87 protein-coding genes (1 of these 87 running past the window's edge) are annotated in these 86,676 nt (G+C 74.8%); 43 read left to right on the top strand and 44 right to left on the bottom strand.

The window, feature by feature from the left end; genetic code table 11:
- Positions 1-146 precede the first annotated feature (146 nt).
- The 5 genes from DQ241_RS15990 to DQ241_RS15970 form a co-directional block, all read right to left on the bottom strand.
- Positions 147-932, bottom strand: a complete 786-nt coding sequence (locus DQ241_RS15990; RefSeq protein ID WP_233492483.1) for an RNA methyltransferase — start codon at positions 930-932, stop codon at positions 147-149.
- A gap of 213 nt (positions 933-1,145) precedes the next feature.
- Entirely contained in the window at positions 1,146-1,535 is a 390-nt protein-coding gene (rplT, locus tag DQ241_RS15985) for a 50S ribosomal protein L20 (protein ID WP_113831162.1), read from the bottom strand.
- A 42-nt stretch (positions 1,536-1,577) separates the two neighbouring features.
- Positions 1,578-1,772, bottom strand: coding sequence for a 50S ribosomal protein L35 (gene rpmI / locus DQ241_RS15980; protein ID WP_113831161.1), 195 nt, complete (start codon positions 1,770-1,772; stop codon positions 1,578-1,580).
- Between the two features lie 94 nt (positions 1,773-1,866).
- Positions 1,867-2,436, bottom strand: coding sequence for a translation initiation factor IF-3 (gene infC, locus DQ241_RS15975; RefSeq protein WP_233492490.1), 570 nt, complete (start codon positions 2,434-2,436; stop codon positions 1,867-1,869).
- 330 nt (positions 2,437-2,766) lie between these two features.
- A complete protein-coding gene (locus tag DQ241_RS15970; RefSeq protein WP_233492482.1) occupies positions 2,767-3,270 on the bottom strand; it encodes a PH domain-containing protein in 504 nt (167 codons plus the stop codon).
- 42 nt (positions 3,271-3,312) lie between these two features.
- Here DQ241_RS15970 and DQ241_RS15965 point away from each other — a divergent pair, with 42 nt between their 5' ends.
- The 5 genes from DQ241_RS15965 (at position 3,313) to DQ241_RS15945 (ending at position 8,451) form a co-directional block, all read left to right on the top strand.
- The gene (locus DQ241_RS15965) at positions 3,313-4,362 is read left to right on the top strand and encodes an MBL fold metallo-hydrolase (RefSeq protein WP_199584605.1); all 1,050 of its coding nucleotides are present in this window, start codon (positions 3,313-3,315) and stop codon (positions 4,360-4,362) included.
- A complete protein-coding gene (locus tag DQ241_RS15960; RefSeq protein WP_113831157.1) occupies positions 4,341-4,913 on the top strand; it encodes a uridine kinase in 573 nt (190 codons plus the stop codon). The genes DQ241_RS15965 and DQ241_RS15960 overlap by 22 nt, the downstream gene beginning before the upstream one ends.
- A gap of 79 nt (positions 4,914-4,992) precedes the next feature.
- Positions 4,993-5,733, top strand: coding sequence for a GAF and ANTAR domain-containing protein (locus tag DQ241_RS15955; RefSeq protein ID WP_199584603.1), 741 nt, complete (start codon positions 4,993-4,995; stop codon positions 5,731-5,733).
- Positions 5,730-7,199, top strand: a complete 1,470-nt coding sequence (locus tag DQ241_RS15950) for a PP2C family protein-serine/threonine phosphatase (protein WP_113831156.1) — start codon at positions 5,730-5,732, stop codon at positions 7,197-7,199. The genes DQ241_RS15955 and DQ241_RS15950 overlap by 4 nt, the downstream gene beginning before the upstream one ends.
- Positions 7,200-7,299: 100 nt before the next feature.
- Positions 7,300-8,451: a uroporphyrinogen-III synthase gene (locus tag DQ241_RS15945; protein ID WP_233492481.1), complete on the top strand. Its 1,152-nt coding sequence runs from the start codon at positions 7,300-7,302 to the stop codon at positions 8,449-8,451.
- A gap of 4 nt (positions 8,452-8,455) precedes the next feature.
- On the opposite strand, the gene DQ241_RS15940 is transcribed toward DQ241_RS15945, so the two are convergent.
- Together DQ241_RS15940 and DQ241_RS15935 are read right to left on the bottom strand one after the other, a co-directional pair.
- A complete protein-coding gene (locus DQ241_RS15940) occupies positions 8,456-9,028 on the bottom strand; it encodes a GNAT family N-acetyltransferase (protein ID WP_113831154.1) in 573 nt (190 codons plus the stop codon).
- Positions 9,029-9,056: 28 nt separating this feature from the next.
- Positions 9,057-10,454 carry an MFS transporter gene (locus DQ241_RS15935; protein ID WP_113831153.1) on the bottom strand — a complete coding sequence of 466 codons (1,398 nt, stop codon included), beginning with the start codon at positions 10,452-10,454 and terminating at the stop codon, positions 9,057-9,059.
- Positions 10,455-10,602: 148 nt separating this feature from the next.
- On the opposite strand from DQ241_RS15935, the gene DQ241_RS15930 reads away from it, so the two are divergent.
- Positions 10,603-11,397, top strand: a complete 795-nt coding sequence (locus DQ241_RS15930; protein ID WP_199584598.1) for a hypothetical protein — start codon at positions 10,603-10,605, stop codon at positions 11,395-11,397.
- 6 nt (positions 11,398-11,403) lie between these two features.
- Here DQ241_RS15930 and DQ241_RS15925 read toward each other — a convergent pair whose 3' ends face one another.
- The 3 genes from DQ241_RS15925 to DQ241_RS15910 all read right to left on the bottom strand — a co-directional run bounded on the left by DQ241_RS15925 (position 11,404) and on the right by DQ241_RS15910 (position 13,917).
- The gene (locus DQ241_RS15925) at positions 11,404-11,826 is read right to left on the bottom strand and encodes a hypothetical protein (protein WP_113831151.1); all 423 of its coding nucleotides are present in this window, start codon (positions 11,824-11,826) and stop codon (positions 11,404-11,406) included.
- 526 nt (positions 11,827-12,352) lie between these two features.
- Positions 12,353-12,973: a bifunctional 2-polyprenyl-6-hydroxyphenol methylase/3-demethylubiquinol 3-O-methyltransferase UbiG gene (locus tag DQ241_RS15915; protein ID WP_113831149.1), complete on the bottom strand. Its 621-nt coding sequence runs from the start codon at positions 12,971-12,973 to the stop codon at positions 12,353-12,355.
- Entirely contained in the window at positions 12,970-13,917 is a 948-nt protein-coding gene (locus DQ241_RS15910) for an NAD(P)/FAD-dependent oxidoreductase (RefSeq protein WP_113831148.1), read from the bottom strand. The genes DQ241_RS15915 and DQ241_RS15910 overlap by 4 nt, the downstream gene beginning before the upstream one ends.
- Before the next feature lie 68 nt (positions 13,918-13,985).
- Between DQ241_RS15910 and DQ241_RS15905 the strand changes: the two genes are divergently transcribed.
- The gene (locus DQ241_RS15905; RefSeq protein WP_113831147.1) at positions 13,986-14,561 is read left to right on the top strand and encodes a helix-turn-helix domain-containing protein; all 576 of its coding nucleotides are present in this window, start codon (positions 13,986-13,988) and stop codon (positions 14,559-14,561) included.
- A gap of 23 nt (positions 14,562-14,584) precedes the next feature.
- Here the strand turns inward: DQ241_RS15905 and DQ241_RS15900 are convergent, their stop codons facing one another.
- A complete protein-coding gene (locus tag DQ241_RS15900) occupies positions 14,585-15,379 on the bottom strand; it encodes an AraC family transcriptional regulator (protein ID WP_113831146.1) in 795 nt (264 codons plus the stop codon).
- Between the two features lie 50 nt (positions 15,380-15,429).
- Here DQ241_RS15900 and DQ241_RS15895 point away from each other — a divergent pair, with 50 nt between their 5' ends.
- Both DQ241_RS15895 and DQ241_RS15890 read left to right on the top strand, forming a co-directional pair.
- Positions 15,430-15,915, top strand: coding sequence for a DUF2000 domain-containing protein (locus tag DQ241_RS15895; protein ID WP_113831145.1), 486 nt, complete (start codon positions 15,430-15,432; stop codon positions 15,913-15,915).
- Positions 15,916-16,007: 92 nt separating this feature from the next.
- Positions 16,008-16,661 carry a DUF4333 domain-containing protein gene (locus tag DQ241_RS15890; protein WP_113831144.1) on the top strand — a complete coding sequence of 218 codons (654 nt, stop codon included), beginning with the start codon at positions 16,008-16,010 and terminating at the stop codon, positions 16,659-16,661.
- 73 nt (positions 16,662-16,734) lie between these two features.
- Here the strand turns inward: DQ241_RS15890 and DQ241_RS15885 are convergent, their stop codons facing one another.
- The 3 genes from DQ241_RS15885 to DQ241_RS15875 are packed head-to-tail and all read right to left on the bottom strand — an operon-like array spanning position 16,735 to position 22,159.
- Complete coding sequence (locus DQ241_RS15885) at positions 16,735-17,076, bottom strand: Rieske (2Fe-2S) protein (RefSeq protein ID WP_113831143.1); 342 nt, start codon at positions 17,074-17,076, stop codon at positions 16,735-16,737.
- On the bottom strand, positions 17,073-19,586 hold the full coding sequence (gene nirB, locus DQ241_RS15880; RefSeq protein WP_113831142.1) for a nitrite reductase large subunit NirB: 2,514 nt from the start codon (positions 19,584-19,586) through the stop codon (positions 17,073-17,075). The genes DQ241_RS15885 and nirB overlap by 4 nt, the downstream gene beginning before the upstream one ends.
- Complete coding sequence (locus tag DQ241_RS15875) at positions 19,586-22,159, bottom strand: molybdopterin oxidoreductase family protein (protein WP_233492480.1); 2,574 nt, start codon at positions 22,157-22,159, stop codon at positions 19,586-19,588. The genes nirB and DQ241_RS15875 overlap by 1 nt, the downstream gene beginning before the upstream one ends.
- Positions 22,160-22,278: 119 nt before the next feature.
- On the opposite strand from DQ241_RS15875, the gene DQ241_RS15870 reads away from it, so the two are divergent.
- The 5 genes from DQ241_RS15870 (at position 22,279) to DQ241_RS15850 (ending at position 25,901) form a co-directional block, all read left to right on the top strand.
- Positions 22,279-22,932: a GNAT family N-acetyltransferase gene (locus DQ241_RS15870; RefSeq protein ID WP_233492479.1), complete on the top strand. Its 654-nt coding sequence runs from the start codon at positions 22,279-22,281 to the stop codon at positions 22,930-22,932.
- 30 nt (positions 22,933-22,962) lie between these two features.
- Positions 22,963-23,244 carry a DUF1905 domain-containing protein gene (locus DQ241_RS15865; protein WP_113831140.1) on the top strand — a complete coding sequence of 94 codons (282 nt, stop codon included), beginning with the start codon at positions 22,963-22,965 and terminating at the stop codon, positions 23,242-23,244.
- A 93-nt stretch (positions 23,245-23,337) separates the two neighbouring features.
- Positions 23,338-23,688, top strand: a complete 351-nt coding sequence (locus DQ241_RS15860; RefSeq protein ID WP_113831139.1) for a YciI family protein — start codon at positions 23,338-23,340, stop codon at positions 23,686-23,688.
- A 4-nt stretch (positions 23,689-23,692) separates the two neighbouring features.
- On the top strand, positions 23,693-24,913 hold the full coding sequence (locus tag DQ241_RS15855; protein ID WP_113831138.1) for an RNA polymerase sigma factor: 1,221 nt from the start codon (positions 23,693-23,695) through the stop codon (positions 24,911-24,913).
- A 25-nt stretch (positions 24,914-24,938) separates the two neighbouring features.
- On the top strand, positions 24,939-25,901 hold the full coding sequence (locus DQ241_RS15850; RefSeq protein ID WP_113831137.1) for a hypothetical protein: 963 nt from the start codon (positions 24,939-24,941) through the stop codon (positions 25,899-25,901).
- Here the strand turns inward: DQ241_RS15850 and DQ241_RS15845 are convergent.
- Positions 25,873-26,178 (bottom strand): peptide chain release factor-like protein, encoded by a 306-nt coding sequence (locus tag DQ241_RS15845; RefSeq protein ID WP_233492478.1) that lies wholly within the window; start codon positions 26,176-26,178, stop codon positions 25,873-25,875. The genes DQ241_RS15850 and DQ241_RS15845 overlap by 29 nt on opposite strands.
- Positions 26,179-26,208: 30 nt before the next feature.
- Here DQ241_RS15845 and DQ241_RS15840 point away from each other — a divergent pair, with 30 nt between their 5' ends.
- The 11 genes from DQ241_RS15840 (at position 26,209) to DQ241_RS15795 (ending at position 36,105) form a co-directional block, all read left to right on the top strand.
- Positions 26,209-27,615 carry a recombinase family protein gene (locus DQ241_RS15840; RefSeq protein WP_113831136.1) on the top strand — a complete coding sequence of 469 codons (1,407 nt, stop codon included), beginning with the start codon at positions 26,209-26,211 and terminating at the stop codon, positions 27,613-27,615.
- Positions 27,616-28,111: 496 nt separating this feature from the next.
- Complete coding sequence (locus DQ241_RS15835; RefSeq protein WP_113831135.1) at positions 28,112-29,590, top strand: terminase TerL endonuclease subunit; 1,479 nt, start codon at positions 28,112-28,114, stop codon at positions 29,588-29,590.
- Positions 29,587-30,951 carry a phage portal protein gene (locus tag DQ241_RS15830; protein WP_158545948.1) on the top strand — a complete coding sequence of 455 codons (1,365 nt, stop codon included), beginning with the start codon at positions 29,587-29,589 and terminating at the stop codon, positions 30,949-30,951. Before DQ241_RS15835 ends, DQ241_RS15830 begins: the two co-directional genes overlap by 4 nt.
- Positions 30,948-31,505, top strand: a complete 558-nt coding sequence (locus tag DQ241_RS15825) for a hypothetical protein (RefSeq protein ID WP_113831133.1) — start codon at positions 30,948-30,950, stop codon at positions 31,503-31,505. Before DQ241_RS15830 ends, DQ241_RS15825 begins: the two co-directional genes overlap by 4 nt.
- Before the next feature lie 382 nt (positions 31,506-31,887).
- Positions 31,888-32,571 carry a hypothetical protein gene (locus tag DQ241_RS15820; RefSeq protein WP_113831132.1) on the top strand — a complete coding sequence of 228 codons (684 nt, stop codon included), beginning with the start codon at positions 31,888-31,890 and terminating at the stop codon, positions 32,569-32,571.
- 8 nt (positions 32,572-32,579) lie between these two features.
- Positions 32,580-32,738 carry a hypothetical protein gene (locus DQ241_RS20635; RefSeq protein ID WP_158545947.1) on the top strand — a complete coding sequence of 53 codons (159 nt, stop codon included), beginning with the start codon at positions 32,580-32,582 and terminating at the stop codon, positions 32,736-32,738.
- The gene (locus DQ241_RS15815; protein ID WP_113831131.1) at positions 32,735-32,914 is read left to right on the top strand and encodes a hypothetical protein; all 180 of its coding nucleotides are present in this window, start codon (positions 32,735-32,737) and stop codon (positions 32,912-32,914) included. Before DQ241_RS20635 ends, DQ241_RS15815 begins: the two co-directional genes overlap by 4 nt.
- Complete coding sequence (locus DQ241_RS15810; protein WP_113831130.1) at positions 32,911-33,312, top strand: hypothetical protein; 402 nt, start codon at positions 32,911-32,913, stop codon at positions 33,310-33,312. Before DQ241_RS15815 ends, DQ241_RS15810 begins: the two co-directional genes overlap by 4 nt.
- A 339-nt stretch (positions 33,313-33,651) precedes the next feature.
- Positions 33,652-34,473, top strand: a complete 822-nt coding sequence (locus tag DQ241_RS15805) for a phage major capsid protein (RefSeq protein ID WP_158545946.1) — start codon at positions 33,652-33,654, stop codon at positions 34,471-34,473.
- 85 nt (positions 34,474-34,558) lie between these two features.
- Positions 34,559-35,839, top strand: a complete 1,281-nt coding sequence (locus DQ241_RS15800) for a PKD domain-containing protein (protein ID WP_113831128.1) — start codon at positions 34,559-34,561, stop codon at positions 35,837-35,839.
- Positions 35,836-36,105, top strand: a complete 270-nt coding sequence (locus DQ241_RS15795) for a hypothetical protein (RefSeq protein WP_113831127.1) — start codon at positions 35,836-35,838, stop codon at positions 36,103-36,105. The genes DQ241_RS15800 and DQ241_RS15795 overlap by 4 nt, the downstream gene beginning before the upstream one ends.
- 23 nt (positions 36,106-36,128) lie before the next feature.
- Here DQ241_RS15795 and DQ241_RS15790 read toward each other — a convergent pair whose 3' ends face one another.
- The 5 genes from DQ241_RS15790 to DQ241_RS21310 form a co-directional block, all read right to left on the bottom strand.
- Entirely contained in the window at positions 36,129-36,269 is a 141-nt protein-coding gene (locus DQ241_RS15790; protein ID WP_233492477.1) for a hypothetical protein, read from the bottom strand.
- Between the two features lie 16 nt (positions 36,270-36,285).
- Positions 36,286-37,305 carry a phosphotransferase gene (locus tag DQ241_RS15785; protein WP_158545945.1) on the bottom strand — a complete coding sequence of 340 codons (1,020 nt, stop codon included), beginning with the start codon at positions 37,303-37,305 and terminating at the stop codon, positions 36,286-36,288.
- 121 nt (positions 37,306-37,426) lie between these two features.
- Complete coding sequence (yidD, locus tag DQ241_RS21140; RefSeq protein WP_233492476.1) at positions 37,427-37,924, bottom strand: membrane protein insertion efficiency factor YidD; 498 nt, start codon at positions 37,922-37,924, stop codon at positions 37,427-37,429.
- 5 nt (positions 37,925-37,929) lie between these two features.
- The gene (locus DQ241_RS15775; protein ID WP_199584596.1) at positions 37,930-38,787 is read right to left on the bottom strand and encodes an SDR family oxidoreductase; all 858 of its coding nucleotides are present in this window, start codon (positions 38,785-38,787) and stop codon (positions 37,930-37,932) included.
- 105 nt (positions 38,788-38,892) lie between these two features.
- A complete protein-coding gene (locus tag DQ241_RS21310) occupies positions 38,893-39,027 on the bottom strand; it encodes a hypothetical protein (protein ID WP_255410995.1) in 135 nt (44 codons plus the stop codon).
- Between the two features lie 164 nt (positions 39,028-39,191).
- On the opposite strand from DQ241_RS21310, the gene DQ241_RS15770 reads away from it, so the two are divergent.
- The 5 genes from DQ241_RS15770 (at position 39,192) to DQ241_RS15750 (ending at position 44,694) form a co-directional block, all read left to right on the top strand.
- On the top strand, positions 39,192-41,732 hold the full coding sequence (locus DQ241_RS15770; RefSeq protein WP_113831125.1) for an RNA helicase: 2,541 nt from the start codon (positions 39,192-39,194) through the stop codon (positions 41,730-41,732).
- Positions 41,733-41,832: 100 nt separating this feature from the next.
- Positions 41,833-42,438, top strand: coding sequence for a hypothetical protein (locus tag DQ241_RS15765; protein WP_113831124.1), 606 nt, complete (start codon positions 41,833-41,835; stop codon positions 42,436-42,438).
- Positions 42,439-42,487: 49 nt separating this feature from the next.
- The gene (locus DQ241_RS15760; protein ID WP_113831123.1) at positions 42,488-43,081 is read left to right on the top strand and encodes a GNAT family N-acetyltransferase; all 594 of its coding nucleotides are present in this window, start codon (positions 42,488-42,490) and stop codon (positions 43,079-43,081) included.
- Positions 43,082-43,159: 78 nt separating this feature from the next.
- Entirely contained in the window at positions 43,160-43,939 is a 780-nt protein-coding gene (locus DQ241_RS15755) for a sulfite exporter TauE/SafE family protein (RefSeq protein ID WP_113831122.1), read from the top strand.
- Positions 43,936-44,694: a sulfite exporter TauE/SafE family protein gene (locus DQ241_RS15750; RefSeq protein ID WP_113831121.1), complete on the top strand. Its 759-nt coding sequence runs from the start codon at positions 43,936-43,938 to the stop codon at positions 44,692-44,694. Before DQ241_RS15755 ends, DQ241_RS15750 begins: the two co-directional genes overlap by 4 nt.
- Before the next feature lie 66 nt (positions 44,695-44,760).
- On the opposite strand, the gene DQ241_RS15745 is transcribed toward DQ241_RS15750, so the two are convergent.
- From DQ241_RS15745 to DQ241_RS15735, 3 genes are all read right to left on the bottom strand, one after another.
- Positions 44,761-45,315 (bottom strand): hypothetical protein, encoded by a 555-nt coding sequence (locus tag DQ241_RS15745; protein ID WP_113831120.1) that lies wholly within the window; start codon positions 45,313-45,315, stop codon positions 44,761-44,763.
- 144 nt (positions 45,316-45,459) lie between these two features.
- Positions 45,460-47,130, bottom strand: coding sequence for an alpha-amylase family protein (locus DQ241_RS15740; RefSeq protein WP_113831119.1), 1,671 nt, complete (start codon positions 47,128-47,130; stop codon positions 45,460-45,462).
- Positions 47,127-48,170, bottom strand: coding sequence for a TIGR03885 family FMN-dependent LLM class oxidoreductase (locus DQ241_RS15735; RefSeq protein WP_113831118.1), 1,044 nt, complete (start codon positions 48,168-48,170; stop codon positions 47,127-47,129). The genes DQ241_RS15740 and DQ241_RS15735 overlap by 4 nt, the downstream gene beginning before the upstream one ends.
- Before the next feature lie 514 nt (positions 48,171-48,684).
- Here DQ241_RS15735 and DQ241_RS15730 point away from each other — a divergent pair.
- Positions 48,685-50,229: an HNH endonuclease signature motif containing protein gene (locus DQ241_RS15730; protein WP_113831117.1), complete on the top strand. Its 1,545-nt coding sequence runs from the start codon at positions 48,685-48,687 to the stop codon at positions 50,227-50,229.
- Between the two features lie 48 nt (positions 50,230-50,277).
- On the opposite strand, the gene DQ241_RS15725 is transcribed toward DQ241_RS15730, so the two are convergent.
- Entirely contained in the window at positions 50,278-52,956 is a 2,679-nt protein-coding gene (locus DQ241_RS15725) for a bifunctional diguanylate cyclase/phosphodiesterase (RefSeq protein ID WP_113831116.1), read from the bottom strand.
- Between the two features lie 126 nt (positions 52,957-53,082).
- On the opposite strand from DQ241_RS15725, the gene hrpB reads away from it, so the two are divergent.
- Positions 53,083-55,563 carry an ATP-dependent helicase HrpB gene (gene hrpB / locus DQ241_RS15720; protein WP_113831115.1) on the top strand — a complete coding sequence of 827 codons (2,481 nt, stop codon included), beginning with the start codon at positions 53,083-53,085 and terminating at the stop codon, positions 55,561-55,563.
- Positions 55,564-55,600: 37 nt separating this feature from the next.
- Entirely contained in the window at positions 55,601-57,433 is a 1,833-nt protein-coding gene (gene malQ, locus DQ241_RS15715) for a 4-alpha-glucanotransferase (protein WP_113831114.1), read from the top strand.
- A 64-nt stretch (positions 57,434-57,497) separates the two neighbouring features.
- Here malQ and DQ241_RS15710 read toward each other — a convergent pair whose 3' ends face one another.
- Complete coding sequence (locus DQ241_RS15710; RefSeq protein WP_233492475.1) at positions 57,498-61,985, bottom strand: ExeM/NucH family extracellular endonuclease; 4,488 nt, start codon at positions 61,983-61,985, stop codon at positions 57,498-57,500.
- 327 nt (positions 61,986-62,312) lie between these two features.
- Here DQ241_RS15710 and DQ241_RS15705 point away from each other — a divergent pair, with 327 nt between their 5' ends.
- The 4 genes from DQ241_RS15705 (at position 62,313) to DQ241_RS15690 (ending at position 64,147) form a co-directional block, all read left to right on the top strand.
- Entirely contained in the window at positions 62,313-62,627 is a 315-nt protein-coding gene (locus tag DQ241_RS15705; protein ID WP_113831215.1) for a hypothetical protein, read from the top strand.
- Positions 62,628-62,706: 79 nt separating this feature from the next.
- Positions 62,707-62,904, top strand: a complete 198-nt coding sequence (locus DQ241_RS15700) for a hypothetical protein (RefSeq protein WP_113831112.1) — start codon at positions 62,707-62,709, stop codon at positions 62,902-62,904.
- A gap of 158 nt (positions 62,905-63,062) precedes the next feature.
- Positions 63,063-63,362: a hypothetical protein gene (locus tag DQ241_RS21135; protein ID WP_233492474.1), complete on the top strand. Its 300-nt coding sequence runs from the start codon at positions 63,063-63,065 to the stop codon at positions 63,360-63,362.
- Positions 63,350-64,147, top strand: a complete 798-nt coding sequence (locus DQ241_RS15690) for a DUF998 domain-containing protein (protein ID WP_233492473.1) — start codon at positions 63,350-63,352, stop codon at positions 64,145-64,147. The genes DQ241_RS21135 and DQ241_RS15690 overlap by 13 nt, the downstream gene beginning before the upstream one ends.
- Before the next feature lie 53 nt (positions 64,148-64,200).
- Here DQ241_RS15690 and DQ241_RS15685 read toward each other — a convergent pair whose 3' ends face one another.
- Positions 64,201-65,208 (bottom strand): nitroreductase family protein, encoded by a 1,008-nt coding sequence (locus DQ241_RS15685; protein ID WP_158545944.1) that lies wholly within the window; start codon positions 65,206-65,208, stop codon positions 64,201-64,203.
- 124 nt (positions 65,209-65,332) lie between these two features.
- On the opposite strand from DQ241_RS15685, the gene DQ241_RS15680 reads away from it, so the two are divergent.
- Positions 65,333-65,806, top strand: a complete 474-nt coding sequence (locus DQ241_RS15680; RefSeq protein WP_113831109.1) for a pyridoxamine 5'-phosphate oxidase family protein — start codon at positions 65,333-65,335, stop codon at positions 65,804-65,806.
- A gap of 7 nt (positions 65,807-65,813) precedes the next feature.
- Here the strand turns inward: DQ241_RS15680 and DQ241_RS15675 are convergent, their stop codons facing one another.
- Both DQ241_RS15675 and DQ241_RS15670 read right to left on the bottom strand, forming a co-directional pair.
- A complete protein-coding gene (locus DQ241_RS15675) occupies positions 65,814-66,758 on the bottom strand; it encodes a DMT family transporter (RefSeq protein ID WP_199584594.1) in 945 nt (314 codons plus the stop codon).
- Between the two features lie 99 nt (positions 66,759-66,857).
- On the bottom strand, positions 66,858-67,604 hold the full coding sequence (locus DQ241_RS15670; protein ID WP_113831108.1) for an SDR family oxidoreductase: 747 nt from the start codon (positions 67,602-67,604) through the stop codon (positions 66,858-66,860).
- Between the two features lie 67 nt (positions 67,605-67,671).
- Between DQ241_RS15670 and DQ241_RS15665 the strand changes: the two genes are divergently transcribed.
- The gene (locus DQ241_RS15665; RefSeq protein ID WP_233492472.1) at positions 67,672-68,628 is read left to right on the top strand and encodes an alpha/beta fold hydrolase; all 957 of its coding nucleotides are present in this window, start codon (positions 67,672-67,674) and stop codon (positions 68,626-68,628) included.
- A gap of 52 nt (positions 68,629-68,680) precedes the next feature.
- Complete coding sequence (locus tag DQ241_RS15660) at positions 68,681-70,219, top strand: UDP-N-acetylglucosamine 1-carboxyvinyltransferase (protein ID WP_233492471.1); 1,539 nt, start codon at positions 68,681-68,683, stop codon at positions 70,217-70,219.
- A 24-nt stretch (positions 70,220-70,243) separates the two neighbouring features.
- Here DQ241_RS15660 and DQ241_RS15655 read toward each other — a convergent pair whose 3' ends face one another.
- Positions 70,244-72,118, bottom strand: a complete 1,875-nt coding sequence (locus DQ241_RS15655) for a PucR family transcriptional regulator ligand-binding domain-containing protein (protein ID WP_233492470.1) — start codon at positions 72,116-72,118, stop codon at positions 70,244-70,246.
- 511 nt (positions 72,119-72,629) lie between these two features.
- On the opposite strand from DQ241_RS15655, the gene DQ241_RS15650 reads away from it, so the two are divergent.
- On the top strand, positions 72,630-73,472 hold the full coding sequence (locus DQ241_RS15650; RefSeq protein ID WP_233492469.1) for a DUF2877 domain-containing protein: 843 nt from the start codon (positions 72,630-72,632) through the stop codon (positions 73,470-73,472).
- A 47-nt stretch (positions 73,473-73,519) separates the two neighbouring features.
- On the opposite strand, the gene DQ241_RS15645 is transcribed toward DQ241_RS15650, so the two are convergent.
- From DQ241_RS15645 to rpe, 8 genes are read right to left on the bottom strand one after another with little or no spacing between them, the layout of a single operon-like run.
- A complete protein-coding gene (locus DQ241_RS15645) occupies positions 73,520-73,987 on the bottom strand; it encodes an SSI family serine proteinase inhibitor (RefSeq protein ID WP_199584592.1) in 468 nt (155 codons plus the stop codon).
- 10 nt (positions 73,988-73,997) lie between these two features.
- Complete coding sequence (hisG, locus tag DQ241_RS15640; protein WP_113831105.1) at positions 73,998-74,858, bottom strand: ATP phosphoribosyltransferase; 861 nt, start codon at positions 74,856-74,858, stop codon at positions 73,998-74,000.
- Positions 74,859-74,883: 25 nt separating this feature from the next.
- On the bottom strand, positions 74,884-75,147 hold the full coding sequence (locus DQ241_RS15635; protein ID WP_113831104.1) for a phosphoribosyl-ATP diphosphatase: 264 nt from the start codon (positions 75,145-75,147) through the stop codon (positions 74,884-74,886).
- Positions 75,144-75,665 carry a 6,7-dimethyl-8-ribityllumazine synthase gene (ribH, locus tag DQ241_RS15630; RefSeq protein ID WP_113831103.1) on the bottom strand — a complete coding sequence of 174 codons (522 nt, stop codon included), beginning with the start codon at positions 75,663-75,665 and terminating at the stop codon, positions 75,144-75,146. The genes DQ241_RS15635 and ribH overlap by 4 nt, the downstream gene beginning before the upstream one ends.
- Positions 75,662-77,005 (bottom strand): bifunctional 3,4-dihydroxy-2-butanone-4-phosphate synthase/GTP cyclohydrolase II, encoded by a 1,344-nt coding sequence (locus DQ241_RS15625; protein WP_113831102.1) that lies wholly within the window; start codon positions 77,003-77,005, stop codon positions 75,662-75,664. The genes ribH and DQ241_RS15625 overlap by 4 nt, the downstream gene beginning before the upstream one ends.
- A complete protein-coding gene (locus DQ241_RS15620; RefSeq protein WP_113831101.1) occupies positions 77,002-77,625 on the bottom strand; it encodes a riboflavin synthase in 624 nt (207 codons plus the stop codon). The genes DQ241_RS15625 and DQ241_RS15620 overlap by 4 nt, the downstream gene beginning before the upstream one ends.
- A gap of 1 nt (position 77,626) precedes the next feature.
- Complete coding sequence (gene ribD, locus DQ241_RS15615; RefSeq protein ID WP_233492468.1) at positions 77,627-78,688, bottom strand: bifunctional diaminohydroxyphosphoribosylaminopyrimidine deaminase/5-amino-6-(5-phosphoribosylamino)uracil reductase RibD; 1,062 nt, start codon at positions 78,686-78,688, stop codon at positions 77,627-77,629.
- Positions 78,685-79,353, bottom strand: coding sequence for a ribulose-phosphate 3-epimerase (gene rpe / locus DQ241_RS15610; RefSeq protein WP_233492467.1), 669 nt, complete (start codon positions 79,351-79,353; stop codon positions 78,685-78,687). Before rpe ends, ribD begins: the two co-directional genes overlap by 4 nt.
- Positions 79,354-79,472: 119 nt before the next feature.
- On the opposite strand from rpe, the gene DQ241_RS15605 reads away from it, so the two are divergent.
- A complete protein-coding gene (locus tag DQ241_RS15605; RefSeq protein ID WP_113831099.1) occupies positions 79,473-80,945 on the top strand; it encodes an aldehyde dehydrogenase family protein in 1,473 nt (490 codons plus the stop codon).
- A 4-nt stretch (positions 80,946-80,949) separates the two neighbouring features.
- Here the strand turns inward: DQ241_RS15605 and DQ241_RS15600 are convergent, their stop codons facing one another.
- A complete protein-coding gene (locus DQ241_RS15600; protein WP_113831098.1) occupies positions 80,950-81,450 on the bottom strand; it encodes an N-acetyltransferase in 501 nt (166 codons plus the stop codon).
- Positions 81,451-81,460: 10 nt separating this feature from the next.
- Entirely contained in the window at positions 81,461-81,880 is a 420-nt protein-coding gene (locus tag DQ241_RS15595) for a helix-turn-helix domain-containing protein (RefSeq protein WP_113831097.1), read from the bottom strand.
- A gap of 78 nt (positions 81,881-81,958) precedes the next feature.
- Between DQ241_RS15595 and DQ241_RS15590 the strand changes: the two genes are divergently transcribed.
- The gene (locus DQ241_RS15590; protein WP_113831096.1) at positions 81,959-82,369 is read left to right on the top strand and encodes a RidA family protein; all 411 of its coding nucleotides are present in this window, start codon (positions 81,959-81,961) and stop codon (positions 82,367-82,369) included.
- Between the two features lie 44 nt (positions 82,370-82,413).
- Here the strand turns inward: DQ241_RS15590 and DQ241_RS15585 are convergent, their stop codons facing one another.
- The 5 genes in view from DQ241_RS15585 to DQ241_RS15565 are tightly spaced (at most 17 nt apart) and all read right to left on the bottom strand, a layout consistent with a single transcriptional unit that may run on beyond the window.
- On the bottom strand, positions 82,414-83,781 hold the full coding sequence (locus DQ241_RS15585; protein WP_199584590.1) for an RsmB/NOP family class I SAM-dependent RNA methyltransferase: 1,368 nt from the start codon (positions 83,779-83,781) through the stop codon (positions 82,414-82,416).
- Positions 83,778-84,770 carry a methionyl-tRNA formyltransferase gene (gene fmt, locus DQ241_RS15580; RefSeq protein ID WP_233492466.1) on the bottom strand — a complete coding sequence of 331 codons (993 nt, stop codon included), beginning with the start codon at positions 84,768-84,770 and terminating at the stop codon, positions 83,778-83,780. The genes DQ241_RS15585 and fmt overlap by 4 nt, the downstream gene beginning before the upstream one ends.
- The gene (gene def / locus DQ241_RS15575; RefSeq protein WP_113831095.1) at positions 84,707-85,252 is read right to left on the bottom strand and encodes a peptide deformylase; all 546 of its coding nucleotides are present in this window, start codon (positions 85,250-85,252) and stop codon (positions 84,707-84,709) included. Before def ends, fmt begins: the two co-directional genes overlap by 64 nt.
- On the bottom strand, positions 85,249-85,974 hold the full coding sequence (locus DQ241_RS15570; protein ID WP_113831094.1) for an aspartate/glutamate racemase family protein: 726 nt from the start codon (positions 85,972-85,974) through the stop codon (positions 85,249-85,251). The genes def and DQ241_RS15570 overlap by 4 nt, the downstream gene beginning before the upstream one ends.
- Before the next feature lie 17 nt (positions 85,975-85,991).
- Positions 85,992-86,676, bottom strand: the 3' end of a protein-coding gene (locus tag DQ241_RS15565; RefSeq protein WP_113831093.1) for a primosomal protein N'. 1,271 nt of this gene lie beyond the right edge of the window; only the last 685 of its 1,956 coding nucleotides appear in the window; the start codon falls outside the window, past its right edge — the gene reads right to left on this strand; the stop codon is at positions 85,992-85,994.

Raw genomic sequence — 86,676 nt, 5'->3', positions numbered from 1 at the left:
GAGGACCTCCGGGTTCGTGCAGTGGTCGCCTTCAGCAGCTCCACTCCACGTCCGGAGGTCCTCCCCGAACAAGACCTACTCAGATCCCGTCGTCACAACTCCTCGACCAACGTCTCCGGTCAGTACATCTAGCCGGCGGGGTCCTCCTACTGTGCGAGCTGGGTGGCGTAGAGGCAGATCGCGGCGGCCGCGGCGAGGTTGAGGCTCTCGGCCCGCCCGCGCATCGGGATCCGCACGCGGGCATCGGCCAGCGCGGCCAGGCCGGCCGGCACGCCGCGCGCCTCGTTGCCGAACAGCCACAGCACCGGCCCGGCCAGCTGCCCGCCCAGCTCGTCGAGCCGCGCCTCTCCCCCGCCGTCGGCGGCCAGCACCGTGCCGCCGGCGCGCTGCCACGCCGGCAGGAACTCCTCCAGCGGGGCGCCGCGGACGACGTCGACGTGGAACAGGCTGCCGGCGCTGGAGCGCACCGCCTTGCCGCCGTAGGGGTCGGCCGACCCGGCACCGAAGACGACGGCGCCGGCGCCGCACGCGTCCGCCGTCCGCAGCACGGTGCCCGCGTTGCCCGGGTCGGCCAGCTCGGCCAGCGCCACGGCGAGCCGGGGCGGCGCGGCGAGCACGTCGCCGCCCGGGACGTCGCGCAGCGCGCAGACGGCGACCAGCCCCTGCGGCGTCACCGTCTCGGACAGCCCGGCGGCCGCCCTGTCGGTGACGGGCCGGACCGGGACGGCCGTGGAGCCGAGCAGGTCGCGGTGGGCGTCGAGCGCGGCCTCGGTGGCGAACACCTCGCGCACGGAACCGGGGTCGGCGAGCGCCTCGACGACGGCCTGCCGCCCCTCGGCGAGGAACAGCCCTGCGGCGTCACGGCCGGCCCGCCGGGTGAGCTTGCGCGCGGCGACGATCCGCGCGGACCGCTCGGTGAGCAGCTCGGTCACTGCGTTCCTCTCCGCGAGATCTGCGCACTCGGGGCTCTCGGGCCCCGGGAAGGCCCGAGTGCGCAGATCTCGGGCCCGGACATGACCGACGCCGCCGGCGCTGGCCCCGGAGGGCCGGTCACCGACGGCGTCGGGCTGGCAAGGTGCTGGTCCGGCCATCCTGCAGGGTCCCGCGCCGAGCATGCGAGGCGTGGGGGGCAGGGTGGCCCTTTCTCAGGCGGCCTGGGCGCCGGTCGCCTCGGGGTTCGCAGCGAGGGCGGCCTTGGCCGACTCGACCAGCGTGGCGAACGCGGCGGGCTCGTTGACGGCGAGCTCGGCCAGGACGCGGCGGTCCAGCTCGATGCCGGCGAGCTTGAGGCCCTGCATGAACCGGTTGTAGGTCATGTCGTTGAGGCGAGCCGCGGCGTTGATCCGGGTGATCCACAGCTTGCGGAAGTCACCCTTGCGCGCCTTGCGGTCGCGGTAGGAGTACGTCGCCGAGTGGAGCAGCTGCTCCTTGGCCTTGCGGTACAGCCGGGAACGCTGACCGCGGTAGCCGGCGGCCGCCTCGAGGGTCGTCCGGCGCTTCTTCTGGGCGTTGACCGCCCGCTTCACGCGTGCCACGTGAGTGCTCCTGTCTTTCTGAAGGTCAGTGGAGGGGGGCGCTCAGAGGCCCAGCAGCTTCTTCATGCGCGGGGAGTCGGCCGGCGAGAGGACGCCGATGCCGCTGACCCGGCGCTTGCGCGAGGAGGACTTCACCTCGAACTTGTGCTGGTTGTTGGTGTGCTCGCGCACGAGCTTCCCGGAGCCCGTCACGCGCACGCGCTTCGCCGTGCCCTTGTGGGTCTTCTGCTTCGGCATGTCCCTCGTCCTGTTCGTCTGTCGTCGGTGCTCGTCGGCAGCCTCGTGCTACCGGACGGCACCGGCCGTCTCGGTGGTGCGTCTGTGGCCTGCGTCAGGCGCTGGGCGCCTGCTCCTCGGCCGCGGCCTTCTCGGCCTTCGCGTTGCGGCGCGCGGCGTCGGTGGCTGCCTGGTTCCGGTGCGGGGCGATCACCATGACCATGTTGCGGCCGTCCTGCTTCGGGTTGGACTCGACGACGCCCAGCTCGCTGACGTCGGCGGCCAGCCGCTGGAGCAGCCGGTAGCCCATCTCCGGGCGCGACTGCTCGCGACCGCGGAACATCACGGTGATCTTGACCTTGTCGCCGCCCTTGAGGAAGCGCTCGACGTGGCCCTTCTTGGTCTCGTAGTCGTGCGGGTCGATCTTCAGGCGCAGCCGCATCTCCTTGATGACGGTGAGCGCCTGGTTCCGCCGGGCCTCGCGGGCCTTCTGGGCGGACTCGTACTTGAACTTGCCGTAGTCCATGAGCTTGGCGACCGGCGGGCGCGCCATGGGCGCGACCTCGACGAGGTCGAGCTCGGCGTCCTGCGCCAGGCGCAGCGCTTCGCCGATGGACACGACGCCGACCTGCTCCCCCTCCGGTCCGACCAGACGGACCTCGGGGACGCGGATGCGGTCGTTGATGCGGGGCTCGGTGATGGCCTCTCCTCTGCTCTTGCCTCTGAGGAGCCCTGCCCGTCCCGGGCGCCGGAAGGACGAAGGCCCCGCCGAGCGTCAGCTCAGCGGGGCCCACTCTCCGGCGGGCGCACGCGCCTGGGGCGCGTACGCGACGCGAGCGCCGACCGTGCGGCCGGTTCTCGCGATCCGGGGACCTGGTCGCCTGGACGGCGTCAGGTGGGAGCGGGCTCCTCTTGGATCAGCGCCCCTCGCGGGCCGCTGGTTGGTTCGCGTGCCTCGTGTAGCAGGGAGGCGCGCTCACTCTACAGCGTCCCGGGGCTCACGGTCATTCCCGGGTCAGTCGTCGTACAGGAGGGGCGGCGGAACGGGGTCCTTCGCGCGGGCGGCGGCGTGCAGCGCCCGCAGGCCCTCGACCGCGGCCAGCGCCTGGGCCTTGTCCGCCGCCTGCAGCCCGTGCAGCGAGATCTCGTCGCCGTTCTCCAGCAGCAGCGACGCCCACGCCGACTTCCGGTCGAAGCGGACGGCGCGCACCGCCTGCCACGGCACCTCGTGCCGGACCGCGAGGTTGAGCACGTGCACGCCGTCGGCGTCGGCGTCGACCCGCGACCGGCCGAGGAGCAGCACACCCGCCGCGAGCACCAGGCCCAGCCCGGCCACGGCGATCTGGTCGGCGGTGCCGTAGGCCACCACGGAGTTCTCCGTGCCGGGCAGCGAGAGCGCCACCAGCACCATCACGACCACCACGACCGCCGCGACGGCGACGAGGACCCGCCGCAGCCGCCGCGGCACGGCGGTGACGGTCGGCGCGACGGGGTGGGGGGAACCGCTCACGCCCCCCATGCTGCCAGCCCTCCCCCTGCGGCGGCTGGCAGAGTGCCGGGCGTGGAGATCACCGGCACCGCCCAGCACGAGGCCTGGAACGCCCGCACCCTCCCCCCGGTCGAGCAGCTCCGCCCCGATCTCTGGTCGATCCCGGTGCCCATCCCGCACAACCCGCTGCGCTACGTCAGCGTCTACGCCTTCGCGCTGCAGGGGGGCGGGCTCGGGCTGATCGACACCGGGTGGGAGAGCGAGGCCGGCTGGAGCGCGCTCACCGAGGGGCTGGCCTCCATCGGCGGCGGTGCCGACGACGTGCGCGGCGTCGTCGTCACGCACCTGCACTTCGACCACCTCGGCCTGGCCGCGCGGGTGCGGGAGGCAAGCGGCGCCTGGGTGGCGATGCACCCCGCCGACGCGGACGCCGTCCGCCGGATGACGGTGGCCGACGCCCGCACCCTGGTCGACGACGAGGTCGCCTTCCTCGTCGGGCTCGGGGCCCCACCGGAGGACGCGCGGGCCGACGTCGGCGGGGCGGAGAACCTCTCCGGCTTCTCCCGGATGGCGTTGGCCGACCGGCTGCTGGAGGACGGCGACCGCGCTGCCTTCCCCGGGTGGTCGCTGCGCGCCGTCCACACGCCCGGCCACACGCCCGGCCACCTCTGCTTCGCCGAGGAGCGCACCGGGCTGTTCTTCTCCGGCGACCACGTGCTGCCGCGGATCAGCCCCAACGTCTCGTCGACGACCAAGGGCCTGCCGGACCCGCTGCGCGACTTCATGACCTCGCTGCAGGCGGTGCGCGACCTGGAGCCCACCGAGGTGCTCCCCGCCCACGAGTGGCGCTTCCGCGGGCTGGCCGACCGGGTCGACGCCCTCACCGCCCATCACGAGCACCGGCTGGCCGAGCTGCTCGAGGCCATCCGCACGCACCCGCGCTCGACGCCGTGGGACCTCGCCGCGCACCTCACCTGGTCGCGCCCGTGGGAGCAGTACGAGCGGCGGATGCGGATCTTCGCCGTCACCGAGACCGACGCCCACCTGCGCACGCTGGCCGGCCGCGGCCTCGTCGTCGGCAGCGGTGGACCGGTGCCCACGTGGACGCTGGCGCTGCGCTGAGCCTCGGCGCGCTGGCCGCCGACCTGCTCGCCACTCCCCCGCGCCTCGGCGGCACGCGGCTGGTGTGCGTCGACGGTCCCGCCGGGTCCGGGAAGACCACCTTCGCCGGGCGGCTGGCCGCCGAGCTGGGGACGGCCGCCGAGGTCGTGCACATGGACGACCTCTACGCCGGGTGGACGCTGACCGGCGCGGTCGCCCGTCTCGAGGCGGGCGTGCTCCGGCCGCTGGCCGACGGGCACCCGGGGGCCTACCACCGCTACGACTGGGCGGCCGGGTGCTTCGACCCCCGCCCGGTGCCCGTGGCCGCCGCCCCGGTCCTCGTCGTCGAGGGTTGCGGGAGCTCCCCGCGCCGGCTCGGCCCGTGGACGACGCTGCGGGTGTGGGTCGAGGCGCCCGACGGGCTGCGGCTGGCCCGAGGCCTGGCCAGGGACGGCGCGGCGATGGCCCCGCACTGGCACCGGTGGCTGCGCACCGAGGCCGCGGAGTTCGCCGCCGAGGGGACGCGGGCCCGCGCCGATCTGCTCGTGGACGGCACCGTGCCGCTCCGCTGAACCGCGCCTAGGGTGAGCTCACGCCGTCGCAGCCTCGAAACACGCGGGGATCCTCGGTCCGACGGTTCCGAGGTGCCCAGTGGCCACCGATCCCCCGCCGCGCGCGCAGCTGCCTCTGGACGAGGAGCTGTCCACGGTCTTCGCCCGGATGTCCGGGCTGCTGCTCACCGAGGAGACGGTCGAGTCCGCCCTCGGCGTCGTGGCCGCGCTGGCCCTGGACACCGTGCCCGGCTCGGTGGGCGCGGGCGTGACGGTCATCGACCACCGCGGCCGCCGCGTCTCCTCCGGGTCCACGGACCCACGCGTGGAGCAGGCCGACGCCCTGCAGTACGAGTTCGACGAGGGCCCCTGCCTCACCGCCGCCGGCCGGCGCGAGCTGGTCCGGATCGACGACGTCGCCACCGAGACGCGGTGGCCGCGGTGGACCACCGCCGTCCGGTCGCTGGGCGTGCGATCGACCGCCAGTGCGCCGCTGGTCGCCGGGAACCGGTCGCTGGGCGCGATCAAGGTCTACGGCGAGCAGCCGGCCGCCTTCGGGTCGCACAGCGAGCAGCGGCTCAGCATGTTCGCCGGCCAGGCGGCGCTCTTCGTGGCGAACGCGCAGACCGCCGAACGGGCCCGGCGGCTCAGCGACGACCTGCGCGGCGCCTTCCGCAGCCGCGACGTGGTGAACCTGGCCAAGGGGGTGCTCATGGGCAAGGAGGGGGTGTCCGAGGAGGCCGCCTTCCAGCTGCTGCTGGCGCATGCGCGCACGCAGGGTGCATCGGTCCGGGAGGCGGCGCAGACGGTGGTCACGGCGGCCGCCCGGCGGCGCCGGTGACCCGGCACGCGGCGCCTCCCCCGGACGACCAGCGGGTCAGGCTGCGGGCGGCGTTCCGGCACAGCGACCTCAGCGCGGAGCAGCTGTGGACCCGGTACTTCGGGCTCGGGGGCGACGCCGACCTCCTCGACGTCGAGGCCCACCTCGAGGGCCTGCAGGAGCTGCCGACGCTCCAGGCCGACCTGCTCGCCCTCGCGGTGAACGAGCGGCTGGACGAGCTCACCGCCGAGCGCCGGGTGCCGTTCGTCCAGCTGCTCCAGGACGCCCGCCCTCCCGGCAGCCCGCTGCGCTCGCTGGCCGAGCTCCTGGAGGCCGCGCACCGCTCCCCGCCCGAACGGCTCGGCGCGATCGCGCGCGAGGCGGGGCGCACCCTCGGCGTCGACGTCACCGTGCACCTCGCCGACCACGAGCAGCAGCACCTCGTGCCGCTGCCGTCGGGCGTCCCCTCGCGGAGCACGCGGCTGAGGATCGACGGCACCCTCCCGGGGCGGAGCTACCAGAACCTGGAGATCCTCCCGTCCGTCGCCGGCGGGACACCCCGGCTGTGGGTACCGCTGGAGGACGGCACCGAGCGGCTGGGCGTGCTGGAGGTGCGCCTGGCCACGGCCGAGGCCTTCCACGATGCCGGGCTGCGCGACCACTGCCGCTGGCTCGCGCTGCTGATCGGCCACCTCGTCGCGTCGATCGGGCGGTACGGCGACGAGCTCGAGCGGGTCCGCCGCAGCCGGCCCCCCACGCCCGCCGCCGAGCTGATCTGGCGCCAGCTGCCCCCGCTGACCGCGGCGACCGACGACTTCGTGCTGGCCGGCAGCCTCGAGCCCACCTACGACGTGGGCGGGGACGCGTTCGACTTCGCGCTGACGGAGCACACCGTCTCCCTCGCGGTGTTCGACGCCATGGGCCACGGCATGCCCGCCGCGATCCTGGCGTCGGCCGCGCTGGCCGCCTACCGCAGCACCCGCCGCGACCGGCGCGGCATCTACGAGCAGGCCCGCAGCATCGACGAGACGATCGCCCGCTGCTTCCCGGGCAGCGCCTTCGTGACCGGGGTCCTGGCCGAGCTCGACGTCGCATCGGGGCGGCTGCGCTACGTGGCCGCGGGCCACCCGCCCCCGCTGGTGCTGCGCGGCCGCAAGGTCGTGAAGAGCCTCGACGGCGGGCGCCGGGTGCCCTTCGGCCTCGGCGACGGAGGGTTCGCCGTGGCCGAGGAGGTGCTGCAGCCCGGCGACTGGCTGGCGCTGTACACCGACGGGATCACCGAGGCCCGCGACGCCTCGGGGGCCTGGTTCGGGGAGGAGCGGCTGGTCGAGCTGCTGGCCCGGGCCAGCGCCGCCGGCCATCCCCCGCCGGAGACCGTGCGCCGGCTGACGCGGGCCGTGCTGGAGCACCAGGGCGGCCTGCTCCAGGACGACGCCACCGTGCTGTTGGCGTCCTGGCGCGCCCCCGCCCCGCCGCCCGGGGTGTGATCCGCGGCACCTCCGCCACGGGCGGCACCCCCGCGACACACGGGCGCAACGCGGGCGCAGCACCATGGGGCGACGCGGACCACGGCACCCGGGGGGACACGTGCGCGAGAGCGCCGAGCAGGACGCACCGTCCATCGAGCCGTCGACCGGGCCTCCGACCGGGCCGTTGCCGCTGGCCGGCTACACGGTCGCGGTGACCGCCGCCCGCCGGAAGGAGGAGCTCGGCGCGCTGCTGGACCGCCGCGGCGCCCGGGTGGTGCACGCCCCCGCCATCCGGATCGTGCCCCTGGCCGACGACGCCGAGCTGGTCGCCGCCACGCGGTCGGTGCTCGAGCGGCCGGTCGACCTGGTCATCGCCACGACCGGGGTCGGGTTCCGCGGCTGGCTGGAGGCAGCGGAGGCCTGGGACCTGCCGCTGGTCGAGCACCTGTCGTCGGCGCGCGTGCTCGCCCGGGGCCCCAAGGCGCGGGGGGCCATCCGGGGCGGCGGCCTGGTCGACGCGTGGTCGCCGTCGTCGGAGTCCTCGGCCGAGGTGCTCTCCCACCTGCTGTCCGGCGCGGAGGGTCCGCTGGAGGGACGGCGGATCGCCGTCCAGCTGCACGGCGACCCGCTGCCCGACCTCGTCGCCGGGCTGCGGCGGACGGGTGCCGAGGTGCTGACCGTGCCGGTCTACCGGTGGGTGCTGCCCGAGGACGTGGCGCCCGTGCGGCGGCTCGTGGCGAGCGTGGTGGCCGGCGGGATCGACGCCGTGACCTTCACCAGCGCCCCCGCCGCGGCCAGCCTCCTGAGGGTGGCCGACGAGCTCGGGCAGCGCGCGGCGCTGGTCGACGCGCTGCGCGGGCAGGTGCTGGTGGTGGCCGTCGGTCCCGTGACCGCCGGTCCGCTGGAGGCGGCGGGGATCGGCACCGTGCAGCCCGAGCGCGCCCGGCTCGGGGCGCTGGCCCGCGAGGTGGTGGCCCGGCTGCCCGAGCGGGATCCGGTGCTCGCCGTCGGCGCGCACACCCTCCAGGTGCGCGGGTACGCCGCGGTCGTGGACGGGCGGCTGGTGGAGCTGCCGCCGGGGCCGATGGCGGTGCTGCGCGCGCTCGCCCGCCGTCCGGGAACGGTGGTGGCCCGCCCGGAGCTGGTGGGCTCGCTGCCGGGGGGCGGCGACGAGCACGCCGTGGAGATGGCCGTCGCCCGGCTGCGCGCCGCGCTCGGCGCGCCGCTGGTGCAGACCGTGGTCAAGCGCGGCTACCGCCTCGCCGTCTGACCCGTCAGCTCAGGTCGAGCCGCATCAGCAGGCGCGGGAAGCCGTTGAGGACCGACTCGGTGACGGCGGCCTCGGTGAAGCCGGCCCGCTCGAACAGCGCCCGGGTGCCGACGTAGGCCATCGTCAGGTCGACCTTGGCGCCCTGGTTGTCGACCGGGTAGCCCTCGATCGCCGGAGCGCCGTGCGCCCGGGCGAACTCCACGGCTCCGGCGAGCAGGGCGTGCGAGATGCCCTTCCCGCGGTGCCCGGGGCGGACCCGGATGCACCAGACCGACCAGACGTCGAGGTCGTCGACGTGCGGGATCTTCCGGTTGCGGGCGAACGTGGTGTCGGCGCGCGGGTGGACCCCGGCCCAGCCGACCACCTCGCCGTCGTCGTAGGCCAGCACGCCGGGCGGCGGGTCCTCGGCCACCAGCTGCCGCACCCGCTCCCCGCGCGCGGGGCCCAGCAGCGCCTGGTTCTCCTTCGACGGGATGCGGTAGCTCAGGCACCAGCAGGCGTTGGCGTCCGGCCGCTTGGGGCCGACCACCGTCGCGACGTCCTCGAAGCTGCTCGCGGGGCGGACCTCGATCGCCATGCCGGGATCCTGGCACCACTTCCCGGCGCTAGACGCGGTGCGCGGCCTGCGGGCGCAGGTAGACCGCCCAGGTGACCGCCACGCAGACGACGTAGAAGGCGATGAAGACCAGGTAGGCGGAGTCGCCGGTGCCGGTGGTGAGGAACGACTGCCGGAAGGCGAGGTTGACCAGCACCCCGCCGAACGCCCCGACCGCGCCGGCGATGCCGATCAGCGCCCCCGACATCCGCAGCGCCCGGCGGTCGGCCGCCTCCGGGTCGCCGCCCTCGGCCACGGCCTGCAGCGCCTTCGAGCGGAAGATCGCCGGGATCATCTTGTAGGTGGAGCCGTTGCCCACGCCGCTGAGCACGAACAGCAGCACGAAGCCGACGACGAACAGCGGCAGCGACCCCACCTGGCTGGCCGTCCACACCACCCCGGCCCCCAGCGCCATCGCGACGAAGTTCCAGCAGGTGATGCGCGCACCGCCGTAGCGGTCGGCCAACGAGCCCCCGAGCGGGCGGATCAGCGAGCCGAGCAGCGGGCCGAGCCAGGTGAGGGAGGCGGCGGCCAGCGGTGTCGCGAACGACTCCGCGAACTGGTTCTGCAGCACCTGGCCGAAGGCGAACCCGAAGCCGATGAACGAGCCGAACGTGCCGATGTAGAGGAACGACATGATCCAGGTGTGCGGCTCGCGGGTTGCCTCCCGCATGGCCCTCGGCTGGTTGCGCGCCGTCGCCAGGTTGTCCATCACCAGGGCGGCGCCGACGGCCGCGGCCACGATGAGCGGGATGTAGATCCACAGGATCAGCCGCGGGTGCTCGGCGCCGGCGGTCGCCAGCACCAGCAGGCCCACCAGCTGGACGACGGGGACGCCGAGGTTGCCGCCCCCGGCGTTGAGCCCGAGCGCCCAGCCCTTGAGCCGGTCGGGGTAGAAGGCGTTGATGTTCGCCATCGAGCTGGCGAAGTTGCCGCCCCCGACGCCGGCCAGGCAGGACACCAGCAGCAGGGTGGAGTACGAGACGCCGGGTTCGAGCACCACCGCCGTCGCGATGGTGGGGACGAGCAGCAGCGCGGCGCTGACGATCGTCCAGTTGCGGCCGCCGAAGGTGGCGACGGCGAAGGTGTAGGGCAGCCGGACGAAGGCACCCAGCGCCGTTGGCAGCGTCGTGAGCAGGAACTTCCCGGCCGGGTCGATGCCGTACACCGCCTCGGGCAGGAAGAGCACGAGCACCGACCACAGGCTCCAGATGGAGAAGCCGACGTGCTCGGAGAACACGGAGAAGAACAGGTTGCGGCGGGCCACCCGCTTGCCCGTGGTCTCCCAGAACTCCGGGTCCTCGGGCCGCCAGTCCTCGATCCAGCGCCCGTGCCGCGGCGGCGGGGCCGCGGTGGCGGACGGGAGCGCGGACGGGACGGCGGACGGCGTGCGCGTGGGGGCGGCCATGCGCGCAACGGTGGCGGGCCCCGGTTTCCCCGGCGTCGCCCCGCGGCTGAGCTCGTGTTCCGTTCCGCTCACCTGGGCTGACCCGCTGTGGTGAGGGCGCCGGCGACCGGCGTGCGCCGGCCCGGCACGACCGGCGAGGATCACCGGCGTGACCGCCCCCGACGACACCCTCCCCGCTCCCGGCCGCGCCCTCATCGAGCAGGGCACCCCGGTGGCCGGGTCGATGAGCCGGGCCGCCGCCACGGTGGTCTTCGAGCCGTCGGCCGCCGCGGTGCGGATCAGCCCGGCCTTCGCCGCGAGCCTGCGCACGGCGGCCACCGAGGCCGCCGCCCTGCCGGTGCCCCGCGAGCAGGTCCGCGCCGGGGCCGCGCTGGCCTTCGCCGTCGAGTACGGCGCCACGCAGCTGCGCGCCGGCCGCGGCGCGCGCGAGGACGGCTGGTTCGCCGCCCGTCCCGGCAGCCGGCCGGCCGCCGACGAGCTCGCCGAGGCGGTGGTGGCCGCAGCCCGCCGCGCCACCGACGAGCGCCGGGTGCGCCACCTGGGCTACCTGCTGGCGGAGGTGTCCTGCTCGCCCGACCTCGACGCCGACGTCGCCGTCCGGGCCCTGCGCCTGGTGGAACCGCTGACCTGGCGCCAGCTGTCGCTGCTGGCGGGGGTGGGCCGCCGCGACCGCGTGCCGCTGCCCATGGCCCCGCTGACCGACGAGCCGCGCGCCTGGACGCAGTGGGGTGCGCGCGAGGACCTGGCCGAGCTGCAGCGCACCGGGCTGCTCGACCCGCCCGTCGTGGCGCCGCGCCCGGGCGCCACCCTGCCCCGGCTGCGCGCCGCGGACCTGCGGCTGACCCGCCGCGGCGTGCTCGTGCACCGGCTGCTGGGCCTGGACCTGCTGCACGAGGACGCCGTCACCGCGGCGCTGGCCGACCTGGGGCTCCCCCGCTCCTGAGCCCGATCAGCGGGGCCGCAGCACGGTCACCAGGTTCGCGACGATCCCGATCGCCGAGCCGACGACGGCCACCCACAGCAGCACCCGGACGACCACCGGCCAGACGTCGGAGGTCCCGAGGTCGAACGGGAACACCTGCAGCAGCCGCACGGCCGTCACGAGGCCGATGGCGGTGGTCAGCACGGCTCCGGCCGCGGTCAGCCGGCGCGGGTCCCGCACCAGGTAGACCGCGTTCACCGCGATGGCGACGACCAGCGAGAGGTCGACCAGCCAGAGCACGGTCTCGAAGTCCGCGGTCAGGAACGGGACGGCGTCCCATCCCGGCCACCCGTGGACCAGCCACAGCAGCACGAGGTTGATCCCGATCGCGACGGCGTACCCGGCCCGCCGGCTCGCCCGGGTCGGCCGCCGCTCGGCAGTCGTCGTCATGGCGCTCCCTTCCCCGGGGGCGACGCTAGGGAGACGGACCACCGACCGGCAGGGGCGGAGGTCGGCGGCCGCCGGGGCGGAGGTCCGCCACCGCGGGATCGCCCGGGTGGACCGCTACCGTCCCGGCCGGGGATCCCGCGGAGCCAGGGGGTGGTCGAGGTGCGTGCCGTCCGCTTGACCGGCGCGACCGCCCTGGGCGCCGCCGCCCTCGTCCTCGGTGGATGCGCCGGGGGCGGGCCGACCGTGTGCTCGACGATCGGCTGGTCCAACGGCCTGCGCGTCGAGGTGGACCCCGGCCTGGCCGCCGCGACGGTGCGGGCCTACTGCACGGGCTGCGACGCCGGTCCCGTGCCGGTGGCCGACGGCGCCGCGGTCGTCCACGTCGGGATGTCGACGCCCGGCTCCGTCGAGGTCACGGTGCTCGACGCCGCCGGCTCGGTGCTCCTCGAGACGGAGACCGAGCCGGACTGGCGCCGCGTCGGCGGTTCCGCGGAGTGCGGCGGCCCGTCGGAGGCGACCGTCGTCGTCAGCTGCCCCGGCGCGCCACCAGGACGGTGTCGGGCACCGGGTTGCCGGTCCGGTGGGCGGCGTCCGGGTCGCGGTCCCGCGTCTCGGTGACGACGTCGGTCCACTCCGCCGGGTCGAGCACCGCCGCGACCTCCTCGGCGGTGTACAGCGCGCCGGGCTCGTGCGCGTGGCCGTGCCCCCAGCCCTCGCCGTGCCGGTGACCGACCACGAGCAGCGTGCCGCCAGGGGCGACGGCGGCGGCGAGCCCGCGGAACATCCGGTCGCGGTCGGTCCAGGTGGCGTGCAGGTAGTGCGCCGTGACCAGGTCGAAGGCGCGCTCGGGCGGCGTCCACCCGTCCAGGTCGGCGTGCCGCCACTCGATCCGGTCGGCCAGCCCGCGGGCGGCGGCCGCCGCGGCGCCGCGCTCCAGGGCGACGGGCGAGAAGTCGACCGCGGTGACCCGCCAGCCGCGCTCGGCCAGCCAGAGGGCGTCGCCGCCCTCGCCGGAGCCGGCGTCCAGCGCCCGGCCAGGGGGCAGGCCGCCCGCCTCGGCGACCAGCGGCCCGTTGGGCCGGCCGCTCCACACCGCGGGCGCCGAGCGGTACAGCTCGTCGTAGGAGTCCCGGTTCGTCGCGCTCATGCCGCCACGCCCCGCTTCTCCGCCACCGCCGCCGCGGCGTCCTCCTCGACCAGGTCGGCGTTGATCATCGCGCCGGCCCGCAGCCCCTGCGCGGCCGCCACGAGCACCTGCGCGCTCAGGTCGCCGGCGTTGCCCGCGACCCAGACCCCGGGCACCTCGGTGCGACCGGTGGGGTCCGCGGGCAGGTAGGTGCCCACCACCGCTCCGTGCATCTCCATCGGCACGGGGACGGCGCCGAGACCGGCCAGCAGCTCGGCGTTGGCGACCATCCGCGTGGTCACGACGACGGCGTCGCGCTCGACCAGCCCGCCGTCGGCGAGCCGGACGTCCGCGCCGCCCTCCAGCCCGGCCACCTCGCCGTGGACGATCCGGACGCCGCGGGCCTCGAGCCGCTCGCGCTCCTCGTCGGTCGGCTCGGACCCGGTGTGCACGAAGAGGACGACGTCGTCGGTCCACTGCCGCCACAGGTGCGCGGCGTAGGCGCCCATCGGGCCGGTGCTCACGATGCCGATGGCGCGGTCGCGCACCTCCCAGCCGTGGCAGTAGGGGCAGTGCAGCACCGTGCTACCCCACCGCTCGGCGACGCCGGGGATCTCCGGCAGGTCGTCGGTCAGCCCGGTCGCCAGCAGCAGCCGGCGGGCCCGCACCGGCGTCCCGCCGTCCAGGTCGACGCGGAAGCCGTCGTCGTCCCGGTGCACGGCGGTGACCCGGCCGCGGACGACCTCCCCGCCGTAGCCCTCCACCTCCCCGCGGCCGATCGCGTACAGCTCGGCCGGGGGCGTGCCCTCCCGGCCGAGGTAGTTGTGCACGTGCCCGGCGGGGGCGTTGCGGGGCTCGCCCGCGTCCACCACCAGCACGCTGCGCCGGGCGCGGGCCAGGGTGAGCGCTCCGCTCAGCCCTGCCGCGCCGCCTCCGATGACCACCACGTCGTACCGCTCGTCCATGCCGACCACTGTGGACCCGAGCGGGCTGCGGTGGCAACGATGCTTGCTGAAGTGGCAAACTACCCCGCATGACCGACGACGACGTCCTGGCGAACGTGGGCCCGCGGCTGCGGGCGCTGCGCACCGAGCGCGGCGCCACGCTGACCGACGTCGCCGGGACGACCGGCATCTCGGTGAGCACGCTGTCCCGGCTGGAGTCCGGCGGGCGCCGGCCCACCCTGGAGCTGCTGCTCCCGCTGGCCCGCACCTACGGCGTCGCCATCGACGACCTGGTGGACTCGCCGGCACCGGCCGACCCGCGCGTGCACGGGCACCCGATCACGCGGGACGACGGCATGACGATGGTGCCGCTGACCCGGCAGGCCGGCGGGCTGCAGGCCTACAAGATGCTGCTGCCGGCGCGGTGGCGGGTGGGCGACACCGACCAGAAGACGCACGAGGGCTACGAGTGGCTCTACGTGCTCTCCGGCCGGATCCGGCTGCTGCTGGGACCACGCGACTTCGTGCTGGGCCAGGGCGAGGTCGTCGAGTTCGACACCCGGGTGCCGCACACCTTCTCCAACCCGTTCCCCGAGCCGGCGGAGGGGCTGGTGCTGTTCGGCCCGCAGGGCGAGCGGATGCACGTCCGCGCCCGCCCGGCCTGACCCGCCTCACCGCGAAGAAGCGGTCAGGCGGAGCGGGCGTAGGCGGCCGGCGTCGTCGCCAGCATCCGGCGGAAGTGCCGGGTCAGGTGCGCCTGGTCGTAGAAACCGGCCGCCGTCGCCACCTCGGCGGCGGGCACCCCGCCGAGCAGCAGCCGCCGGGCCAGGTCGATCCGCCGGCCGGTCAGGTAGCGGTGCGGCGGCAGCCCGTGCCGCCGGGTGAACGCCCGGACCAGGTGGGTCGGGGTCACGCCGAACCGGGCCGCGGCCGCACCGAGGTCGACGCCCTCCACGAGGCGGGCGTCGAGCAGCTGGCGCAGCGCGTCGGCCACCCGGGAGTCGCGCACCGCGGCGGGCGGCTCGACCGCGCGGTCCAGGTGCTGCCCGAGCCGCTCGAGCACGAACGCCAGCCGGCTCTGCGCCTCGAGGTCCTCGGCGTGCGGGGCCAGCGCCGCGTGCAGCCGGGAGACGCGGTCGCGCAGCACCTCGTCGGCGAGCTCCGGCCGGTCCACCGCCCGGCCGACCCGATCGGCACCCAGCACGGCCGGCTCCAGGTACAGCACCCGCTTGCGGAAGCCGGTGGGCAGCTCGGACCGCCCGTCGTGCGGCACCCCGGGCGGCAGCAGGGTGACGACGGCGCGCGAGGCGCCGTGCGCGTGCCGGTCCAGGTCGTAGCGGACGGCGCCGTCGTCGACCAGCAGCAGCGTCCAGGCGTCGTGCGTGTGCGACGGGTAGGCGTGGTCGGCGAACCGGGCGTGCAGCACCTCGGTCAGCCCGGGCACCTGCGGGCGCCAGGCGACCACCTCGGCGGGGCCGGTCACGTCAGGAACGTACAAGACCGGCCGACGACGACGGCGCGACGCTGACCTCCGTGACGACCGCGCAGACCGCCCCCGAGACCACCCCCGACACCGCCGGCGTCCCCGGCGTCCCCGGCGAGTCCGCCCCGCCCTGGCCGACGAAGATCGTCGTCCTCCTGCGCGAGGGCCTGCTGCCGTGGCAGGAGCTCAACGTCACCGCGTTCCTCTCGAGCGCGGTGGCCGCCGCGGTCCCGGAGCTGATCGGGCGTGCGTACCAGGACGCCGACGGCACCCCGTACCTGGCGATGTTCCGGCAGCCGGTCCTGGTGATGACCGGTTCCGCCGAGGTGCTGGCGACGGCGCGAGAGCGGGCGGTGCAGCGCGGCCTGCCGGCGTCGGTGTTCACCGCCGACCTGTTCGCCACCGGCGGCGATGCGGAGAACCGGGCCGCGGTGCGCGCGGTGGCCGGCGCGGACCTGGACCTGGTCGGCATCGCGCTGCACGGGCCGAAGAACGCCGTCGACAAGGTGGTGAAGGGCGCGCGCATGCATCCCTGAGCGCGGGCGCAAGTCGGCCGCACGTGCATCCAAGCCGGCCGCAAGCGCCTCCCGTCAGGGTCGCCGCGACCCACCCGACGAGGAGTGCACCGATGACCCAGCAGATCCAGCCCACCCCGCCGCCCGGCCCGCAGCACGCCCCGCCGCCGCAGTACGGCCTGCCCGCCTACGGCCCACCGCCCGGCGGGTACGCCCCGCCCCCGGCGCCCCGGAAGCGCAGGACCGGCCTCGTCGTCGCCGCGGTGGTCGGCGGCGTGGTGCTCCTCGGCGGGCTGGTCGTGGGGGCGCTCCTGCTGTTCGGCAGCAGGACGCTGGACTCCGCCGACGTCGAGCGCCAGATCAGCCGCGTGACCGCCGACCAGACCGGCGTCGCACCGACCGACGTCTCCTGCCCCGGGGACGTCGCGGTCGAGTCGGGTGCGGCCTTCGGCTGCACCGCCTCCCTGGAGGGCCAGCCGATCTCGTTCACCGTGACGCAGACCGACGACGACGGCGGTGTCGAGATCGCGAGCGACGACGACTTCGTCGACGTCGCCGTGGTGGAGGCGGCGCTGGACCAGCAGCTCGGCGAGCTGACCGGCGTGGTGGTCATCAGCACCTGCGACACCGGCGGCCGCTCGGTCCTCGTCGACGCCGTCGGGACGCCGATCCCGTGCTTCGTCGACAACGCCGCGGACGCGACCGACACGATCCGGGTGGACGCGTTCGTCGACGAGGCAGGCGCCGTGTCGTACGAGGTCCGGTGACCAACTCCCCCTGACAGCTTTCGGTACCGAAAGCTGCCGCTCCCGGCGCAGCTCTCGGTACCGAGAGCTGGGTTCAGAGGGTGACGACGAGGGCGCCGTCCCGCTCGTGCACCGGGTAGACCCGGATCGGGGCGGCGCCGGACGTCGAGGCGCCGTCGGTCCACCGGTAGGCGAACAGGTGCAGCGGGCAGACCAGCACGTCGACGTCGGTCTGCCCATCGGCGAGCGGACCGCCGGCGTGCGGGCAGGCGGCCTGCGTCGCGTGCAGCGACCCGTCGCGCAGCCGGAACACCGCCACCTGCACGCCGCCGGCGACGAACGCCCGCCCCTCCCCCGGCGGCACGTCCTCCACCCGGCCGACCGTGTGCTCGACGGGCGCGTGCGCGGTGGCCGAGCGCTCCTCGGTGAGGCTCATCGGACCGGCACCTCCGGCAGCGCGACCAGCGGCAGGGCGGGACGGAACTGGCCCGGCGTGGCGGGGTCGGGTCCGTCCTGCCCCCACGGGTCGGTGTAGGCGTCGATCGACCGCTGGATCCCGGCGTCGAGGTCCGCGCCGGACTCCTCCAGCGCCTGCCGGATGGTCTCCAGCCCGACCCGCGGCACGAAGTCGTAGGTGCGCTCCAGCCAGTTGGCGTTCTCGCGGTAGTGCTGGACGAACCGGCCGACCAGGGTCATCACCTCGTCGCGCGAGGAGACGGTGGCCAGCAGGTCGCCCTTGCGCACCGACGCCCCTGCGGCGCCCCCGACGTAGACCTCCCACCTGCCGGCACCCACGGCCACCACCCCGACGTCCTTCACGTACGCCTCGGCGCAGTTCCGCGGGCAGCCGACGACGGCCATCTTGATCTTCGCCGGGCTCTCGATGCCCTGGAACCGGGTCTCCAGGTCGATGCCGAGCTGCGTGGAGTCGTCGAGCCCGAACCGGCAGAAGTCCGAGCCGACGCAGGTCTTCACCGTGCGCATGCTCTTGCCGTAGGCGTAGCCCGACGGCATGCCGAGGTCGGCCCACATGGCCGGCAGGTCCTCCTTGCGGACGCCGAGCAGGTCGATCCGCTGGCCGCCGGTCACCTTGACCATCGGCACCTCGTACTTCTCGGCGACGTCGGCGATCCTCCGCAGCTGCGCGGGGGTGGTCACGCCGCCCTTCATCTGCGGGACGACGGAGAACGTGCCGTCGCGCTGGATGTTGGCGTGCACCCGGTCGTTGATGAACTCGCCGTCCTTCTCGGGGACGAAGTCGGCGCCCCAGATCATCTTGAGCAGCGAGGTCAGCCCCATCTTGGAACGCGCGTCCTCCTTGCCGCCGGGCGCGAGCGCGGCGAAGACGGCGGAGACGCTGCGCAGGTCCTGCGCCCGGATCGCCGCCGTGAGCTCGGGCTTCGCCAAGGGGACGCCGGGCACGTACCAGGACGCCGACGGGTCCTCGGTCACCTCGCCGTCGGCTGCCCACTCGACGATCTGCTTGACCAGCGACTTGCACGAGCCGCAGCCCTTGCCGGCTCGGGTGCGGTCCATGACGGCGCCGACGCTGCCGCAGCCACCGGCGACCGCGCCGCAGATGTCGCCCTTGGAGACGCCGTTGCAGTTGCACACCTGCGAGTCGGCCGGCATCTCTGCGACGCCCACCTCCTCCGCGCCGTCGGAGAGGTCGACCAGCAGCCGGATCCGCTCCTCGGGCAGCGGCGAGCCGCGGTCGAAGGCCTGGGTGAGGTAGGCGACCTTGCGGGTGTCGCCGAGCAGGGTCGCGCCGATCAGCCGGTCGTCGCGGATCACCACCGACAGGTGCACGCCGCGCTTCGGCTCGGAGATCACCAGGAACTCGTCGTCGTCCCGCTCGGGGGTGGGAACCCCCATGACGGCGACGTCGACGCCGGCCACCTTGAGCTTCGTGGCGGTGCGGCTGCCGTGGTACTCGGCGGCGGGGTCCGTGCCGGTGAGGACGTCGGCGAGCACCCTCGCGTGCTCCCAGGCGGGGGCCACGAGCCCGTAGACGGACCCGCGGTGCTGCGCGCACTCGCCGATGGCGTAGACGTCGGGGTCGTCGGTGCGCAGCTGGTCGTCGACGACGACCGCCCGCTCCACCTCCAGGCCCGACCGGACGGCGACGTCGGTGTGCGGCCGCACGCCCGCGGCGACGACCAGCAGGTCGCAGTCCAGCCGGCGGCCGTCCTTGAGCAGCACGCCCTCGACGTGGTCGCTGCCCAGCACCTCGGTGGCGAGGACGTCGAGGTGCACGGTGATGCCGAGGGACTCGACGCTCTTCTCCAGGACGGCGCCCGCTTCGCGGGAGAGCTGGGCGTTCATCAGCCAGGGCATGGCGTGCACCAGGTCGACCTGCAGCCCGTGGCCCTGCAGCGCCCGCGCCGCCTCCAGCCCGAGCAGGCCGCCGCCCATGACCACCGCGCGCCGGCACCGGCCGGTGGCCTCGAGCAGCGCGCGGGTCTCGTCGATGGTGCGGAAGCCGAACACGCCGGGCAGCAGGTCGCCGGCCTCGGTGCGGACGCCGGTCATGGGCGGGATGAACGAGTAGCTGCCGGTCGCGAGGACCAGGTGATCGTAGGGGGTCGTCGACCCGTCGGCGGCGTGCACCAGCTTGGCCGCGGTGTCGACCCGCTCGACGCGCACGCCGGCCCGCAGGTCGACGTCGTTGTCGGCGTACCACTCGTGGCTGTTGAGGACGATGTCGTCCTCGTGCGACTCCCCGGCCAGCACCGGGCTGAGCATGATCCGGTTGTAGTTGCCGTGCGGCTCGTCGCCGAAGACGGTGATGCGGAACGAGTCGCCGCCGCCGCGCTCGAGCACCTCCTCGACGAAGCGGGCACCGGCCATGCCGTTGCCCACCACCACCAGCCGGCCGCGGCGATCGAGCTCGTCGTCCACGCGCAGCGCCGTGACGCCCGCAGGGCGCCCGCCGAGGACCGGCATCAGACCTCCACCAGCCCCAGGTCGACGACGAGCTCGCCGGTGACGCCCTCGGGCGCCGCGGCGTGCAGCTCGATCACCGAGCCGCCGGGCAGGTCCTCCACCACGCGCAGCGGCACGTGCGTGTCCGCCTTGGCGCCGATCGGGAACCAGCGCATGGGTTCGCCGTCGCGCAGCAGCAGCACGTAGACCAGCTCGCCGGTGCTGTTGCCGCCGCGGAAGTACAGCGCCTGCGCGGAGCGGCCCGCCGGCACCGTGTACCTCAGGGCCGCGTCGACCGGGCCGGGCTTGGTCAGCCCCTCCCCGGTGATCGGGTAGACGCCGTGCAGGAACCGGGGGGTGCTCCTCATGCTGGTGCTCCTCGTCCGTGCGGGGGTGCGGGGCTCGGGTCGGGCGGGGACTGCGTGCGCTGCGGTGCGCGGCTGGGCGGCGGGGGGCTCGAACCGCTCGTCCGGGCCACCGACGCGGGTCACGGCGACGGCGCAGACCTTGAAGGCCGGCATCCGCGACGTCGGGTCCAGCGCCGGGTCGGTGAGCGCGTTCGCGCTGGAGCCACCACCCCAGTGGAAGGGCGCGAAGACGACGTCGGGCCGGATCGCGTCGGTGACCTGGGCGTGGAAGCGGGCGCTGCCGCGGCGGGTGCGGAGCTCGACGACGTCGTCCTGCGCGATGCCCAGCCGCCGGGCGAGGTCGGGGTGCAGCTCCGCGCGCGGCGTGGGCGCGATGAGCTGGAGGCTGCGCGAGCGCCGGGTCTGGGTGCCCGACTGGTACTGCGCGAGCACCCGGCCGGTGGTGAGCACGAGGGGGTACTCGCCGTCGGGGGGCTCGTGCGCCTCGACGTGCTCGACCCGCAGGAACCGGGCCCGGCCGTCGGGGGTGGCGAACCGCTCGGTGAACAGCCGCGGCGTCCCGGGGTGCTCGTCCGACGGGCACGGCCAGAAGACGCCGGCCTCCTCGTCGATCCGCCGGTAGCTGATGCCCGAGTAGTCGGCCGCTCCTCCGGCGCTGGCGCGGCGCAGCTCGTCGAACACCGTCTCGGGGTCGCCGCTGAACCCGCGCACCCCCAGCCGCCCGGCGAGGGTGGCCAGCAGCTGCAGGTCGTCGGGGACGCCGTCCGGCGGGTCGAGCGCCCGCCGCCGGCGGATCACCCGGCCCTCGAGGTTGGTCATCGTCCCGGCCTCCTCCGCCCACATGGCGCTGGGCAGGACGACGTCGGCGAGCTCGGCGGTCTCGGACAGGAAGAAGTCGCTGACCGCGAGGAAGTCCAGGTCGCGCAGCCGGCTCACCACCCGGCGGGCGTCCGGGGCGCTCACCGCGACGTTCGAGGCCAGGACCAGCAGCGCCCGCACCCCGCCGTCGGTGCCGAGGGCGTCCAGCAGCTCGAACGCCGACCGCCCGGGCACCGGAAGGTCGTCGGGCTCGACACCCCAGACGGCGGCGACGTGCGCGCGGGCGGCCGGATCGGCCAGCGACCGGTAGCCGGGCAGCTGGTCGGCCTTCTGCCCGTGCTCGCGACCGCCCTGCCCGTTGCCCTGGCCGGTGATCGTGCCCCAGCCGCTGCCCGGCCGCCCGGGCAGGCCGAGCGCGAGCGCCAGGTTGATCCACGCCTGCGCGGTGTCGGTGCCGTTGCGGTGCTGCTCGGCGCCCCGGGCGGTCAGGACCAGCGCCTTCTCCGCCCGCGCGAGGGCGAAGACGGTGCGCCGCTGCTGCTCCACCGGGACGCCGGTCAGCCGCTCCACCCGGTCCGGCCAGTAGCCGGCGACCCCGGCGCGGACGTCGTCGAAGCCGGTGGTCCGCGCGGCGACGTACTGCTCGTCGACGAGGCCCTCGGCCAGCGCGAGGTGCAGCAGCCCGTTGGCCAGCGCGAGGTCGGTGCCGGGCAGCGGCTGCAGGTGGAGAGCGGCGTTGCGGGCGGTGGCGGTCCGGCGCGGGTCGACCACGATGTGCTGGGCCCCGCGCTCCCGCCCGGCGTCGAACCACTGCATCGCCGGCGGCATGGTGTCGGCCGGGTTGCTGCCGACCAGGACGACGACGTCGGCCCCGGCGATGTCGGAGAGCGGGAACGGCAGGCCCCGGTCGAGGCCGAACGCGCGGTTCGCGGCGCCGGCCGCCGAGGACATGCAGAACCGGCCGTTGTAGTCGATGGCGCTGGTGCGGAGGGCGACGCGGGCGAACTTGCCGAACTGGTAGGCCTGCTCGTTGGTGAGCGAGCCGCCGCCGAAGCAGCCGACGGCGTCACGGCCGTAGCGGGTCTGCGTGCCACGGATCGCGGCGACCACGCGGTCGAGGGCGTCGTCCCAGGTGCTCTCCACCAGCGGGCTGGTGCGGTCGCCCGGCGTCGCGCGGACCAGCGGCCGGGTCAGCCGCTCGGGGTGGTCGAGCAGCTCCGCCGCCGACCACCCCTTGGAGCACAGCCCGCCCCGGTTGGTCGGGAAGTCCAGCGGCACGAGGGTCGCGGGGCGGTCCCCGGCGGTGACCGCCATGCCGCACTGCAGCGAGCAGTAGGGGCAGTGGGTGCCGGTCGTCCGCGTGCCGGTGCCGCGCGCGGCGGGCGAGGAGGTGGCGGCGGGGGGCACGGGTCGAGGGTGGGTCGCCGTCGTTTCGCGACGGGACCGCCGGCGTCAATCCCGCGTTCCGCCTTCCTCACATCGCCCGGAACGGCGTTGTGCGGCGCCCGGGTGGTCGAATGGAGCGCGTGACCGGACGCCGCCCCACCATCCAGCGGATCGACGACCCGGACGAGGAGGGTCCCGACGTCCGGCTCGCCGAGACCCGTGACGTCCCGCGGATCGCGGCCACGCTGACCGTCGCGCTCGCCGACTCCCGCTGGACCCGCTGGGCCCTGCCCGACGACGGCCGGATGCAGCGGCTCACCCGGCTCAACGAGCTGGACGCCGGCCACCGGGGCGTGGCCACCGGCAGCGCGTGGGTCACCGAGGACGTCGACGCCGTCGCCGTGTGGGAGCCGCCGGCCGGCACCGCGCCGCTGCCGGAGGACGTCGCCGACGCGCTGCGCCGCGAGCTCCCCTACCTGGCCGGACCCCGGGCCGGCGTCGTCGCCGAGACCGGGGCGCTGATCGCCGCGGCCCGTCCCTCGGAGCCGCACTGGTGGCTGGCCCACCTCGGCGTGCGGCCGTCGTCGCGCCGTCGCGGCCTGGCCGCGGCGGTCCTCGCGCCGGTGATCGTGCGCTGCGACGAGGAGCAGACGGTGGCCGCGGCGGCGGTGTACTCCTGGGCCAACACCCGGTTCCTGCGCGGCTTCGGCTTCGAGGTGGCCCTGGCCACCCGCACCTCGGACGACGAGCTGCCCGTGTGGGTCGTCGTGCGGCAGCCTCTCCCGCACCGATGAGTCGGGCCGGCCGCGCCGGTCGATAGGGGCATGAGCACCCCCACCGCACTGGACGTCACCTTCACCGCCCCGATCGAGAAGGACGGCGCCTTCCCGACCTACCTGGTGGTGCCCGGCTCCGCCGAGCTGCTCGGCACCCGCCGCGCGGTCAAGGTCACCGGGACCGCCGACGGCCACGAGTTCGCCGCCACGCTGATGCCGTCGGGCAGCGGCCCGCACTGGCTGCCGCTGCGGGCCGCGATCTGCTCGGCCATCGGCAAGAGCCGCGCGGGCGAGCAGGTGACGGTGCACCTGCGCGAGCGGCTCGGCTGAGAAAGCCGGCCGGCGACGTCGAAACGGCCGGTCGCCGCTCGTACAGGAGGTGAGCGGCCGGCACGGAGCCGCCGCCGACCCGAGGAGGACCACATGCCCCAGTACCTGCTCAACATCATCCAGCCGGTCGGCGAGGTGCCGCCGCCGGAGGACCTCGAGCCGGTGATGCGCGACCTGGCCGCGCTGAACGAGGAGATGAAGGCGGCCGGGGTCTGGGTGTTCGCGGCCGCCCTGCACCAGCCGGAGGCGACGACCGTCGTCCGGGCGGACGGCGACGGCGTGCTCGTCACCGACGGGCCCTACGCCGAGGGCACCGAGTTCGTCGGCGGCTTCGACCTGATCGAGGCGGCGGACCTCGACGAGGCGCTGGCCTGGGCCGGCAAGCTGGCCGGTGTCCTCGGTGGGCTGGCCGTCGAGGTGCGGCCGGTGGCGCAGTCCTTCTGATCCGATGGGCACCGATGCCGCCGCGCTCGTCGAGCGGGTCTTCCGCGAGCACTCCGGGCGCGCGGTCGCGGTCCTCACCCGCCTCCTCGGCGACATCGACGCCGCCGAGGAGGCGGTGCAGGACGCCTTCGTCACCGCGCTGACCCGGTGGCCGGCCGACGGCGTCCCGCCCAGCCCGGCCGGCTGGATCATCACCACCGCCCGCAACCGCGCGATCGACCGCGTGCGCCGGGAGGCGGTGCGCCCGGCCAAGCACGAGCAGGCGGCGCTGCTGCAGGTGCCCGAGGACCCGATCGAGGAGCACGTGGTGCGCGACGACCGGCTCCGCATGGTGTTCACCTGCTGCCACCCGGCGCTGTCGGTGCCCGCTCGCGTCGCGCTGACCCTCCGCCTGGTCGCCGGGATGACCACCGCCGAGATCGCGGCCGCCTTCCTCGTCCCCGAGCCGACCATGGCCCAGCGGCTGGTGCGGGCCAAGGCGAAGATCCGGGACGCCGGCATCCCGTACCGCGTGCCGTCGGAGGCGGAGCTGCCCGACCGGCTGCCGGCCGCCCTCGCCGTCGTCTACCTGGTCTTCTCCGAGGGGTACGCCGCGTCGTCGGGGAACCGGCTGGTGCGCGAGGAGCTCTGCGCGGAGGCCGTCCGGCTGGGCCGGCTCCTCGCGCAGCTGATGCCCGACGAGCCCGAGGTGCTCGGCCTGCTCGCCCTCATGCTGCTCACCGAGGCGCGCCGACCGGCCCGCACGTCACCGGAGGGCGACCTCGTGCTGCTCGCCGACCAGGACCGCACGCTCTGGGACCGGGCGCTGGTCACCGAGGGGCAGGAGCTGGTGCGGCGGTGCCTGCGGCGCAACCGCCCGGGCCGCTACCAGCTGCAGGCCGCGATCGCCGCGGTGCACAGCGACGCCGCCACGGTGGCCGGGACCGACTGGGCGCAGGTCGTCGCCCTCTACGACCAGCTGCTCGCCGTCGCGCCCAGCCCGGTCGTGGCGCTGCACCGCGCGGTGGCCGTCGCCGAGGTCTCCGGGCCGGCGGCCGCCCTGGCGCTGGTCGAGCAGCTGCAGCTGCCCCGCCACCACCTGCTCCCGGCGGTGCGCGGTGACCTGCTGCGCCGGCTGGGCCGCACCGCCGACGCGGTGGCCGCGTACGACGACGCCCTCGCGCTGGCCGGCAACGACCGGGAGCGGGCCTTCCTGCGGCGCCGCCGCGACGAGGTCGCGGTGTGACGCCGGCGCGCTACGTTCGGCGGCCATGACCGTCCTGGACTGGCTGCTGGACTCCGATCCCGCGATCCGCTGGCAGGTGCTGCGCGACCTGGCGGACGCGCCGGAGGACGTCGTGGCCGCGGAGCGGACCCGGGTGGCGACCGAGGGCTGGGGAGCCCGGCTCCTGGCCCTGCGGGACGACGACGGGCAGTGGGCCGGCGGGGCGTGCTTCCCGGCGTCCGGCTGGGACCCGGCAGCCGGCGGCGGGCAGCCGTGGACCTCGACGCTGCCCACGCTGGCGCTGCTCCGCGACCTCGGCCTCGACCCGGCGACACCGGCCGCGCGGGAGACCGCCGCGCTGGTGCGGGAGAACTGCCGGTGGGAGTACGACGACCTGCCGTTCTTCGACGGCGAGGTGGAGCCGTGCATCAACGGGCGGACGGTGGCCATCGGCGCCTGGCTGGGCCAGGACGTCGACCGGATCGTGCGCCGGCTGCTCGACGACCAGCTCGACGACGGCGGCTGGAACTGCGAGGCCGAGCTCGGCTCCACCCGCTCGTCGTTCGACTCCACGATCGACGTGCTGGAGGGGCTGCTCGCGTTCGAGCACGCCGGCCGGGCCTCGCCGGAGGTCTCCGCCGCCCGGCGCCGCGGCGAGGAGTTCCTGCTGGAGCGCTCGCTGTTCCGGCGGAGGACCACCGGAGAGCCGGCCCGGGCCGACTACCTCCTGTTCTCCTTCCCGCCGCGGTGGCACCACGACGTGCTGCGCGGGCTGGAGCACTTCCGGGTGGCCGGCGGGGCTCCGGACCCGCGGCTGGCGGACGCCGTGGAGCTGGTGCGCTCGAAGCAGCAGCCGGACGGCACGTGGCTGCTGGAGGGCACCCACGCCGGTGCGGTGCACTTCCCGCTCGAGGACGGTGACGGCCGCCCCAGCCGGTGGAACACCCTCCGGGCGCTGCGGGTGCTGCGCTGGGCCGGGGTCAGTCCCAGCTACGGCGCTGCTTCTTGAGCTGACCGCGCTGCTTCTTCGCCTCGATCCGCCGCTCCTGCGACCCGCGGGTGGGCTTCGTGCGGCGGCGGGCCGGGGCCGGCGGGGCGAGCGCGGCGCGGAGCACGGCGGCGAGCCGCTCCCGCGCGGCCTGCCGGTTGCGCAGCTGCTGCCGGTGCTCGCTGGCCGCGATGGTGAGGACGCCGTCGACCAGCCGGCCGCCCAGCCGGGAGGCCATCCGCGCCCGCTGCGGATCGCTCAGCCCCGGCAGCTCCAGCGGCGCGACCGAGAGCTCCACCCGGCAGTTCCCACGTTGTACCTTCGGGCCATGCCGACCCGCCTCGCCACCTACGTCCGGATCTCCAAGGACGACGCCGCCTCGACCAGCATCGAGAAGCAGACGGCGAACATCGCCCGCCTCATCGGCGACCGCTACCCGGACGCCGAGGTCACGGCCTTCGTGGACCGAGGCGTCTCCGCGTCGAAGAGTGCCAGGCGGCCCGCGTTCGCCTCCCTCTCGGCCCGGCTCTCGGAGTTCGACGTCGTCGTCTTCGACACCCAGGACCGGATCGCCCGTCGGCCGCTGGACTTCTGGACCTTCGCCGCCGCCGCCGAGGCCGCCGGGACGAGGGTCATCGGAGCCTCCGAGGACCTCGACCTGGACACCGCCGAGGGCGAGTTGACGGCAGGCATCCGGCTCACCGTCGCCCGGCACGAGGCCCGGCGCATCGGTGCCCGCGTCAAGGCGACCAACGCCTACCGACGCTCCAAGGGCCTCCGCCCCCTCGGAGGCCCGCCCGTCTGGGGCCTCATGCGAGCGGGCGACGGCTTCATCCCCGACCCGGAGCGTGGGCCGATCCTGCGGGACGCCATCGACCGCATCATCGCCGGAGACCTCTCCATCCGAGGCTTCGGCGACGAGCTGACCAAGCGAGGCATCCCCAGCCCCTACGGCCGATCCGCGTGGAACCACAAGGCCATCGTCAAGATCCTCCGGTCCGCCGCCCTCGCCGGGATGACGCCGACCAACGGCGACGTCATCCGTGGGGACGACGGTCTCCCCGTCGTCCTGCCCGGCGAGCACCTCCTCACCGTGGACCGCTGGCGGCGGCTCCAGTCCGTCCTGGACGAGCGTGCCCGGACGCGGCAGCCCGCCCAGCGCCACGGCCTCCCGCCGACCCTCCTCCACGGGATCGCCCGCGATGAGGCGGGTCACCCTCTCTACCGCCACATCGTCCAGGGCCGCACGACCCGCTACACCTGCCGCAAGATCGGCTGCACCGCGAGGACGTCCGTCGTCCAGGAGGCCCTCGACGCCTACGTCGTCCAGGAGTTCCTCAACGTCGTAGGCGACGAGCCCGAGACCGTCATGGAGGTCGTCATCCCCGGACGGGACGACGCCCGCCTGGGGGCCATCCGGGACGAGATCAAGAAGACGGCGGCAGCCCTGGGGGCCTCCCGCGATCCCGAGGAGATCCAGGCCCTCGCCACCCGCCTCGCCGCCCAGCGGAAGGCAGAGGGGGAGGCAGAGGCCGGGGGCGTCCACGGGAACGTCTACGCCTACACCGCCACGGGCCGCACCCTCGGCGACGCCTACCGTGCCGCAACCACCGACGCCGAGCGGGTCGCCCTGCTGACCCAGCACATCGAGTACGTCGTCGTCACGCCCAGCACTCGCGGCGGCAGCGGTCGCCGCATGACCGACCGAGTCAAAATCCAGTGGCTCGGCAACTGAGGAGCACCGTGCTCAAGCCCTGCACTACATGCGGTGAGCCGAGCGAGTCGTCCTTCTGTCCTGCTCACGCACCGAAGCGTGACCGCCGCGAGTTCGGCACGAAGCAGAGCGCGCACCGACGCGGCTACACGAGCCGCTGGCGACGCCTGAGCGCCGAGGCCCGACGGCTCCAGCCGTGGTGCTCGGACTGCGGGACGACCGAGGACCTCACCGCCGACCACCTCACCTTCCCCGCCTACACCCTCCGCGACGTGGACGTCGTCTGCCGCTCCTGCAACGGCAAGCGTCCGCCGCTCCGAGGTCCCAACGGCGTCGGCTCTCGTCCCCGGCCTGGGGAGGAGGGGCTCCGACGCGCTCTAGGGACCGGCGGAGGGAGGGCCGATCCCTGACTCTCATCGCTCCAGGACCCCGCCAAGGGGTCTAGGGGAGCCCTAGGAGGGCCTGGGAGCAGGAGGCGGGTCTCCCTGTACCCCTCCGGCTCCCCAGGAGTTCCTAGATGCCCCCTGCACGCCCAGGCCCCAAGGCCCCGATCACCGCCCCGCCCCTCGACTTCTCCGACCTCCCGCCTCGCGGCTGGAAGCGGATCGACGCCTTCGCCAAGGAGTACCTCAAGGTCCCCAAGGGAGTCGGGGCCAAGGAGCCCTTCCGGCTCCGCCGCTGGCAGCTCGACATCGTCAAGGGCCTCTTCCCCCAGCGTGTAAACGCCCGCCCTCGGCAGGGCCTCCTCTCCCTCCCGCGAGGCAACGGCAAGACCGCCCTCGCCGCCGTCCTGGCCCTCTACTGCCTCTTCGCGGACGAGGTCCACGCCGCCCAGGTCCTCGTCGTGGCGAGCGATGAGAGGCAGGCCGGACACGTCCTCCGGGCCGCCCTCGGCATGATCGAACTAGACCCCCGGCTGGACGAGCAGGTCCACGTCTACACGGACCGGATCGTCGTCCCGCACACCGGCTCGGAGCTGCGAGTCCTCCCCGCCGACGTCGGTGCCCTCCAGGGGTGGGATCCGACCTTGATGATAGTGGACGAACTCCACGTGGTGACCGCCGACGTGTGGGAGGCCGTCTCCTCCGCGTCCGGCAAGCGAGAGTCCTCGCTCACCCTCGCCATCTCGACGCCCTCGGACTCCATCGAGTCCGTCATGTGGAAGCTCGTGGAGTACGGCCGGAGCGGCGAGGACCCGTCCTTCTACTTCCGCGAATACGCGGCCCCGGCGGGCTGTGACCTCACCGACGAGGCTGCCTGGAAGATCGCCAACCCTGCCCTCGGCGACTTCCTCCAGATCGACGCGATGCGGGCCATGAGCCGCACCGTCCGAGAGCCCGCCTTCCGGCGCTACCGGCTCGGCCAGTGGGTCGGCTCCGAGGACACCTGGCTCAAGTTCGGCGTCTGGGATGCCCTCGCGGCCCCCGAGCGCACCGTGGAGCCCGGCACGAAGGTTGTCCTCGGCTTCGACGGCTCCGTCTCCGGCGACTCCACCGTCCTCGTCGGCTGCACCGTGGAGGCCAACCCTCACGTCTTCATGGTCGGCTCCTGGAACTCCGAGGGGCAGCCGGACGGCTGGCAGGTCCCGCGTGCCGAGGTCTCCTCCGCCGTCCGCAAGGCGTTCGCCGACTACGACGTCCTGGAACTCGCCTGCGACCCCTGGGGCTGGCGCTCCGAGATCCAGGGCTGGGCCGAGGAGTTCGGCGAGAAGCGGGTCCTGGAGTTCGACACCTCCTTCCGCAAGCGCATGGCTCCGGCGACGGACCTCCTCTACCAGGCCATCCAGGAGAAGCGGGTCTCCCACGACGCCGACGCCGTCCTCCGAGCCCACGTCTCCAACGCCCAGGCCGTCACGACGCCTCAGGGCGACGTCCTCCAGAAGGACGAGCGGAAGCGGAAGCGCCGGATCGACGCCGCCATCGGTGCCGTCGTCGCGCACGCGAGAGCCGTCCACCACTTCACCAACAAGCCCCGTAGGAGAGCCCTCTCGTGGTGACCATCCCCGACCTCGCCGCATCGTTCGGCGACCAGCTCGACCGCCAGGCCCCCGACCTGGCGACCCTCGACCTCTACCTGGAGGGGCGGCAGCCTGCCGCGTTCCTCTCGCCGGAGAGCCGCAAGGCCCTCGGCAACCGTCTCGACGTCCTGAGCGTGAACTTCCCCCGCCTCGTGGTGGGCTCCCTCGCCGAGCGCCTCCGCCTGGAGGGCTTCAAGGCTCAGGACCCCGCCGTCGGGGCCGACCTCTGGCGGGTCATGAAGCGCAACCGGATGGTGGACGGGGCCGCCGCGACGCACTACGAGGCCCTCGCCCTCGGTCGCGCCTACGTCATCGTCTGGGCGGGTCGGACGCCGGAGACGCCCCTCGTGACCGTGGAGAGCCCGCGTCAGGTCGCCGTCCAGCTCGACCCGGCGACCGGCGAGGTCACCTCCGCCGCCAAGCGGTGGCGGGACGGGGACCGGGCCTACATGACCCTCTTCACGCGAGACCGCATCTACAAGCTCGTCTCCTCCGAGAAGCTCTCCGACGCCCAGCCCATCGGCGGCGTGGAGTGGAGCATCCGCGAGGAGCTGGAGAACCCTCTCGGCGTCGTGCCGGTCGTGCCCTTCATCAACCGGGGCCGCCTCCTCGACGTCTACGGGCGCTCCGAGATGGTGGACGTCATGGCGCTCACCGACGCCATCAACAAGATCACCTCTGACATGCTCGTCACCTCGGAGTTCTACGCCCGCCCCCGTCGGTGGGCCACTGGCCTGGAGATCCAGGAGGACGAGGACGGCAACCCGATCAACCCCTTCACCGAGGGTGCCGCTCGGGTCTGGCAGTCCGAGTCCCCGGAGACCCGCTACGGGCAGTTCGACGGTGCCCGGCTCGACGGCTACTCCGACGCCCTCGCCACCCTGACCCAGCAGCTCGGAGCCCTCACCGGCCTCCCGCCGCACTACCTGGGCCTCCACGGCGATCAGCCCGCGAGCGCCGACGCGATCCGCTCGGCGGAGGCGTCGCTCGTCTCGGCGGCTCGTGCTCGGATGCGGACCTTCGGGGACGCCTGGGCCGACGTCGCCCGTCTGGTCTTCGCCGTCCAGCACGGCACCGACCCCGAGGCCCTGGAGGTCGAGACGCTCTGGGGCGACCCGGAAACGCGGACCCCGGCCCAGAGTGCCGACGCGGCGACCAAGCTGCGGAGCATGGGCGTCGCACTGGAGACCGTGGAGGACGTCGTCCTCGGCTGGACGCCGGAGCAGATCGCGGCGGACCGCAAGGCCCGTCGTGCCGAGGCCCTGGACGCCTCCCTCACCGACCTCACCGCCGTCCTGCCCCAGAGGCCGGCGACTTCCCCCGAGGCTCAGGCGGCGTGACCGAGACCCGCGAGGACACCGACCTCACCCGAGCCTTCATGGGTAGGGCGGACGCCGTCGGGAGCCGCCTCGTCGGCCTCCACGCCGCCTACCTCGCGGGCCGCTTGACGCTGGACGAGTTCATCGACGCCGCCGCCCTCCTCATCGGAGCGGCACAGGCGCAGATGTACGGCCTCGCCGACGCCTCCCTGGCCGCTTGGGTCTCCGCCGAGACTCAGACGGCCGTCCCGGCGCTCGGCATCGTCGCCCCGGACAACGGCCCCGGCCTCCGCGAGGGGCTCTCCGCCCTCCTGGCCGTCGTGGACCCCGAGGACCCCGCCGCCCGCGTCGCCCGCATGGGACGCGCCGAGACGGCGGGGGCCTTCCAGGACGGCTACTCCGAGGCGATGCGGGAGCGCCGGGACGTCGTGGGCGGCTACGTCCGCGTCCTCAACGCCTCGGCGTGCGAACTCTGCGTGTGGCTCTGGCGGGGCGGCTACGTCTGGCCCGCTGGCAAGTCCTTCCACCGGCACCCTGGCTGCGGCTGCCACCCCGGTCCGGTGCTGCGGGGCTGAGGCCCAGACGCGGCGGAGGGGCGGCCCGGTGGGGTTTTACCTCTCTGAGGTGAGGTTTTACGGGACTCTTCTATTACCTCCTTATAGAGCCGCCTCCTATAAGGGGGAAATAGAAGAAGCCCGTAAAACCTCACCCAGGAGATGCAAAACCCCACCCAGCCGGGCCGCCCGGCCACCCCCTCCCCCGCGTCCTGGGCTCGGAGACGAAGTTCCTCCAGAAAAACGCTCTGCCGGTGAGCAGACCGAGGGGTTCTCGCAGACCTCCTAAATACCTGAGGAGAGGTCTCTGCCGGACCGCTCCGCCGGTGATACCGCCGAGCCGGATCGCTCGCAGACCTCCTTGATGCCCCACCCCTACGACCCGAGAGGGCGCTCCCCAGTCATGCCCTACATCGCCGACCCTGACGAGGCGACGGTGGCCGACGTCGGCCGCCGACTCCTGGCCGTCTTCCTCCGCCCCAGCGAGGCCGAGACCATCCGCATCCCGCGATCCAAGCTCCACGAGATCGCCGCCCCCGACCTCCGCAAGGAGGACTTCTACGAGGCCATCCGCCGCCTCGCCGAGCAGACCCACTCCGTCGCCGAGGCGACCGGGACGGGCCGCCGGGCCGACGTCGTCCTGACCCGCACCAACGAGGACGTGGGCGGCTGGGAGTTCCTCTTCTACGACGACTTCCCCGACGACTTCGGCCTGGGGGAGGTCGTCTCGCTCCTCACCGACGCCCACGGCCTCGACGTCTCCACGCCGCTCCCCGATGACCTCCTGGTCGCCCGCAAGCAGCGCGAGCCGATCAAGCACGACCCCGACGTCCCCCGGACCTGCGGCAAGTGCGGCGAGACCAAGGAGACCAGCCACTTCCTCCGGCGCTCCTCCGACCCGGCGGACCGCGACTACCACCGCTTCCAGTCCTACTGCCGCGAGTGCAACGCCGCCTACCAGAAGGACAACCGCCCCTACGACGCCCGCGTCCGCATGGACCGCTGGGGCACCGGCAGGACGGGCCGCATCCGGCCTGGCGGACGTCACCCGAACAACCCCACCTACCGCTACCAGTTCACGAACTGAGGCTCCCCATGACCCTTCACCGTCTCCCCGATCCCGTCCCCGCCTCCGCGTCCGTGGAGGACCGGCTGGACAACATCGACGCCCGCATCGACGTCCTCATCGACGGCATCAAGGAGATCCTCTCCGAGGTCACCGCCCTCCGGCAGCGCATGGAGGCGACCCGATGAGCGCCTACGCCAAGAGCGGCTTCGCCAAGGACGCCAACGGGCGGACCTACGAAGAGCGCATGGAGACCCAGCGCCGCGAGGACCTGGAGGCCGAGAACGCCCGCCTGCGGCGTCGCCTCCGCGAGTCCGCCCGTCAGGCCCCCAGCACCTCACGACCCTTCCGAGGATGGCGATGACCAACCCCGCCCCCGAGACCCCGGAGACCCCGGAGGTCGAGACCGAGCCCACCGAGACGCCGGAGACCCCGGAGCCGGAGGGCGACACCTTCCCGCGTGAGTACGTGGAGAGGCTCCGCCGCGAGAACGCCGAGCAGCGGACCAAGGCCAAGCGGGCCGACGACCTCGCCGCCCGCGTCTTCCGGCTGGAGGTCGCCGCCACGGGACGCCTCGCGGACCCGAGTGACCTCCCCTACGACGAGGCCCTCCTGGAGGACCCGGCGGCGCTGGCCTCGGCCATCGACGCCCTCCTGACCGCCAAGCCGCACCTCGCCTCCCGGCGTCCTCGCGGCGACGTGGACCAGGGCGTCCGCGAGACCGCCCAGCCGTCCGCCGGGTGGGGCTCCCTCTTCTCCTGACCCACTAGACCCCGGAGCCGCCGTCGTCGTGCTGGGGAGCCCGACGGCGGCTCCGGCCTCCACTCCCCACCCATCCCCAGCTCCGCCCTCCCTCGCGTGTCTCGTCAGGACTTCCGCGAGCTACTGAGGGCGGCCCCGCCGAAGGCCCTCTTCGCGCCTCCCTGGAGTTGCCCAGGTCGAGAGCTGCGACGGGGGCCTTCGGCGTCTCGGGCGTCAACGCCCGCTTGACCTTCCCCCTCTTCCTCCCCGGCGTCCCGGCGTCGCCCTGGGAGGTCGCCCGCAACGGCCCTGGCGGCCTCTGGGCTCCCCCATCCCTCACCGCTCAGAAGGAGCAACCCCGTGGCTCTCTACGCCGCCAACGTCCCCGAGGGCGTCAAGCCCGACGGCTACCACGACCTCATCCTCGTCGGCCTCCAGACGGAGTCCGTCGCCGCCGCCTCCGGCGTCGCCGTGGCGAACACCACCAACGCCTCCCTCCACATCCCCCGCGTGACCGCCGACACCACGGCCAAGTGGGCGTCCGAGGGCGAGGACCTGGAGGTCGCCAACCCGGTCCTGGACGAGATCACCTCGACCCCCAAGAAGGTCGGCGGGGTGATCCGCGTGAGCCGCGAGCTGGCGCAGGACTCCAGCCCGGCGGCCACCAAGCTCGTCGGTGACTCGCTGACGCGGGCCATCGCCGTCGCGCTGGACAATGCCTTCTTCACCAACTCCGGCACCCAGACCAAGGCCCCGGTCGGCCTGCCCGGCGTCACCGGCTTCACCCCGATCTCGGGCACCGCGACCAACCTGGACTCCTTCACCGAGGCGCAGGTCAAGGCTCTCGGCAACCGCACGCAGGTGCGCGCTTGGTACATGGCGGCCGCGACTTATTTGCGGTTCGCGGGGATCAAGCAGGCGACCGGCTCCAACGTCGGCCTCCTGGAGACCGGCTTCTCCATCAACGGCATCCCGGTCTACATCACGGAGAACCTGCCGCTGAACACGGTCTACGGCCTCGACACCGCCCAGGCCCTCATGGTCGTCCGCGACCGGGCCAAGGTGGAGGTCTCCGACCAGGCGTTCTTCGAGACCGACGAGGTCGCCGTCAAGGTGACCATGCGGGTCGACTTCGCCTTCCCCCAGGCCAAGGCCGTCACCAAGCTGACCATCGCCGCCTGACCAACCCTCGACGCCCCGACCGCTCAACTCTGAGCGGTCGGGGCCTTGAGGTCGTTTACACGATGGTCCCTGGAGGCCCCCGCTAATGAGCTACCCCGCAACCTGGCAGGCCGGGGACGTCGTCGGCCGCAACTACGTCCCCCGATCCCACTTCCTCGACGCTGGCACCCCTGCCGCTCCTGCCGCGTCCGACATCACGCCCTGGTCCTCCGGGTCCGTGGCGGCTCGTGACGTCGGCAACGGCTACGGCAACGTCCAGCGGCTCTCCGGCTTCACCGCCACTAAGATCGCTCTCCCTGCCGAGGTCTCCACCGTGGGGGAGACGACCTACTCCCTCAAGATCCTCGGCCTCGCCACCGACGGCACGACCAAGGTCGGCCTCATCGCCACGAACGCCGCCGACACCGTCCCGGTGACCGGCTACGCCGTGGCCCTGCCTCAGGCATCGGCGTACCAGTGGTACGAGGTCACGATCAAGGTCCCCACGAAGGCGTGGAAGGACTCCCTCGGTCGGGACGTCACGCCGAGCGGGATGAGCCTCCTCATCACGACCGGCACGACCACGACCTTCGGCTTCGCGATGGTCCGCCTGGACGAGGTCGGCTCCCCGATCCCGCTCCGGCTGGACGGCGGCCTGCCCGACGACCTGCGCTTCGCGTTCGACTACACCGGCACGGCCAACCGCTCGACGTCCGTGGCGACGGCGCTGGTCCCCTACCCGGCTCCGGTGACTACGCCGGGCCAGGGTCCGATCCCGAGCTTCACCGTGGACGTCCTGGACCGCACCGTCTCCGTGGACGCCTCCGGCACCGTGGACCCGGAGGGTGACCCGATCACCTACGCCTGGGACTTCGGGGACGGCTCCTCGGAGTCCGGCGTGACCGCGTCCCGCACCTTCGCGGCGGACGGCTCCTACCCCGTCAAGCTCACCGTCACCGACCCCAGCGGTGCGCCCGGCGTCATGACGAAGACGGTGACCGTCTCGACGGTGCCGGTCGTCACGCCGGAGCCGGAGGCCCCGAGCCTCCCCATCTCCGACCTGGCCGCCGACGTCGTGACCTTCATGGGCCGCGAGGGAGACGCCGGACTGGAGGCCCTGGCAGCCGTCCACGTCCCCATCGTGGCGGAGCTGGTCACCGCCTACGTCCGTGGACGCGGGCCGACCCGCAACGGCCTCGGCCTCGGCGAGTTCTCCTTCCCCGCCGACCTGCGAGCCGTGGTCGTCACGGCGAGCGCCCGGCTCCTCGCCAACCCCGCCCAGCTTGAGAGCGAGTCCGCCGACGGCTACGCCGCCCGAGGCAGCTTCTCGTCCTTCTCGCTGGCCGAGCAGGCCGTCCTCCACCGCTACCGGAGGCGGGTCGCGTGAACTTCCCCGACCGCGTGACCCTCGTGGACGGGGCCACCGAGACCCCGGCCTACGCCCTGGTCATCCTCATCTCCGCCAAGGAGGCCGAGGGCGTCTTCAACATCTCCGACGTCTCGGTCCGCGTGCCGCCCGGCTACCCGGTCCTCCCCGTGACCGGCTCCATCCGCGTTGAGAGCGGCCCCCTCGCGGGCGAGTACAACGTGAGCCAGGTGCGCCCCAACCGGCACCACACCCGCTACGTCGTAAGCCGAGCCACGACCGGCTGATCGTCGGTACAACGTGGGAACAGCTAGACCCGGGAGTCGGCGGTGTTGACCCCCTGGCCGCCGGGTCCCGACGAGCGGGAGAAGCGCCACTGCAGCGCGCTCGCGGGCACGACGACGGAGCCGGTGACGGGCAGGTCGCCGGACGGGTCGTCGGTCGTGGGCACGGCGACAGTCTGCCGGTCAGGCCGGGGGCGGGGGCGTCAGCGGTCCCGGCGCGAGGTGCTCGGCGGTCCACCCGGGCACCGCCCCCTGCCATTCCTCCCGCTCGGCCGGCGGGACGCCGCGCAGGATCCGCCGCCAGGTCAGCGCCCGCTGCAGCGGCGCCACCCGCAGGGCGTCGTCGCACAGCTCGCGCAGCTCGGCCGGCGTCCCGGAGCCCCGCCACTCCTCGAGGTAGGCGTCCCGGAGTCGGACCAGCGACGGGTCGCCGTGCGGCAGCTCCAGCACGCGGGCGGCCATCCGGAGCGCGACCAGCAGCACGAGGAAGGGGTGCCCGACCGAGGCGTCGCCCCAGTCGAAGAACCGGTGCCGCCGGCCTCCGACGAAGACGTTGGCGTCGTGCAGGTCGTCGTGCTGCAGCGTCGCGGGCACCGGCCCGTCGGCCAGCCGGCGGCAGGCAGCGGCGTACCCGTCCAGGGTCGCCCCGATCCGCACCCGGATCTCGGGGGCGAGCCCGTCCGGCCGCCCCTTCCGCTGGGCCGCGTCGTCGGCGAGCAGCTCGCCGACCATCGCGGGCAGCCGCTCCGGCCGGTGGTCGGGGACGCCCAGACGGAGCATCTCCCCGGCGTGCGGGGCCAGGGCGATCTGGAGGCGGGCGTGGTCGCGCAGCACCGCCTCCCACGTGGCGATGTCCCCGGCCCCCGCGTCCCGCAGCGTGCGGCCGCCGTCCGGGAGCAGCAGCAGCCGGCGCCCGCGGTCCACCGCGAGCGGCACGAGCACACGTTCCGGCGACCAGCGGCCGAGAGCCGCGGCCAGCGCCGGCTCGTGGGCGGAGCCGGGACCCGCGGACTTGAGCCAGACCGCGCCGTCGCCGACCGGCAGCCGGAACACCGTCGACCAGGGCTGGACGTGCGTCTGCTCGGGCTCGCCGGCCAGCACGAGCCCGGCGTCCGCCAGCGCGTCGCCCGCCCACGCCAGCGCGCCCGCGCGCCAGGCCGGGTCCAGCCAGGTGGCCGTCCCTGCGGTCTCCTCGATCAGCACGCGGGGACGGTAGGCGCCCGCCCGCGCCGGCGCACGGTCTTGTCCGCGCGTCGACGTCCCTTCATGCGGGGAACGAGGGCTCCGGCGGGCCGCGCAGGCCCCGCGTTCCCCGCACGAGGGCTCAGGCGGGGACGGGGTCGGCCCCGCGGGCGGCACCCGGCCGGCAGCGCGCCAGCCGGCGCAGGGTCAGCCACGACCCCCGGCGTGCCCCGTGCCGCTCCAGCGCCTCGACGGCGTAGGCCGAGCAGGTCGGCTCGAACCGGCAGCTCGGCGGCCGCTTCGGGCTGATCTCCCGCTGGTAGACCCGCACGGCGGAGACCAGCCGGTCGGCCAACCGGGTGCCCCGCTCCCCCGTGCCGGCCCTCCGCACCTGCCGGGCCGTCGTCGGCGCCAGCAGCATCGAGTCCATGCCGCACCCGACCGCATTGGCCAGGCAGCACCCGGTGTTGAGGAACAGCAGGTCGCGCAGGCAGGAGTCGTTGCGCCGTCCGTACCCGTGGCCGTAGCCCGGCGGCGGGCCGTACCCGCGGCCGTAGTGCCCCGAGTAGTGCCCGCCGTACCCGCCGTACCCGCGGCGGGGGCGACGGCGGCGCGGCCCGCTGCTCCAGATGAAGACCACGCCGGCTACAGGATCGGCTTGCCGCCGGTGACGGCGACCCGCGCGCCCGAGACGTAGGACGCCTCGTCGCTTGCCAGCAGCACGTACACCGGGGCGAGCTCCGCCGGCTGGCCGGGGCGGCCCAGCGGCACCTGCTGGCCGAAGCTCTCCACCTTCTCCTCGGGCATGGTCGCCGGGATGAGCGGCGTCCAGATCGGGCCGGGGGCGACGCTGTTGGCGCGGATGCCCTTCTCGGCCAGCATCTGCGCGAGCGAGGCGGTGAAGTTGGCGATGCCGGCCTTGGTCATCGCGTAGGCGATGAGGTTCGGGCTCGGGTTGTCCGAGTTGACCGACGACGAGTTGATGATCGACGCGCCCGGGCGCATGTGCGGGATGGCGTCCTTGGTGAGGGTGAACATCGCCGAGAGGTTCGTGGCGACGGTGAAGTCCCACTCCTCGTCGCTGATCTCCTCGATCGAGTCGTGGCTCATCTGGTAGGCGGCGTTGTTGACCAGGACGTCCACCCGGCCGAACTCCTCGACGGCCTTCGGGATGATCGTCTTGGCGTGCGCCCGGTCGGAGAGGTCGCCGGGCACGAGCACGCACTTCCGCCCGGCCTGCTCGACGTACTTGGCGGTGTCCTGGGCGTCCTCGTGCTCGTCCAGGTAGGAGATGAGGACGTCGGCGCCCTCGCGGGCGAAGGCGATGGCCACGGCGCGGCCGATGCCGCTGTCGCCACCGGTGATGACGGCGGCCTTGCCGGTCAGGCGGCCGGAGCCCTGGTAGCTCTCCTCGCCGTGGTCGGGCTTCGGGTCCATCTCGCCGAGCGTGCCGGGCGTGGACTGCTGCTGTGCGGGCTGGGACTCGGGGCGGGGGGACGACACGTGGATCCTCCGGTGCGGGTAGGCAGGCGGGCGGCGTCCGGACCTCTGCTGGTCCGGGCAGCCGCCCGCCTGCCTACCCGCGCCGTTCCGCGCGGAACCCGTGCGTCAGGCGGCCTTCGCCAGGCTCGACGCCGCCGGGGCCGCGATCGGCAGGTCCCAGCGCATCTCGAGCCGACGCCGGCCGGAGCCGTCGACGACCGGCACCCAACGGCACTCGGGGCAGAACTTGTCGCGCATCATCGCGCCACCTCCCGTTCACCTGTTGTTCACCTTCTAGGTCCCAACGGTACATCTCACACGTCTCCGGAGGCTTCGTTACCGGATCGTGTCCGTGCTCTTTCTCGAGCCGGGTGCCGTGCCCGTGCCCGGGAAGCCCGGGGCCGTCGGGCACGCTGTCCCTCACGATGACCGCGCCTCCCCTGATCGCCGACCCCACCGACCTCTCCGCGCTGCGCGCGCAGGGCACCGATCCCGACGAGCTGTTCGCCTCCTTCGCCGCCTGGGCCGAGGCCAGCGGCACGACGCTGTACCCGGCGCAGGAGGAGGCGCTGATCGAGCTGGTCAGCGGCGCCAACGTCGTGCTCGCCACCCCCACGGGATCGGGCAAGTCGCTGGTCGCCACCGGGGCGCAGTACGCGGCGCTGGCCGCCGGGCGGCGCAGCTACTACACGGCGCCGATCAAGGCGCTGGTCAGCGAGAAGTTCTTCGCGCTCTGCGGCGTCTTCGGCGCCGAGAACGTCGGCATGCTCACCGGCGACGCGGCGGTGAACCGGGACGCGCCGATCATCGCCTGCACCGCCGAGGTGCTGGCCAACATCGCCCTCAGAGAAGGGGCGGACGCCGACGTCGGCCTCGTCGTCATGGACGAGTTCCACTTCTACGGCGACCCCGACCGCGGCTGGGCCTGGCAGGTGCCCCTGCTGGAACTGCCGAAGGCGCAGTTCCTGCTGATGAGCGCCACCCTCGGCGACGTCACGTTCCTGCGCGAGGACCTCACCCGCCGCACCGGCCGCCCCACGGCGCTGGTCGCCAACGCCGTCCGCCCCGTGCCGCTGCACCACTACTACGCCACGACGCCGATGCACGAGACGATCCAGGAGCTCCTGGACACGAAGCAGGCGCCGATCTACGTCGTCCACTTCACCCAGGCCTCGGCGCTGGAGCGGGCGCAGGCGCTGATGAGCGTGAACGTCTGCTCCAAGGAGGAGAAGGCGGCGATCGCCGAGATGATCGGCGGCTTCCGGTTCTCCTCCGCCTTCGGCACCACGCTGAGCAGGCTGGTCCGGCACGGCATCGGCGTCCACCACGCCGGGATGCTGCCCAAGTACCGGCGGCTGGTGGAGCAGCTGGCCCAGGCCGGGCTGCTCAAGGTCATCTGCGGCACCGACACCCTGGGCGTGGGCATCAACGTGCCCATCCGCACCGTCGTCTTCTCCGCGCTGTCCAAGTACGACGGCACCCGCACCCGGCTGCTGCAGGTCCGCGAGTTCCACCAGATCGCCGGCCGGGCCGGGCGCGCGGGCTACGACACCGCGGGCACCGTCGTCGTGCAGGCGCCGGAGCACGAGGTGGAGAACCTCAAGCAGTTCGCCAAGGTCGCCGACGACCCGAAGAAGCGCCGCAAGCTGGTCCGCAGGAAGGCGCCCGAGGGCATGGTCCCGTGGAGCGAGACGACCATGAACCGGCTGATCGAGTCCGAGCCGGAGAAGCTGACCAGCCACATGCGGGTGACGACGGCGATGGTCCTGGACGTCGTCGACCGCCCCGGCGACCCGTTTCCCGCGATGCGCCGGCTGCTGACGGAGAACCACGAGCCGCGCAAGCGCCAGCTGCGGCTGATCCGCGAGGCGATCGGCATCGCCCGCTCGCTGCTGCAGGCCGGCGTGATCGAGCGGCTGCCCGAGCCCGAGCCGGACGGCCGCCGCTACGACCTGACCCTCGACCTGCCCGACGACTTCGCGCTCAACCAGCCGCTGTCCACGTTCGCGCTGGCCGCGATCGAGCTGCTCGACCCCGAGTCGGACACCTACGCGCTCGACGTCGTGAGCGTTCTCGAGGCCACACTCGACGACCCGCGCCAGATCCTGGCCGCGCAGCTCAACAAGGCCAAGGGCGAGGCCGTGGCGCAGATGAAGGCCGAGGGCATCGAGTACGACGAGCGGATCGAGCTGCTCGAGGACGTCAGCTACCCGAAGCCGCTCGAGGAGCTGCTGGGCCACGCCTACGACGTCTACCGGCGGAGCAACCCCTGGGCCGCCGACGCGCTGCTCTCGCCGAAGTCGGTCGTCCGGGAGATGTGGGAGCGGGCGTTCACCTTCCGGGAGTTCGTGAACACCTACGGGCTCACCCGCGCCGAGGGGGCGGTGCTCCGGTACCTCTCGGACGCGTTCAAGGCGCTGCGCTCGGGAGTCCCGACCGCGGCGCGCACCGAGGAGGTCACCGACCTGGTCGAGTGGCTGGGCGAGCTGGTGCGCCAGGTGGACTCCTCGCTGCTCGACGAGTGGGAGGCCCTCACCAACCCGGACGACGGTCCGGTCGCGGAGGTCGCCGTCCCCACCCGGCCGCGGCCGCTCACCGGCAACGAGCGGGCGTTCACCGCGATGGTCCGCAACGCGCTGTTCCGCCGGGTGGAGCTGTGGGCGCGCCGCCGCTGGTACGACCTGGGCGAGCTGGACTCCGGCTCGGGCTGGGACGCCGACCGCTGGGGCGAGGTCGTGCAGGCCTACTTCGCCGAGCACGACTCGGTGGGCACCGGCGGCGACGCCCGCGGTCCGGCGCTGCTCATCTGGGACAAGTCGGAGCCCGGCGTCTGGCGGGTGCGGCAGATCGTCGACGACCCGGCCGGCGACCACGACTGGGGCTTCGACGTCGAGGTCGACCTGGAGGCCTCCGACGAGGAGGGTGCGGCGGTGATCCGGCTCGTCGACGCCGGGCGCAAGGACTGACGCAGGGCCGACGCCGGGATGTTTCGCCCCGGCGTCGGTCCGGAAATACAACCGGCGGTGTGGCGGGCTCCTCCCCGTGCCCGCGCCGTCGGAGGACCCGATGACCCAGCGCCTGCATCCCCGTGGTTCCCGCCGCCGCCGTCCCCTGCCACCACCCCCGTACCCGCCGCCGGAGAGCGAGCCGACGATCCTCGGCTTTCCCGCCGAGACCGGGGAGGGCACCGCCGCCGCGCCGGCCGTGACCCTCACCGCCGTCCGGCGGCCGGACCGGGTGGCCGCGGGCGCGCTGGTCCTGGCCGGTGCCGCGGCGAACGTCAGCCTGGTGCTGTCCTGGTCGTCCGGGGAGGAGCCGACCGGCCTGTCGCTGGTCGAGCGCGGCGGGCAGGCCCTGGAGTCCGGCGTCGCCGAGTCCGTCGGCGACGGCGACGCGGCGCCGCTGGTCGTCGTGGTCTGCGGCGGCCTGCTGCTGCTCCTCGGTCTCCTGCTGCTGGTCCCGGCCCACGCCCACCGGACGGTCGGCCTGCTGGCCCTGGTCGTGGCGTCGGCCGCCACCGCCGCGGTGCTGGTCGTCGTGGCCGACGCCGGGTGGCGGGTCGACCGGTTCGGCGCCGGGACGTGGTGCGCCGTCGCGGTCGCCGCCCTCGGCCTGCTCGGCGCGCTGAAGGCGATGCTCACACCACCTCTGGTCACGCTCGCGGAGCGCTGAGCCGCACCTGGCGCGCAGGCCGGTGCGGTCACCGGCGAGGATGCCGGGCATGAGCACCGGGGACCTGAGGCACGTCACCACCCCGCGGCTGCGGCTGGACGCCGTCGTCCCCGAGGACCTCGACGCCCACTACGCGCTGCTGTCCGACCCCGGCACGTGGGCGCACCTGCCCGAGGGCCGGCACACCGCACCGGAGCAGACCGCCGAGGGCATCGCCCACTCGCAGCGGCACTGGGCGCGGGACGGGCTGGGTTACTGGACGGCGCGGCTGCTCGAGGACCTGCCCGGCACCGGGCTGGACGCGGGTGAGGTCGTCGGCACGGGTGGCTGCGCGATCCGCGAGGGAACGTCCTGGTGGAACCTCTACTACCGGTTCACCCCGCCCGCATGGGGGCAGGGGCTGGCCGCCGAGCTGGTCGCCGCGGCGGTGGACGCCGCGCACGAGCTGCGCCCCGAGGTCCCGGTCGTCGCCTACCTGCTGGAGCACAACGGGCGGTCGAAGGGCCGGGCCGAGCGCGCCGGGCTGCGGCTGGTGTGGCGCGGCCCGGACGCCGGCAACCCCGACCCCGACGCCGTCCGGCTGGTCTACGCCGACCGCGACCTCGACGACGGGACGATCGCGCGCATCGCCGCCCACGACTGACCCGGGTGTGAGGAGATCGACGCCGCACGCCTGAGCGGACGTCGTCCGGGACGTGCAAGTCTCGGGGGGGATGCGCGCATGACCGGCTGGGAGATGGTCGCCGTCGCGGCCGCCGGGCTGGCCGCGGGCGGCATCAACGCCGTCGTCGGGTCCGGGACGCTGGTCTCCTTCCCCGTCCTGCTCGCCGTCGGCATCCCGCCCGTGCCGGCGACGATCAGCAACTCGCTGGGGCTGGTGCCGGGCAACGCCAGCGGCTCGTTCGGCTACCGGCGCGAGCTGCGCGGCCAGAAGCGGCTGCTGCTCAGCCTGATCCCGGCCTCGGTGCTGGGCGGGCTCACCGGTGCGTTCCTGCTGCTGCACCTGCCCGCGTCCACGTTCGAGGCCGTCGTCCCGGTGCTGATCGGGCTGGCCGTCGTCCTGGTCGCGGTCCAGCCGCTGGTGCAGCGGTCGCTGGCCCGGCGCCGCTCGGGCGACGAACCACCGCCGCGCGTGGGCCGCGGCCGGCTGGCCGCGCTCTTCGGCGGCGCGTACGTGACCGGCACCTACGGCGGCTACTTCGCGGCCAGCCAAGGGGTGCTGCAGATCGGCATCTTCGGGCTGCTGCTGCGCGAGCCGCTGCAGCGGCTCAACGCGCTGAAGAACGTCCTGACCCTCACGGTGAACACCGTGGCCGCCGGGGCGTACGTCGTCGTCGCCACCGACCGGGTCGACTGGACGGCGGCCGGGCTGCTGGCCGCCGGCTCCCTCGTGGGCGGGTACGTGAGCTCCCGCTACGGGCGGCGGCTGCCCGAACCCGTGCTGCGGACGGCGATCGTCGCCCTCGGGCTCGTCGCGATCGGGGTGCTGCTGAACCGGTGAACGTCCTCGAGTTCGCGTTCCTCGTGCTGGCCGGGATCGGCGCCGGCCTGTCGGGCAGCATCGCCGGCCTCGCGTCGCTGGTGAGCTACCCGGCGCTGCTGGCCACCGGAATCCCGCCGGTCACCGCGAACGTCACCAACACCGTGGCGTTGGTCCTCAACGCGGTCGGCTCGGTGAGCGCCTCGCGCCCCGAGCTGCGCGGCCAGGGACGGCGGGTGCGGCCGCTGCTGGTCGCCGCGACCCTGGGCGGCACCACCGGCGCCGCCCTGCTGCTCCTCACCCCCACCGAGGCGTTCGAGCGGATCGTGCCCTGGCTGATCGCCTTCGCCTCGGTGGCGATCCTCGTGCAGCGGCCGCCGCGCGAGCTGGCCGCCGAGGCCGCCGGGCACGCGCGCGACCCGCGCTGGCTGCCCGTGGGCACCTTCGCCGTGACCATCTACGGCGGCTACTTCGGCGCGGCGGCCGGGGTGCTGCTCCTGGCGATGTACCTGCTCACCACCGGGGAGAAGCTGCCCCGGTCGAACGCCATGAAGAACCTGGTCCTCGGGGTGGCCAACGGCATCGCGGCGCTGGCGTTCGTCGTCCTCGCCGACGTCGCCTGGTCGGCCGCGCTGCCGCTGGCCATCGGCTTCTTCGCCGGCGGCCGGATCGGCCCCCGCGTGGTGCGCCGTGCCCCCCAGGCGGCGCTGCGCACGCTCATCGCCGTCGCGGGGCTCGGCCTCGCGGTGCACCTGGGCGTCCAGGCCTACACCTGATCCGGTGGTTGCGCGCTGAGCGTGGTCCGGACGGCGCCGGAGCCACGCTGAGCGCGCAACCTCGCCTCAGCTGCGCCCGACCCAGGCGGCCAGCACCAGGACGACGACGCTGACCACCAGCAGCAGCCGGGCGGGGGTCAGCCCGTTGACCAGCCCCGCGGTCGCCTCCACCCACTGCGGCCGGACGGCGGCCTCCCGCGTGCGCTGGCGGATCACCCGCACCTCGTCGGCCAGCAGCGTGCCCGCGGTCCCGAGCATGCCGAGCCCCAGCACCACGAACACCAGCGCCAGCCGCTGCTCGAACGACTCCGCGACACCGCCCAGCACCGCGGCCACGATGCCGCCCACCACCAGCCCGAGCAGGCCACCGGCCACCGGCGCCCACGGCCCCATGATCGTCATCGGCCCACGCCGCGGCATCCGCGGACGGGGCCGGACGGTCACCGGCGCCGTCCCCTGCGCGCCGGGCGGCAGGTCGCCCTCCGGCGCCACCTGCTCCGATGCCGGGGGCACCGCCGGCGCTGCCGGTGCGGTCTCCGGCGGCGGCACGGTGCCGGGCCGGATCACCGGGATCTCGGCCGTGCTCGTGCCGACGGACGTGCTTCCCTTGCTCTCACTCACGACTGATCACCTCGTGCGCCACGCTAGGCGCAGCCGCCGCACGCGTCCGGGACGCCGCCCCGGTGAGGCGCGCACGCTGGGTGAGGGCGCGCCGCCGGTCGACATGTCGCCGTCCCGACCTGGCGGCAGGGCGACATGTCGACCTCACACCAGGCGGCGGCTGTCCTCCGCCACCACGCGCAGCCACCGGTAGCCGTAGCCGCCCAGCGTGATCTCCACCGTCCCGTCGTCGGCCACCGGCGTGCTGCCCGTCTCGAGCAGGTCGACCAGGCGGTGCGAGGAGTCGCACCCCTCCAGCATGAACGGCACGGTCCGCGGCTCGGGCCCGAGGTTGTGCAGGGCCACCAGCGCGCCGTCGTCCCAGGTGCAGAGGTGGGCCAGCACCTCCGGGCAGGGGTGCTCCAGCACCTGGAAGCCGCCCCAGCCGAGCTCGGGCGACTCCCGGTAGCGGCGGATCAGCAGCTTCATGAACGACAGCAGCGAATCGGGGTCGTTGCGCTGGTCGGCGACGTTGACGTACTCCGGGGCGAAGCCGCCCGAGACCACGGGGCCGGGCAGCTTGCGCGGGCCGGCGGGTGAGAACCCGCCGTTGCGGCCGGAGGTCCACTGCATCGGCGTCCGGACGGCGAGGCGTCCCTCGGCGTCGAGGTCCTCCCCCATCCCGATCTCCTCGCCGTAGAAGAGGACGGGGGTGCCGGGGAGCGAGAACAGCAGGCTGTAGACCATGCGCACCCGCCGCGGGTCGCCGTCGAGCATCGGTGGCAGCCGCCGGCGCAGCCCGCGCCCGTAGACCTGCATCCGGTCCTCGGGCCCGAACGCGGCGAAGACCTCGGCCCGCTCGTCGTCGGTCAGCTTGTCCAGGGTCAGCTCGTCGTGGTTGCGCACGAAGGTGGCCCACTGCGAGTCGGGGTGCAGCGTCGGCCGGCCCTGCAGGGCGGCCGCGATCGGACCGGCGTCGCTCCGGGCCAGGGCGAGGTAGAGGGCCTGCATGCCGACGAAGTCGAACTGCATCGTCAGCTCGTCGCCGTCGGTGCCGCCGAAGAAGTCCAGCTGCTGCTCGTAGGGCAGGTTCACCTCGCCGAGCAGGACGCCGTCGCCGGTGCGCCGGCCGAGCAGCTTGCGCAGGGCCCGCAAGTAGGCGTGCGGTTCGGGGAGCGCGCCGCCGTCGGCACCGGCGGTCTCCAGGAAGAAGGGGACGGCGTCGACGCGGAAGCCCGACAGCCCCACCTGCAGCCAGAAGCCCATGATCTTGGCGACCTCGTCGCGGACCTTCGGGTTCGTGACGTTCAGGTCGGGCTGCTCCTTGTAGAACTTGTGCAGGTACCACTCCCCCGTCTTCTCCGACAGCGTCCAGATGCTGTCCTCCTGGTCGGGGAACACGACCTGGTCGGAGGTGTCCGGCGGCGGATCCGAGCGCCACACGTAGAAGTCGCGGAAGGGCGAGTCCTTCGACGACTCCGCCGACCGGAACCACGGGTGCTTGCGCGAGGTGTGGTTGACGACCAGGTCGGCGATGACCCGCATGCCCCGGTCGTTCGCCGTCCGGATCACCTCGACCAGGTCGCCGTGGGTGCCCAGACGCGGGTCGACGCCGTAGAAGTCGGTGATGTCGTAGCCGTCGTCCCGCTCGGCGGTCGGGTAGAAGGGCATCAGCCACAGGCACGTGACGCCGAGGTCGGCCAGGTGGTCGATCCGCTGGGCGAGGCCGGCGAAGTCGCCGATGCCGTCGCCGTTCCAGTCCATGAACGTCTCGACGTCGAGGCAGTAGACGACGGCGTTCTTCCACCACAGGTCCGCCGTGTCGGTGATCCTCACGGCGCCGGCACCGGGTCGACGTGGGGACGGAGGTTTTCCGCCGGGCCGGGCGGGTCGACGGCCGCCACGGGCGCCGGGGCGGTGACGCCGAGCTGCGGCAGCACGTGCTCGCCGAACGCGTCGAGGAACGGCCGCTGCTCCTTGCCGACGTGGTGCAGGTAGATCTCCTCGAAGCCCAGCTCGAGGTACTCCTGCAGCCAGGCGGTGTGCTGCCCGAGGTCCGCCGAGACCCGGACCGCTCCGGTGACGTCCTCGGGGGCGACGTGCGCGCTGGCCTGCTCGAAGGCCTCCGGGCTGTCGAGGTCCCAGCACAGCGGCGGCGGGAAGACGTTGCTGCGCCACTGGTCGTGCGCGATGCCGAGCGCTCGGTCGGGGTCGGGGTCCCAGGAGACGTGCACCTGCAGGACGAGCTTTCCCCGCCCCCCGGCGTCGCGGTAGGCGGCGATCATCTCGCGCAGCTTGTCGTGCGGCTGGTTGATGGTGACCAGGCCGTCGGCCCAGTCGGCGCCGTTGCGCGCGGTGGCCACGCTGACCGCCGGGGCGATCAGGGCCGGCTGGATGTCCGGCAGCGTGTAGATCTTGGCCCGCTCCACGGTGACGAGGCCGTCGTGGCTGACCTCCTCGCCGGCCAGCAGCGCGCGGATGACGTCCACGCACTCGCGCAGGCGTGCGTCGCGCAGGTCCTTGCGCAGCCACTTCTGGCCGGTCACGTGCTCGTTCATCGCCTCGCCGCTGCCCAGCGCCACCCAGAACCGGCCGGGGAACATCGCGCCCAGCGTGGCGACCGCCTGGGCGACGATCACCGGGTGGTAGCGCTGCCCCGGGGCGTTCACCGCGCCGAACGGCAGCGACGTCGTGGCCATGGCGGCGCCGAGCCACGACCACGCGAACCCCGACTCCCCCTGGCGCGGGTTCCAGGGCGTGAGGTGGTCCGAGCACATCGCGGCGGTGAAGCCCACCTCCTCCGCGTGCTGGACCGCCGTCAGCAGTTCCGAGGGGTGGACCTGCTCGTGGGAGTTGTGGAATCCGATCACCGGCATGCGCCATGCCTACCGAAGTGCCGGCCGCGGGGCCATGCGGACTCAGCCGAGCAGCTCGATCGCCCGCTCCGGCAGCACGGCGACGTCGAGGTGGCTGCCCGGTGGCCGGGAACAGCGCGCGGGCGCTCGTCCGGGGGCAGGTCGTCGCGCGCGTCGGGCACCACGTCGTCCAGTCGGGGATCCGACCGCCCCGCACCAGCGCGTCCACCCACGCGACCGCGCGGGCAGCGTCACGCCGGCTCCGGAGAAGCCGAAGCCGGCGTCGGCCGCGGCGACCGCCGCGGCGGCGGCCTGCCAGCGCTCCGGCCAGCCGGGGGCTGGGTCGACCGCGGCCCGCAGGTCAGGCAGCGCCACCTCGTCGCCCCGGCTGCGCAGCTCGTCCGCCAGGGGTGTGAGGACGGCGGGACCGAACAGCGGCGGGTGGACCGGAGCCAGCGGGTCACCGACGCGGTGTGGCGGGCCTGGCTCGGGCTGGACCAGCGGAAATGTCGTACCCCTTCCCTAGCGTGGGGGTGTGCCTCGGATCGCCGGTTCCTCGCTCGTCGAGGGTGTGCTGATCGACTGGTCGCTGGACCAGTCGGTCGCATCTGCGGTGCTGCCGGTGGGGCTGCTGTCGAAGGAGCAGGCGGCCGCGGAGCTGGTGCGGCTGCAGCGGCGGAAGGCGGTGGATGCCGCTTACGAGGCCGAGCTGGTGCTGCGGATGGCCGAGCTGACCCCGGACGTCTCCGATCCGCGCCCGGGTGAGCCGGGTGCCGGGTCGTCCGGGTGGGGCGCGGACGGCGGCGTGGCCGGGGTCAGCGAGTTCTTCGCCGGGGAGCTGGCGCTGGTGCTCAACCGCGGCCGCGGAACGGCTGATCACCTGTTCTCGCGGGCGCGGGTGTGGCGGGATCGGCTGCCGGCCACGTTCGCCGCGCTGGCGGCCGGGGAGCTGGACGTGGCCCGCGCCGCGGCGCTGGCCGAGGTGCTCAGCCCAGCCGACCCCGAGCTCACGCGGGCGGTGGAGGCGCGGCTGCTGCCCGAGGCGGTGGACCTGTCGGTGGCCCGCCTACGGGCGCGGGCGCTGGAGCTACTGCTCACCCTCGACGCCACGGCCGCCGAGGAGCGGCGCAAGCGGGCGGAGAAGACCGCCGACGTGTTCCTGCAGCCCGGCGCCGACGGGATGGCCACCCTGGGCGCGGACCTGCCCGCCGACGAGGCCGCCGAGGCCTGGGCGGTGATCGACACGCTGGCGAAGATGGCCAAGGCCGACGGCGACGACCGGCCGATCGCCGCGCTGCGCACCGAGCTGTTCTCGCTGCTGCTGCGCCGCCCCGGCGGGACCGGGCAGCCGCCGGTCACCGCGCACCTGACCATCACCGCCACCCTGGACTCCCTGGACGGCAGAACCACCGAGGCCGGTTGCGTAGCCGGGGTGGTGATCACCGCCGCGCACGTCCGCGAGCTACTCGCCCGGATCGGCGCCCTGGGCCTGCAGAACCCGCCGGCCGGTGGCCTGACGTTCGCGCTCACCGACGCCGACGGGCGGCTGCTGGCCACCACCACCGTCGCCGAACTCCTCCGCCTCGCCAAGAAGGGGTGTCCGGAACATTCCGGCCAGGACTGCGGCTGCCCGGTGCTCGGGCCACCGCCGGCGACCGGCGCCTACACCCCGACCGGCCGCCAGCAGCGGTTCACGAAGACACGGGACCGCACCTGCCGGATGCCCGGCTGCGCCCAGCGCGTCGGCTGGACCGACCTGGACCACGTCCGCCCGCACGCCTGCGACGGCGAGACCACCTGCAGCAACCTGTGCTGCCTGTGCCGCTCCCACCACCGCCTCAAGACCTTCGCCCCCGGCTGGCACTTCCTGATGGAGCCCGACGGCACCCTGCACGTCACCACCCCGTCCGGGATCACCCGCACCACCCGACCACCCGGTCTGCGCGCAACGGCACCCCCGGAACCGGCCCGACCCGAACCGCCGCACCCGGCGAACCGGCTCGGGATCCGGGAACTCCTCGAGCGCCCGGCAAGCGAACCTCCCGACGTCGGACCGGACAACGACCCGCCGCCCTTCTAGCTGTTGCGGCGCAGGGCCGTACCGGCACGCGCCGGCATCCGCGTCCGCTCAGGACCCGGCGTCGACCAGCGGGGCAGCGTCGACCAGCGGGGCAGCGTCGACCAGCGGGGCGGTGTCGCGCACGAGGAGGGCGGCGTCCTCCGCCTCGAGCGGCGCGGCGAAGAGGTAGCCCTGCGCCAGCTCACAGCGTGCTGCCCGCAGCTGGTCGCGCTGCACCTCGAGCTCCACGCCCTCGGCGACGATCTCCAGGTCCAGCGTGCGGCCGAGGTCGATGAGCCCCCGGACGATCGCGGGCAGCTCGGCGGTCTGGATCGTCGAGATGAACGACCGGTCGATCTTGAGCACGTCGACGGTGAACTGGCGGAGGTAGCTCAGCGAGGAGTAGCCGGTGCCGAAGTCGTCCAGCGCCAGCCGGATGCCCAGCGCCCTGAGCGCGGCGAGCTGCTCGGCGGCTCCGTCCGGATCGCGCACGAGGGCGGTCTCGGTGACCTCGAGCACCAAAGCGGAAGCGGGCAGCCCGCTGGCCGCCAGGGCGTCGGTGATCTGCCCGACCAGGTCGGGCGAGGCCAGCTGCACCGCGGAGACGTTCACCGCCATGGTCAGGTCGCGGCCGCCCGGCCGGCTGCGCCAGGCGGCCGCGGTGGTGCACGCCTCGCGCAGGACCCAGGCCCCGATCTCCCCGATCAGGTCGAGGTCCTCCGCCACGGGCACGAACCGGTCCGGCGGGATCGACCCGAGGGTCGGCGAGTGCCAGCGCAGCAGCGCCTCGAACCCGACGACCGTCGAACCGGAGAGCTCGACGACCGGCTGGTAGACCAGCCGCAGCTCGCCGCCGTCGAGGGCCCCCTGCAGCTCCCGCTCCAGCTCGCGGCGCGCCACGACGGCGGCGCGCATGCCCGGGTCGAACACCAGCACCCGCCCGCGGCCGGCCGCCTTGGCCGCGTACATGGCGACGTCGGCGTCGCGGACCAGCGAGTCGCTGGTGGCGTCCCCGTCGCTGACCGCCACACCGACGCTGCCCGACACCGAGACCACCTGGTTGCCCAGGCGGACCGGCCCGCGCAGGGCGGCGAGGACGCGCTCGCCGGCCGCCGTGACCTCGTCGGCCCCGCCGACCTGCTCGACGAGGATGGCGAACTCGTCCCCGCCGAGCCGGGCCAGGGTGTCCCCCGCCCGCACCGTCGCCGCGAGCCGCTGCGCGACCTCCCGCAGCAGCACGTCGCCGGCCTGGTGGCCCAGGCTGTCGTTGATCTCCTTGAAGCCGTCGAGGTCGATGAAGACGACGGCGGCGGCCTCGCCGTGCCGCACGTTGTGCCGCAGCGCCTGCTCCACCCGCTCGGTGAACAGCGCCCGGTTGGCCAACCCGGTCAGCGCATCGTGGAACGCCTGGTGGGCGAGGGTCTGCTCGGCGCGCTTGCGCTCGGTGATGTCGGTGGCGTGCACGACCACGCCCCGCACGTCGGGGTCCGCGGAGAGGTCGACCAGTCGCACGCCGAGCCAGCGCTCCTGGCCGCCGGTCCGGCGGGCCAGCTCCGCGCTGACGACCGACCCACGAGCGGCGAGCGCCCGTTCGAACGCGATCCGCGCCTCGGCGGGGTTGAGACCGGCCCGCAGCATGAGGTCCGCGAGCCCGCCGTCCCCGTCGTGCTCCGTCCCGAGCACGCCCGCCAGCCGCCCGGCGTCGCCGAGCAGCCGTCCCGTGCGGTCGACCACGACGACGGCGTCGGACGAGTGGGCCGCCAGCGCTGCGCTGTACCGGGCCTGGGACCGCACCATCTCCCGCGCCCGCGCCTCCGCGACCAGCAGCCGCAGGGTGCGGGCGAAGACCAGGAGGACCAGCGCCGCCGTGGCCGCGAACAGGGCCAGCGGGTTCTCCGGCCCGTCGGTCAGGTCGGTCACCAGCTCGAGCGCCCCCGGCACCAGCAGCGCCCCGAGCGACACCGCCAGGCGGCCGACGCCGTGGCCGGCACGGGCGGGCGGGGCCGCGACGGTGCGGACGCGCCGGCCGGCGCGGACGGCGACGGCGAGCAGCCCCGCTCCGACCATCCAGCCGACGTCCAGCACACCGGTGGTGCCGGCCTGGTCGGCCGCCACGAGGTAGCCGAGGTCGGAGACCAGCCAGCAGCCCGCGCCGGCGGCCACGGCGAGGGCGCTGCCGTCCCGGCGCCCGCCGGCGACGAGCCGGAACACGAGCGCGACCAACGCCGCGTCCAGGGCGGGGTACGCGGACCACACGATCCGGGTGCCGATCGGCACGGAGTCATCGCCCACCGTGGCCGCGATGGAGAGGTTCCACATGACCAGGAGCGCCGCGACGAGGACGATCACCGCGTCGATCCAGCCGTCGATCCGCTCGCGACCGGGCTGCCGCGTGCCGCGTGCCATGGCGGTCAGCCCCAGCCCGAGGGCCGCGTAGCCGCCCAGGTAGGCGACGTCGGCGATCGACACGTCCGGCTCGTGGCCCAGCCAGACCAGGCCCTGCCAGAGGAGGTCGCCGAGGGAGGAGAGGGTCAGCCCGGTGGCGAGCAGCACCGGAGCCCGCCCGCTGGGAGCCCGGCGGGCCCAGACCCAGGCCAGGACCGCGGCCGTCCAGACGACGACCAGGTAGAGGATCTCCGCGGCGGTCGTGCCGGAGAGCGCCCGGTACGCGACGAGCAGCGCCGAGACGGCCGCCGCACCGGCGCCGCACGCCAGCAGCCGGCGCCGTCGTGTGGCTCCGTGATCCATCGCTGTCCCGCCTCCGTCGACCCTCCTCCCGGACCTCGGCGTGCCGGCGCTCGTGCTGGAGGTGCCGGACCCGCTGACGCCTCCATCGGGTGAGGGCGCCCGGAGGCGCTCGGCGACACTGGGGTCGTGCTGCCGCCGACCGGGACTCCGGGAACCGACCTCCCGGTCCGCGCCGCGCTACCCGCGCTGGCGGACGCGCTGCGGGCGCGGGGCACCGCCGTCCTGGTCGCCCCACCGGGGACGGGGAAGACGACGCTCGTCCCCCTCGCCCTGGCCGCCGACCTGCGCGGTCGCGTCGTCGTCGCCGAGCCGCGACGGGTCGCCGCGCGGGCAGCGGCCCGCCGGATGGCGGCGCTCCTGGGCGAGCCGGTGGGCGGCCGGGTGGGCTACAGCGTGCGCGGGGAGAGCCGGCGCAGCGGCGCCACCCGCGTCGAGGTGGTCACCACGGGGCTGCTGGTCCGCCGCCTCCAGACCGATCCGGAGCTGTCCGGGGTGGCCGCGGTCGTGCTGGACGAGTGCCACGAGCGGCACCTGGACACCGATCTGGCCCTCGCGTTCGCCCTCGACGTCCGCGCGGCGCTGCGCCCGGAGCTGCAGCTGCTCGCGATGTCCGCCACCGCCCAGGCCGACCGGCTGGCCGAGCTGATCGGCGGGGTCGACGGGCCGGCCCCGGTCGTCGAGGCGGCCGGTTCGCTGCACGACGTGGACGTCGCCTGGGCGCCGCCGGAGGGCCCGGTCGACCCGCCGCACGGCCTGCGGGTGGACCCGCGGCTGCTCGCGCACGTGGCGGGAACGGTCCGCCGGGCCCTGGCCGAGCGCGCCGGCGACGTCCTGGTCTTCCTGCCCGGGGCGGGCGAGATCGGCACGGTCGCCGGCCGGCTGCGCGGGCTGGACGCCGACGTCCTGCCGCTGCACGGCCGCCTCTCCCCCACCGCCCAGGACGCGGCGCTGCAGCCCGGGCCGCGCCGCCGGGTCGTCCTCGCCACCGCGCTCGCGGAGAGCAGCCTCACCGTGCCCGGCGTCCGGGTCGTCGTGGACGCCGGCCTGGCCCGCGTGCCGCGGGCGGACCTGTCCCGGGGGCTGGGGGCGCTGGTCACCGTGCGGGCGTCGCGGGCGGCGGTCACCCAGCGGGCCGGTCGCGCCGGGCGGGAGGGGCCGGGTGCGGTCTACCGCTGCTGGACGCCGGCCGAGCAGGACCGGCTCCCGGCCCACGAGGAGCCCGCGGTGGCCGTCTCGGACCTGACGGCGTTCGCGCTGGAGCTGGCGTGCTGGGGTGCGCCCGGTGGCACCGGCCTGGCGCTCCTCGACGCCCCGCCGGCCGCCGCCCTGACCGTCGCCGACCGCACGCTGCGCACCCTGGGGGCGGTGGACGACGCCGGCCGGGCCACCACCAGGGGACGCGCGCTGACCGCCGTCGGCGTGCACCCCCGGCTGGCCCGCGCGCTGCTGGACGGCGCGCCGCTCGTGGGTCGCCGCCGCGCCGCCGAGGTGGTCGCGCTGATGTCCGGCGACGTCCCCGCGCGGAGCGACGACCTGGTGGCGACGTGGCGGGAGCTCCGGTCGGGCCGCGACCGGGGCGCGAGCGCGCGGTGGCGGGATGAGGTGGCCCGCCTCGAGCGATCGGTGGACGACGCCGCGGCGCCGCGGCTGCCCGACGACACCGCGGCGGGGCTGGTCGTGGGCCTGGCCCACCCGGAGCGGATCGCCCGCCGGCGCGGCGACGGGGCGACCTACCTGATGGCCGCCGGTACCGGCGCCGAGCTCCCGCCCGGCACCGCGCTGAGCGGCGCACCGTGGCTGGCCGTCGCCGTCGCCGATCGGTCCCCCGGCCGCCGGGACGCGCGGGTGCGCGCGGCCGTCGCCATCGACGAGGCGACCGCGCTGGAGGCCGGCGGTCCGCTGCACACCGACGGCGACGAGGTGGCCTGGCGGGACGGCGACGTGCGCAGCGCGCACGTCGAGCGGCTCGGCGCGATCGTCCTGGCCGAGCGGCCCGGATCCGATCCCGATCCGGCCGCCGTGCGCGAGGCGCTGGCCGAGGGCCTGCGCCGGGAGGGGCTCGGGCTGCTCCGCTGGACCCCGGCCGCCCAGCGCCTGCGGGCCCGGCTCGCGGCGGCGCACGCGGGTCTCGGCGACCCGTGGCCCGCGGTGGACGACGAGGCCCTCCTGGCCGGGATCGACGTGTCCGGCGCCCGGCTGCGCGCCGACCTGGCGCGCATCGACGTCGTCGCGGCCCTGCGCGCCCTCGTGCCGTGGCAGGTGTCCGGCGACCTGGACGCCGTCGTCCCCGACACCGTCACCGTCCCGACCGGCTCGCGGCTCCGGGTCGACTACACCGATCCCGACGTCCCGACCCTGTCCGTGCGGGTGCAGGAGGTGTTCGGCTGGGCCCGCGCCCCGCTGGTGGCCGGCCGGCCGCTGCGCCTGCAGCTGCTGTCCCCCGCCTCCCGCGTCGTGGCGATCACAGCCGACCTGGCCGGGTTCTGGACCACCGGCTACCCCGCCGTGCGCAGCGAGCTCCGCGGCCGCTACCCGCGGCACCCGTGGCCGGAGGACCCGGCCTCGGCGCCGGCCACCACGCGGGCGAAGCCGCGCCCCCGCAGCTGAGACTGCGGGTTGCCCGCGCCCCGGCGAGGATCGTCCGGTGACGCGGACACCGACGACGGACGACTGGGGCATCGATGCGAGCTGGCTGGACGCCCTCGACGAGGAGCACGAGGTAGCGCAGGAGACCATCCGCAAGCTGCGCGAGGTCATCGGCGAGCCCCCGGCCGACCTCGAGGACCGCGCGCCGATCGTCGCCCGCCCCGGCGACGCCCTGGAGGTGGACGAGGCGCAGGTCGTCTGCGAGGACGGCGGGGTGCGGACCGTCGACGGGCACCTGCCCGACGACTTCCCCCTGGGCTACCACTGGCTGCAGTCCACCGACGGCCGGCGGCGGCGGCTCATCGTCTCGCCGGGCCGCTGCTGGCTCCCCGACGAGCGCATCTGGGGCTGGGCGGTGCAGCTCTACGCCGCCCGGGGCCGCGACAGCTGGGGCATCGGCGACCTCGGCGACCTGCGCAGCATCCGGCGCATGGCCGCCGACCAGGGTGCCGGCTTCGTGCTGATCAACCCGCTGCACGCGGTGGCCCCGATCCCGCAGCAGGAGGCCAGCCCGTACCTGCCGGCGACCCGCCGCTTCCGCAACCCGCTCTACCTGCGGGTGGCCGAGGTCCCCGGCGCGGACGGCGTGGACCTGGAGGAGGACGCCGGCCGGGCGCTGAACGACGGCGAGCTCATCGACCGGGACGCCATCTGGGCGCGCAAGCGCGAGGTGCTCATGCGGATCTTCTTCGCGCACGGCGGCGGTGAGGCCTTCGCCCGCTGGCGCGACGAGCAGGGCGAGACGCTGCAGACCTGGGCCACCTGGGCGGCCGTCACCGAGGAGCACGGCGCGGACTGGCACACCTGGCCCGAGGAGCTGCGCCGGCCCGACGCCCCCGGCATCGCCCGCTACGTCGAGCAGCACGGCGCCGTCGTCGCCTTCCACGCCTGGCTGCAGTGGGCCCTCGAGCTCCAGTTCGCCGCCGCCACCGACGGCATGACCGTCATCCAGGACCTGCCCATCGGTTTCGCCGGCGGGGGCGCCGACGCCTGGGCGTGGCAGCAGGCCCTGGCCGACGGCGTCGACGTCGGGGCCCCGCCGGACGCCTTCAACTCGCAGGGGCAGAACTGGGGTTCGCCCCCGCTCATCCCGTGGCGGCTCCGCGACGCCGACTACGAGCCGTTCATCCAGTCCATCCGGGCCACGATGGCCGGCGCCGGGGGCCTGCGGATCGACCACGTCATGGGCCTGTTCCGGCTGTGGTGGGTGCCCTCGGACGGCTCGGCCGCCGACGGCGCCTACGTGCGGTACCCCGCGGAGGACCTGCTCGACATCGTGGCCCTGGAGAGCGCCCGCGCGCAGGCGCTCGTCGTCGGCGAGGACCTCGGCACCGTGGAGGACGGGGTGCGCGAGGCCATGGCCGAGCACGGGATCCTGTCCTACCGGCTGCTGTGGTTCGAGGACGACGACCCGACGCAGTGGCCCGCGGAGGCGATGGCCGCCGTGACCACGCACGACCTGCCCACGGTGGCCGGGCTCTGGACGGGGGCCGACGTCGCCGAGCAGCGGGAGCAGGGCACCGGCACGGACGAGGAGCTCGAGCGCGGGCGGTCCTCGCTGCTGGAGCACCTGCCCGGGCTGCCGGACGGGGCGACCGCCGAGCAGGCGGTGCAGCGCGCCCACCGGTTGCTGGCGCAGGCGCCGTCGCGCCTGCTGTCGGCGACGCTGGACGACGCCGTGGGCGAGCAGCGCCGGCCCAACATGCCGGGCACGACGAGCCGGCCCAACTGGTCGCTGCCGCTGGCGGTGCCGGTCGAGGAGCTGCCGGAGCACCCGCTGCTCCGGCAGGTGGCCGGCACGCTCGCCGACGCCGTCCGCCCGCCGGCCTGAGCAACGACCGGAGGCCGGCCCCACGAGGTGGGACCGGCCTCCGGCCGCGCGCTGGACGCTGCGATCAGCGGGTGAACCAGCCGCGGATCAGGTTGGTGATGACCTGCTGGACCCACGAGATCAGCCGCTGGAAGACGTTCCCCGGCTGCTGCGGGGCCTCCGGCTCCTCGGGCTCCTCCGGCTGCTGCGGCTGCTCGCCACCGGGCTGCTCACCGCCGGGCTGCTCACCACCCGGCTGCTCACCACCCGGCTGCTCACCACCCGGCTCCTCACCCGGCTGCTCGCCACCGGGCTGCTCACCGGGCTCCTCGCCCGGCTGCTCGCCACCCGGCTGGCCGGCCTGGCCCACGGTGACCCGGCCGGTGTAGTCGGCCGGGTCCAACGGAGAGTTCTCCGCGAAGTAGGACTGGACGGCGTCGAAGTCGACCAGCCCGGTGCCCTCCGTCGTCCCCTGGGTGAAGGCCGCGAAGTTGTCACCGCCGGAGGCCAGGAAGCTGTTGGTCGCCACCCGGTAGGTGGCGGCCAGGTCGATCGGCTCCCCGGAGATCCGGATCGTGTCCACCAGGATCCGCTCGCCGGCCGGCGCCGCCGGGTCGTAGGACCAGGTCAGCTCCTCCGACGTGCCCAGCGCGAGGAACGGCCGGGTGCTGGTGGCGGGCTGCCACTGCTGCTCCAGCACCTGCACCAGCTCGGCGCCCGTGAGCGACACGACCACCAGGTCGTTCGCGAACGGGGTCACCGAGTTCGCCTCGGCCAGCGTGATCTGCCCGTTGTCCGTCCCGAACCGGAGGTCCGCGCGCAGCCCGCCGGGGTTCACCAGGCCCAGGTCGGCCGGCTCGATGGCGCTGAGCTCGGCCCCGTGGACGTAGGTGTCGGCGATGAGCCCACCGAGAGCGGAGTACGAGCCCCGGTCCTCACCGCCGGCGGCGTTGAAGGCACGGGTGATGTCGCCCAGGATCGAGCCGATCACCCGGCTCCCGACCTGGTCGGCGTAGGCCTTCGCCTCGGCGACGGTCGCCGCCACCTCGGCGACGCGCGGGTACGCGGCCACCAGCTGCTGCTCGGTCTGCGTGGTGAGCGCCAGGTTCTCGACCGTGACGTCGGTGACCTCGTCGGTGATCTCGTCGTAGGTCAGCGCGATCCGGCCCAGGGCTGCGCCGTACGAACCGGTCTGGATGACCGGCCGCGTGCCCTCGCCGCCGGGGACCGGAGCCTCCCAGGCGTAGCGCTGGTGGGTGTGACCGGTGAAGATCGCGTCCACCTCCGCGTCCACGCCGTTGACGATCTCGGTGAAGGCGGTGTCCTTCGCCAGCTCCTCCTCGAGCGAGCCGGCGCCGGGGGCGCCCTCGTGGGCGAGCAGGACGATGACGTCGGCCTCGTCCCCGGTGCCGTCGGTGAGCTCGGCGACCACCCGGTTGGTGGCCTCGACCGGGTCCCCGAAGGTGAGGCCCTCGATGCCCGCCGGGGAGACCAGCGTGCGGGTCTCCTCGGTGACCACACCGATGACGCCCACCGAGACGCCGTCGGCGTCGAGCAGGGCGTACTCCGGCAGCGCCGGGGCATCGCCGCGGTAGACGTTGGCGCCGAGGTAGGGGAAGTCGGCCAGGTCGGTCACGCGACCGGTCAGGTCGGCGAAGCCCTGGTCGAACTCGTGGTTGCCGACCGCGGAGGCCTGCAGCCCCATCTCGTTGAGCACCTCGAGCGTCGGACGGTCCTGCTGGACCGACGAGGCGAAGGTCGACGCCCCGATGTTGTCACCCACCGACAGCAGCAGCGAGGCGTCGACGTCGGTCCGCGCCCGCTGCTCCTCCACGGTGCCCGCGACCTTGACCGCGCTCTCGGTGAGGCGGCCGTGGAAGTCGTTGACCCCGAGCAGCTGCAGCTCGGTGATCGCGTCCGCGGCGCTCTGCGCCGGGTAGGAGATCGGGAACAGCGACTGGTACCCCTTGCCGCCCACGAACTTGTAGACGCGGATGGTGGCGGTGCCGGCCGGCAGCTCCGCCAGCTTCGTGTTCACCGTGAGGTACGCCGCCTTGCCGGGGGCCACCCGCTGCGCCGCGGACTCGCCGTACGGCGTGATCAGCCGCACGTCGACCGGCACGCTGTCGGTGTTCCGGAAGTGCCCGGCGATGTAGCCCACGCGGTCCTGCGGGTGCAGCCAGCTGTTGCCGTTGGCCACGCCCGTCGGGTTGCCGGCGACCGGCGGGGCCGGCGGCCCGGCCAGGTCGATCCCGACCAGGATCGGGTCGTGGTCGCTGGACCGGTACTGGTTCGGCGCGTAGAGCCGCTCGGCGCCGGTGTACTGGTACGCGAACGACTCGACCGAGTTGATGTTCCAGTGGCTGACGTCGGTGACCTTGGCCGTCAGGGTGTCGGTGGCCATGGCGTGGTCCAGGGACCCCGACATGTCGTCGAACACGTAGCTGTAGCGGCCCTCGTCGAACTCCGTCCCGAGGTCGGTCAGCCCGGCCTCCCGGAGCGCGACGATCGGGTCCTCCTGCGAGTACGCGTTCAGGTCGCCGAGGACGAGCACGTCGTCGTCCTTCGTGCCGGCCTGCAGCTCCTCGACGAAGGCCGCGAGCGCCTCGGCCTGGCCGACGCGGTCGGGGTTCGAGGCCCCCTGGCCGTCGCCCTGGTCGGCGTTGGCGCCCGACCCGCTGCCCTTGGACTTGAAGTGGTTGGCGACCACCGTGAACGTGTCGCCCTGCGCCGTGAAGGTCTGGGCGATCGGCTCGCGGGCGTTGTCGAAGTTGGCCTCGTCGACCAGCCCGACCGGGTCGCCCACCGGCTTCACGGCCGCGGGCTGGTAGATGATCGCGTTGCGGATGACGTCGCGGTCGACGGCCAGCAGCTCGTCCGGGAACGGGACGAACGCCCACTTCTGGGCACCCGCCGCCTCGTTGAGCCGCCGGACGAGGTCGGCCACCGCCTGGTCGGGCGTGCGGTCGCCGTACCCGGTGGAGGCGGTGTCCTCGATCTCCATCAGGCTCAGGACGTCGGCGTCCATCGTGTTGATCGCGGTGACGATCTTCGCGGCCTGCTGCTCGAACTCCGCCGCGGTGGCGGCACCGCGCGCGTTGTCGCCGGTCCCGAGGGTGAGGAAGTAGTTGAGCACGTTGAACGCGCCCACCTGGACGTCGCCACCCACCGCGGCCGGCGTCGCCGGGCGGGTGTTCTGGGGCGTGAAGGTGCCGTCGGCGGAGCCGTCGGCCGGCTGCAGCCGCCACTGGTCGAAGCCGTAGCCGAGGACCAGCGGCGCCGTGAAGGCCAGCTGGTCGCCCACGCGGACCGGGTTCTCCGGGGTGAGGTACGGCGCGGTGTCCGGGCGGACCTGCGCGGTCACGGCGTCGTCGAGAACGATCCGCCGCTCCGTGTTCGCCGCGGCGACGGCCTCGGCCTCAGGGCCGGGGCGCGCCAGCTCCGTCGGCTGCACGAGCAGCCCACCCTCGGACAGGGTCAGCTCGCCGTAGCGGGTGAGGTCGTACACCTCGCTGACGGTGAGGGTGTCGGCCGGCGCCACCAGCATGCCCTCGAGCCGCTCGCGCGCGGCGTCGTCGGCGGGCAGGTCGAGAGCAGCCGCCGGCGGGAGGTCCGCCGCGGTCCCCTCGGCGCAGACCGTGACGGTGCTGCCGGCGCCGATCTGGGTCTGGCCCGAGTACTCGGCGGGCGTGCCGGACACGACGACGGTGTCGCCGAGGTCGACGGCCGCGGGGCTGTAGACGAACACGCCGTCGGAGGTGGCGGCATCGCCGTCACCGTCGGCGTCCTGCAGGTAGAAGCCGCTGAAGCCCGGGAGGTCGCCGACGACGACGCCCGTGATGGTGACGGCCTGCCCGGCGAGCGGGGTGACGTCCCCGGTGCCCTGGACGGCACCGATCTCGTGCGTGGGCGCGACGTCGCAGGCGCCGGTCGGCTCCTCGGGCTGCTCCGGCTCCTCCGGCTGCTCGGGAGCGGCACCGTTCACCGCGCCGCGCGTGCTCGCCGCGGGCCCGGCCCAGACGAGGGCGTCGGCCGCGGCGTCGTAGGTCCGGGACAGCGACTGCCCGGCCGGGGTGGAGCTCGACTCGGCGACGCCGATGTCGGTGCTCGTGGTGCCCGCCGCGGGGCCGTCGGCCGCGGTGATGGTCCCCCCGTAGGAGAGGAACTCGAGGACGGTCGTACCGCGCACGAGGGCCACCCCGTCGGGGTTGCCGTTCTGCACCCCGTTGACCGGGTAGTCCACGACGGCGACGGCCGGTGCGTCCGCCGGCGCGGTCACCGCGGGGACCGCGTCGGTGTCGTACACGCGGTTGTTGCCGCCGTTGTAGAGGACGACGGACAGGCCGGTGGAGCTGGTGCCGGCCGGCAGGTGCACCTCGACGAACTCACCGGCGTCGGTGCCGGCGTTGTCGTAGTGGATCTCCGAGATGTACGGAGCCGTGGGCGCCGCGGCCCACGAGGTGGCGGGCAGACCCACCAGGGCGACCGAGGCCGCCGTCGTACCGAGCGCTGCGCGGCGGGCGACGGAGCCGACCGCTCCTCTGCGCCGCGCGGTGCCGATGGTTTCGGGCACGTTCATCCTTCCGAGCGATGAAGGGGACGACGGGACGCTAAGTGCCTCCGGTGACATCCGGGTGACCGGATGGCCACGCGCCGTGGTCGGCCGGAGGCGTCCACAGCACGGCGCGTATGCACACTGTTAAGCAAAGCTACTGAGCGTTGCGAAGCGCCGACGGGGCGGCGACTCCCATAGGCGGCGGCACCCGCGCGGCACCAGCCCCGAGTTGTGTGAGGGATGTCACCGCGTGGCGACACGGGGTGTTCACCTGGCCGACCCGCCGGCGCCCGGCTCGAACACGCGTTCGAACGTGCGTGCGATGATCGGGGTGTGGCGGGCGGCATGCAGCGAGGACGGTCCGGGCGGTCGCTGCAGGACCGCGCGGCCGCGTCCGGGGTGCCCTCGACGGACCCGGGGCCGGCCACCCCGCCGGACGACGGCGCGCCGGGCAGGGGCTCCGGCGGCCGCGCCGGCGAGGGCCGGCACTGCTGGGTGCACGACCCGCCCGACACCCCGGGCACCTGGCCCGGCCTGCTCGTCGAGTGGCGGCAGCGCGACGGCGTCTGGCAGGGCCGGGTCGCCTACACCGTGACCGGCCCGCACGGCGCGGCCCTGGTCGAGGCGTGGCTGCCCGCGGCCGGTCTGGAACCGCGGTGACCGTCGTCGCGGTTGGCCCGGGCGGCCCCTGGCTATGGCCCCGAGGGACAGCGCCCACACCGACGGACGGAGCACGACGATGACCTCCCCGGACCAGCCGAACCTCGACGACGTCATCGAGCCGCAGGAGCACCCGACGCGCGACCGCACCCAGCACGCGAAGGACCCGCACCCCGACGACGAGCTGCTCGAGCACCGCACCGAGCTCGAGCGCCAGGCGGTCGGCTCCGACGACGCCGACCCCCTCGGCGCCGAGCGCCACCCGGCCACCGACTGACCTCCGACCGCGTCCCGGTCGGGCCGGGACCCCGGGACGCCCTCGCCGGGTGGCTGCTGAAGAGCGCACGCCCCCCGGCGGCCATCGACCCGGCCTGGACGCCCGGCACGGCCCGCGAGCTGCGCCGGTGCGTCCGCCGGTCCTACCGGCTCGACCGCGTGACGGCCGGCCAGCCGGTGCTGCTCTGGGTGAGCGGCCGGCACTCCTCGGGCGTGCACGCCGTCGGCCGGGTCGCCGGGGCGGTCGAGGAGGACGGCGACGGCCCGCTGCTCCCCGTCCGGCTGGTACGGCTGGACGCGCCCGTCCCCCGGGCCGAGCTCCTGGCCGACGCCCGCTTCCGGGACGCCGAGGTGCTCCGGATGCCGGCCGGCAGCAACCCCTCGTGGGTGTCCTCGGACCAGCTCGCCGCCGTCCTCGACCGGCTCGACGACACGGTGCTGGGAGCATGGGAGCCGTGACTCCCAACCGGCTCCGCTGGGGCGCGCTCGCCTGGCTGCTGACGCTGCAGTTCTTCGCCGTCGAGACGATCGTGCAGTTCCGGGGCGAGGGCCACTCCCGCGCCGAGGACGTGATCAGCGACCTGGGCGCCACCACCTGGCCCGGGCACCAGCTGATGAACGCCTCCTTCGTGGTGCAGGCGGCGCTCATCCTCGGCGGCGCCCTGCTGCTCTGGCCCGCGCTGCGCAGCGGAGCCGGCCGGGTCGCCGAGTTCCTGCTGGCGGCCGCCGCCCTCGGGGTGCTGATGGTCGGCGTCTTCCCCGAGGACACCGCGGGGGGCGCGCACGGCGCGGGGGCCGTGCTCTACCTGGTCGGTGGCGCGCTCGCGCTGGTGGCGCTGGCCTACGCCGTCCGGGCGCGCTCGGAGGCCTTCGGCACGACGCTGGTCCTGCTCGGCCTGATCGGGGCGGCGACCACGACCTTCTTCCTCACCCGCACCTACCTGCTCGGCGAGGGCGGCACGGAACGGGCGGCCGCGTACGTGCTCCCCCTGGGGCTGGCGCTGTCCGGCATCGTGCTGTGGCGTCTGGACGCCCGGGAGGCGGCGCCGGCCGGCACCCGCGCCGCGCAGCGCGCGCAGGAGCGGGCCCAGGAGCGCGCGACCGCGGCCGAGCGGGCGCGGCAGCGGGACGAGGCGCTCGAGGCGGCCGCCCGCCGGTCGGAGCAGCGCCCGGCCCCGGCAGCCGAGGACGAGACCGATCTCGACGACCCCTGGGCGCCCCAGGGCCGGCGCCGTCCCGAGTAGCCGCCGTTCCGGGCGAGCCGCCGTCCCGGGTGAGCCGCCGTCCCGGGTGAGGCTCAGCCCTCCCGGACGGTGAGCACCTCGGCGACCGGGCGCCGCCCGCTGTGCGCCCCCGAGGGCCCCTCCTGCGGGTAGCCCATGCGCAGCAGCATCTGCGGGTGGCCGACCAGGGACAGCCGCGAGCGCATCCGCGTGCGGGTGGCCGGCCAGTCCAGCGCCTGGGTGAGCGGCGAGGCCGCCAGCCCGGCCGCGGTCGCCTGCAGGAGGACCCGCGCCAGGGCGCGCCCCGACTGCAGCCACGCCACGCGGTCGTCCCCGTCGGTGCCCATGAGGACCACGGTCGGCCGCTCGACGTCCGGCGGCGGCGCGTCCGGGTCGCCGGCCGGGTTGAACTCGCTGCGCTCGCGGGAGCCGACGACGAAGTCGCGGATGGTCCAGTTGGAGGGACGGGCGTGCGGATCGCCGCTGGGCACCGCCTCCACCGGGACGCCGTCGACCGCGGCCGGGTCGGTGCGCAGCCAGCTCTCCAGCTCGGCCACGTAGGCGGGGTCGCCCTGCTCCATCTCCTCGGCGCGGGAGATGAGGAAAACGGTCGCCACCTCCTCCTCCGACCGCGTGATCGGCTTGAACCAGGTGCCGAAGGACGCCGCCTCGGCCTGCAGCCGGTCCAGCAGCTCGGCCGGCACCGCCTGCGACCGGAACGGGGCGCGCACGGTGTGCCGGCGCTCGACGGCAGCGGCGAGCTCGCGGTCCTCGGCGGTCGGGTCGTGCGGGCCGGCCAGGCGGACGACGGCCAGGAGCTCCTCGTCGCCCGGGTCGGGCAGCAGCTGGACCTCGCTGAGGTGCCCGGCGGCGGCCAGCGCGACGACGGCGAACTCGACGGCGATGCCGACGCTGATCACCTGCTGCCGGCCGGTCGGGTCGAGGACCGGGAGCGCGCGGGTCGCGTCGTAGCGCACCTCGAGCCGGTCCGCCGACGCCACGAACCGCCACGGCTGCGTGTTGTGGATCGACGGCGCCCGGGTCGCGGCGGTGACCACCTGCGCCCACTCCTGCTGCTCCACGCGTGCCTCCGGTGCTCGTTCGTGCTCGTCGGTGCGGGTGCGGCCAGGTGACCCGCCCCTGGAAGTGCCTACCCCATCCTCGCTCCCGGCTGCACACGTGTCCGCACCTGGCCAGGATGGGCGCATGACGAACGCCGCGGCCGGGTCGGGCAGCAGCGACCCCACGATGCAGGTCATCCCCGCCGACGAGTGCTACCGCCTCCTGCGCACCCAGCAGATCGGGCGCATCGGCGTGAACGCCGAGCACTACCCCCTCGTCCTGCCGGTCAACTTCGCCGTCGACGGCACCAGCCTGGTGATCCGCACGCACCCCGGCACGATCCTGCGCGCCGCCGAGCACGCCAACGTCACCTTCGAGGTGGATGAGATCGACCAGCGCACCCGCACCGGCTGGAGCGTGCTGGTGCGCGGGCAGGCCGAGGAGGTGGGCGAGCAGCACCGCGCAGAGCTCGTGGAGCGCACCCGGGCGACCGGCGTCGAACCGTGGGCGCCCGGCGACAAGGGCCACTGGCTCCGGCTCATCCCGCACGACGTCTCCGGCCGCCGGATCGTGCCGGGAGAGCTGCCCTCGCCGGTGGACCCGCGGGCCTACCTCTGAGGCCGGCTCAGGACGGGGTGCCCTCCTCGGCGGGGACGACCGGGCGGGGCCGGTCGCGCCGCCGGGAGACGCCGACGCCGATCAGGCACACCGCTCCTCCGACGACCGCCAGCGCGGGCGGCACCTCGTCGAGCAGCAGCCAGCCGAGCAGGATGACCAGCGGCGGCACCACGTAGGTGGTCACGCCCAGCTTCCCGGCGTCCATCCGGCGCAGGGCGTAGGCCCACGTGCTGAACGCCAGCGCCGTCGGGACCACGCCGAGGTAGACCATGCCGGCGATCGAGGCCCCGCTCGCGTCGGCGAGGTCGCCGGCGAGGACGCCGGCCCACGGCAGGCAGCAGACCGCACCGATCGCGCACGCGGTGAACGTCACCTGCAGTCCCGGCAGGCGGCGCAGCAGCGGCTTCTGCGCGACGACACCGCCGGCGTAGGTGACCGCGGCGACCACGCACAGGACGACGCCGGCCAGGTCGGCCTCGGCGCTCCGGGTGGCCAGGCCGATGAGCAGCACGCCGGCGAACGCGATCGCGATGCCGACGACCAGCCAGCGCGGGAAGCCCTCGCCCAGCAGCAGCCCGGCGAAGACGGCGATGAGGATCGGGCCGATGTTGACCAGCATCGCCGTCGTCCCGGCGTCGAGGTGCTGCTCGGCGGCGTTGAGCGCGACGTTGTAGATGCCGAACCAGCCGATCCCGCAGACGGCGAGCAGCCCCCACTCCCGGCGGGTCGGGGCGACCCAGCCGCGGCGGGTGGCGAGCAGGCCGAGGACCGCGGTGCCGACCAGGAGCCGTCCCAGCGCCAGCGCGCCCGGTGAGAGCTCCTCCCCCACCCCGCGGATGCCGACGAACGCCGACGCCCAGGCGAGGACGGTGACCACGACGGCCAGCAGCGTGCGCGGCTCGAGGCCGGCAGGCGGGCGGGCAGGAGCGGAGACGGGGGCAGCGGTGCGCACGGGCAGACGGTAGGCGCGACCACCGACAGCTCTCCGGCGGTTTCCGGCCGTCGCGTCGGGATCGTCGTTCTTCCTGCGGAGTCCGGCAGGAACGCCGCGTCAGGCGCGCAGGTGCTCCTCGTAGGTGCGCCGTCCTCGCGCCCCACCGGAGGGCACGGCGGCCCCGTCGCGGAACGCGGTGCTCAGCCGTCCCGGCACCGGCGTCGACACCACGTGCGCGCCGTTGCCGTGCACGGCGACCCAGGCGCGGGCGAGCTCGGCGGCGCTGAGCTCCTGCGGTCCGCCGAACTCCACGACCCCGCCGGCGGGCGGCGCCGCGACCAGGCCGGTGAGGTGCTCGGCCACCTCCCCGACGTCCACGGGCTGCACCCGCCACCCCATCGGCACCGGCAGCACGGGGCCGCGCCGGGCGGTGGACAGCAGTTCGTCCACGAAGTCGTGGAACTGGGTGACGCGCACCAGCGTGACCGGCACACCGGAGGCGAGCAGCACCTGCTCGGCGGCGTACTTGGCGCGGTAGTAGCCGTACGGGATGCGGTCCACGCCGACGATCGAGACGTACAGCAGGTGCCGCAGCCGGTCCCGGTCCACCGCCTGGACGAGCCGGCGGGTCCCGGCGACGTCGACCTCCCACGTGTCGCCGCGCGGGTCGCTGGCGGCGTGGACGACCACCTCGGCACCGGAGAGCGCCTCCCGCAGGTCACGACCGGTGGCGAGGTCGCCGCGCACGCCGCCGGGACCGGCTCCGCGCCGCGACATCCGCCGCACCACGTGGCCGGCGCCCTCCAGGGCGGGCGCGAGCCGCTGACCGAGCCGTCCGGTTGCTCCGGTGACCAGTACGTCCATGCCCCGATCCTCTCGCGCGGATCGGCGTCCGAACCAGCCCCGTCCTCCCTCCGGGCAGGATGGCGGGGTGAGCGCGCCCTTCCCGCCCAGCGCACCGACGGCCACCGGTCTGCTCGACGTCGGTGACGGGCAGTCGGTCCACTGGGAGGTGCACGGCGCGGACGACGGCGCGCCCGCCGTCGTGGTCCACGGGGGACCCGGGGCGCCCGCCCGGGGCATGCACCGCCTGCTCGACCCCGCGCGCTACCGGACGGTCGTCATCCACCAGCGCGGGTGCGGGAGGAGCACACCGTCGGCCGCCGATCCGGCCACGGACCTCTCGGCCAACACCACGGGTGCGCTGGTCGCCGACATGGAGGCCGTCCGCGAGCTGCTGGGCATCGACCGCTGGCTGCTGTTCGGCGCCTCCTGGGGCACGACCCTGGGCCTGGCCTACGCGCAGGCGCACCCGGACCGGGTGACCGCGCTGGTGCTGCTCGCGGTCACCACCACGACCGCCCGCGAGGTCGCCTGGATCACCCGGGACGTGGGCCGGATCTGGCCCGAGGCCTGGGACCGGTTCCGCAGCGGCGTGCCGGAGGGCGAGCGGGACGGCGATCTGTCCGCCGCCTACGCCCGCCTGCTCGCCTCGCCCGACGCCGCCGTGCGCGAGCAGGCCGCCCGCGACTGGTGCGCCTGGGAGGACGTGCACGTGTCGCTCGACCCGGCCTGGCGGCCGAACCCGAGGTTCGCCGAGCCGGGGTTCCGGATGGGCTTCGCCCGGCTGGTCACCCACTACTGGTCGCACGCGGCGTTCCTCCCCGACGGGGCCCTGCAGGAGGGCGTGGCGCGCCTGGCCGGCGTCCCGGGGGTGCTGATCACCGGCCGGCACGACGTCAGCGGGCCGCCCGACGTCGCCTGGGCGCTGCACCGCGCCTGGCCCGGCAGCGAGCTGGTGATCGTGGAGGGGGGCGGCCACGGCACCGGCGACGCGACGGGCCGGGCCCTGGACGACGCCTTCGCCCGGTTCGCCGTCCTCCGCTGACCCGCGCGTCCGGCGCTATCTCACAGACGAGATAGCGTGGTGCCCTGTGACGGTGACCGAGCTTCCCCCCGACACCGCGATGCGCCGGATCGGCGCCCTGGTGCGCGACGCGCGCCGGCACCGCGGGATGACCCAGCAGCAGCTGGCCGAGCGCCTGGGCACCAGCCAGAGCGCGGTGGCCCGCATCGAGCAGGGCAACCAGAACCTCACCCTCGAGCTGCTGGGCCGCCTGTCCGCGGCGCTGGAGAGCGAGCTGATCAGCGTCGGACCGTCCGGCCCGACGCACCTGCGGGTGACCGGCGGCCGGCTGCTGTCCGGCAGCGTGGCGGTGAAGTCGTCGAAGAACGCCGCCGTCGCGCTGCTGTGCGCCGCGCTGCTCAACCGCGGACGGACGACGCTGCGCAACGTGGCCCGCATCGTCGAGGTGGACCGCATCCTCGACGTGCTGCGCTCCATCGGCGTCGTCGCCACCTGGGACGAGGCCGGGCACGACCTGACCCTCGTCGTCCCCGACGAGCTGGACCTGGCCGGCATCGACGCCGACGCCGCGCGCCGGACCCGCAGCATCATCATGTTCCTGGGCCCGCTGCTGCACCGGGCTCCGTCGTTCGAGCTGCCCTACGCCGGCGGCTGCGACCTGGGCACCCGCACCGTGCAGCCGCACATGATCGCGCTGCGCCCGTTCGGGCTCGACGTCGAGGCGCGGTCCGGCGAGTACCACGCCACGGTGACCCCCACCGGGGCCAGCAGCCGGACGATCGTGCTCACCGAGCGCGGCGACACGGTGACCGAGAACGCGCTGCTCGCCGCCGCCCGCGCCGAGGGCACGACGACGATCCGCAACGCCAGCTCCAACTACATGGTCCAGGACCTGGTCCTGTACCTGCAGCTGCTCGGCGTGGAGATCGACGGCCTCGGGACGACGACGCTCGTGGTGCGCGGCCGGCCGGTGCTGGACGCCGACGTCGACTACACGATCAGCGAGGACCCGGTGGAGGCGATGAGCCTGCTCACCGCGGGCATCGTCACCGGCTCGGAGCTGACCGTGCGCCGCGCCCCGGTCGAGTTCCTCGAGATCGAGCTCGCCGTGCTGGCCGAGATGGGGCTGCGCTACGAGCTCTCGCCCGAGTACCTGGCCGACAACGGGCACACCCGGCTGGCCGACATCACCATCTCCCCGTCGGCGCTCAAGGCGCCGATCGACAAGATCCACCCGATGCCGTTCCCGGGCCTCAACATCGACAACCTGCCGTTCTTCGCGGTCATCGCCGCGCAGGCGGAGGGGCAGACGATGATCCACGACTGGGTCTACGACAACCGGGCGATCCACCTCTCCGACCTGACCCGGCTGGGCGCCGACGTCCGGCTGCTCGACCCGCACCGGGTCCTGGTCAACGGGCCCAGCCACTGGTCGAGCGCCGAGGTGGTCTGCCCGCCGGCCCTGCGCCCGGCGGTGTGCATCCTGCTGGCGATGCTCGCGGCGAAGGGCACCTCGGTGCTGCGCAACGTCGACATCATCGCCCGCGGCTACGAGCACCTCTACGAGCGGCTGGTCGAGATCGGCGCCTCGATCGAGGTCTTCCACGACTGAGGGCCCCGGCCCTCCGCCGGCCGGCTAGAGGAGCGCGTCCAGCCCGTCGTCCTGGGGCAGCGCCATTCCCGCTTCCAGCGGCGGCCGGTGCGGCTGGTCCAGCCCCCGCATCCGGGCCGCGTGCAGCGCCAGCAGCAGGTTGAGCCGCAGCGTCGGGTCGGTCGTGAACGGCCCGAGCAGCCGCTCGAGCTTGCCGATCCGGTAGCGCATCGTGTTGTAGTGGAAGTGCAGCCGGCGGGCGGACTCGGCCACGTTGAGGTTGGTCTCCAGCAGCACCCGCAGGGTCTCCCGCAGGTCCGCCGAGTCGGGGTCGGTGGCGTCGGCCAGCGAGCCGAGCACCTCGTCGACGTAGGTGCGCAGCTCGGTGCTGTCGGGGATCAGCGACAGCAGCCGGAACACGCCGAGCTGGTCGAAGTGGGTCACCGACGAGCCGCCGTGGATCTCCTGGCCCACGCCGAGCGCGCGCTGGGCCTGCCGGTGCGCCTCGGCCAGCTCCGACAGCGAGCCGGCCGGCCGGCCGATGCCGGTGCCCAGCACGCGACCGACGCGGCGCAGCCGGCCGTTGACGCGGGACGTGACCGCGGAGACCAGGGCGGAGAGCTCCTCCGGCGTGCGGCCGTCCAGCGGCAGCAGGGTGACGATCTCGGTGGCCAGCCCGGCGACGGCCGCACCGGCGACCTCGGTCTCCAGCGCGGCCCGCCAGCCGTCGGCGAGGCGGTCGAGGACGTCCAGCGCGCGGGTCGGGTCCGCAGCCGCGTCCGCGACGGTCTCCGTGGCGGTCACCAGCACCGCCACGGGGCCGTCGAGCCGCCAGCCGAACGACCGCGTGTAGGCCAGGGTGCGCTCGGTGTGCCCGACCGACCCGCCCACGAGGCGGCGGACGAGGTCCCCCTGGAAGCGCAGCTCGACCGAGTGCACTGCCTGCAGCCGGATGACCGACAGCGCCGCGATGACGGCCGCGCGCTCGAGCACGCCGCCGGCGCCGAGCATCATCGCCCCGCTGCGGTGCACGGCCACGAGCCAGCCGTGCCGCTGGTCGCCGGCCATGATCGGGGCGACCGCGTACTCGCCCACCCCGCCGGGGAGCTGGTGGTGCCCGGGGACCAGCAGGATGCCGTCGGCCGGCGACAGGTCGGCGTCGGCGAGCACGTCGGCCGGGGTGACCACGGTCTGGTCGGCGCGCACCCCGGAGAGCCGGCGGGACGGCGTCATGGCGGCCAGCTCGTCGTCGGCGGCCGCGTCGAGCAGCCAGAGCCAGTCGCTGATCTCGGCGACGTCGTCGGCGGGCCCGGCGCTGGTCACGACCTCGCGGTCGGCGCCGAGGCCCAGCACCGCGGCGCCGTCGATCATCACGGCGAGCCGCTGGGCCACCTCCGGCAGGCCGCCGCCGGTGAGGGCGACCTCCATGAACTCGTCGTCCATCCGCGAGGACAGCGCGAGCGCCTGCCCCTGCTTGGTGACGACGGCGCCCAGCACCTCCGACACCGCCTCGTCCAGGCGCAACGCGGCCGGGAGCGCGAGCACGGGCAGACCGCGGCGGTCGGCCTCGGCCAGCACCTCCGCCGGCACCGGCGCGGGACCCTCGGCGCGCCGGAACGCCAGCGCGGCGGTCCCCATCGACGCCAGCCGCTCGACCAGGGCACGGCAGTTGGCCGGGTCCGCCTGCGGCAGCCGGGCGCCGAGGACGACGAGGACGTCCGGCCCCGCGGCGGCGAGGGGCTCGGCGGGGTTGTCGACGACCATGTGGCGGACCACCCGGCCCAGGCCGGCCGCCCCCGCGACCACCGCGCCACCGGACAGGCCGGGCAGGTCGAGGACGTCCTCGACGGTCAGCCCCATGCGCTCCTGCCAGCTGCCGCGCTCGGAACGCGCCGGGTCGGTGCGCGGGGATTCGTCCACGGCCCAGTTCCGGCGGAACGGAACCGTCCCGTTACGGAGCGTGGACGACACGAGCGAGGCATCACCCTGGGTCACGACGTTTCCCCCTTCAGTCGTCAGCCAGGTGGCCACAGATCGGATCTCTGTCAGGTCTCTCTGGACGACACCCTCCATAATTGGCTGGTTCCGCCATGAGAGGGCGTGCGACGCGCCGCATACGTTCGAGACCCGGTTCACCCCGCCCGCAGGATGCTAGGCCGTCGCCGGAACGCCGGTGACACCCCCTTCCTTCCCGCGGCCCGGTGGAGCGGGACCCGGGCGGGGGGCCGGCCACACCGGTGCTCCGCCGTCCCTCCGGCGAAGGGCTGGCATGCGCACCGTCGACGAATCCACTGACCCTGGGGCTCGTACGGGCACGGACGCACCGCAGCGCGGGCGGGCCGCCCGTGCCGGTGTTCCCACGATCCCCCTCCCCCGCGAATCCGCGCAGGCCGCGGCCCGCACGGCACGGCCGGCCCGAGCGGCCACCGCGGTGCCCGCGTCCGCCAGCACCGGCGTGGCCGAGCTGCTGCGCGGGCCGGTCCGCCCGGCCCGCGTGCTCCTGAGCGTCCCGGCGGCGGTCTACCTGCACGTGCAGGGCGTCCGCGGCGGCGACGTCGTCGGCGTCCTCACCAGCGACGCCGCCCGCCTGCCGCTCGGCTGCGTCCTCTTCCGGCCGAGCAACGGCCGCCCCCTGGTCGCGCTGCCCACCGGCGCACCGGCCGAGGTCGGGGGCGGCCGGATCGTCGTCGGCGACCTCGCGGTCAGCGCCGCTGCCTGGTGGGACCCGCGCCCCAAGCTGCCCAGCCGCCGCCCGGCGCTGCTGCCCGAGGGCGTCCGCCAGCTGCGCACCGCGCTCTACGGCGAGGGCGTCCCGCACAGCGCCTTCACGCTGCCCGGCCTGCCCACCGGTCCGGGGGGACCGCTGGCCGCGCTGCGCGGAGCCGTCCGCCGGGCGGACTTCGACGCCGCCCTGCGCACCGCCGGCCGGCTCATCGGCCTGGGTCCCGGCCTGACGCCGGCCGGTGACGACGTCATGGCGGGCACGGTCGCCGGGCTGGTCCTGCTCGGGCACCCTGGCGCGGAGCGGTTCGCGGCCGGCGTCTACGCCCTGGCGGCCGGGCGCACGACCGAGCTGTCCCGGGCGCTGCTGCGGCACGCGGCCCTCGGCCAGGTGAGCGGCGAGTACGGGGCCGTCCTGCACGGGCTCGTCGGGGAGCGGCCGCTGGCGCCCGCCGTCGCGCGCCTGCTGGCCACCGGGTCCACCAGCGGCCGGGCCATGGCCCTCGGCCTCTGCACCGCCATCGACCTGGTGGACCGCACCACCCAGCACTGACCACGGGCTGCCGCGGGTCCCGATCGGGATCCGCGGCCGCTCGCGGGTCAGCCGATCGGCTCGACGCCCGCCACGGCGGGCAGCAGCGGCCCCAGGGCGTCCCACTGGGCGATCCGGCACCCGTCCACCCGCGAGAGCTCCAGGTCGACCTCCGCACCCGCCCAGCGGCCGATGACGTGCGCGGTCTGAGGGCCGCCGTACTGCTCCGTGCACACGGCGTCCGGGGGCACGGGGGTGAAGGGCTCGGGCAGCTGCTCCAGGTGCGCGCACGCCTCCTCCGCCCGCGGGTGGGTGCCCTCGACGAAGCCCACGCAGGTCAGCGTCCACACCTGCGCCGGCGTCCCGTCGCCGGCGTCGACCTCGACCTGGAGGTCGTCGTCGGCCTGCGAGATCCCGCCGGCCGCGGCGCCGTCGTCCGGAGCGGTCGGGTCCGCGCTGCTGGTCCGCGGGTCCTCGTGGGACGCGCAGGCGCCCAGCAGCACGGGCAGGACGAGGAGCGGCAGCAGACGGCGCACGCCGGGAACCCTAGAGGCGGGAGGCGTGGATGCTCGTGACCAGCAGGGCGCGGGCGCCCAGGGCGTAGAGGTCGTCCATGACCTGGTTGGTCTCGGTGCGCCGCACCATCGCCCGGACGGCCGACCAGCCCGGCGTCTGCAGCGGGCTGACCGTGGGGCCCTCCATGCCGGGGGTGATCGCCGCGGCCTGCTCGAGCAGGTCGTTGGGGCAGTCGTAGTCGAGCAGGACGTACTGGCGGGCGACGAGCACCCCCTGCAGCCGCCGGCGCAGCTGGGCGACCGCCGGGATCTCCTCGGCGCCGGCCCGGCGGACCAGGATCGCCTCGCTGGTGAGCACCGGCTCGCCGATGATGTGCAGCCCCGCCGCGCGCAGCGTCGTCCCCGTCTCCACCACGTCGCAGACCGCGTCGGCGACGCCGAGCCGGCACGCGGTCTCCACCGCGCCGTCGAGCTTGACCACGCCGGCGTCGATCCCCTGCTCCCGCAGGAACCGCTGGAGCAGCACCGGGTAGGCGGTGGCGATCCGCTTGCCGGCCAGCTGCTCGACCTTCTCGATGCCCGACTCCAGCGGCGTGGCGAAGCGGAACGAGGAGCGGCCGAAGCCCAGCGGCATGACCTCGACGGCGGCGGCACCGTCGGCCGGGGCGGTCTCCAGCAGCATGTCGCGGCCGGTGATGCCGACGTCCAGGGTGCCGGCGGCGACGTAGACGGCGATGTCGCGCGGGCGCAGGTAGAAGAACTCGGTGTCGTTCTCGGGGTCGTAGACGGCGAGGTCCTTGGTGCTGCGCCGCTGCCGGTAGCCGCTCTCGGCGAGCATCTCGGCCGCGGGCTCGCTCAGGACGCCCTTGTTGGGCACGGCGATGCGCAGCACGTCGGGAACTCCTCGGGGGTCGGGATCAGAGGTGGGTGTAGACGTCGTCGAGCGTCAGCCCGCGCGCCAGCATGAGGACCTGCACCCGGTAGAGGAGCTGGCTGATCTCCTCAGCGGTCCGCTCCTCCCCCTCGTGCTCGGCGGCCATCCAGGACTCGGCCGCCTCCTCGACGACCTTCTTCCCGGCGGCGTGCACGCCGTCGCGGACCGCGGCGACCGTGCCGGAGGCGGGATCGCCGTCGGCCACCTTGGCCGACAGCTCGGCGAACAGCGCGTCGAAGGTCTTCACGACAGGCCCCGCACGGGGGTGGCGGTGAAGCCGGTGGACCGCTGGGGCGCCCGCAGGTCGCGCAGCACCAGCGCGGTCTGCAGCGCGGCGATCGTGGCCTCCCAGCCCTTGTCCTCGGCCGAACCGGGCAGCCCGGCGCGGTCGCGGGCCTGCTGCTCGTCGTCGGTGGTCAGGACGCCGTTGCCGACCGGCTTGCCGGCGTCGAGGGCCACGCGGGTGAGCCCGGCGGTCACCGAGTCGCACACGTACTCGAAGTGCGGCGTGCCGCCCCGGATCACCACACCGAGGGCGACGACGGCGTCGTGCCGCTCGGTCAGCGCCTGGGCGACGACGGGCAGCTCGATCGCGCCGGGCACCCGGACGACGGTCGGGTCGGCGACGCCCGAGGCCTGCGCGGCGGCCAGCGCGCGGTCCAGCAGCGCGCCGGTGATCTCGGCGTGCCAGGTGGTGGCCACGATGCCCAGGCTCAGGCCGGCGGCGTCCACCGCCGCGGCCTCGGGCGCTCCCTGACCGCTCACAGCTGCTGCTCCTTCTGGCCCAGCGGCACGTCGGTGCCGGGGACGGTCGTGGCGCCGGGGGCGTCGGCCGGCGCGGGGGCGGCGGCGTCCGCGGGACCGGCCTCGGTCTCCGGCTCGATGATGTCGAGCAGGTGGCCCATGCGGTCGCGCTTGGTGCGCAGGTAGGCCAGGTTCTCCTCGGTCACGTGGCTGGGCAGCGGCACCCGGCCGAGGATCTTCAGGCCGTAGCCCTCCAGCCCGGCGCGCTTGGCCGGGTTGTTGCTGAGCAGCCGCATGGTGCGGATGCCGAGGTCGGCGAGGATCTGCGCGCCGGTGCCGTAGTCGCGGGCGTCGGCCGGCAGGCCCAGGTCGAGGTTGGCGTCGACGGTGTCCAGGCCCATGTCCTGCAGCTGGTAGGCCTGCAGCTTGTGCAGCAGGCCGATGCCCCGGCCCTCGTGCCCGCGGATGTAGAGCACGACGCCGCGACCCTCCTGCGCCACCGCGGCCAGCGCCGCCTGCAGCTGCGGGCCGCAGTCGCAGCGCAGCGAGCCGAAGACGTCGCCGGTGAGGCACTCGGAGTGGACCCGGACGAGCACGTCCTCGCCGTCGCCGATCTCGCCGTAGACGAAGGCGACGTGCTCGCGGTCGTCGTAGGAGCTGCGGTACCCGACGGCGGTGAAGGTCCCCGGGGCCAGCGGGACGGTGGCCTCGGCGACCCGCTCGACCAGCTTGTCGAACCGCTTGCGGTAGGCGATCAGGTCCGCGATCGAGATCATGCAGAGGTCGTGCTCGTCGGCGAAGACGCGCAGCTCCTCGCCGCGGGCCATCCCGACGGGGTCCTTCTCGCTGACGATCTCGCACAGCACGCCCGAGGGCCGCAGGCCGGCGAGGACGGCGAGGTCCACGGCCGCCTCGGTGTGCCCGGGGCGGCGCAGCACGCCGCCGTCCTTGGCCCGCAGCGGCACGATGTGGCCGGGGCGGCTGAGGTCCTGGGCCGTGGTGTCGGCGGCGGCGAGCGTCCGGATCGTGGTCGCGCGGTCGGACGCCGAGATGCCGGTGGTCACGCCCTCGCGGGCGTCGACGGTGACCGTGTACGCGGTGCCCAGGCGGTCCTGGTTCACCCGGTGCATGGGCGGCAGGTCCAGCCGGTCGGCGTCGGCCTCGGTCACGGCCACGCAGATGTAGCCGGAGGTGTACCGGACCATGAAGGCGACCAGCTCGGGGGTGGCCAGCTCCGAGGCGAAGATGAGGTCGCCCTCGTTCTCGCGGTCCTCGTCGTCGATCACGACGACCGGGCGGCCGTCCTTGATCGCGGCGATCGCCGTCTCGATGCTGTCCAGCCGGGTGACGTCGCCGCTCATCGACGGGCCTCCAGCAGCCGCTCGACGTACTTGGCGATCACGTCGACCTCCAGGTTGACGGGGTCCCCCGTGGCGCGCGCGCCGAGCGTGGTCTCGCGGAGGGTGGTGGGGATGAGGCTGACCTCGAACCAGGGCTCGGGGTCGGTGGCCGGGCTGACCGCGCTGACCGTGAGGGAGACGCCGTCGACGGCGATGGAGCCCTTCTCGACGACGTAGCGGGCGAGGTCGGTCGGCAGCGCGATGCGGACGACCTCCCAGTGGTCGCCCGGGGTGCGGGAGACCAGGGTGCCGACGCCGTCGACGTGGCCCTGCACCACGTGCCCGCCCAGGCGGGTGTGCGCGGCGACGGCGCGCTCGAGGTTCACCGGGCCGCCCTCGGGGACGGCGCCCAGGCTGGTGCGGCGCAGCGTCTCGGCCATGACGTCGGTGCTCCAGACGGCCGCGCCGTCCTCGGCCGGCGTCACGCCGGTGACGGTCAGGCAGACGCCGTTGACCGAGATGGAGTCGCCCAGGGCGACGTCCTCGAGCACCTTCGCCGCCCGGATGCGCAGCACGGCGGAGTCGGCGCCGTCCTCGCGGACGACGACGGTGCCCACCTCTTCGACGATCCCGGTGAACACCTCAGCTCCTCTCCCGGTCCGCGTCCTGCCCACCAGTGTGCCGGGTGGGCCGCAGCCGGATCTGCACGTCCCCACCCATCGGGAGGACGTCGACGACCGTGAGGTGCAGCGCACCGGTGATCGAGCTGATTCCCAGGTCCCCCACCAGCGAGGGCCCGGCGCCGAGCAGCGTCGGGGCCAGGTGCACCAGCACCTCGTCCACGAGCTCCTCGCGCAGGAAGGCGGCGGCCAGCGTGGCGCCGCCCTCGAGCAGCACGCGGCGCACGTCGCGGTCGTGGAGCTCGGCCAGCACCGCGCGCGGGGTGGCGGCGCGGCTGACCAGCGTCGGGGCGGCGTCGTCCAGCACGCGGGCGGTGCGCGGCAGCCGGCCCCGCCGGTCGACGACGACGCGCAGCGGCTGCCGGTCGGCGGCGCGGCCGCCGGCGTCGCGGACGGTGAGCTGCGGGTCGTCGGCCAGGGCGGTGCCCGAGCCGACGATGACGGCGTCGCAGGTGGCGCGCAGCCGGTGCACCTCGGCACGCGCCTGCTCGCCGGTGATCCACCGGCTGCTGCCGTCGGCGGCGGCGGTGCGCCCGTCGAGGGTGGCGGCCACCTTCCAGATCACGTACGGGCGGTGCTCGCGGACCCCGGTGAGCCAGGCGGCGAGCGCCCCCTCCTCGGCCGCGGCCTGCTCCACCCCGAGCTCGACGTCGATGCCGGCGTCGCGGAGCCGCTGCGCGCCCCCGCCGGCCAGGCGGGTGGGCTCGGGGACGGCGACGACGACGCGGGCGACGCCGGCGGCGATCAGCGCGTCGGCGCACGGGCCGGTGCGGCCGGTGTGCGCGCACGGCTCGAGGGTGACGACGGCGGTGCCGCCGCGGGCGCGGTCGCCGGCCTGGCGCAGCGCCACCACCTCGGCGTGCGGGCCGCCGGGTGGCCGGGTGGCCCCCTCACCCACGACCGTGCCGTCGGCGGCGAGCACGACGGCGCCCACGGGCGGGTTGGGGCTGGTGCGGCCGAGCACCGACAGGCCGAGCTCGCGGGCCCGGGCCATCCCCTCCAGCTCGGCGGGGTCGGCGGTCACCCGCGGGCCGCCGCGGCCTGCGCGCGCAGGGCGGCGATCGCCTTCGCCGGGTCGTCGGCCCCGTAGACGGCCGAGCCCGCGACGAAGACGTCGACGCCGGCCTCCGCGGCCTGCTCGATGGTGTCGGCGTTGATCCCGCCGTCGATCTCGACCAGCACCTGCAGGTGCCCGGTGTCGACCAGCTCACGGGCCCGGCGCACCTTGCCGAGCACGTCGGGGATGAACGACTGCCCGCCGAACCCCGGCTCGACGCTCATGACCAGCAGCGTGTCGAAGTCGGGCAGCACCTCGAGGACGTCGTCCAGCGGGGTGCCGGGCTTGATCGCCAGGCCGGCGAGCGAGCCGGCGGCCCGGATGTCGCGGGCGACGCCGCACGGGTCGGTGCAGGCCTCGGCGTGCACGGTCACGTTGCGGGCGCCCATCTCGGCGTAGCCGGGGGCCCAGCGCTCCGGGTCCTCGATCATCAGGTGGCAGTCCAGCGGCACGGTGCTGACCGCCTGGATCGCCTTCGCCACGGGCAGGCCCAGGGTCAGGTTCGGCACGAAGTGCCCGTCCATCACGTCGACGTGCAGCCAGTCGGCGTCGGCCACGCGCGCGACCTCGTCGGCCAGCCGCGCGAAGTCCGCCGACAGGAGGCTCGGCGCGATCATCGGTTCCCGGGACACGTCTGCCGAGTCTAGGTGGGCCCCGACGTGCCCCTTCCCCCGCGCGGCCCGGTGCGCGACCGGTGTGACGAGACCGACCGTCCGCGTGTCCGACGTGCACCACCGGGTAGGGCGCCACCATGGCTTCCGAGGCTCCTGCCCGCTACGACGGCTTCGACCGCATGCCCATCGCCGGCACCTGGCGCGCCGGCCGCTCGGGCAAGACCGCCACCGACACCGATCCCTACACCGGCGAGACGCTCACCGAGATCCCGCTCGCCGACGCCGAGGACCTCGACGAGGCGTACGCCCGGGCGAAGGAGGCCCAGCGCGACTGGGCCGCCCGGCTGCCGTCCGAGCGGGCCGAGGTCATGCGCCGCGCCGCCCGGGTGATGGAGGCGCGCAAGGACGAGATCGTCGACTGGCACATCCGCGAGAGCGGCGCCGCCGCCCCCGCCGCCGAGTTCGAGTACGCGATCACCCTGCGCGACTTCCACGAGGCGTCGTCCTACCCGTACCGCGTGGAGGGCCGGATCCTGCCGGCCGACATCGAGGGCAAGGAGAGCCGCGTCTACCGCCGTCCCGTCGGCGTGGTCGCGGTGATCAGCCCGTGGAACGTGCCGATGCACCTGTCCAACCGGTCGGTCGCGCCGGCGCTGGCGCTCGGCAACGCCGTCGTCCTCAAGCCGGCCGGCGACACCCCCGTGACCGGCGGCCTCCTGCTGGCCAAGGTCTACGAGGAGGCCGGGCTGCCCGAGGGGCTGCTCTCCGTCGTGATCGGCTCCGGGTCCGACATCGGCGACGCGATCGTGTCCCACCCCACCCCGCGGGTCGTGTCCTTCACCGGCTCCACCCCGGTGGGCAAGGGGATCGCGGAGAAGGCCGGCCTCAAGAAGCTGTCGCTGGAGCTCGGCGGCAACGGGCCGCTGGTCGTGCTGGACGACGCCGATCTGGAGTACGCGGTCGACGCCGCCGTCTTCGGGAAGTTCTTCCACCAGGGCCAGGTCTGCATGATCACCAACCGGATCGTGGTGGACGCGGCGGTGCACGACGAGTTCGTGGAGCGGTACGTGGCGCGGGTGCGCGCGCTCAAGGCCGGCGACCCGCGGGACGGCGACACGGTGATCGGCCCGATCATCAACAGCAAGCAGCTCGAGGGCATCCAGGAGAAGGTCGCGCAGGCGCGGGCGGACGGCGCGGAGCAGCTGCTCGGCGGCGACCCGACCGGCCCGATCGGCTCGGTCCTGCCCCCGCACGTGCTCCTCGGCAGCAACGACGTCGCCACCGCCCGGCAGGAGGTGTTCGGCCCGGTCGCCACGATCGTCCGGGCCCGCGACGAGGACGACGCCCTGGCCATCGCCAACGACACCGAGTACGGCCTGTCCAGCGCGGTGTTCACCCGGGACGTCGCGCGCGGGGTGGACTTCGCGCTGCGCGTGGAGGCCGGGATGACGCACGTCAACGACTCGCCGCTCAACGACGAGAACAACACCGCGTTCGGCGGCGAGAAGGAGTCGGGGCTGGGCCGTTTCGGCGGCGAATGGGCGATCGAGGAGTTCACCACCGACCACTGGGTGAGCGTCCAGCACACCAAGCGCCGGTTCCCGTTCTGAGCGCTCAGGTCCTGGGCGGCAGCGCGTTCCACTCCGCCCAGGACAGGTCCCACCCCACGAGCCGCGGCGGCGCGGGCAGCGGCCACTCCTGGGCCAGCCACCGGGGCACGAACCGGTCGAGCTCGCGCTCCACGTCGCTGCCGACCAGCCGGTCGACGACCCACCACGACACCTCGGCGCCGACGTCGCCGGCCTTCTCCGGCGGGTCGACGTAGACGCAGCCGAGCAGCTCCGCCTCGTCGTCCGCGAAGAGCCCGTACAGGAAGCTCTCGTGCGCCTCGATCTCGCGGGCGTGACGGGCGAGGTCCGCGCGGTCCTGCTCGAGCGTCATGTGCGCCGGTGGCCACCCCCAGGCCTCGCCGTAGATCGTCCACAGCCGTTCGCGGGAGCCCATGACGGCCGGGAAGTCGATCCCGGTGTCGGCGTCGCTCATCGGGCGCAGGTGGTGGCCGGTCGCCAGCCCGGCGCGCAGCGGGTGGGCGAAGTCGTCGGGCAGCCAGGGCACGGGCGGCAACCTAGCGGCCGACGGCTGATCCGGGCGAGCCGTTCGGGCCGTCCGTGCCGCCGTCGGCGTCGAACCGCTCGCGCGCCCGCTCGACCGCGGCCATCGTGTCCGTGGCCCAGAGGTGCAGCGCGTCGACGAGCCCCTGCAGCGTCTTGCCCAGCGGCGCGACGCGGTACTCGACGGCGACCGGGCGGGAGCTGATCACGACGCGCTCGACCATCCCGTTGCGCTCCAGCCGGCGCAGCGCCGTCGTCAAGGACTTCTGCGTCACGGAGGGGATAGCCCGCCGCAGGTCGTTGAAGCGCAGCGGCCGTTCGCAGAGCTCCTCGAGCACCTGCAGCGACCACTTGTCGAGCACCTGGTCCAGCAGCTCTCGGTGCTGCTGGGTCAGCTGCAGCCGCTCCGTCGTGGGGTGCGCGGTCTCCGTCATGACACCTGGTCTCGTTGAAGTTCCCTCTGGATACCAGGTAGACCGTAGCTACCAGTCATCGATCTGTGGAGGACCTCCGTGAGCGTGCAGCTGCTGAGCCCCGAGGGCATGTTCCAGCCCGTCCCCTACCACCACGTCTCGATCGGCACCGGTGCCCGCCAGGTGCACGTCGCCGGCCAGATCGCCCGCGACGCCGACGGCAACCCGGTGGCGACCGGGGACCTCGCCGGGCAGGTCGCCCAGGCTCTGCGCAACACGGCGCGGGGCCTGTCGGGCGCGGGGGCGAGCTTCGCCGGCGTCGTCCGGCTCCGGTTCTTCGTCACCCGCTGGAGCCCCGACCGGATCGGCGACCTCATGGCCGGCATCGGCGCCGTCGCCGAGGAACTCGGCTTGCCGCAGCCGCTGCCACCCGCCTCGCTCATCGGCGTCGACTTCTTGTTCGAGCCGGACGTTCTGGTCGAGGTGGAGGCGGACGCCGTGCTGGCCTGACGCCGGTCCCGGCACGGCCCCGGGCACCAGCCCGGGCCGTGCCGTCAGCGGGTGCGGCGGAGCAGGGCCATGAACATCGCGTCGGTGCCGTGGCGGTGCGGCCACAGCTGCGCGTAGTCGCCGCGCGCGATCCCCGGCACCTCCGGGAACAGCGGCGCCACGGGCAGCACCTCGACGTCGTCCCGGGCCGCGGCGGTGTCGACGACGGCCACGGTCTCCTCGGTGTGCGGCGAGCAGGTCACGTAGGCCAGCACGCCGCCCGGCCGCACGGAGGCCAGCGCGGCGGCCAGCAGCTCGGTCTGCAGCTCCACCAGCGGTGGGACGTCCTCGGGGGTCCGCCGCCAGCGCACCTCGGGACGACGGCGCAGCGCGCCCAGCCCGGTGCACGGGGCGTCGAGCAGCACCCGGTCGAAGCTGGCGGGTGCCCACGGCGGCTCGCGGCCGTCGGCGGCCAGCACCTCGACGTCGCGCTCGTCGCCCAGCGCCGAGCGCACCAGGTCGGCGCGGTGCGGCGCGCGGTCGGCCGCGGTCAGCCGCACGCCCTCGGGCCGGACCGCCGCCAGCAGCCCGGCCTTGCCGCCCGGTCCGGCGCACATGTCCAGCCACGCGGCGTCCGGCCCCTCCAGCGGCGCGCGGGCGAGCAGCAGCGCGGCGAGCTGGCTGCCCTCGTCCTGCACCGCCGCCCGGCCGGCGCGGACCGACGGCAACCGGCCGGGGTCGCCCCCGGGCAGCCGCACCGCGAACGGCGACCACGGACCGGGCTCGCCCGTGGCCTCGGCGGCCAGCTCCTCGCGCGGGATGCGCCGGGCGACCAGGTGCACCTCGGGTGCGGCGTCGTCGGCCAGGAGCGCCGGCTCGAGCTCGTCGTCGCCGCCGAGGGCATCGCGCCAGGCGTCGACGATCCAGCGCGGGTGGTCGGTGGCCAGCGCCAGCCGCTGCTCCGCATCGCCGCCGAGCGCGGCCAGCCACGCCGCGCGGTCCCCGCCGGCGGCGACCTTGCGCAGCACCGCGTTGACCAGACCGGAGGCGCCCGTGCCGACGATCGCCCGCGTGAGGTCGACGGTGGTGTCGACGGCGGCGTGCGAGGGCACCCGCAGGTCGATCAGCTGGTAGGCGCCCAGGCGCAGCAGGTCGAGCACCCGCGGGTCGAGCTCGCCGAGCGGCCGGTCCACGAGCGTGGCGAGGACCGCGTCGAGGGTGCCCTGGGCGCGCAGCGCGCCGTAGGCCAGCTGGGTGGCGAAGCCGGCGTCGCGGGGGTCGAGGTCGCGCTCGCGCAGCAGCTGCGGCAGGAGCAGGTTGGCGTAGGCGTCGCGGGAGGAGACGCCGTCCAGGACGTCGTAGGCGGTCAGCCGGGCGCCGTCCAGCGGACGGCGCCGCGCGGGCGGGCGCCCGCGACCACCGCGGCGGGTCACGCCTCCCCCAGCCGGTCGCCGGGCCCGATTCGGGCGCCGCGCGCCCAGTCGGCCGCCGGGATCATCCGCTTGCCCGCGGGCTGGACCTCGCCGAGCCGGACGGCGCCGGAGCCCGTACCGACCAGGACGCTCCTGCCGTCGACCCGCAGCTCCCCGGCCGGCAGCGCGGGCCCGTCTGCCAGCGGGGTGACCGGGCCCAGCCGCAACCGGTCGCCGCGCCACGTCGTCCAGGCACCGGGGGCGGGCGTGACCCCGCGCACCCGGCGGTCGACCACGTGCGCGGGCAGCGCCCAGTCGACCCGGGCGTCGGCGACCTCGACCTTGGGGGCCAGGCTGACGCCGTCGGCCGGCTGGGGCTGCGGCTCCAGCGCGCCGGCGGCGATGCCGTCGAGCGTGGCCACGAGCAGCTGGGCGCCGCCGACCGCCAGCCGGTCCAGCAGCTCGCCGGCGGTGTCGCGCGGGCCGATCGCCTCGGTGAGGGTGCCGAAGACCGGGCCGGTGTCGAGGCCCGCCTCCAGCCGGAAGGTGGAGGCCCCGGTGATCTCGTCGCCGGCCATGATCGCGTGCTGCACGGGTGCCGCGCCGCGCCAGGCGGGCAGCAGCGAGAAGTGCAGGTTGACCCACCCGTGCCGCGGGATGTCCAGCGCCACCTGCGGCACCAGCGCGCCGTAGGCGACCACCGGCGCGCAGTCCACGTCCATGCCGGCCAGCTGCTCGAGGAACTCCGGCTCCCGCGGGGAGCGCGGCTGCAGCACCGGGATGCCGGCGGCGTCCGCGCGCTCGGCGACCGGCGAGCGGCTGAGCCCGCGTCCGCGGCCGGCCCGCGCGTCGGGGCGGGTGAGGACGGCGACCACCTCGTGCCCGGAGGCCAGCAGGGCGTCCAGGGAGGGGACGGCGGGCGCCGGCGTGCCGGCGAACAGGAGCCTCAGTGGGGGCTCACCTTCACGACGGGCGGAGGGGCGGGCAGGTACTCGGCCATGCCCTTCCACTCCGCGGCCTCCAGCTCGGCCAGCGCCGCGGCCCGGGCGACCTCGTCGAGGCGGTCGACGAACAGCACGCCGTCGAGGTGGTCGGTCTCGTGCTGGATGGCGCGGGCCAGCAGCTCCGAGCCCTCGACCCGCACGGGCTCGCCGTGCATGTTCCAGCCGCTGGCGACGACGTGCAGGTGCCGGCGGCAGTCCCACCGGAAGCCGGGGATGGACAGGCAGCCCTCGGGGTCGACCTGCTCCTCGTCGCCGACCGGCGTCACGTCGGGGTTGACCAGGTGGCCGACCTCGCCGTCGACGAACCAGGTGAACACCCGCAGCCCGACGCCGATCTGCGGGGCGGCCAGGCCGGCCCCGCCGGCGGCGTGCATGGTGTCGGTGAGGTCGGCGACCAGGCGGCGCAGCTCGGCGTCGAAGTCGACGACCGGTGCGGCCGGGGTGCGCAGGACCGGCTCGCCGAGGAGCCGGATGGGGGTGACGCTCACCGGTCGATCGTATGCGGGGCACAGGCGCCGTCCTCGGCCAGCGCCGCGTCGACGGCGGCGGCCACGTGCAGCGCCGTCGTCGGGAAGGTGGGGACGGCGACGTCGTCCGGGCCGATGAGCAGCTCGATCTCGGTGCAGCCGAGCACCACGCCCTGCGCCCCGCGGGCCACCAGCCGGTCGACGACCTCCCGGTACGCCTGGCGCGACTCCTCGCGGACGACGCCGAGGACCAGCTCGTCGTAGATCACGCGGTGCACCAGGTCGCGGTCGGCGGCGTCGGGCACCAGCACCTCGAGCCCGGCCGCGGCGAGCCGGTCGACGAGGAACGGCTGCTCCATCGTGTAGCGGGTGCCGAGCAGGGCGACGCGGGTGAGCCCGGCCGCGGCGATCGCCGCGCCGGTGCTGTCGCCGATGTGGAGCAGCGGGATGTCCACGGCGGCGGTGATCGCGTCCGCGACCGTGTGCATGGTGTTGGTGCACAGCAGCAGCACGTCGGCGCCGGCCGCCTGCACCGCCCGGGCGTCGGCGGCCAGGAGCTCCCCCGCCCCGGTCCAGTCGCCCGCCGCCTGCAGCCGCTCGATCTCGGCGAAGTCCACCGACAGCAGCACGCAGCGCGCCGAGGAGAACCCGCCGAGGCGGTCGCGCACGCCCTCGTTGAGCAGCCGGTAGTACAGCGCGCTGCTCTCCCAGCTCATCCCGCCCAGCAGACCGATCGTCCTCACGCCGTGCATCGTGGCAGCTAGACGAGGTCGAGGGGGTCCAGCTGCACCCGCACGTGCTCGGGCACCTTCTTCGCGCTGCGCACGCCCTGCACCTCCGCCAGCGCGTGCGCCAGCGCCGCCCCCGAGGCGCGCGGCACCCGCACCAGGTACCGCTCGCGCTCGCCGTCCTGCCCGGGGCGGGCCGGCTCGGGCACCGGGCCGAGCAGGTCGGCTCCCTCCGGCAGGCGCAGCGCGTCGAGGAACTCGGCCAGGGCCGCGGGCGACGCCGACAGCGACGCGATCCGGGTGACCGGGGGGAAGCCCAGCTCGCGCCGGTCGGCCAGCTCCCGCTCGGCCAGCCAGGCCGGGTCCCAGCGCACCAGCGCCTGGACGACGGGGTGGGCGGCGTCGGCGGCGACGACCACCTGCCCGCCGGACGATGCCGGGCGCACCAGCGTGGCGGCGTTCAGCCAGCGGCGCAGCGTCTCCTCGCCCGCCCGCAGGTCGGCCCGGCCGAGCAGCGCCCAGGAGTCGAGCAGCAGCGCGGCGCCGTAACCGCCCTCCGCCACCGGCTCGGCACCGGGGGTGGCGACGACGAGGGCGGGGCCGGCCGGCACGGTGGCCAGGACCCCGCTGCTGCTGCCCGACGTCCGCACGACAGCCCCGGGGAACGCCCGCGCCAGCTCCTCGGCCGTGCGCGACTCCCCCACGACCGCCGCCCGC

This window comes from Blastococcus sp. TF02A-30 (genome assembly GCF_003319185.1).
Lineage (GTDB): Bacteria > Actinomycetota > Actinomycetes > Mycobacteriales > Geodermatophilaceae > Blastococcus.
The sequence above is the reverse complement of the archived record's forward strand: the minus strand, read 5'-3'. Positions and strand labels throughout refer to the sequence as shown.

Coding starts and splice junctions, on each gene's coding strand:
- rpmI (WP_113831161.1), bottom strand. CDS start 1,772: ATGCCGAAGCAGAAGACCCACAAGGGCACGGCGAAGCGCGTGCGCGTG.
- DQ241_RS15970 (WP_233492482.1), bottom strand. CDS start 3,270: ATGGGGGGCGTGAGCGGTTCCCCCCACCCCGTCGCGCCGACCGTCACC.
- DQ241_RS15940 (WP_113831154.1), bottom strand. CDS start 9,028: ATGGCGATCGAGGTCCGCCCCGCGAGCAGCTTCGAGGACGTCGCGACG.
- DQ241_RS15935 (WP_113831153.1), bottom strand. CDS start 10,454: ATGGCCGCCCCCACGCGCACGCCGTCCGCCGTCCCGTCCGCGCTCCCG.
- DQ241_RS15925 (WP_113831151.1), bottom strand. CDS start 11,826: ATGACGACGACTGCCGAGCGGCGGCCGACCCGGGCGAGCCGGCGGGCC.
- DQ241_RS15915 (WP_113831149.1), bottom strand. CDS start 12,973: ATGAGCGCGACGAACCGGGACTCCTACGACGAGCTGTACCGCTCGGCG.
- DQ241_RS15910 (WP_113831148.1), bottom strand. CDS start 13,917: ATGGACGAGCGGTACGACGTGGTGGTCATCGGAGGCGGCGCGGCAGGG.
- DQ241_RS15905 (WP_113831147.1), top strand. CDS start 13,986: ATGACCGACGACGACGTCCTGGCGAACGTGGGCCCGCGGCTGCGGGCG.
- DQ241_RS15890 (WP_113831144.1), top strand. CDS start 16,008: ATGACCCAGCAGATCCAGCCCACCCCGCCGCCCGGCCCGCAGCACGCC.
- DQ241_RS15885 (WP_113831143.1), bottom strand. CDS start 17,076: ATGAGCCTCACCGAGGAGCGCTCGGCCACCGCGCACGCGCCCGTCGAG.
- nirB (WP_113831142.1), bottom strand. CDS start 19,586: ATGCCGGTCCTCGGCGGGCGCCCTGCGGGCGTCACGGCGCTGCGCGTG.
- DQ241_RS15865 (WP_113831140.1), top strand. CDS start 22,963: ATGAGCACCCCCACCGCACTGGACGTCACCTTCACCGCCCCGATCGAG.
- DQ241_RS15860 (WP_113831139.1), top strand. CDS start 23,338: ATGCCCCAGTACCTGCTCAACATCATCCAGCCGGTCGGCGAGGTGCCG.
- DQ241_RS15855 (WP_113831138.1), top strand. CDS start 23,693: ATGGGCACCGATGCCGCCGCGCTCGTCGAGCGGGTCTTCCGCGAGCAC.
- DQ241_RS15850 (WP_113831137.1), top strand. CDS start 24,939: ATGACCGTCCTGGACTGGCTGCTGGACTCCGATCCCGCGATCCGCTGG.
- DQ241_RS15840 (WP_113831136.1), top strand. CDS start 26,209: ATGCCGACCCGCCTCGCCACCTACGTCCGGATCTCCAAGGACGACGCC.
- DQ241_RS15835 (WP_113831135.1), top strand. CDS start 28,112: ATGCCCCCTGCACGCCCAGGCCCCAAGGCCCCGATCACCGCCCCGCCC.
- DQ241_RS15820 (WP_113831132.1), top strand. CDS start 31,888: ATGCCCTACATCGCCGACCCTGACGAGGCGACGGTGGCCGACGTCGGC.
- DQ241_RS20635 (WP_158545947.1), top strand. CDS start 32,580: ATGACCCTTCACCGTCTCCCCGATCCCGTCCCCGCCTCCGCGTCCGTG.
- DQ241_RS15815 (WP_113831131.1), top strand. CDS start 32,735: ATGAGCGCCTACGCCAAGAGCGGCTTCGCCAAGGACGCCAACGGGCGG.
- DQ241_RS15810 (WP_113831130.1), top strand. CDS start 32,911: ATGACCAACCCCGCCCCCGAGACCCCGGAGACCCCGGAGGTCGAGACC.
- DQ241_RS15800 (WP_113831128.1), top strand. CDS start 34,559: ATGAGCTACCCCGCAACCTGGCAGGCCGGGGACGTCGTCGGCCGCAAC.
- DQ241_RS21310 (WP_255410995.1), bottom strand. CDS start 39,027: ATGATGCGCGACAAGTTCTGCCCCGAGTGCCGTTGGGTGCCGGTCGTC.
- DQ241_RS15770 (WP_113831125.1), top strand. CDS start 39,192: ATGACCGCGCCTCCCCTGATCGCCGACCCCACCGACCTCTCCGCGCTG.
- DQ241_RS15765 (WP_113831124.1), top strand. CDS start 41,833: ATGACCCAGCGCCTGCATCCCCGTGGTTCCCGCCGCCGCCGTCCCCTG.
- DQ241_RS15760 (WP_113831123.1), top strand. CDS start 42,488: ATGAGCACCGGGGACCTGAGGCACGTCACCACCCCGCGGCTGCGGCTG.
- DQ241_RS15755 (WP_113831122.1), top strand. CDS start 43,160: ATGACCGGCTGGGAGATGGTCGCCGTCGCGGCCGCCGGGCTGGCCGCG.
- DQ241_RS15735 (WP_113831118.1), bottom strand. CDS start 48,170: ATGCCGGTGATCGGATTCCACAACTCCCACGAGCAGGTCCACCCCTCG.
- DQ241_RS15725 (WP_113831116.1), bottom strand. CDS start 52,956: ATGGATCACGGAGCCACACGACGGCGCCGGCTGCTGGCGTGCGGCGCC.
- DQ241_RS15705 (WP_113831215.1), top strand. CDS start 62,313: ATGCAGCGAGGACGGTCCGGGCGGTCGCTGCAGGACCGCGCGGCCGCG.
- DQ241_RS15700 (WP_113831112.1), top strand. CDS start 62,707: ATGACCTCCCCGGACCAGCCGAACCTCGACGACGTCATCGAGCCGCAG.
- DQ241_RS15690 (WP_233492473.1), top strand. CDS start 63,350: ATGGGAGCCGTGACTCCCAACCGGCTCCGCTGGGGCGCGCTCGCCTGG.
- DQ241_RS15680 (WP_113831109.1), top strand. CDS start 65,333: ATGACGAACGCCGCGGCCGGGTCGGGCAGCAGCGACCCCACGATGCAG.
- DQ241_RS15670 (WP_113831108.1), bottom strand. CDS start 67,604: ATGGACGTACTGGTCACCGGAGCAACCGGACGGCTCGGTCAGCGGCTC.
- DQ241_RS15625 (WP_113831102.1), bottom strand. CDS start 77,005: ATGAGCGGCGACGTCACCCGGCTGGACAGCATCGAGACGGCGATCGCC.
- DQ241_RS15605 (WP_113831099.1), top strand. CDS start 79,473: ATGGCTTCCGAGGCTCCTGCCCGCTACGACGGCTTCGACCGCATGCCC.
- DQ241_RS15595 (WP_113831097.1), bottom strand. CDS start 81,880: ATGACGGAGACCGCGCACCCCACGACGGAGCGGCTGCAGCTGACCCAG.